Annotated in this window: 124 protein-coding genes and 3 pseudogenes (2 of these 127 only partly in view); 10 read left to right on the plus strand and 117 right to left on the minus strand. The window is 41.6% G+C overall.

Annotated features, from left to right (window positions below; genetic code table 11):
* The 15 genes from HF881_RS02260 to HF881_RS02330 form a co-directional block, all read right to left on the minus strand.
* Positions 1-471, minus strand: partial view of a LicD family protein gene (locus tag HF881_RS02260; RefSeq protein WP_169446258.1) — the 5' portion only. The gene continues 342 nt to the left of window position 1, outside the view; only the first 471 of its 813 coding nucleotides appear in the window; its start codon is at positions 469-471; its stop codon lies off the left edge, out of view.
* 57 nt (positions 472-528) lie between these two features.
* Positions 529-2688: a LicD family protein gene (locus tag HF881_RS02265; protein ID WP_169446259.1), complete on the minus strand. Its 2160-nt coding sequence runs from the start codon at positions 2686-2688 to the stop codon at positions 529-531.
* 21 nt (positions 2689-2709) lie between these two features.
* Entirely contained in the window at positions 2710-3681 is a 972-nt protein-coding gene (locus HF881_RS02270; protein WP_169446260.1) for a glycosyltransferase family 2 protein, read from the minus strand.
* Entirely contained in the window at positions 3678-4514 is an 837-nt protein-coding gene (locus HF881_RS02275; protein ID WP_169446261.1) for a phosphorylcholine transferase LicD, read from the minus strand. Before HF881_RS02275 ends, HF881_RS02270 begins: the two co-directional genes overlap by 4 nt.
* Positions 4515-4661: 147 nt before the next feature.
* Positions 4662-5942, minus strand: coding sequence for an LCP family protein (locus HF881_RS02280; RefSeq protein WP_169446262.1), 1281 nt, complete (start codon positions 5940-5942; stop codon positions 4662-4664).
* Positions 5939-6787, minus strand: a complete 849-nt coding sequence (pheA, locus tag HF881_RS02285; RefSeq protein WP_169446263.1) for a prephenate dehydratase — start codon at positions 6785-6787, stop codon at positions 5939-5941. Before pheA ends, HF881_RS02280 begins: the two co-directional genes overlap by 4 nt.
* The gene (locus HF881_RS02290; RefSeq protein WP_169446264.1) at positions 6784-7260 is read right to left on the minus strand and encodes a shikimate kinase; all 477 of its coding nucleotides are present in this window, start codon (positions 7258-7260) and stop codon (positions 6784-6786) included. Before HF881_RS02290 ends, pheA begins: the two co-directional genes overlap by 4 nt.
* Positions 7253-8536: a 3-phosphoshikimate 1-carboxyvinyltransferase gene (gene aroA / locus HF881_RS02295; RefSeq protein WP_169446265.1), complete on the minus strand. Its 1284-nt coding sequence runs from the start codon at positions 8534-8536 to the stop codon at positions 7253-7255. The genes HF881_RS02290 and aroA overlap by 8 nt, the downstream gene beginning before the upstream one ends.
* Before the next feature lie 90 nt (positions 8537-8626).
* A complete protein-coding gene (locus HF881_RS02300; RefSeq protein ID WP_084926053.1) occupies positions 8627-8965 on the minus strand; it encodes a YlbF/YmcA family competence regulator in 339 nt (112 codons plus the stop codon).
* Positions 8966-8975: 10 nt separating this feature from the next.
* Positions 8976-10079 carry a prephenate dehydrogenase gene (locus HF881_RS02305; RefSeq protein WP_169446266.1) on the minus strand — a complete coding sequence of 368 codons (1104 nt, stop codon included), beginning with the start codon at positions 10077-10079 and terminating at the stop codon, positions 8976-8978.
* A 9-nt stretch (positions 10080-10088) separates the two neighbouring features.
* On the minus strand, positions 10089-11255 hold the full coding sequence (gene aroC / locus HF881_RS02310; RefSeq protein WP_169446267.1) for a chorismate synthase: 1167 nt from the start codon (positions 11253-11255) through the stop codon (positions 10089-10091).
* 9 nt (positions 11256-11264) lie between these two features.
* The gene (aroB, locus tag HF881_RS02315; RefSeq protein WP_169446268.1) at positions 11265-12332 is read right to left on the minus strand and encodes a 3-dehydroquinate synthase; all 1068 of its coding nucleotides are present in this window, start codon (positions 12330-12332) and stop codon (positions 11265-11267) included.
* Positions 12333-12350: 18 nt separating this feature from the next.
* The gene (locus HF881_RS02320; protein ID WP_169446269.1) at positions 12351-13205 is read right to left on the minus strand and encodes a shikimate dehydrogenase; all 855 of its coding nucleotides are present in this window, start codon (positions 13203-13205) and stop codon (positions 12351-12353) included.
* Complete coding sequence (aroD, locus tag HF881_RS02325) at positions 13195-13872, minus strand: type I 3-dehydroquinate dehydratase (protein ID WP_125848753.1); 678 nt, start codon at positions 13870-13872, stop codon at positions 13195-13197. Before aroD ends, HF881_RS02320 begins: the two co-directional genes overlap by 11 nt.
* Entirely contained in the window at positions 13869-15032 is a 1164-nt protein-coding gene (locus HF881_RS02330) for a class I SAM-dependent rRNA methyltransferase (RefSeq protein ID WP_169446270.1), read from the minus strand. Before HF881_RS02330 ends, aroD begins: the two co-directional genes overlap by 4 nt.
* A 270-nt stretch (positions 15033-15302) precedes the next feature.
* On the opposite strand from HF881_RS02330, the gene HF881_RS02335 reads away from it, so the two are divergent.
* Positions 15303-16751, plus strand: a complete 1449-nt coding sequence (locus HF881_RS02335) for an alpha-amylase (protein ID WP_169446271.1) — start codon at positions 15303-15305, stop codon at positions 16749-16751.
* 87 nt (positions 16752-16838) lie between these two features.
* Here HF881_RS02335 and alaS read toward each other — a convergent pair whose 3' ends face one another.
* From alaS to budA, 11 genes are all read right to left on the minus strand, one after another.
* Positions 16839-19457 carry an alanine--tRNA ligase gene (gene alaS / locus HF881_RS02340; protein ID WP_169446272.1) on the minus strand — a complete coding sequence of 873 codons (2619 nt, stop codon included), beginning with the start codon at positions 19455-19457 and terminating at the stop codon, positions 16839-16841.
* Positions 19458-19478: 21 nt separating this feature from the next.
* A complete protein-coding gene (locus HF881_RS02345) occupies positions 19479-19964 on the minus strand; it encodes an LURP-one-related family protein (RefSeq protein WP_084926055.1) in 486 nt (161 codons plus the stop codon).
* A 285-nt stretch (positions 19965-20249) separates the two neighbouring features.
* Positions 20250-20414: a PASTA domain-containing protein gene (locus HF881_RS10465; RefSeq protein ID WP_346775280.1), complete on the minus strand. Its 165-nt coding sequence runs from the start codon at positions 20412-20414 to the stop codon at positions 20250-20252.
* Between the two features lie 92 nt (positions 20415-20506).
* Positions 20507-21331, minus strand: coding sequence for a GIY-YIG nuclease family protein (locus tag HF881_RS02355; protein ID WP_169446273.1), 825 nt, complete (start codon positions 21329-21331; stop codon positions 20507-20509).
* Between the two features lie 158 nt (positions 21332-21489).
* A complete protein-coding gene (locus tag HF881_RS02360; RefSeq protein WP_169446274.1) occupies positions 21490-22560 on the minus strand; it encodes an ABC transporter substrate-binding protein in 1071 nt (356 codons plus the stop codon).
* On the minus strand, positions 22557-23330 hold the full coding sequence (locus tag HF881_RS02365; RefSeq protein ID WP_000712716.1) for an ABC transporter permease: 774 nt from the start codon (positions 23328-23330) through the stop codon (positions 22557-22559). Before HF881_RS02365 ends, HF881_RS02360 begins: the two co-directional genes overlap by 4 nt.
* The gene (locus HF881_RS02370) at positions 23327-24133 is read right to left on the minus strand and encodes an ABC transporter permease (protein WP_169446275.1); all 807 of its coding nucleotides are present in this window, start codon (positions 24131-24133) and stop codon (positions 23327-23329) included. Before HF881_RS02370 ends, HF881_RS02365 begins: the two co-directional genes overlap by 4 nt.
* A complete protein-coding gene (locus tag HF881_RS02375) occupies positions 24114-25271 on the minus strand; it encodes an ABC transporter ATP-binding protein (RefSeq protein ID WP_084975022.1) in 1158 nt (385 codons plus the stop codon). The genes HF881_RS02370 and HF881_RS02375 overlap by 20 nt, the downstream gene beginning before the upstream one ends.
* Before the next feature lie 158 nt (positions 25272-25429).
* Positions 25430-26335 (minus strand): UDP-N-acetylmuramate dehydrogenase, encoded by a 906-nt coding sequence (gene murB / locus HF881_RS02380; RefSeq protein WP_169446276.1) that lies wholly within the window; start codon positions 26333-26335, stop codon positions 25430-25432.
* A 111-nt stretch (positions 26336-26446) separates the two neighbouring features.
* Positions 26447-27202 carry a YhfC family glutamic-type intramembrane protease gene (locus HF881_RS02385; RefSeq protein WP_125424652.1) on the minus strand — a complete coding sequence of 252 codons (756 nt, stop codon included), beginning with the start codon at positions 27200-27202 and terminating at the stop codon, positions 26447-26449.
* A gap of 9 nt (positions 27203-27211) precedes the next feature.
* Complete coding sequence (budA, locus tag HF881_RS02390) at positions 27212-27943, minus strand: acetolactate decarboxylase (protein ID WP_000375399.1); 732 nt, start codon at positions 27941-27943, stop codon at positions 27212-27214.
* A 145-nt stretch (positions 27944-28088) separates the two neighbouring features.
* Here budA and HF881_RS02395 point away from each other — a divergent pair, with 145 nt between their 5' ends.
* Entirely contained in the window at positions 28089-29360 is a 1272-nt protein-coding gene (locus HF881_RS02395) for a PLP-dependent aminotransferase family protein (RefSeq protein ID WP_169446277.1), read from the plus strand.
* Positions 29361-29381: 21 nt separating this feature from the next.
* On the opposite strand, the pseudogene HF881_RS02400 reads toward HF881_RS02395, so the two are convergent.
* The 27 genes and pseudogenes from HF881_RS02400 to HF881_RS02530 form a co-directional block, all read right to left on the minus strand.
* Positions 29382-30150 (minus strand): annotated as a pseudogene (locus HF881_RS02400) (ABC transporter substrate-binding protein).
* 167 nt (positions 30151-30317) lie between these two features.
* On the minus strand, positions 30318-30722 hold the full coding sequence (locus HF881_RS02405; RefSeq protein WP_169446278.1) for an NUDIX domain-containing protein: 405 nt from the start codon (positions 30720-30722) through the stop codon (positions 30318-30320).
* Between the two features lie 85 nt (positions 30723-30807).
* The gene (locus HF881_RS02410; RefSeq protein WP_169446279.1) at positions 30808-31206 is read right to left on the minus strand and encodes a hypothetical protein; all 399 of its coding nucleotides are present in this window, start codon (positions 31204-31206) and stop codon (positions 30808-30810) included.
* Positions 31187-33100, minus strand: coding sequence for an ATP-binding protein (locus tag HF881_RS02415; RefSeq protein WP_169446280.1), 1914 nt, complete (start codon positions 33098-33100; stop codon positions 31187-31189). The genes HF881_RS02410 and HF881_RS02415 overlap by 20 nt, the downstream gene beginning before the upstream one ends.
* A complete protein-coding gene (locus HF881_RS02420) occupies positions 33100-34149 on the minus strand; it encodes a DNA cytosine methyltransferase (RefSeq protein WP_169446281.1) in 1050 nt (349 codons plus the stop codon). Before HF881_RS02420 ends, HF881_RS02415 begins: the two co-directional genes overlap by 1 nt.
* A 120-nt stretch (positions 34150-34269) precedes the next feature.
* Positions 34270-34410 (minus strand): annotated as a pseudogene (locus HF881_RS02425) (DNA mismatch repair protein MutT); the annotation flags it as partial.
* Positions 34411-34501: 91 nt separating this feature from the next.
* On the minus strand, positions 34502-35155 hold the full coding sequence (gene phoU / locus HF881_RS02430; RefSeq protein ID WP_000946469.1) for a phosphate signaling complex protein PhoU: 654 nt from the start codon (positions 35153-35155) through the stop codon (positions 34502-34504).
* A gap of 11 nt (positions 35156-35166) precedes the next feature.
* The gene (pstB, locus tag HF881_RS02435; RefSeq protein WP_169446283.1) at positions 35167-35925 is read right to left on the minus strand and encodes a phosphate ABC transporter ATP-binding protein PstB; all 759 of its coding nucleotides are present in this window, start codon (positions 35923-35925) and stop codon (positions 35167-35169) included.
* Positions 35926-35937: 12 nt separating this feature from the next.
* Positions 35938-36741 (minus strand): phosphate ABC transporter ATP-binding protein PstB, encoded by an 804-nt coding sequence (gene pstB, locus HF881_RS02440; RefSeq protein ID WP_000049849.1) that lies wholly within the window; start codon positions 36739-36741, stop codon positions 35938-35940.
* Between the two features lie 10 nt (positions 36742-36751).
* A complete protein-coding gene (gene pstA, locus HF881_RS02445; RefSeq protein WP_000543050.1) occupies positions 36752-37636 on the minus strand; it encodes a phosphate ABC transporter permease PstA in 885 nt (294 codons plus the stop codon).
* Positions 37626-38543: a phosphate ABC transporter permease subunit PstC gene (pstC, locus tag HF881_RS02450; RefSeq protein ID WP_169446284.1), complete on the minus strand. Its 918-nt coding sequence runs from the start codon at positions 38541-38543 to the stop codon at positions 37626-37628. The genes pstA and pstC overlap by 11 nt, the downstream gene beginning before the upstream one ends.
* A complete protein-coding gene (locus HF881_RS02455) occupies positions 38543-39421 on the minus strand; it encodes a phosphate ABC transporter substrate-binding protein PstS (RefSeq protein WP_169446285.1) in 879 nt (292 codons plus the stop codon). The genes pstC and HF881_RS02455 overlap by 1 nt, the downstream gene beginning before the upstream one ends.
* Before the next feature lie 213 nt (positions 39422-39634).
* A complete protein-coding gene (locus HF881_RS02460; RefSeq protein WP_169446286.1) occupies positions 39635-40939 on the minus strand; it encodes an RsmF rRNA methyltransferase first C-terminal domain-containing protein in 1305 nt (434 codons plus the stop codon).
* Positions 40940-41713 carry an inositol monophosphatase family protein gene (locus tag HF881_RS02465; protein ID WP_169446287.1) on the minus strand — a complete coding sequence of 258 codons (774 nt, stop codon included), beginning with the start codon at positions 41711-41713 and terminating at the stop codon, positions 40940-40942.
* Positions 41703-41981, minus strand: coding sequence for a UPF0223 family protein (locus HF881_RS02470; protein ID WP_001041968.1), 279 nt, complete (start codon positions 41979-41981; stop codon positions 41703-41705). Before HF881_RS02470 ends, HF881_RS02465 begins: the two co-directional genes overlap by 11 nt.
* On the minus strand, positions 41982-42383 hold the full coding sequence (locus HF881_RS02475; protein ID WP_004246303.1) for a Spx/MgsR family RNA polymerase-binding regulatory protein: 402 nt from the start codon (positions 42381-42383) through the stop codon (positions 41982-41984).
* A gap of 197 nt (positions 42384-42580) precedes the next feature.
* A complete protein-coding gene (locus HF881_RS02480) occupies positions 42581-43201 on the minus strand; it encodes a TIGR01906 family membrane protein (protein WP_169446288.1) in 621 nt (206 codons plus the stop codon).
* The gene (locus tag HF881_RS02485) at positions 43191-43964 is read right to left on the minus strand and encodes a TIGR01457 family HAD-type hydrolase (RefSeq protein ID WP_169446289.1); all 774 of its coding nucleotides are present in this window, start codon (positions 43962-43964) and stop codon (positions 43191-43193) included. The genes HF881_RS02480 and HF881_RS02485 overlap by 11 nt, the downstream gene beginning before the upstream one ends.
* A gap of 6 nt (positions 43965-43970) precedes the next feature.
* Positions 43971-44708: an acyl-[acyl-carrier-protein] thioesterase gene (locus HF881_RS02490; RefSeq protein ID WP_169446290.1), complete on the minus strand. Its 738-nt coding sequence runs from the start codon at positions 44706-44708 to the stop codon at positions 43971-43973.
* A 4-nt stretch (positions 44709-44712) separates the two neighbouring features.
* A complete protein-coding gene (hemW, locus tag HF881_RS02495) occupies positions 44713-45843 on the minus strand; it encodes a radical SAM family heme chaperone HemW (RefSeq protein ID WP_169446291.1) in 1131 nt (376 codons plus the stop codon).
* A 72-nt stretch (positions 45844-45915) separates the two neighbouring features.
* The gene (locus HF881_RS02500; protein ID WP_169446292.1) at positions 45916-46314 is read right to left on the minus strand and encodes a YtxH domain-containing protein; all 399 of its coding nucleotides are present in this window, start codon (positions 46312-46314) and stop codon (positions 45916-45918) included.
* 15 nt (positions 46315-46329) lie between these two features.
* Entirely contained in the window at positions 46330-46713 is a 384-nt protein-coding gene (locus tag HF881_RS02505; protein ID WP_000895026.1) for a DUF948 domain-containing protein, read from the minus strand.
* Positions 46714-47502, minus strand: coding sequence for a prolipoprotein diacylglyceryl transferase (lgt, locus tag HF881_RS02510; RefSeq protein WP_169446293.1), 789 nt, complete (start codon positions 47500-47502; stop codon positions 46714-46716).
* Positions 47495-48430, minus strand: a complete 936-nt coding sequence (gene hprK, locus HF881_RS02515) for an HPr(Ser) kinase/phosphatase (RefSeq protein WP_000115188.1) — start codon at positions 48428-48430, stop codon at positions 47495-47497. The genes lgt and hprK overlap by 8 nt, the downstream gene beginning before the upstream one ends.
* A gap of 130 nt (positions 48431-48560) precedes the next feature.
* A complete protein-coding gene (rpsU, locus tag HF881_RS02520; protein WP_000048054.1) occupies positions 48561-48737 on the minus strand; it encodes a 30S ribosomal protein S21 in 177 nt (58 codons plus the stop codon).
* Between the two features lie 79 nt (positions 48738-48816).
* Positions 48817-49329, minus strand: a complete 513-nt coding sequence (locus tag HF881_RS02525; protein WP_169446294.1) for a hypothetical protein — start codon at positions 49327-49329, stop codon at positions 48817-48819.
* A gap of 77 nt (positions 49330-49406) precedes the next feature.
* The gene (locus HF881_RS02530; protein ID WP_169446295.1) at positions 49407-50114 is read right to left on the minus strand and encodes a glucosamine-6-phosphate deaminase; all 708 of its coding nucleotides are present in this window, start codon (positions 50112-50114) and stop codon (positions 49407-49409) included.
* Positions 50115-50261: 147 nt separating this feature from the next.
* On the opposite strand from HF881_RS02530, the gene queA reads away from it, so the two are divergent.
* Entirely contained in the window at positions 50262-51290 is a 1029-nt protein-coding gene (gene queA / locus HF881_RS02535; RefSeq protein WP_169446296.1) for a tRNA preQ1(34) S-adenosylmethionine ribosyltransferase-isomerase QueA, read from the plus strand.
* Positions 51291-51351: 61 nt separating this feature from the next.
* On the opposite strand, the gene HF881_RS02540 is transcribed toward queA, so the two are convergent.
* From HF881_RS02540 to HF881_RS02570, 7 genes are all read right to left on the minus strand, one after another.
* Positions 51352-52059, minus strand: coding sequence for a B3/4 domain-containing protein (locus tag HF881_RS02540; protein WP_169446297.1), 708 nt, complete (start codon positions 52057-52059; stop codon positions 51352-51354).
* 13 nt (positions 52060-52072) lie between these two features.
* The gene (locus HF881_RS02545) at positions 52073-52525 is read right to left on the minus strand and encodes a MarR family transcriptional regulator (RefSeq protein WP_169446298.1); all 453 of its coding nucleotides are present in this window, start codon (positions 52523-52525) and stop codon (positions 52073-52075) included.
* An 89-nt stretch (positions 52526-52614) separates the two neighbouring features.
* Positions 52615-53499, minus strand: coding sequence for a YihY/virulence factor BrkB family protein (locus tag HF881_RS02550; RefSeq protein ID WP_169446299.1), 885 nt, complete (start codon positions 53497-53499; stop codon positions 52615-52617).
* A 35-nt stretch (positions 53500-53534) separates the two neighbouring features.
* Complete coding sequence (locus tag HF881_RS02555) at positions 53535-55589, minus strand: sodium:proton antiporter (protein ID WP_169446300.1); 2055 nt, start codon at positions 55587-55589, stop codon at positions 53535-53537.
* 11 nt (positions 55590-55600) lie between these two features.
* Entirely contained in the window at positions 55601-55855 is a 255-nt protein-coding gene (locus HF881_RS02560) for a hypothetical protein (protein ID WP_000361095.1), read from the minus strand.
* A complete protein-coding gene (locus HF881_RS02565) occupies positions 55848-56405 on the minus strand; it encodes a class I SAM-dependent methyltransferase (RefSeq protein ID WP_169446301.1) in 558 nt (185 codons plus the stop codon). Before HF881_RS02565 ends, HF881_RS02560 begins: the two co-directional genes overlap by 8 nt.
* Entirely contained in the window at positions 56389-57345 is a 957-nt protein-coding gene (locus tag HF881_RS02570) for a TIGR01212 family radical SAM protein (protein WP_169446302.1), read from the minus strand. The genes HF881_RS02565 and HF881_RS02570 overlap by 17 nt, the downstream gene beginning before the upstream one ends.
* A gap of 91 nt (positions 57346-57436) precedes the next feature.
* Here HF881_RS02570 and HF881_RS02575 point away from each other — a divergent pair, with 91 nt between their 5' ends.
* Positions 57437-57802, plus strand: a complete 366-nt coding sequence (locus tag HF881_RS02575; RefSeq protein ID WP_025168386.1) for a DUF3397 domain-containing protein — start codon at positions 57437-57439, stop codon at positions 57800-57802.
* Positions 57803-57911: 109 nt separating this feature from the next.
* On the opposite strand, the gene HF881_RS02580 is transcribed toward HF881_RS02575, so the two are convergent.
* Complete coding sequence (locus HF881_RS02580) at positions 57912-59534, minus strand: polysaccharide biosynthesis protein (protein WP_169446303.1); 1623 nt, start codon at positions 59532-59534, stop codon at positions 57912-57914.
* Positions 59535-59639: 105 nt separating this feature from the next.
* Here HF881_RS02580 and HF881_RS02585 point away from each other — a divergent pair, with 105 nt between their 5' ends.
* Positions 59640-61085, plus strand: coding sequence for a UDP-N-acetylmuramoyl-L-alanyl-D-glutamate--L-lysine ligase (locus HF881_RS02585; RefSeq protein WP_169446304.1), 1446 nt, complete (start codon positions 59640-59642; stop codon positions 61083-61085).
* A 37-nt stretch (positions 61086-61122) separates the two neighbouring features.
* Here HF881_RS02585 and HF881_RS02590 read toward each other — a convergent pair whose 3' ends face one another.
* From HF881_RS02590 to HF881_RS02660, 15 genes are all read right to left on the minus strand, one after another.
* Positions 61123-61323 (minus strand): CsbD family protein, encoded by a 201-nt coding sequence (locus HF881_RS02590; protein WP_033584493.1) that lies wholly within the window; start codon positions 61321-61323, stop codon positions 61123-61125.
* A 101-nt stretch (positions 61324-61424) separates the two neighbouring features.
* On the minus strand, positions 61425-62075 hold the full coding sequence (locus HF881_RS02595; RefSeq protein WP_169446305.1) for a DUF1803 domain-containing protein: 651 nt from the start codon (positions 62073-62075) through the stop codon (positions 61425-61427).
* Positions 62059-62571 (minus strand): YiiX/YebB-like N1pC/P60 family cysteine hydrolase, encoded by a 513-nt coding sequence (locus HF881_RS02600; RefSeq protein ID WP_169446306.1) that lies wholly within the window; start codon positions 62569-62571, stop codon positions 62059-62061. The genes HF881_RS02595 and HF881_RS02600 overlap by 17 nt, the downstream gene beginning before the upstream one ends.
* A gap of 85 nt (positions 62572-62656) precedes the next feature.
* Positions 62657-63592, minus strand: coding sequence for a manganese-dependent inorganic pyrophosphatase (locus tag HF881_RS02605; protein WP_169446307.1), 936 nt, complete (start codon positions 63590-63592; stop codon positions 62657-62659).
* 85 nt (positions 63593-63677) lie between these two features.
* Positions 63678-63962 (minus strand): GIY-YIG nuclease family protein, encoded by a 285-nt coding sequence (locus HF881_RS02610; RefSeq protein WP_169446308.1) that lies wholly within the window; start codon positions 63960-63962, stop codon positions 63678-63680.
* Positions 63952-64698: a tRNA1(Val) (adenine(37)-N6)-methyltransferase gene (locus HF881_RS02615; protein ID WP_169446309.1), complete on the minus strand. Its 747-nt coding sequence runs from the start codon at positions 64696-64698 to the stop codon at positions 63952-63954. Before HF881_RS02615 ends, HF881_RS02610 begins: the two co-directional genes overlap by 11 nt.
* Before the next feature lie 33 nt (positions 64699-64731).
* Positions 64732-65091, minus strand: coding sequence for a S1 RNA-binding domain-containing protein (locus HF881_RS02620; RefSeq protein ID WP_038805977.1), 360 nt, complete (start codon positions 65089-65091; stop codon positions 64732-64734).
* Between the two features lies 1 nt (position 65092).
* On the minus strand, positions 65093-66493 hold the full coding sequence (locus HF881_RS02625) for a bifunctional Cof-type HAD-IIB family hydrolase/peptidylprolyl isomerase (RefSeq protein WP_169446310.1): 1401 nt from the start codon (positions 66491-66493) through the stop codon (positions 65093-65095).
* A gap of 82 nt (positions 66494-66575) precedes the next feature.
* Entirely contained in the window at positions 66576-67085 is a 510-nt protein-coding gene (locus tag HF881_RS02630) for a GNAT family N-acetyltransferase (protein WP_169446311.1), read from the minus strand.
* Between the two features lie 303 nt (positions 67086-67388).
* Positions 67389-67628 carry a 30S ribosomal protein S18 gene (rpsR, locus tag HF881_RS02635; protein WP_000068664.1) on the minus strand — a complete coding sequence of 80 codons (240 nt, stop codon included), beginning with the start codon at positions 67626-67628 and terminating at the stop codon, positions 67389-67391.
* A 31-nt stretch (positions 67629-67659) separates the two neighbouring features.
* A complete protein-coding gene (gene ssbA, locus HF881_RS02640) occupies positions 67660-68130 on the minus strand; it encodes a single-stranded DNA-binding protein SsbA (protein WP_000609594.1) in 471 nt (156 codons plus the stop codon).
* A gap of 11 nt (positions 68131-68141) precedes the next feature.
* On the minus strand, positions 68142-68432 hold the full coding sequence (gene rpsF, locus HF881_RS02645) for a 30S ribosomal protein S6 (protein ID WP_001151782.1): 291 nt from the start codon (positions 68430-68432) through the stop codon (positions 68142-68144).
* 148 nt (positions 68433-68580) lie between these two features.
* Positions 68581-69927, minus strand: coding sequence for an asparagine--tRNA ligase (gene asnS, locus HF881_RS02650; RefSeq protein ID WP_169446607.1), 1347 nt, complete (start codon positions 69925-69927; stop codon positions 68581-68583).
* A gap of 149 nt (positions 69928-70076) precedes the next feature.
* Positions 70077-71255 (minus strand): pyridoxal phosphate-dependent aminotransferase, encoded by a 1179-nt coding sequence (locus HF881_RS02655; RefSeq protein ID WP_169446312.1) that lies wholly within the window; start codon positions 71253-71255, stop codon positions 70077-70079.
* A 9-nt stretch (positions 71256-71264) separates the two neighbouring features.
* Positions 71265-71741 carry a DUF5590 domain-containing protein gene (locus tag HF881_RS02660; RefSeq protein ID WP_169446313.1) on the minus strand — a complete coding sequence of 159 codons (477 nt, stop codon included), beginning with the start codon at positions 71739-71741 and terminating at the stop codon, positions 71265-71267.
* Between the two features lie 248 nt (positions 71742-71989).
* Here HF881_RS02660 and HF881_RS02665 point away from each other — a divergent pair, with 248 nt between their 5' ends.
* Positions 71990-72538 (plus strand): NADPH-dependent FMN reductase, encoded by a 549-nt coding sequence (locus tag HF881_RS02665; protein WP_169446314.1) that lies wholly within the window; start codon positions 71990-71992, stop codon positions 72536-72538.
* A gap of 31 nt (positions 72539-72569) precedes the next feature.
* Here HF881_RS02665 and yaaA read toward each other — a convergent pair whose 3' ends face one another.
* The 4 genes from yaaA to HF881_RS02685 all read right to left on the minus strand — a co-directional run bounded on the left by yaaA (position 72570) and on the right by HF881_RS02685 (position 78193).
* Positions 72570-73298: a peroxide stress protein YaaA gene (yaaA, locus tag HF881_RS02670; RefSeq protein ID WP_169446315.1), complete on the minus strand. Its 729-nt coding sequence runs from the start codon at positions 73296-73298 to the stop codon at positions 72570-72572.
* Positions 73299-73374: 76 nt separating this feature from the next.
* Positions 73375-74970 (minus strand): hypothetical protein, encoded by a 1596-nt coding sequence (locus HF881_RS02675; RefSeq protein WP_169446316.1) that lies wholly within the window; start codon positions 74968-74970, stop codon positions 73375-73377.
* A gap of 11 nt (positions 74971-74981) precedes the next feature.
* Positions 74982-75392 (minus strand): peptide deformylase, encoded by a 411-nt coding sequence (locus HF881_RS02680; protein ID WP_169446318.1) that lies wholly within the window; start codon positions 75390-75392, stop codon positions 74982-74984.
* A 104-nt stretch (positions 75393-75496) separates the two neighbouring features.
* Entirely contained in the window at positions 75497-78193 is a 2697-nt protein-coding gene (locus HF881_RS02685; protein WP_169446319.1) for a cation-translocating P-type ATPase, read from the minus strand.
* A 307-nt stretch (positions 78194-78500) separates the two neighbouring features.
* Here HF881_RS02685 and HF881_RS02690 point away from each other — a divergent pair, with 307 nt between their 5' ends.
* Positions 78501-79685, plus strand: coding sequence for a cation diffusion facilitator family transporter (locus tag HF881_RS02690; protein ID WP_169446320.1), 1185 nt, complete (start codon positions 78501-78503; stop codon positions 79683-79685).
* Between the two features lie 43 nt (positions 79686-79728).
* Here the strand turns inward: HF881_RS02690 and HF881_RS02695 are convergent.
* The 9 genes and pseudogenes from HF881_RS02695 to cdaA form a co-directional block, all read right to left on the minus strand.
* Positions 79729-81084, minus strand: a pseudogene (locus tag HF881_RS02695) (IS3 family transposase).
* Between the two features lie 82 nt (positions 81085-81166).
* Entirely contained in the window at positions 81167-83038 is a 1872-nt protein-coding gene (locus HF881_RS02700) for an ABC-F family ATP-binding cassette domain-containing protein (protein WP_169446321.1), read from the minus strand.
* Complete coding sequence (locus tag HF881_RS02705) at positions 83035-84234, minus strand: CCA tRNA nucleotidyltransferase (RefSeq protein WP_169446322.1); 1200 nt, start codon at positions 84232-84234, stop codon at positions 83035-83037. The genes HF881_RS02700 and HF881_RS02705 overlap by 4 nt, the downstream gene beginning before the upstream one ends.
* Positions 84231-84998: a 4-hydroxy-tetrahydrodipicolinate reductase gene (dapB, locus tag HF881_RS02710; RefSeq protein ID WP_169446323.1), complete on the minus strand. Its 768-nt coding sequence runs from the start codon at positions 84996-84998 to the stop codon at positions 84231-84233. Before dapB ends, HF881_RS02705 begins: the two co-directional genes overlap by 4 nt.
* A gap of 264 nt (positions 84999-85262) precedes the next feature.
* On the minus strand, positions 85263-86111 hold the full coding sequence (locus HF881_RS02715) for a DegV family protein (RefSeq protein ID WP_169446324.1): 849 nt from the start codon (positions 86109-86111) through the stop codon (positions 85263-85265).
* Positions 86112-86113: 2 nt separating this feature from the next.
* Positions 86114-86488, minus strand: a complete 375-nt coding sequence (locus HF881_RS02720) for a DUF1149 family protein (protein ID WP_001050092.1) — start codon at positions 86486-86488, stop codon at positions 86114-86116.
* Positions 86489-86561: 73 nt separating this feature from the next.
* Positions 86562-87914, minus strand: a complete 1353-nt coding sequence (gene glmM, locus HF881_RS02725) for a phosphoglucosamine mutase (RefSeq protein WP_169446325.1) — start codon at positions 87912-87914, stop codon at positions 86562-86564.
* 30 nt (positions 87915-87944) lie between these two features.
* Complete coding sequence (locus HF881_RS02730) at positions 87945-88730, minus strand: CdaR family protein (RefSeq protein WP_169446326.1); 786 nt, start codon at positions 88728-88730, stop codon at positions 87945-87947.
* Positions 88717-89574 (minus strand): diadenylate cyclase CdaA, encoded by an 858-nt coding sequence (cdaA, locus tag HF881_RS02735; protein ID WP_206283159.1) that lies wholly within the window; start codon positions 89572-89574, stop codon positions 88717-88719. Before cdaA ends, HF881_RS02730 begins: the two co-directional genes overlap by 14 nt.
* Before the next feature lie 136 nt (positions 89575-89710).
* On the opposite strand from cdaA, the gene HF881_RS02740 reads away from it, so the two are divergent.
* Positions 89711-90679, plus strand: coding sequence for an NAD(P)/FAD-dependent oxidoreductase (locus tag HF881_RS02740; protein WP_169446327.1), 969 nt, complete (start codon positions 89711-89713; stop codon positions 90677-90679).
* Between the two features lie 48 nt (positions 90680-90727).
* On the opposite strand, the gene HF881_RS02745 is transcribed toward HF881_RS02740, so the two are convergent.
* From HF881_RS02745 to HF881_RS02825, 17 genes are all read right to left on the minus strand, one after another.
* Positions 90728-91030, minus strand: coding sequence for a hypothetical protein (locus HF881_RS02745; protein ID WP_169446329.1), 303 nt, complete (start codon positions 91028-91030; stop codon positions 90728-90730).
* A gap of 5 nt (positions 91031-91035) precedes the next feature.
* Complete coding sequence (locus HF881_RS02750) at positions 91036-91440, minus strand: hypothetical protein (RefSeq protein WP_169446330.1); 405 nt, start codon at positions 91438-91440, stop codon at positions 91036-91038.
* Positions 91422-92675, minus strand: coding sequence for an Mbeg1-like protein (locus HF881_RS02755; protein WP_169446332.1), 1254 nt, complete (start codon positions 92673-92675; stop codon positions 91422-91424). Before HF881_RS02755 ends, HF881_RS02750 begins: the two co-directional genes overlap by 19 nt.
* A gap of 5 nt (positions 92676-92680) precedes the next feature.
* The gene (locus tag HF881_RS02760) at positions 92681-93085 is read right to left on the minus strand and encodes a DUF1310 family protein (protein WP_169446333.1); all 405 of its coding nucleotides are present in this window, start codon (positions 93083-93085) and stop codon (positions 92681-92683) included.
* Positions 93086-93132: 47 nt separating this feature from the next.
* Positions 93133-93354: a hypothetical protein gene (locus HF881_RS02765; RefSeq protein WP_169446335.1), complete on the minus strand. Its 222-nt coding sequence runs from the start codon at positions 93352-93354 to the stop codon at positions 93133-93135.
* A gap of 2 nt (positions 93355-93356) precedes the next feature.
* Complete coding sequence (locus HF881_RS02770) at positions 93357-93749, minus strand: DUF1310 family protein (RefSeq protein WP_169446336.1); 393 nt, start codon at positions 93747-93749, stop codon at positions 93357-93359.
* Positions 93750-93796: 47 nt separating this feature from the next.
* Positions 93797-94021, minus strand: coding sequence for a hypothetical protein (locus tag HF881_RS02775; RefSeq protein WP_169446338.1), 225 nt, complete (start codon positions 94019-94021; stop codon positions 93797-93799).
* The gene (locus HF881_RS02780; RefSeq protein ID WP_169446339.1) at positions 94018-94413 is read right to left on the minus strand and encodes a DUF1310 family protein; all 396 of its coding nucleotides are present in this window, start codon (positions 94411-94413) and stop codon (positions 94018-94020) included. The genes HF881_RS02775 and HF881_RS02780 overlap by 4 nt, the downstream gene beginning before the upstream one ends.
* A gap of 130 nt (positions 94414-94543) precedes the next feature.
* Positions 94544-95455: a DNA-binding protein WhiA gene (whiA, locus tag HF881_RS02785; RefSeq protein ID WP_169446340.1), complete on the minus strand. Its 912-nt coding sequence runs from the start codon at positions 95453-95455 to the stop codon at positions 94544-94546.
* On the minus strand, positions 95452-96429 hold the full coding sequence (locus tag HF881_RS02790; protein ID WP_169446342.1) for a YvcK family protein: 978 nt from the start codon (positions 96427-96429) through the stop codon (positions 95452-95454). The genes whiA and HF881_RS02790 overlap by 4 nt, the downstream gene beginning before the upstream one ends.
* A complete protein-coding gene (rapZ, locus tag HF881_RS02795) occupies positions 96426-97316 on the minus strand; it encodes an RNase adapter RapZ (protein WP_169446344.1) in 891 nt (296 codons plus the stop codon). Before rapZ ends, HF881_RS02790 begins: the two co-directional genes overlap by 4 nt.
* Positions 97317-97367: 51 nt before the next feature.
* Entirely contained in the window at positions 97368-97748 is a 381-nt protein-coding gene (locus HF881_RS02800; protein ID WP_001140420.1) for a RidA family protein, read from the minus strand.
* A gap of 9 nt (positions 97749-97757) precedes the next feature.
* Entirely contained in the window at positions 97758-98345 is a 588-nt protein-coding gene (gene yihA, locus HF881_RS02805) for a ribosome biogenesis GTP-binding protein YihA/YsxC (RefSeq protein ID WP_023940271.1), read from the minus strand.
* Between the two features lie 8 nt (positions 98346-98353).
* Positions 98354-99586, minus strand: a complete 1233-nt coding sequence (gene clpX / locus HF881_RS02810) for an ATP-dependent Clp protease ATP-binding subunit ClpX (RefSeq protein ID WP_004240351.1) — start codon at positions 99584-99586, stop codon at positions 98354-98356.
* Positions 99587-99787: 201 nt separating this feature from the next.
* Positions 99788-100294: a dihydrofolate reductase gene (locus tag HF881_RS02815; RefSeq protein WP_169446346.1), complete on the minus strand. Its 507-nt coding sequence runs from the start codon at positions 100292-100294 to the stop codon at positions 99788-99790.
* A 118-nt stretch (positions 100295-100412) separates the two neighbouring features.
* The gene (gene cmk, locus HF881_RS02820; protein WP_169446347.1) at positions 100413-101087 is read right to left on the minus strand and encodes a (d)CMP kinase; all 675 of its coding nucleotides are present in this window, start codon (positions 101085-101087) and stop codon (positions 100413-100415) included.
* Positions 101088-101096: 9 nt separating this feature from the next.
* The gene (locus HF881_RS02825) at positions 101097-101591 is read right to left on the minus strand and encodes an SAG1386/EF1546 family surface-associated protein (protein ID WP_169446349.1); all 495 of its coding nucleotides are present in this window, start codon (positions 101589-101591) and stop codon (positions 101097-101099) included.
* Positions 101592-101636: 45 nt separating this feature from the next.
* On the opposite strand from HF881_RS02825, the gene HF881_RS02830 reads away from it, so the two are divergent.
* Entirely contained in the window at positions 101637-101840 is a 204-nt protein-coding gene (locus HF881_RS02830) for a ferredoxin (RefSeq protein WP_002874767.1), read from the plus strand.
* An 82-nt stretch (positions 101841-101922) separates the two neighbouring features.
* On the opposite strand, the gene HF881_RS02835 is transcribed toward HF881_RS02830, so the two are convergent.
* From HF881_RS02835 to HF881_RS02860, 6 genes are all read right to left on the minus strand, one after another.
* Entirely contained in the window at positions 101923-102906 is a 984-nt protein-coding gene (locus HF881_RS02835) for a glycosyltransferase family 2 protein (protein WP_169446351.1), read from the minus strand.
* Positions 102890-103909 carry a UDP-glucose 4-epimerase GalE gene (gene galE / locus HF881_RS02840; protein WP_169446352.1) on the minus strand — a complete coding sequence of 340 codons (1020 nt, stop codon included), beginning with the start codon at positions 103907-103909 and terminating at the stop codon, positions 102890-102892. Before galE ends, HF881_RS02835 begins: the two co-directional genes overlap by 17 nt.
* Positions 103910-104010: 101 nt before the next feature.
* A complete protein-coding gene (locus tag HF881_RS02845; RefSeq protein ID WP_169446354.1) occupies positions 104011-105114 on the minus strand; it encodes an FAD-dependent oxidoreductase in 1104 nt (367 codons plus the stop codon).
* Between the two features lie 16 nt (positions 105115-105130).
* Positions 105131-105928 carry a Nif3-like dinuclear metal center hexameric protein gene (locus HF881_RS02850; protein ID WP_169446356.1) on the minus strand — a complete coding sequence of 266 codons (798 nt, stop codon included), beginning with the start codon at positions 105926-105928 and terminating at the stop codon, positions 105131-105133.
* Positions 105915-106592, minus strand: a complete 678-nt coding sequence (locus HF881_RS02855; RefSeq protein WP_169446358.1) for a tRNA (adenine(22)-N(1))-methyltransferase TrmK — start codon at positions 106590-106592, stop codon at positions 105915-105917. The genes HF881_RS02850 and HF881_RS02855 overlap by 14 nt, the downstream gene beginning before the upstream one ends.
* A 101-nt stretch (positions 106593-106693) precedes the next feature.
* Complete coding sequence (locus tag HF881_RS02860; RefSeq protein WP_169446360.1) at positions 106694-109030, minus strand: cation-translocating P-type ATPase; 2337 nt, start codon at positions 109028-109030, stop codon at positions 106694-106696.
* Positions 109031-109162: 132 nt separating this feature from the next.
* On the opposite strand from HF881_RS02860, the gene HF881_RS02865 reads away from it, so the two are divergent.
* A complete protein-coding gene (locus HF881_RS02865; protein ID WP_169446361.1) occupies positions 109163-109912 on the plus strand; it encodes a 1-acyl-sn-glycerol-3-phosphate acyltransferase in 750 nt (249 codons plus the stop codon).
* Positions 109913-109954: 42 nt separating this feature from the next.
* Here HF881_RS02865 and HF881_RS02870 read toward each other — a convergent pair whose 3' ends face one another.
* The 5 genes from HF881_RS02870 to rpsO all read right to left on the minus strand — a co-directional run.
* Complete coding sequence (locus HF881_RS02870; protein WP_169446363.1) at positions 109955-110647, minus strand: alpha/beta hydrolase-fold protein; 693 nt, start codon at positions 110645-110647, stop codon at positions 109955-109957.
* Positions 110628-111638, minus strand: a complete 1011-nt coding sequence (locus HF881_RS02875; RefSeq protein WP_169446364.1) for an ABC transporter substrate-binding protein — start codon at positions 111636-111638, stop codon at positions 110628-110630. The genes HF881_RS02870 and HF881_RS02875 overlap by 20 nt, the downstream gene beginning before the upstream one ends.
* A gap of 19 nt (positions 111639-111657) precedes the next feature.
* Positions 111658-112413 (minus strand): ABC transporter ATP-binding protein, encoded by a 756-nt coding sequence (locus HF881_RS02880; protein WP_169446366.1) that lies wholly within the window; start codon positions 112411-112413, stop codon positions 111658-111660.
* Between the two features lies 1 nt (position 112414).
* Positions 112415-113461, minus strand: coding sequence for an iron ABC transporter permease (locus HF881_RS02885; RefSeq protein WP_169446368.1), 1047 nt, complete (start codon positions 113459-113461; stop codon positions 112415-112417).
* Positions 113462-113828: 367 nt separating this feature from the next.
* Positions 113829-114068, minus strand: partial view of a 30S ribosomal protein S15 gene (gene rpsO, locus HF881_RS02890; protein WP_001018251.1) — the 3' portion only. The gene runs 30 nt beyond the window's last position; 240 of the gene's 270 nt are visible here — the last part of the coding sequence; its start codon lies off the right edge, out of view — the gene reads right to left on this strand; it ends in the stop codon at positions 113829-113831.

Here is a 114068-nt window from a genome sequence, read left to right on the forward strand (position 1 = left end):
TGATTTAATTCCTTTGAAATTCAAAGAAGAAAGGCGGACAAAATGTTTATAGAGCTTCATTTTCTTACAATCACTTTCCTCCGTCACGACACCATCGTATGGAAAAATGTCAACACAAGTTCCCAATACGACTGTCGGGTCCAGAAGATTGGCATCTCTACGTGTTCTAATATCATGGACACGCATATAACTGTACGGATAGCCTTTTATTTCTCTAAATGAAATCAATTTGTAGTAGGGATGATTCTCATTTTTTAAAACCTTATAAAGCTTTTCAAATTCATCTCGCGCCAAAGAAATATCCGTATCATCATCCCAAGGGATAAATCCTTTATGGCGGACAGCTCCTAGTAAGGTTCCAAAATCAATAAAATATTTAATTTGATGCTGTTCACATAATTCATGTAGATACTTTAAAATATCCAACTCCACTTGTTTTATTTCTTCAAGACTTAAAACTCTCTCAGACATACGTTCTATTCTCCTAATTTTGACTAATTTTTTAAACGATTTTTAACTGCGATTTGCTTACTTAGAACTTTTAGTGATTTTCCACAGTTTGAAATCATGGTGAGATACTCTCTGTTCAAGAGGGGGCAATTGCATGTAATCTCCATAGTCAGAGGTCAAAATTTCATGGTAGTGTTTTGGAATCATAAATTCCTTGCCTTCAAACGTTCCCACAATCACTTGTTCTAACCACTCACGTTTCCAAACTGGCTTATTCATATCCTTGTAAATCAAATAGTCAACTTGCTCGTAGTCAGCAACTGCTCTAGATTTAGCAAGCTCATCAATTTGCTCAACATACTTATTCGTATTTGTGAAATAGAAAATGACAACAGAAATATAACGAATCAAAGAATTCAGTAGACTTTTCGTGTTGGTAATTCCTTTAAAAGTGTAACAACTTAATTGACGTTTCTTTATCAGTTTCGTCATTTTATTTTTAAAGTCCGCATCATCTTCATAACCATCTACAGGGAAAATATCCACATAGATTCCCATATTGGAATCAATTCGTACATCTTCTTCTAGCAAGTAGGTATGGTTATCCTGCACTTTCATAAAAGGATAGACATAGTTGAGATTATTTTTATGAGACATGACCTCGTAACGCTCATCAGGGTTAGCGATAAGGTAATCTTGCAACTTTTCATAATCTTCTCTTAGCATGCAGATGTCCATGTCATCATCCCAAGGAATAAAACCTTTATGGCGAACCGCACCAATTAGACTTCCATATGCTAGGAAATACTTGACACCAATTTTCTGACAAACCTCATGAATGTACTCCATGATTCCAAGTTCCATCTGTTGAATTTCATTGACATCTGTTACTTCTTGGTACCGAACTCCTTCATCTCGTTTGCAGACTACGAGTCCATAGCCAATCGCTAGCCAGAAGATGATATTAATAAAGTTGGTTGAATACATAATCTGACTTTCAAATAATTGACCAAACAAGATACCGAAGAAAAGAATCATGATCAATTTATCGGTATTTTTCTTGGAAACAATCAAATACGTTAAAAAGCGCTTGATGACATAAGCCAGTATAAGAAGGAAGGATACCAAGCCTAGAACTCCTGAACTGACAAATATGGTCACAAGAATGTTATGGAAATTCCCACCGATAAGGGAGTTTTGAATCTCAAATTTACTGAAATATTCTGTGTAATAATCTGGGACATTCCGTACACCGTAACCAAAAATTGGTTTGGCACTTCCCATCTTGATGGCATTTTTCCAGATATAGGTCCTACCACTTGGTGTTGTTTCAATTAGATGGAGTTCACCATTCTTCTTGGTAACAGACGAATCTGTCTCAGCGTAGGACTGTCCTTTATTTAAGTCAAAAACAGTCGCAGTTTCAGATGAGATATAAATTGAAGTTGCATAGCTTAATCCAATGTTGGTAGCAGTAACCAGCGAACTAGCAACAATAAAAGTAAGAAATCGTTTAATGAGACTTCCTCTAGTAGCAAAGAAACTATAAAGCCCAATCATGAGGAGTAAAGAAAGTAAGGCTCCTCGACTTTGCATAGTAGCAAAGTATACTAATTGAATCACATTGTTCAGTTTAAGATATACAGAATATTTACTTCCTTTATGGATCAGATACATAGCCAAAATAATGCTAATGTATGAAAATATCGCACTAGCATTAGGATTGACAATCCCCCACAGACGTCCATTCATAACACCATAGTAATAAGATTGTTCGCCAATCTTAAATAGGATAAGGACTCTACTTACCAATAAACCAAACGCAAAAATTGCTGAAGAAAAAGATACAATTTGAACCGTATAGGCAATCCAGTCAAATAATTTTTTAAGTTGCCCCGATTGTAACATGGTAAATAATAAAACATAGGTTACCATGAAAAGGATTTCAATCACATTTCCAATCAAATGTCCAGAGCGATTGAATACTGCCGATAGCAGATGACTCCCAGATAACAAGCCAAATAAGACCAAAAACTTTCGATCTACTGTAATCTGTTTCCACTTAAACAACAATGTGTAGCAAATATAAAGTACAACAATCGCTGACAATCCCTTATAGATTGGATTTGCTACCTTATAAACCAGTGAACTCATACTTAAAATCGAAATAAAAACAAATAGATATGCAATCCATAGTTTTGATTTTTCAAAGTATTCATCCATTTTTGAAAAATTCATTTTCAACTCCTTCTCATGATATTAGTTTTTTAATCCAACAATTTTCTTATATAGCCATGGAGAAATGACAAGTGAAAGGATCGCTACCTTGCGAAATGTAGTAAAATAAGCATCCTTCCATATTTCGTGTCGATGCTGAACAATCCAAGTTCGTAGTTCGGCTTTCTCCTTTTGATACTCTTCAGATGAAGTAAAGATAATTTTATCGTAAACTGTGATGTACGACCAACATTCTCTATTTTTTAATTCAGGTTTTAAATCAGGAAAGGCTTGTAAAACTTGAGCAATTATGTGCTGATAAACTTTTATCGTGTCAAATACATGCTGATTAACAGATGTTGTTGCACTTCCCTCACGATGATCATAATAATAAACAGGTTTGTCAATAAATACGCTACTACATCTTGTTTTTAGTAGCAATTCAGTTAGAAATAAGGCATCTTCAGCTAGATGATAATTTGTATTAAACTTTTCATCCGCAAGCAGGTCTCTCTTAAACAGTTTTGCAACTGGAAAAAATGACGTTCTGGTAGTCATCAATAGTTCCTTCATGGTTTCTTCTGTTGACCAGAGTTCTGTTTTTCCAGAATGTGGAGGTAGGTCTGTTACAATGCCGTTTTTGATATGGTGCAGAGGAGCGATTGTAAATCCTACGGATTCCTTATCATCAACTGCACCAATCAAGATTTCCAGATAATCTTTAGTAACGAAATCATCGCTATCAATAAAGGTAACCCAAGAACCCGTCGCTAGCTGAACTCCCATATTTCTAGCATTTGAAACACCAGCATTTTCTATATGATAAACCTTGATATTCTCATACTGAGATGCTAAGTGATCACAGATCTGTCCGCTGGAATCGGTAGAGCCATCATTGATTAGAATTAGTTCAAAATTGGTATAAGTTTGATGAAGAATTGACTCCACACATCGTTCCAGATAGGCTTCTACATTGTAGACTGGAACGATAACGCTAATTTTTTCTCCCATCATGCCCCATATTCTCCCTTATACTCTGTGTAACTCTTGTCCATGTCTGCTATTATCGCATCATGATGCGGTACTTGCTTGTCCGCTGGTGGCGGTGTCATATAATCGCCAAAAGCAGTTCTGAGATAAGCATCATAGCCGACTGGGATGGGCATCTCAGTTCCTTCAAATGGCAAGAAGAGATTATCTTCAAAGGATGCGATTGGGTATTTGTTTCTCATGTAGCCAGGACCTGAGCATAATTCCGTGATTCCATCGCTCTCAGCTAGATTGTATTTGGTCATTTCTTTCTCAGCTTTTTTCCAAATGCGATAGCGTAGAGATTTGGGAGTCAAACCGAGTAAGATACGACTTCCCCATTTCATGACTGCACCATGCTTTTCTGGGATAGTTTGGGCGCAAAAAAGGGAATAAATCAAGGCCCAGCGAACCTGTTTCTTACGCTCAGCTGGATTTTTAGGATAATAATCCAAAGGCAAAACGTCCAAAGCCAAACCATGTGGCAAATCCAAATCCTTCTGATAAGGCTTGATACAGGTCGTTTCTTTATCACGAATGGTAATAAAGAGGTTTCGATCGACAAACTCCTTGTGACTTTTTGATAAGAAATAGCGCTCATTTGCATAACGAGGCCACAGTTGTGCTAATTTTTCATAGTCCTTGCGAGGCATAAAAAAATCTAAGTCATCATCCCAAGGAATGAAACCCTTATTACGAAGGGCGCCAATAGCACCCCCTCCACAGAGATAGCACAACAAATCATGTTCTTTACAAAATGCGACGAAATATTCAGCCATTTCCAGACTACGAGCCTGAATCGCTTTCAAATCACTCATGTCTCTCCTCTTCTGTCCAATAACGAGTTATATCGTTTTATTATACCATAAAAAAGCCTTAAAAATCCATCAGATACCGTAAAAAATCAAAGCCCAATCCACTCTTTTCACCAGTGAATGAAGCTTTGATTTTCATTTATCTACCTCTTATCTCATTCCCATCTGGGCGAGTTTAGTCCGATATTTGTTTTGGTCGACAAGTAGACCTTGTCCTCCGTAGACATCATAAGCATCTACCCAATCGCCAAGTTCTGGCACTGTCAATCTTTCAATACCATTCTGTGCACCTTCGATAACTGACAAACCATTGGTCAGCAGGAAGGTATAAGGTAGATTGGTTGAGGTCATTCCAAAGACCTTTCCAAGTGCCTCTGATCCTGTAAAGAGTTTGGTTGGATCTTTGATTTGCTCAAGAACAGCTGACATGACTTGCTGCTGACGTTTGGTACGACCATAGTCTCCTTCATCATCATCACGGAAACGAGCGTAGTTGAGCAAGGTCGAGCCATTCATCTGCTGTTTCCCAACTTTAATAGTTTGAGTTGGTGATTCGGTTTCTGTTGCATGTAGGTCATCTCCAACTGTAGCTTCTGTTAGAGGCTGGCCATTTAACGTTGAAAACTTAGCGTCTATAGTCACTCCATCAGGAAATAGTGTATCAATGGCAGTTGCGAAGGCCTGAAAATCCACTAGAGCATAGTACTTAATGTCCAAATCAAAGTTATCTTTTAAAACCTTGCGGACCATTTCAGCCCCTCTTTGCCCTTCCTGTTCCCCAAGTTCATAGGCCACGTTGAGTTTATTATCCGTTTGTTTCTTGCCATTCACAATCTGGCTGTATCCATCAATATAGACTAGGTTGTCACGCATGAAGCTGACTAGCTTGATTTTCTTATCCGAACCACTAACATTCAACACCATAATCGTGTCTGTGCGAGTTTCTGCACTATTTTGACCAATCCGACCATCTGTTCCCATGATTAGGATATTCACCCCGTCTTTAGTATCTTGACCATTAAACACCTGTACTTGTGCCGCTTTTGCATCAGCTGGCTTATTGCTAGTAGTTGCCGACTGGAAACCTCGAAGGAACATAATAATCATGCCCGCAGCCACACAGGTTACCAACAGTAAAAGCCAAATTAGAACTCGTTTAAAAAATCTTCTTGGTTTCTTTTTTTTCACTTTTGGAAGAGAGGAAAATTTCTGATATCTATTCGAGCGACTTTGATTGGAATACTGTGGAATCCCAATGTCCTTCCCTAGATTTTTTTCCCTTTCAACTTCATTAGAGGGAAATCCACCGTCCACTTTTCTTTTTAAATAGTCAAATTCTCTCTTTTCTCTGTCATTTAGGTAATGAATATTCTTAAAAAGGTAGTCATAGCGTAACTGCTCATGATGACTTAAAGGGCTTTCTTTGCTCATAGGTTCTCCTTTCCTAGATCCCTTATGGTGAAAATAGGGTAGGTTCCCAGTATCTTGTACTGGATTCCAATTGCTTCTAGTTCTTGTCTGGCAAAATGAACCAGCTCTTTATCACTATACTCTACATCGATAATGAAAAAGTATTCTCCCAAGGCTGTTTTCAAAGGGCGACTTTCAATCTTTGTTAAGTCAATCCCTCTCCAAGCAAAGGTCGAAAGTGCCTTATAAAGTGCCCCAGGAAGATTGTCTGGCAAGGTTAAGGCTAGGCTCATTTTTTCTGAATAGGCATCCAAAGGAATGAATGGTAAATCTACACCCAAAACCCAAAAACGAGTGAAATTGGCTTCCATTTCTTGGATATCTTCTGCTATCAGCTCCAAACCATACTCTGCAGCTGAGTTTCTAGGGGCAATAGCTGCAAAAGGTTGGTCTGGATGTTCAGCAATAAAGCGAGCTGCATAAGCTGTACTTGCCGTCACTTCAAGCTTGGCTTCTGGATAATGCTCCTCTATGAATTTCTTTCCCTGAGCCAGAGCCTGAGGATGAGAAAAAATCTTCTCAATTTTTGACTGACCTGGAACTGCCATCAACTGCTGATGAATGGGCTGAACGATTTCTGCAACAGCCTGAATGTCCGCCTGATGAAAAAGGTAATCCAAACTTTCATGGACACTACCTTCAATGGAGTTTTCAACTGGTACCACAGAATAATCCACCAAGCCCTGTTCATAGGCCTTGATAACATCTGTGATGTTGGCAAAGGCTTGTAATTCCTCATTAGGAAAAGCAGTCTGCACAACATGGTGCGAAAAAGATCCCTTAGGACCTAGATAGGCAATTCTCATCTCAGTTCCTCTATAATTTCCTCTGGGCTTAGCTTGGTCACATCTAGAACACGACTGGCTACTTCCTCATACCAAGCCTGTCTTTCTTGGAAAATACTGGCTAATTCTTTCTTGCTTTTGTTAAGAAAGAGCGGGCGCTGATTGCCCTTATCAGCTGCGATACGTTGGTAGAGAGTTTCAAAATCTGCTTTTAGGTAGATGTTATCAGGATTGGTCTTGATCAAGTCACGATTTCGCTGAGAAATAACAACTCCTCCGCCAGTTGACACAACTCGGTCCGTTTTTAGTAAATCAGCTAGAACTTCTGACTCCACCTGACGAAAGACTTCTTCTCCATTTTCAGCGAAAAAATCCGCAATGGACATTCCTAAGCCTTCCTCAATTAAGGCATCCATATCTAGGTAGTCTGGATCCAAACGTCTAGCGATTGTGGATTTCCCAGCTCCCATAAATCCAAGTAATACCTTAGCCATGAATCAAGCTCTCCAAATCATCAAAGAAGCTAGGATAGCTGGTATTGATGGCTTCAGCACGGTCAAGTTCCACTTCTCCATCTGCAACCAAGAGAGCAGCAATGGCCGTCATCATTCCAATTCGATGGTCACCAAACGTATTGACTCTAGCACCATGAAGGATTGATTTCCCTTTGATAATCATCCCGTCTGCTGTAGGAGTGATATCCGCCCCCATACTATTTAAGGCGTCTGCCACCACCTGAATGCGGTCAGTTTCCTTGACCTTGAGTTCTTCAGCATCCTTAATGACCGTTACACCTTGCGCTTGGGTCGCTAGAAGGGCAATAATCGGCAATTCATCAATCAATCGTGGAATCAAGGCTTCACCAATTTCTGTTCCTTTCAAGTCAGAGGACTCGACAGTTAGGGTTGCAGATTTTGCGACCGGATCGATATCAGTTATTTCTAGTTTTCCACCCATAGCGCGAATGACATCAATGATACCAGTACGCGTTTCGTTAATCCCCACATTCTGTAGCACCACACGAGAATCTGGAACAATCAAACCAGCAACCAACCAAAAGGCTGCACTGGAAATATCTCCTGGAATGATAACCTCTTGTCCTGTTAGTTTTTGCGGTCCTTGGACTGTGATTTTCTTGCCATCCACACTTAAATGACCACCAAATTGTTGTAGCATATCTTCGGTGTGGTTACGAGTGCATTCTTTCTCGATAATAACGGACTCCCCCTGAGCCTGCAAGGCTGCAAATATCAAGGCAGACTTGACTTGGGCAGAGGCGATTGGCAACTCATAGTGAATTGGTGTTAGGTTTTTAGTACCTTTTAAGTGCAGAGGAGGCAAATCTCGCTCTGTTTGACCAGAAATACTGACTCCCATTTTTTTCAAGGGAAGGGTCACACGATCCATAGGGCGTTTGGAAAGACTGTCATCTCCAAACATCTCTACTTCGAAGTCTGCTCCAGCAAGTACACCTGAGATCAGGCGAATCGAGGTACCAGAATTCCCCATATCCAAGGCGTTTTGCGGAGCTTTTAAGCCATCCATGCCAACACCTTGAATCGTAATAACCCCATCTTTGTCCTCAATTTTAACACCAAGGTCACGAAAAACCTGCATGGTTGAGAGCACATCCTCTCCACGCAGAATATCATAAACCTTAGTCTTGCCCTCAGCCAAACTTCCAAAGATAATCGAACGATGGCTGATGGACTTATCACCTGGAACTCGGATACTGCCATGTAAGTGGCGAATGTTTGTTTTTAGTTTCATACCGGACCTCATACTTGCAATACTTTTTCTTATTTTATCACAAAAAAGCCAGAAATTCCTGAAATTTCTGGCTTTTATACAGATAAAATACTATTTCAATAATTCTGAAACGGGTTCAAAGACAATTTTTTCAATGTCTGAAAGGTAAATAGACAATTGTTGCTGTTTGGCAAAGAAATCAGACAAAAGAGCGTTCTCTTGGATTTGCTTGCTGAAAGACTGCATCTTTTCTTGGAAAGAGGCATCTGGCATTTGTCCAGTTTGCGCCATGACTTGGATTTCTTGCTGGAAAGCAAGATAGTCTGCAAAAATCTTGCTGGCTTGATCATCTGCTTGGATGGCATCTTTCGCTGCCTTGACAGCCTTGTATTCTGGTAATTCGCGTAGACCGCGACTGAGTTCATTTGCACTATCGTAAATATTTGACATGATCTTCTCCTTATTTGATGACGACTGTGTAGTCCGTATTTTCTGAAATTAAGCGCTCAGCTCGTTCTAAATCTTGAGCATTTTTAAATGAAATTTGTAGAATCCCGTGAACATCCTCACGGTTTTCTTCGTTGATGTGGATATTAACCAAAGAAGTTCCTCGTAGCAATTCCAAAATCCGCAAGATAACATCTTCTTCATCGGGAACGTCAACATAGAGGTCATAAGAACTATCCACACCACCACGTTTATGGATTTCCATGGCCTGACGTTGCTCACGCGCTTGGTTGAAAAAGTTCCAAATCTGCTCTTCTTCCCCCTTGCTAATAGCTTCTCCAACCTCATCTAAGCGTTCCTTGAAATCCTCAATTCGCTCTAGGATGGTCTCGCGATTGGACAAGAGAATGGAAGTCCACATACCTGGTTCACTCTCTGCAATCCGTGTCATATCTCGAAAACCACCCGCCGCAAAGCGCCTTGTCATCTCATGTTCTTGAGCATAGACAGCTGTTTGCTCCATGAGACCTGATGCCAAGATATGGGGAAAATGACTAATCTGAGAAGTGACCCGATCATGCTCCTTGGCATCAATCTCGATAAAACGAGCATGAAGTCCTGAGAGCAAATCCTTCATTTCCTCAAGTGTGTCAGGACTTGTCAGGCTCGAAGGTGTGAAGATATAGTAGGCATTTTCAAAGAGATTAACATCCGCAGAAGCAGCCCCTGTCTTGTGGCTACCAGCCATGGGATGGGCCCCGACAAAGCGAACAGACTTGCCAGCCAAATACTGCTCTGCCGTGTCCACGATGGCTGACTTGGTTGAGCCAGCATCCGAGATAATGACGCCTTCTTTCAAGTTCAAACCTGCCAATTCCTGAATAAAAGCAATGGTCTGTTTGATTGGCAAGGTCAGGATGATGACATCTGCTAGGGGAGCGAAACTAGCAAAATCATCCGTCGCACGGTCAATCATCCCCCGCTCCAAGGCAATGTCTCTCGAAGCCTGACTGCGATTATAACCTAGAATTTCATAATCAGGATGATCACGCTTGATACCTAGGGCCATAGAGGCTCCAATCAATCCAAGACCTGCTATATAGACTGTTTTTGCCATAGGAACTCCTTAATAGTTCTTTGTATAGTCTCGGTGTTTAGCTACCGCTTCTTTTAATTCCTCTAGATTGTCCGATGAGAATTTTTCAAGAATTTCTTGTGCCAGAACCGTTGCTACAACTGCTTCCATGACTACCCCAGCTGCTGGAAGAGCGGTGGGATCACTTCTCTCCACCGTTGCCTTGTAGGGTTCATGAGTCTCGATATCCACACTCATGAGTGGTTGGTAAAGTGTGGGAATGGGTTTCATGACACCACGGACAACGATTGGCTGACCATTGGTCATGCCTCCTTCAAAACCACCTAGATTATTGGTACGACGGGTATAGCCGTCTTCTTTAGACCAGAGAATTTCATCCATAACTTGGCTGCCTTTTCGGTAACCAGCTTCAAATCCAAGACCAAATTCCACCCCTTTAAAGGCATTGATAGAGACAACTGCCTGAGCCAATCGCGCATCCAATTTTCTGTCCCATTGAACATAGGATCCAAGGCCAACTGGAACACCTCCGACGACTGTCTCCACAACTCCACCGATGGTATCACCATCACGCTTGATTTGATCAATATAGTCCTTGATTTCCTGTTCCCGTTCTCGGTTGACAATAGAAACTTCAGACTGGGCAGCTTGTTCCTTAATCTCCGCAACTGTCAGATTTTCAGGAACATCGATTTCCTTACCACCGAAGACAACAACGTGGTTTGCAATCTCCATATCCAGCTCAGCTAAGAGACGTTTGGCTACCGCTCCAACTGCCACCCGCATGGTTGTTTCACGAGCTGATGAACGCTCCAAGGAATTGCGCAAATCATCAAAACGATACTTGATGCCACCTACCAAGTCGGCATGACCTGGACGTGGATGGGTGATTTTCCGCTTGTTTTTAAGGCGGTCTTCAATGTCCTCAGCAGACATGATGTCTAGCCATTTTTGGTGGTCTTTGTTGATGACATCCATGGTAATGGGGCCCCCTGTCGTCTTCCCGTGGCGAACGCCCGATGTAAAGACAACCTGGTCGCTCTCAATCTTCATACGACCACCACGACCGTAGCCACCCTGACGGCGTTTAAGGTCCCCATTAATATCCTCAGCTGTCAAAGGAAGTCCAGCTGGAATTCCCTCGATGATAGCTGTCAGACGGGGACCGTGTGATTCTCCTGCAGTTAAATATCTCATACGTTCTCCTTATTTTACCAAGTAGTCTTTCATCTCTTCCAGAGAAACTGGGTGAATGGCCGCTGAACCAAGCTCTGGTACCAAGACCAATTTCAAGGTATTGCCACGCGCCTTCTTATCATGAGTCAAAGCTTGATAAAGTTTATCAACATCCCAGTTTTCATAGTCAACAGGCAAACCAAATTTCTGACACATAGCTGTGATGGACTGGGTTATTCCAGCTGGCATGAGGCCTTTTTCCTCAGCAACCTTGGAAATCTGAACCATGCCCATGGCCACAGCTTCTCCATGCATGACCTTGCCATAACCGGCAGTCGCTTCAATAGCATGGCCAATAGTGTGCCCAAAATTGAGGTAAAGGCGAACACCGTTATCCAACTCATCCTCAACCACCATCTTGCGCTTAACCTGACAAGAATGTTCTATCAAAGTCTCCGCATGTTCCAGTATACTCTCTACAGAACCATCTAGCTCCGTTAAGAGAGCCCATAGTTCTGGATCCTCAATCAAGCCGTACTTGATAACCTCACCCATTCCTTCAATCAACTCTCTTTTTCCGAGTGTTTCAAGTACAAGCGGATCAATCAGAACCCCATCAGGTTGGGCAAAGGTCCCCACCATATTTTTAGCAAATGGAGTGTTGACTCCTGTCTTACCACCGATAGAAGAATCAACCTGGGCTGTCAAACTAGTCGGAATCTGAACAAAGTGAATGCCCCGCATATAGGTGGAGGCTACGAAACCAGCCAAGTCCCCAACGACACCACCACCAAGAGCCACGATTCCATCGCTACGAGTCAGACCTTGCTTGACTAAAAATTCATAGACTTTCTGAACAGTGGTTAAATTCTTTCGTTCTTCGCCTTCTAAAAAGTCAAAAACAGCTACCTGAAAACCAGCATCTTCTAGGCTGAGTTTAACCTTCTCTGCATAGAGAGAAGCTACATGGTTGTCGGTTACAATAACCACTTTTTGAGGTTGCCAGAGTTCTTTCAACCATTGACCTGCTTGCGATAGACAACCCTTTTCAATCTGAATATCATAAGGATGATGCGGAATATCGATTCTGATTTTCATAGTGGGGTCTCCTTTTCACTATTTATATTTTTCTGTTAAGGACTGCCAAATCTCGTCTGTCGGCATTTCTTTACCTGTCCACAATTGAAAAGCTTCAGCAGCTTGATAGAGCAACATTCCCAGACCATTGACGGCTGGATTGCCCTGACTTTTAGCCCATTTCAAAAATGGCGTTTCAAAGGGTTGGTAAATGACATCGGCCACCAAGAGAGTTTCTGGTAAGACTATGCTTTCAGGAACTGGGGATGATTTGCCATCCATCCCTACACTGGTCGCATTGACGAGCAGATCCGAGTTGGCAATCCTTTCTTGCATTTCAGAAAGATCTTCTAAAGCATACAAGTCCACTTTAAATCCTGTTTGCTTCTGCAACTTGTTTAGATAAGGTCTTGTTTTTTCCATAGAAGCTGAACGCACAAAGACAGAAATTTGACTGACGCCGTCCAAAATAGCTTGAGCCAAGATTGATTTGGCCGCACCACCTGCACCCAAAATGGTCATTGTTTTACCTGAAATTGTAAAAGAAGGCAAGCTCTTAAAGAATCCCTTGCCATCTGTATTATATCCAATTAACGTTCCGTCTTGATTGACAACTGTGTTGACCGCCCCAATCAAACGAGCTTCATCACTCAACTCATCCAGATAAGGAATCACTTGCTCCTTGTAAGGCATAGACAGGTTGATTCCAAACATCTGGTAACGCCGAATATTGGCGACTGTTTCTGCCAAGTCACCCGCTTCAATTTCCCAAGCCACATAGACACCATTTGTCGCTGTCGCCTCAAAGGCACTATTGTGGATGAAAGGGGAGATAGAGTGTTTGATGGGATTTGCAACGACAGCCGCCATGCGTGTAGAGCCATCAAGCTTCATCCAAAATCTCCCTGATTTTCTTCATGTTTGATAGAGAAATCTGACCTGGAGCACTCGCTTCATCAAGACTCGCAAATGACCAACTTGAACCCGTCACATCTGAAGTGATACGAGATACTTTGCCCATTTTCCCCATGGAAATGGTCACGTACTCTTGCTCAGGGTTGAGTGTTTTAAATCCTCGTGTGTAGTTCATCAAGTCTAAAACATCTTGCTCCGTATGGGCCATAACAGATACTTTGACCACTTTTGGAGAGAGACTGGTCAACTCCGACAGGATTTCCATCATGTTTTCAGGTGTCTCCTGGAAATTATGATAGCTCAATACGAGATTTGGAAAATCCAACATCTCCTCAAAAACGTCCTTGTAGCTGAAGTACTCAAAATCTACATAATCCGGTTGATAGAGCTGGGTAACTTCCTTGATGATTTGAACATACTCTTCAGAAGACAGTTCGATTTCTCCTCCCTCTGTGCGAGTCCGAAGGGTAAAGACAAGTTCACGTCCTGCGAATTTCTCAAAGATAGCGGGTGCTACCTGTAAAATAGCGTCCTTGGCAAGAAAGTCCGCACGCCACTCAATGATATCGGCATCTTCATACCGTGTGGCATCCAGCTCTTGCGCTTCTTCTAAACTTCTTGGCATCACTGAAACGATTAATTTCATCTACTAACCTTCATACTAATCACCTTGAGGTAATTACTGCTTTCATCTTTTTTATTATAGGCAAAGTCTGCTGGAAGTCCGTATTTATTCAGGACTTGATACCTTCTTCCTGCAAAACCTTTATCAATTTGTTCTGTAAATTTCTGGCGGGAAACATTGGCAGCATTGTTACTAGCAATGATAATGCCTCCCGGATTTAAAATTTCTAGACTCTGGGAAATCAGCTTGTGATAGTCCTTAGCCACAGAAAATGTTTGTTTTTTATTGCGAGCAAAGCTCGGCGGATCCAGGACAATCACATCGTAGGTCAGACCTTTTCGCTTGGCATACTTGAAATATTCAAAGACATCCATAACGATAAAACGATGGTTTTCTGTGCTGAGTCCATTTGCCTGAAAATGAGCTTCTGACAGCTCTCTGGACCGTTTGGCCAAGTCGACAGAAGTCGTCTCACTTGCACCTCCCATAGCTGCAGCAACTGAAAAGGCAGCTGTATAGGAAAACATATTGAGCAAGGACTTGCCCATGGCTAAACCGTCAACCAAACTCCCACGAACCTCATGCTGATCTAAGAAAATCCCTGTCATCAAGCCATCATTCATAAAGACTTGATAGAGCACGCCATTCTCAAGAACAGTAAAGTAGTCTGGCGCTTCCTCACCATAGACATGAGCAGACTCGTAATCTAGATCTTTAAAACGAATCTTCTCATAAGCCCCCAAGACCTCAGGAAAGACTTCCTTAAAAGCCTTTACAATAACCTTACGAATCTGGTAAACATAGGAGTTATACCAAGAAAAGACCACATAATCTCCGTAGAGATCAATAGTCAGACCACCAAAACCATCCCCCTCTTGGTTAAAAAGGCGAAAGGCAGTGGTCAAGTCATCCTGATAATATGGCTTTCTAGCTTCCTTGGCCTTACGAAACAGAATTTCAAAAAAGGCTTGATTGAAACGAACCTTTTCCTTGCTGACCAACCAACCAATGCCCTTGTTCTGCTGAGAAAGATAGGCACTCCCTAAAAACTTCCCATCTTGACTAAGAACTTCTACTTCCTGATCCGTCAGATCAATATCTGTTAAATCACTTGCTTCCAAAAGAACTAGACCCTTAGCTAGCTTTTTTTCAACACGTCTGCTGACCCTAATTCTATTCATAGCTACTATTATAGCAAATTTTATGACAATTCTCAAAAAAGAAACCGTTTAACCATCTATACTTTAGTTTATTAAGTGTCATTTTTGTTAAAATAAGTTTACTCAATTTATTTTTTCTCCTAAACATTATTTCTCTAGCAATGGGAAGGAAATAGTGTCTTTAAAAATAGACAATTTCAGAAATGAGTATAGAATCTTGCGCAAACGTTTGCCTAGTTCTAAACTTTATGGTAGAATAAAACACAACATTGATAAGCAAGAGGAAAAACAATGCAAAATCAGACACTTATGCAATACTTTGAATGGTATCTGCCTCACGACGGCCAACACTGGGCTCGACTGACAAATGACGCAGAACATCTAGCAAACCTTGGTATCAGCCATGTCTGGATGCCACCTGCCTTCAAGGCAACCAACGAAAAAGATGTAGGCTATGGTGTTTACGATCTTTTTGACCTAGGTGAATTTAACCAAAAAGGGACTGTCCGCACCAAGTATGGGTTTAAAGAAGACTATCTTCAAACGATTCAGACTCTCAAGGAGCATGGAATCCAACCTATGGCTGATGTGGTGCTCAATCACAAGGCCGCTGCTGATCATATGGAAGCCTTTCAGGTTATTGAAGTGGACCCTGAGGATCGTACCGTTCAACTAAGCGAGCCCTTTACTATCAATGGCTGGACTCACTTTACTTTCGATGGTCGCCAAGATACCTACAATGACTTCCACTGGCACTGGTACCACTTCACAGGTACAGACTATGATGCCAAACGCCGTAAGTCTGGCATTTACCTGATTCAGGGGGACAATAAAGGTTGGGCAAATGAGGAATTGGTCGATAACGAAAACGGCAACTACGACTACCTCATGTATGCTGACCTAGACTTTAAGCATCCTGAAGTCATCCAAAACATCTATGACTGGGCTGACTGGTTCATGGAAACGACTGGTGTGGCAGGATTCCGCTTGGATGCCGTTAAACACATCGACTCCTTCTTTATGGGCAATTTCATCCGTGATATGAAGGAAAAATACGGAGAAGATTTCTATGTTTTTGGGGAATTTTGGAATCCAGACAAGGAAGCCAATCTAGACTATCTTGAAAAAACAGAAGAACGCTTTGACCTTGTCGATGTTCGCCTCCACCAGAATCTCTTTGAAGCCAGTCAAGCTGGATCAAGCTACGACCTTCGTACTATTTTTACTGATAGCTTGGTTGAACTCAAGCCTGACAAAGCTGTCACTTTCGTTGACAACCATGATACTCAACGAGGACAAGCCCTTGAGTCTACTGTTGAAGAATGGTTCAAGCCAGCAGCCTATGCCCTTATTCTATTACGCCAAGATGGACTTCCATGTGTCTTTTACGGAGACTATTACGGTATTTCAGGGCAATTTGCTCAACAAGATTTCAGAGAAGTTCTTGACCGTCTCCTAGCCATCCGAAAAGACTTGGCCTATGGAGAGCAAACAGACTACTTTGATGATGCCAACTGTATTGGATGGGTACGTTCAGGTGCTGCACATCAATCCCCAATCGCTGTCCTTATCTCAAATGACCAAGAAAACAGCAAGTCTATGTTTGTTGGTCAAGAATGTGCTAACCAAACCTTTGTAGATTTACTTGGAAATAACCAAGACCAAGTCACAATTGATGCTGACGGTTATGGAGATTTTCCAGTAGCAGCGGGTTCAGTCAGTGTCTGGGCAGCAAAATAAACCTATCAGTTACAAACCAAATCAAACCGGATTTGGCTTTTTTGTATTCACAAAAAGACCTACCCAAATGGATAGATCTTTATTGTCTTATAATTTACCTGCTACTGCCTCCAAGAGTTCTTGGATTTTCGCTTGGTTGCTTCCTCCTGCCATGGCCATGTCTGGTTTACCACCACCACGTCCATCGACGATTGGAGCCAATTCTTTGACAAGGTTTCCTGCATGTACATCTTTTGACTTGCTAGCTACAAGGACATTTACTTTGTCGTCAATAGCTGCGACTAAGACAAGCACGTCAGAGTAGTCTTTTTGTTTCCAGTTGTCCGCAAAGGTACGAAGAGCACCAGCGTCAGATACAGAAACTTGGCTTGCAATGTAACGGTGTCCGCTAACTTCCTTAACATCCTTGAAGACATCACCAGCAGCTGCGGCTGCGGCTTTTTCCTTCAATTCTGCATTTTCTTTTTGCAATTGACGGAGTTGCTCTTGAAGTCCTTCTACTTTATGAGGTACTTCTTTGAGTTGAGGTGCTTTCAAGGTTGCTGCTACTGCTTTCAGAGCGTCTTCTTGCTCACGGTAGGCTTCAAAGGCTTCTTTACCAGTCACTGCCAAGATACGACGAGTTCCTGATCCAATCCCTTCTTCTTTGACAATCTTGAAGAGACCAATTTCAGAAGTGTTGCCAACGTGGGTACCACCACAGAGTTCCACAGAGTAATCGCCAATCGTCACAACACGGACTTCCTTACCGTATTTCTCACCAAAGAGGGCCATAGCTCCCATTTCTTTGGCTGTGTCAATATCTGTCTCAACAGTCTTGACTGCAAGAGCTTCCCAGATTTTCTCATTGACTTGTTGCTCGATAGAACGGAGTTCTTCTGCAGTCACTGCTTGGAAATGAGTGAAGTCAAAGCGAAGGAATTCAACTTCATTAAGTGAACCTGCTTGAGTTGCGTGGCTTCCAAGGATATTGTGAAGCGCTGCATGAAGCAAGTGAGTCGCCGTGTGATTCTTCATGACACGAAGACGACGGTCAGTATCAATTACCAAAGTATATTCTGCATTCAAAGTAAGCGGAGCATGAACTTCAACAGTATGAAGCGGCTGGCCGTTTGGTGCTTTTTGAACATCTGTCACAGTAGCTACGACATTTCCATCAGCGTCCAAGATTTGTCCGTGGTCAGCAACCTGTCCACCCATTTCAGCGTAGAATGGCGTTTCCGCAAAGATAAGTGAGGCAGTTCCTTCAGAAACAGCTTCTACTTCTGCATTGTCCGATATGATAGCCACCAATTTAGAAGACAATTGTGATGCTTCATAGTTAAAGATGCTCTCAACAGTGATATTTTGGAGGGTTTCATTTTGCATACCCATTGAGCCACCTTTAACAGCTGACGCACGCGCGCGTTCTTGCTGTTCTTTCATGGCTGCTTCAAAGCCTTCACGGTCTACAGTCATCCCAGCTTCTTCAGCGATTTCTTCTGTCAATTCCACTGGGAATCCATAGGTGTCATAAAGCTTGAATACATCTGAACCTGCAATCACTGATTGACCTTTTTCTTTCAAGTCTGCTACGATACCTTGGGCAAAGTGTTGACCTGAGTGAAGGGTTCGAGCGAATGACTCTTCCTCGCTCTTAACGATTTTCTCGATAAAGTCACGTTTCTCAAGTACTTCTGGGTAGTAGCTTTCCATGATTTTTCCAACAGTTGGAACGAGTTTGTAAAGGAAAGGTTCGTTGATTCCCAATTTTTGACCATGCATAGAAGCACGACGGAGGAGACGACGAAGGACATAACCACGGCCTTCATTTCCTGGAAGGGCACCATCACCAATGGCAAATGAAAGAGAACGGATGTGGTCCGCAATGACCTTGAAGCTCATATTATCGCCATCTTGGTCATAAACCTTGCCAGACAACTTCTCAACTTCACGAATAATCGGCATGAAGAGGTCTGTTTCAAAGTTTGTCTTAGCACCTTGGATAACGGCTACCAAACGCTCTAAACCAGCGCCCGTATCAATGTTCTTGTGTGGCAATTCCTTGTATTCGCTACGAGGAACAGCAGGATCCGCGTTAAATTGTGATAAAACAATGTTCCAGATTTCGATATAACGGTCGTTTTCGATATCTTCTGCAAGCAGACGAAGACCAATATTTTCTGGGTCAAAAGCTTCCCCACGGTCAAAGAAGATCTCAGTATCAGGTCCAGAAGGTCCCGCACCGATTTCCCAGAAATTGTCTTCGATTGGGATCAAGTGGCTTGGATCCACTCCTACTTCAATCCAGCGGTTGTAAGAATCTTTATCGTCTGGATAGTAAGTCATGTAGAGTTTTTCAGCTGGGAAGTCAAACCATTCTGGGCTTGTCAAAAGCTCATAAGCCCAAGTGATAGCTTCATCACGGAAGTAATCCCCGATAGAGAAGTTCCCCAACATTTCAAACATAGTATGGTGACGCGCAGTCTTCCCTACGTTTTCAATATCGTTAGTACGGATAGCTTTCTGCGCATTGGTGATACGCGGATTTTCAGGTTTGATAGTTCCGTCAAAGTACTTCTTAAGAGTGGCTACCCCAGAGTTGATCCACAAAAGAGTTGGGTCGTTTACAGGAACCAAGCTAACTGATGGTTCTACAGAGTGGCCTTTGCTTGCCCAGAAATCTAGCCACATTTGGCGAACTTGAGCACTAGATAGTTGTTTCATATTGTCTCCTTATTTACTTGTTTAATTTGATTGGCTTTCCAGCATTTCCACATAGTCAATCGCGACACAAAGGGAAATGACCAGATCTGCATAAGAGTCTTCATAGACGGTTACGGTGTAGGTTGAGGTCAAATGGAAAATCTCTTTCCGAATCTCGGCGACAAGCTGATCACAATCATCCAGCAATTTGAAATTTAAATCCCAGATATTGCCCTCAATACGAAGTCCCAGATTATCAAACTCATACTTATCCCGCCAGAAGGTCAACTTCTTACGAATGACGAAATTTGAACCGTTTCGTAGCTGAATAGTAAAGCGAGGAAGTAAGGTGAAAAATTCTTTACTAATCTCACTAACTTGTTCACCATCGGCATCATAGATGGTAAAGGTCTTAGGGATTTGGAAGAAAGAACCCTCCACCTGATAGTTCACTACTCCTCTATCATCCTTGATATCAAAGCGTTCGCCCCCAAGACGAAACTTTTGTTTCACGAGAAATGTCTTCATAAACACCTCCAAAAATCAAAAGACAAGCTCACATCACGAAGGGCGAAAAACCGCGGTACCACCTTCATTCAATGAACTTGTCATTCTCTTATTCTTATGCAATTGTCTGATTGAGTAGCATGACTTCCTAGCTTAGATGGCTCGCAGCACCGCCATTTCTCTGGACTAAGATGATTGAAAATCAATTCTCAACTCTCTTATTATATCGTTTTTTTAAGTTTGAGTCAACTGGGAAAGATTCTTAACTAATAGTAGTGAGTTAGCTTTCTAAATTAACGTTTTAATTTATCTAGATCTACTTTGTGATGTTTGATGAGTTTTAGGCTTATAAATTGAAATTTTAACTCGTGTACGTTTCAAATCAACTTCCTCTCCTACTTTCGGACTTTGATCTACTACAGTCCCCTCCGAGGTACCTTCAGAAGCAGTTGAAACTTCTACTATTTCAATATTTCCTGCTCTCTAACAATTTCTCTATTTTCATCTCTTCACCATTCCTATTTTATAAGACGATTTCTTTCCCACTGTTCTATTTTCTCCTCCTAATTTGCATTATAACCATGCTCCTTTGATTTTAAAACTTCTTTCCACCATGATTCACGCCTCAAAACAAAATTATCATCAATCTTACCATTGTAGTTTTCCAATACAGAGTATTGAAAATTTTCTTTAACGTAATTTAACCCTTGTTTTTCAACTAAAATCCTAAGTTCTTTATTGCCACCATGTCCATTATCCACATAGGATTGCCAACGTTGTAAAAGCATACCATAGTTTGAAGTTGCTGAGCCTATATATAATTTACCATTCTGCTTATCCGTAATAAGATAAACAGCTTTTTGATTTTGTAAAGCAGTTATCCAATCTTTTTTTCTCAAACGTAAAATCAATTCTAATTCTTTGTAAGATAAAGAAATATTATCATATCCCGGAAATTCTTCTCCTCCAAATGAATCTGATAACAATTGTTCTATCACAAGTTTTTCCTTACAAGTTGTATACTTTAGAACTGAACCTCTAGATTCTTTTCTGTACCGAATAATTAGACGACCAAAAAGGGCTGAATATTCTTTTAGTTCAATTCCTTCATAATTTTGTCCTTCAGTAACAAAAAGTTCCTTACTCACTTCTTTTATAGTAGTTAATAACCATTTGTTATTATCAATCTTAATGAAATTTATGACAATATCTCCAACATTGAAATATCGCTTATTTGTTCTCCAAAACAAGTTGTAGTTATTAATTATTTCCTCGTCTCTCAAATAGGTCTGAATTGGATTTTCACCCGTCCAATTATTAAATTTCACCTTGAATTTTCTTTTATTTTGATCACTTATATTCAAAATATCGTTTAACTTTAGATCCATGACAAACTCTTCCCCCATAATATTTGCTTAATTTTACACCCCTCATATATTATTATACAAAAAGGTGTGGTTAGGCGCAAACTTTTATAAGTTTGATTTATTAATTTCATCATAAAAAACGAAGCAGCTTGACTGATTCGTTTTCTTTGTATCTACTCCTACTTCCGATACATTTTAAACTGTAGGAAGAGGTCGCTATATTTGCCTGTCCATTTATGGTCAAATTTCTCATAAACTTCTAGGTTTTTCATGGTATCAGCGTCTGGATAGAAGGACTTGTCTTCTTTGGTCTCCTCTGGGAGCAGTTCCTTAGCCGTGTTATTTGGTGTTGCATAGCCGACATATTCCGCATTTTTAAGGGCATTTTCGGGTTTCAACATAAAGTTGATAAAGGCATAGGCGGCATCTTGGTTTTTCACGGTTTTTGGAATGACCATGTTATCAAACCAGAGATTGCTAGCCTCAGTAGGCACAACATATTTGAGGTTAGGATTTTTCTCCAACATCTGGCTGGCTTCCCCAGAGAAGGTCACGCCGATAGCAGCATTATTCTGAATCATGTAGCCCTTCATCTCGTCAGCAACGATAGCCTTAATATTTGGAGTCAGTTTATATAGTTTGTCTACTGTCTCTTCCAACTGCTGAGGATCCTTTGAGTTGAGACTGTAGCCCAGCGAGTTAAGCCCGAGTCCCAGCACCTCACGCGCCCCATCAAAGAGCATGATGGAATCCTTGTATTCTGGCTTCCAGAGGTCATCCCAATGCTCAGGTGCCTTATCTACCATGGTTTCATTGTAGACAATTCCCAAAGTCCCCCAGAAGTATGGGATGGAGAATTTATTGCCCGGGTCAAAAGACTGGTTGAGAAACTCTGGTCCGATATTTTCGATTCCTTCAATTTTTGAATAATCCAGAGGGAGTAAGAGGTCTTCGTCCTTCATCTTGTTGATCATGTATTCACTTGGGATGGCAATATCATAGGTTGTTCCACCCTGCTTGATCTTGGTATACATGGCTTCGTTGGAGTCAAAGGTCTCGTACTGGACTTGGATCCCTGTTTCTTCTGTGAATTTCTCCAAAAGTTCTGGATCGATATAATCCCCCCAGTTGTAGATAACCAGTTTTTGACTATCTCGACTGTTGATTTTACTATCTAGATGAGTCGCAATCCCCCACAAAACTAGGATAATGGCTACAATTCCTGCTAAAAATGAATAGAGTTTTTTCATGCTTGCTCCTCCTTCTCACGTGAGATAAAGTAATAGCCTACAACCAGGATAATACTAAAGAGAAAGACAAGGGCAGAGAGGGCATTGATTTCTAGAGAAATCCCCTTCCGAGCACGGGAGTAGATCTCGACTGACAGGGTTGAAAAGCCATTTCCCGTTACAAAGAAGGTCACGGCAAAGTCATCCAGCGAGTAAGTAAAGGCCATGAAATAACCTGCAATGATAGACGGTGTCAGGTAAGGAAGCATGATTTCCTTAAACATCTGAAACTGGCTGGCACCCAAGTCATAGGCCGCATGAATCATGTCATCATTCATCTCCTTGAGACGGGGCAAGACCATCAAGACCACGATAGGGATGGAAAAGGCCACGTGACTAGATAGAACCGTCAAAAATCCAAGTGAAAACTTAAGCTGTGTAAAGAGAATCAAGAAGCTGGCACCAATCATAACGTCAGGCGCAACCATGAGGATATTATTGAGTGATAGAAAGGCTTCTTGGTATTTCTTACGAGACTGGTAGATATAGATAGCACCAAAAGTCCCGATAATGGTCGCAATCAAGGCTGATAAAAAGGCCAAGAAAAAGGTTTGGGTGAGGATCAACATGAGACGGCCATCACCAAACATAGTTTTAAAATGGCTCAAGCTAAAGCCTGTAAAGCTGTTCATATCATCGCCAGCATTAAATGCATAGCCGATCAAGTAAAAAATTGGCAAATAAAGGATGATAAAGACAAAGGCTAGGTAGAGATTGGCAAATTTTTTCATCGTTCTCTCCTTTCCTTGGTCACCCACATGGTGATGAACATGGTTAGGATGAGGATTACACCGATGGTAGAACCCATACCGTAGTTGTCATTGGTTAGAAAGTTCTGCTCAATAGCCGTTCCCAGCGTGATAACGCGGTTCCCACCAATCAAACGTGTCAGCATGAAGAGACTCAAACTAGGGATAAAGACTGATTGGACACCACTTCTTACTCCGTTCATAGACAGAGGAAAGATAACATGGCGGAAGGTCTCCCACTTGGTCGCACCGAGGTCATAGCTGGCATTGATAAGATTGTTGTCCATATCGTCCAAAACATTGAAAATCGGCAAAATCATAAAGGGAAGCTCGATGTAGCTTGCGACAAAGATAAAGGAGAAATCGGTAAAGAGCAACTGCTGCGAACCGATTCCGATAAATTCCAAAAATTGGTTAATAGAGCCATTCTGACCAAAAATCCCGATAAAGGCATAGGCCTTGAGGAGCAAATTGATCCAAGTTGGCAAAATAATCAGCATGAGCCAGAGTTGACGGTGCTTGAGACGAGTCAAAAAGAGGGCTGTTGGATAGCTGATGAAAAGCGTTACTATGGTCACAATCCCTGCATAGAGTACTGAGTTAAAACTCATTTTAAGATAGGTCAAGTTTTGTGATGCAAAGTAGGATTTATAGTTTTCTAAACTAAACTGGCCTTCAATGTTGAAAAAGGATTGACCAAAAATTAAGACCAAGGGTGCGAGGACAAAGAGGGCAATCCAAAGCATGTAGGGCACTACAAAGAGTTTAGAGGTTGTTTTCTTCATCTCTTTCCTCCTCGATCGCGTTAATCAGACCTGCTTCTTGCTCTTCGATTTCTACGTACTCCTCGATACGAGCATCGAATTCTTCTTCGGTTTCGTTAAGACGCATGATGTGGATATCTTCTGGTTCAAAGTCCAGACCGATTTCCTCGCCAACGATGGCCTTACGAGTCGAGTGGATCATCCATTCATTTCCGAGTTCGTCATAGGCGATAATCTCGTAGTGAACCCCACGGAAAAGCTGGGTATCAACCTTAACTTGGAGCTTGCCTTCTTCAGGAAGGGTAATGCGCAAGTCTTCTGGACGAATGACAACCTCAACAGGCTCATTTGGCTTCATCCCCCCGTCGACCGCTTCAAAGCGTTTGCCATTGAACTCGACCAAGTAGTCCTCAATCATGTTTCCTGGCAAGATGTTGGACTCACCGATAAAGGTGGCAACAAAGTGGTTGATCGGCTCATCGTAGATGTCCACAGGCGTTCCAGACTGAACAATCTCGCCATCATTCATAACAAAAATCCAGTCACTCATAGCCAAGGCTTCCTCCTGATCGTGAGTGACAAAGACAAAGGTAATCCCCAATCGTTGTTGCAGTTCACGCAGTTCGTACTGCATGTCTGTTCGCAACTTCAAATCCAGCGCTGACAAGGGCTCATCCAACAAAACCACACGAGGTTGGTTGATAATAGCACGGGCAATGGCCACACGCTGACGTTGTCCTCCAGAGAGTTTACGGATGGAACGTTTTTCATAACCTTCCAACTGAACCATCTTGAGAACTTCCGCTACGCGTTGCTCAATTTCTTTCTTGTCGATTTTACGTAAGCGGAGCGGAAAGGCAACATTTTCAAACACATTCATATGTGGAAACAAGGCATAGGATTGGAAGACCGTATGGACGTCTCGCTTGTTGGTTGGAATGTCGTTGATCCGTACCCCATCCAACAAAATATCTCCTGTCGTCGCATCCAGTAAACCTGCAATAATATTCAGGATAGTTGATTTCCCAGAACCAGATGCGCCTAAAAGAGTATAGAATTTCCCCTCTTCCAACTCAAAGTTAATATCTTTGAGAACCTTGGTGTTGCTGTCTTCAAAAACTTTAGAGACGTTTTTGAATTCGATAATTGGTTTTTTCAATTGGCATAAATTCCTTCTTTTTCATAAATTAACAGATCAGGGCTCTGTCAGGCCGCCACTACCTCTTGCAGGGAGTAAAACCACCTGCATATATCTTCGCTACCGATAGGCTTTCACCCCCTTTCCATTGACATAGCAGCAGCTATTCTGGTGAAACCTTACTCCTTCTCACCCAGGATTCGGACTTCCCTCTCAAGGGTGACGCCTGAATGTTCCTTTACCTTTTCAATAACAGATTGAATCAAGTCCTCGTAGTCTTTAGCTGTTCCGTTAGCAACATTGATCATGAAACCAGCGTGCTTTTCAGATACTTCAACACCACCGATACGATAGCCTTTCAATCCAGCCTCTGAAATCAACTGACCTGCAAAATGCCCCACTGGACGCTTAAAGACTGAACCACAAGATGGGTATTCTAGAGGTTGTTTGAGTTCACGGAGATGCGTCAAGCGATCCATTTCCTGTTTGATAGCCTGATGATTTCCTGGAGCTAGGGCAAATTTAGCTGACAAGACAATGGCCCCAGAATCCTGAATAGCTGAATGGCGGTAACCAAAAGCCAAATCCTTGGCTGACAAGGTTTCGATTTCCCCTTCCTTGGTCAGAATCTTACAAGACTGCAAGATGTGAGCAATCTCTCCTCCATAGGCACCCGCATTCATAAATACAGCGCCACCTACGCTCCCTGGAATCCCGCAAGCAAACTCAAAACCAGTCAAACTATGACGAAGGGCAATGCGTGTTGTTTCAATCAAGTTAGCACCAGCTTCTGCTTCAATAGTGTAACCATCAACTGAAACGTTATTGAGTTTGTCACACAAGATAACAAAACCACGGATTCCACCTTCACGAACGATGATATTGCTGGCATTTCCTAGCACCATCCAAGGAATATTCTCCTGATTGGCAAATTGGACAACACGCGCCATCTCATAGCGATTGCGTGGCAAAACTAGATAATCCGCTCGACCTCCTACCTTGGTATAGGTATAAGTCTTCAAGGGTTCCTTAAAACGAATATCGATTCCTTCTAATTGTTCTTGTATTTTAGTTACGAATGTCATATCTCTCATCCTTTTGTAAAGTCATTTCATTATACCATTTTTAAGGGCTTTTGACGACAGGAAAATTCTTGGTGTCAAAGCATTGCGTTAAAAAAAGAGGTTTCCCTCTTTTTATGATGATTTTTTCCAAAATGTAGATTTTGTCAGCCAGATAAAGACTAAAAGTTCTACGAGAAGAATAAACTCAACTAGAAGCGGATTTGCAATCCATCCCACCTGAGATAAGGCTGGAGCCAAGTCAAACAAGGCATGCAAACCATAGGCAGCAACTAGGTAGATCCATTTCTTTTGGCTAACACTTTGATAAACCCAGATGGAAAGACCGATTTGGAGAACCAAGGCAAGTACGCGCTCAACTCCTAGCAAATAAACCTGCCAAACAGAAAGAGACTGGACCGTTTCGAGTGTAGACTGTGGAAGGAGATTGGCTACATCAGTATTTGAAGTCTGGATGAGTGAAAAGAGAATCAAAAGACTGATCAAGCTTCCCATTCCGAGATAGAGCATCTCCAAGCCCCCATGTCCCAAACCATAAGCCAAAGCATCTCTATCTTCTAGACTTCTCTTTTTCTCCAACCATTTAAAAAAGACAAGGCGGGCAGTTTCCTCAAAAAGGGCAGCCATAGTAATCGCATAAAGAACATATAGGAAAGGTTGCTCCTGCATGAGCGCAATGGTTCCATCTTTTTGCGGATGGAGTACCAGAAGATGAACAATCTTCTCTAACACTTGAGAAGAAACAAAAAATGCGATTGCCCCCAAGCCCATCACTGCAAGAGAGATTTTAAACCGTTTTTTGGCATACCAAGTCCCACTTACTAGAATGAGAACCAAAGCGATCATGGTGAGGATAATATGTACTGTCATCTTTTTCTCCTATTCTGACTTATCAATATCTTTCTTCATCTCGTCAACGTTAAATTTGGCAAATAAATACTGGCGATCTTGGACTGGGAAACGTTGGTCCAACTGATCGACTGCTCCAACCTCAATCATTCCTTCTTTGATAACAAAGTCCATCACATGCCCACCAAAAGTCAAATCGTCTGAGATAAAATGCAAATGGTAGCCTGCAACACTCACTCCATGGAAAATCTCCGGTGTCCAAAATCCAACAATGGTCCCCGATACATTTTCACGGCTATATTCAGGTTGGTGAGTCGCTACATCAGCAAACTTGGTATCAGGTGTGGATTTAGGAATCATCCGCACATGCATGTGAGCGAATTCCCCATGAATCTTGATAGAGCGAAAGAGATTTTCCCCATCATAGTAGGACTCAATCCGCTTTTCTAATTCCTTATCCGTCATCTCAAAGCGCTGGCGGAAAATCACTTCTGCCTGATGGGGAACAACTGCCGCATAAGGGATAAGGGCATCAGGTGCAACTTCTACAATTTCAGGTTGCTCCCCTGAACCTTTGGCTTGATAAGCCTTGCCATCAAGGACAATCAACTCCCCATCAATCGAATCAAGGGTTCCCAAACCAAGGTCACCATGTTCCAACAATTCTCCCACTGTCATGGTTCCACCATAGAGACCAGCCATTAGGGCACCTAGAGTATTGTATTGAAATAATTTTACTGGTTCCTGCACTTTTCTATCCATTCTCTTTCTTATCTTCTTTTCAATGAATCATCATACTTTCTAAGTATACCACATTTGCTCCTAGATGTGAAAGGGAGAAATGCTTTTCCCATTGCCAATTAGACAAAAAAAAGGTACAATGTAACAAAATCAAAGGAGGTCTGGAATGACGAAGCAAAGCAAGTACCAAGCAGTTGTTTCCTTTCTAAAAAAAAGTATTGAATCAGGAAAATTCCCAACTGGTAGCAGACTTCCCTCTATCCGTCAACTGAGTCTGGATTTTCATTGTAGCAAGGACACTGTCCAACGAGCTCTACTGGAATTACGCCATGAACAATACCTCTATGCCAAGCCCCAAAGTGGCTATTATGTTCTAGAACAGGGGCGGCATCAGGACTTGGAAATCGAAGTCACTGACGAACATGCCAGTGCCTATGACGACTTTCGGCTCTGTGTCAATGAAACACTGATTGGAAGAGAAAACTACCTCTTCAACTACTATGACAACCAAGAAGGGCTTGAGGACCTGAGACAATCTGTCCATCAACTTCTTTTCAACCAAGCCCTCTACTGCAAACCCGACCAACTGGTTCTGACTTCGGGCACCCAGCAAGCTCTCTTTATCCTTTCTCAGATCAACTTCCCGAGCAAGGGAGAAGAGATTTTGGTCGAACAGCCAACTTACCACCGCATGAATCGCCTCTTGGTCGCTCAGGGATTGGCCTACAGGACCATTGAACGCCGAATCGATGGGATTGACCTTGACGAACTAAAAGAACAGTTCAAATCTGGAAAAATCAAGTTCTTCTATACCATTCCTCGCTTCCACTATCCTCTTGGCCATTCCTATTCTGATCAGGAAAAAAGGGCCATATTGGATCTAGCAAACCAGTATGGTGTTTATATCGTCGAGGATGACTATCTAGGAGACCTAGACCCTAAAAAAGGTCAGACCTTCCACTATCTGGATACAGAGGATCGGGTCATTTATATCAAATCCTTCTCAACCAGTCTCTTTCCAGCCCTACGTATCACGGCTCTCATTCTCCCAAATGCCCTAAAAGAGGCCTTTGTTTCCTACAAAAATATCCTGGACTATGATAGCAATCTCATCATGCAAAAGGCTCTCTCTCTTTACATCGATAGTCAGTTATTTGAAAAAAATCGACTGGCTCGACTGACCCTTCAAGAGAACTATCAGACTCGGATAAAGGAAGTACTTGAAAAAAATACCTGTCCCTTGCCCAACTATCCTCTACATGATGGGCTTCTCCTTGATTTGAGACACTATCCTAAAATTGCCAGTTTAAAGCATAGTTCACTCAAACTAGACTTCTTTGAAGAGGCTTATTTGGAAGCCTGTCCTTATCAGTTTGCCAAAGTCTCTCTCGAAAATTTAGAAGCACTATTACAATACATAAAAGCAGAATTGGATTAAACTCCAACTCTGCTTTCTTTTTTATTGTTCAACTTCTGTTAGTTTCGCTGCTTTTTCTAGATAGGTTTGATAAGTTCCTTCATCTTTCAGTTTTTGGATAACCTTATCTACTACTGCTTTCAAGTCTGATTGATTCTTCTTGATGGCAACGTCATTGGCTTCACCATCTTTCATCGTCAAAGTAGCTGTCGCAACGACAAGGTCTGAGATTTTACCTGCGTAACTAAGAGCAATTGGTTCATCCATATGAACAGCATCCACTTTCCCAGCCTGCAATTCATTGACTGCCTCTCCCATATTGGTCAAGGATGTCAATTGGGCATTTGGTAATTGTTTCCTTGACCATGGTTTCTGGCACAGTTCCCTTTTGTGCAGCGATATTTGCACTTGCAAGGCTTGAAAGATCCTTGTACTTGTCTAAATCGGCTTTTCTAACCAAGAAACTCATCTTGTTTTCATAGTATGGAATTGAAAAGTCAAAGACTTCCTTTCTCTCATCAGTAGCACTAATTCCTGCAATAGCCAAGTCAGCCTTTCCAGTTTGAAGACTGGTCAAGACATTGTCAAAATTCATACTAGAGATTTCAAGCTTAACGCCAAGTTCATCCGCAATCGCTTGAGCCATATCAATATCTGCACCAACCACTTGGTTTTTACCATCTACCAATGCTTGGAATTCAAATGGTGCATAGTCTGGACTAGTTGCCACAACTAGCTTCCCTTTTTGTTTGATAGCTTCCACAGCAGACTGGGAACTATCAGCACCTGACAGACAAGCTACTAAAATCATGCTGGAAAACAAGCTACAAACAAATAATATTCACTTTTAAAATTTTATAAATAAACGATATTTTTTGTTAATAATTATAACTAAATTGAAAATATTTGTGAACACTTCACACTTTTTTAATCAAAACAGAGAGGCTATTTACAAAAAATAGAAACACAATATTAAGCTTATCTACCAACTGGAAAATTATTTTCAAAAAAATCTTCAATCATATCTAGATGTTGTTGGTTCACAATTGTAATATTTTGTATGTCTCTATGATCAAAAAATCCTAATTCTAAAGTTTCATCACTTGTAAAAAAATTTGTAGAGATAGAAGTTTTAGATGAAACTAAATACAAAATTGTAAGAACTTGAGACTCATCAGCATTCGGATAACTATCTGAATATTTTGTATAAACATTTAAGAGTTTTTCCACTCTCACTTCGATTCCCGTTTCTTCATAAAACTCTCGCACTAAGGCTTCTAAAGCCGATTCACCTAATTCAATAGCACCACCTGGGAAAACCAAACCGGGCCAATCTTGTTTAAGCCTCTCCATGACAACAATTTTTTGTCCGTCGCGAATCATGTACAAATTGGTTAAAACCACTGTCTAAATACGAAGCATACTAACTCTTCATTCATTTTCTCATCCAAGCTTAAAATATTATCACCTAGTTTTTAGAGCACAAAATTAAAAATACAAACAACGCAACTGGTAAATAAGTTAAAATTTCTGTGATTGAAAATAACGCTGATAGATATTTTGTACTATTTTTAAATTCTTCTACTGATAATTTTAAATCAGAACTTTCCTTTAAATTACTAATCACACTTCCATAAAGTTTTCTATACAATCTTTCTTGCCATAGATAATAAGAATCTAGAAGCCAAAAGCCAATAATCGGAAAAAGATATATTAGAAAATTATTTTGTAGATTATCTTTTTGTAAAAATAAAAATAACCCTACAACAATCGTAATCATCCAGCCCTTGATCACAAAAGAATTTTGTGCCATCCTAGTAATTATTGATTGAACTAAATCAATATGTTTAGATTTTGTTTCTTTCATTTATTGTCTCCTTATTATTAAAAAAATTAACAAAATTAGATTCGGTTAAAATTTCACCACCTAATTTCTGATATTCTTCCTTGTTTTCTTCCAATGTTCTAAGTGTTTTATTAAACATACTACAAACTTCACTTAGAAGTGAATGAAGTGTTCCGAAGTGATTGTCAGTTGTTACCACACGTTCAGCATTATCATCAATATAAACATTAGGATGCACTGTTGTTGTCACTAGAGGTGCCGTAGGTTCTTCTTGACCAGCTTTAATAATCCCATGCTTCGTTTTAACAACCCAACCGGCACCTACTTCAAGTAAAACACCTCTTTTTTCTGCAGAGTTATTAGAATGTACATATAAAACATAGATTGGTTTATTTGAATAACTATTTATAAAAAATTCTCGAAAATAATCCCATATATTTTGTCCGTAAGGAACTACCGAGCGATTCTGCGGGTCACTAGTATAAATGATTTCTTCCTCACTGAAGCCATTGAATAATAATAAACCATATAAAACATTATTTAGCTTTTGGTCCTCCCGAGTATGGCTAAGCAAAATTTTTCTAGATTCATTATCAACCCTTATTTTTTTCATTCCTAATTGCTGGAACATATTATTTGCTATTTTAGGATCCAATGTGTTGTTTGGAACAGCTTTATTAAACGTTTCAAGTACTTCTTGTGCTTTTTCTGCAAATTCATCCTCGGCTTTTCGTTTTTGTTTCTTTTTACTTTCTAGTTTATCTTTATTCTTAGCTTTAATTGCTAAATCTTTTTTTCTGAGCACTTGGTTTAATATATCTGATGCAGCCTCCAAGAATATTTTATAACGAACATCGTCGCTCTTATATCCTTGTCTATTGCTCAATGCCATATCAGGTAAATTTGTTTCTTCAAATTCATCTACATATAATTGCCCCACAACATAAACTTCATTCAATCTATTTTGACCAATTTCGTTTAAAACATTAAATTGACCTAATTTCCCATGAGAATATATTGCTAGAAAGTTATCTGGAAAATCAGATGATTCTTTCTCTTTCAAACCCCTTGTCGTACTATATGTACCTATCCATCCTTTTACTTCCAAAGTTCTATCTTCAATTTTACCTAATCTGTTTTTTATTGAATAGTCTTTTTTGATAGGGTTCTTTACTGAATAATTAAGATTTGCGTATTTAGGGGATTTATTTTTAAATTTATCAAGAATTCCATACTCATCTTTCCCAAATATGATAAGAGAGTCCAAGGAGGTCGCCAAAGAATCCACAAACTTTCTTGAAGTTTCATTTTTTCCATCTATCCCCTTGATATGAATTGCAAAAGGGTTTTCTTCATTATCGCTCAGTTGCGGGAAAAACTTTGAAAGATTGTTTTTTATAGTTTTGGACAGCTTAGGAATTTCAAACTCTGAGTCCAGCATCTCAATCCTTGTCCCAGACTCAGTAATATGATCAAAATACATCTCATCTTCAGAAATCGCCTTTAATCTCCCATTATCTGGAACAGTTCTCGTTAACCAGAATCCCGATTTATCACTGCCCGATTTCGTCATCACTTTTACTCTGCTAGAAACAGCTAATGCTGCTAGTTTACCAATTCCCTTTCTCCCCATTTTAGGTCGTTTATATTTCTCACTTTTTGAGCTATTCTCATCAACTCGAGTTGGTTTAGCCACAGATAAATACTTTTCTCGTGTTTCATCATATGTCATTCCCTTTCCATCATCCTCAATGATAATTACAGAATCCGAAAAATTAATCCAAACATTTTCAGCATCAGCATCATAGCTATTAGCTACTAGTTCTGCTAGCACATAATAAATATTAGTGTACAAACTAGGTCCCAATAATTCTAATATTTCTGGACTAATTTGAATTGGATATTCTTTTTTCATTATACGTCCTCCAAATGATTTAATATACTTTGACCAATTACCTCTCCCAACTTAGGTGGAACAGCATTCCCAATTTGTAGTGCTACCTGTGAAATAGGATATTTTCCCTTAAGTTCAGGTTGTGTAAATAAGTAATCTCTCGGAAATGTTTGTAACATTGCACCTTCACGTAGACTTAAAGCTCTATCTTGATCAGGATGTCCAAATCGCCCATTTCCTATTCCTGGAAATTGTGTTGTAATTGTATTAGCAGGTTTATCCCATTCTAAACGACCATATACCGATCCAAAAGAAGCTCCGCTTTTTTTCTTATAAGCTTCCAGTAATAGCTCCTCGTCCCAATCCCTCCAAGTTCCACCAGGTTTTGACTGCTTTATTCTCTTCATATTCAATTCAGATAGATTTCTGCTTCTATGAAGAGGATCATTTAAATCAGTATCTCCTGCCTTCAATTTTGGTAAATTTCCAATTGTATCTCGAAGTGTAGGGTAATTATCTTTATTAAATTGTGCAGGAATTAATTTGATTTCTCCCAATTTTGAAGCTAAAAGCAATAATCTCTTTCTTTTTTGAGGAACACCGTAATCTGGCGCGAATATCACTTTGTAATCAATTAAGTAATTATTATCATTCAAAATCTGGATAAATTTATCAAATACCTTTTCATTGACCATTTGTGGAACATTTTCCATTGAAACAATATCGGGTTGAACATACTCTATTTGTTTCCCAAAATAGTCTAAAAGATCCATCTTCTGAAGTGTATTCTCATTATTCTTGTACTTATGACTATAAGTCGAAAAGGGTTGGCATGGGGCACAACCCATTAAAATTTTTATATCAGTATCATTCGGATAAAGAGCAGTAATTTCCTTGCTATCAATTTCTTTTACATCTTTTAAAATGAATCTCGCTTTATTATTAAATTCGTATGCAAATTGACTATGAGGATCTATATCATAACCTGCTATTACATTTATACCTGCTTGCTGAACACCACAGGTCAACCCTCCAACACCACAAAACAAATCTACAGCATTAATTTTCATGGCAATATCCTCCATTTTAAATTATAGCATTCTTTTTGAACTTTTTACAGTATATATAATTGGTAAAAACTCGACTTCTTATTTTATCAACGTTTTAAGCACCTGTTATTATGCACAATCACCACCTGGTAAGCCCCAAGTTCCTTTATCTGCACGTTTTTGTAATAATATTTTTCCTAATTGACTTAATATTCCAGAGGTAAAATTTAAAATTATTTTATCTTTTCCTACTTTTTTTCTTATATTCTGTATGTAGTCCATTACTCACTTCTGACAAAGTAAACCATCAATACAACGAAAGCTTACTATATTAAAAAGTAAGCTTTCACAATTATTCTATCATTTAAATACTTTATAATTCTACAATCTTACCTGTTTCAAAGTAAACAACCCATTCACAGATATTTTTTGCGTAGTCTCCGATTCGTTCCAAGAAGGAAATGACCTGGAAGTAATCACGGCCTGTAACGATGGCTTCAGGATTTTTCCTAATTTCTTCTGTAGCCAAATCTCGGATACTATCAAAGTAATGGTTGATTTTTTCATCCATCGCTGCTACTTCGTAGGCTTGATCCACAGAACCGTTGAGATAGAGATCTAGAGCTGCTTCGACGAAGTTTTTCACGTCGCGTCCCATCTTTTTGATTTCTTCTTCAACAGAAGGGATACGTTGCTCCCCTTTCATACGAATGGTCGCCTCAGCGATAGACACTGCATGATCTCCCATGCGTTCCACGTCTGACACTGCCTTGAGAACGGTCAAGACGGTACGAAGGTCTTGCGAAACAGGTTGTTGAAGGGCAATCATTTCAAATGATTTCTTTTCCAACTTCACTTCATATTCATTTACTTCTGCATCGTCTTCGATGACTTCTTTTGCCAAATCACGGTCATGAGTGACAAAGGCACGTACTGTACGATTGATCTGCGAGAGCACTTCTTGTCCCATAGCGTAGAACTGGTTGTGCAATTTCTCCAAATCTTCTTCAAATTGAGATCGTAACATCTTTCAACTCCTTATCCAAATTTTCCTGTAATATAATCTTCTGTTTCCTTGTTTTGAGGGGAAAGGAACATCTTCTTCGTATCGTTAAACTCGATTAAATCCCCATCTAGGAAAAATCCTGTTTTATCAGAGATACGAGAGGCTTGTTGCATGGAACGCGTTACCAAGAGCATGGTGTATTTGTCTTTTAGACCATACAAGGTTTCTTCAATCTTACCTGCAGAAATAGGATCCAAAGCTGAAGTTGGTTCATCTAAAAGGATAATTTTCGGACTGGTTGCTAAGACACGAGCAACACAAACACGTTGTTGTTGTCCACCTGAGAGACCAATGGCCGAATCATGCAAACGATCCTTTACTTCATCCCAGATAGAAGCACGTTGCAAGGCCTTTTCTACTGCTTCATCCAAAACATGTTTATCCTTAACCCCATTGATACGTAGCCCATAGACAACATTTTCGTAGATAGACATAGGGAAGGGATTGGGCTGTTGAAAGACCATACCAATTTCCTTACGCAATTCAACCGTATCGGTGCGGGGACTGTAGATATTGTGACCATTATAGACTACTGATCCAGTTGTTGTCACCTCAGGATTTAGATCGCCCATGCGGTTGATGGCTTTGAGCAGGGTGGACTTTCCTGATCCAGAAGGACCAATCAAGGCTGTTATTTCCTTAGGTTGGAAAGAAAGGGAAACACTATTCAAGGCCTTCTTTTTGTTGTAATAAACGGACAGGTCTTTTACCTGCAGAATCGGTTCTGTCATGCTGTTTCCTTTCTAACCAAAGTGTCCCGTTACATAGTCATTGGTTGACTGTAGCTTGGCATTTTGGAAAATATTGGATGTCTTATCATACTCAATCAAATCGCCCAAGTAGAAAAATCCTGTGTAGTCACTTGCACGCGCAGCCTGCTGCATACTGTGGGTAACGATGATGATGGTAAAGTCCTTCTTCAATTCCAACATGGTCTCTTCCAGCTGGGCTGTCGCAATCGGATCCAAGGCTGACGCTGGTTCATCCATCAAGAGAATATCTGGCTTGACAGAGATGGCACGAGCGATACAGAGACGTTGCTGCTGACCACCAGAAAGCATCAAGGCTGATTTGTGGAGGTCGTCTTTGACCTGATCCCAAAGGGCAGCCTGTCTTAGAGAGGTTTCTACAATTTCATCAAGTACTTTCTTGTCCTTAACACCTGCACGTTCATGAGCAAAAGTGATGTTGTGATAGATAGACTTGGCAAATGGATTTGGACGTTGGAAGACCATTCCGATATGCTTGCGCATCTCATAGACATTGATTTCTGGACGGTTAACGTCAATCCCTCGGTAGAGGATTTGACCTGTTACCTTGGCAATATCAATGGTATCATTCATCCGATTGAGACTACGGAGATAGGTAGATTTCCCAGATCCTGATGGACCAATCAAGGCCGTTATTTTATTTTTTTCAAATTGCATATCGATGCCCTTGATGGATTCATTTTTACCATAGTAAACATGTAAATCCTTGGTTGAGAGGGCCACTTTTTCTTCAGGGAAGGTGATGATATGCTTTTCATCCCAGTTATATTTTGACATGGCTTCTCCTTTAGGCAGCGGTTAATTTCTTGTGTAAATAGCTTCCGAGTTTGCGTGCCCCAAAGTTAAAAATCAAGATAAAGATGAGGAGCACCGCGGCAGAACCAGCTGATACAATGGTAGCATCAGGAATGGTTCCTTCACTGTTGACCTTCCAGATGTGGACTGCCAAGGTTTCTGCTTGACGGAAGATTGAGATAGGGCTGGTAACACTAAGGATATTCCAGTTAGACCAGTCTAGGGCTGGTGCAGACTGCCCTGCCGTATAGATAAGAGCGGCGGCCTCACCAAAGATACGGCCAGATGCCAAGACAACACCCGTTACGATACCTGGAAGGGCTTCTGGAATGACGACATGGACCACAGTCTCCCAACGAGAAATTCCAAGGGCCAGACCAGCCTCACGTTGTGTATGGTGAACGTGTTTTAAACTGTCCTCAACATTTCGAGTCATCTGAGGGAGGTTAAAGACCGTCAAGGCCAAGGCACCTGAAATGATTGAAAATCCATACTCAAACTGGACGACAAAGATCAAGTAACCAAAGAGACCTACAACCACAGATGGTAGAGAAGACAAAATCTCAATACAGGTACGAATAAAATTGGTTACAGGTCCTTTTTTGGCATACTCAGCAAGGAAAACACCAGCTCCCATAGACAGGGGAACAGAAATGATCAAGGTAATGACCAAAAGGAAGAAGGAATTATAGAGCTGAATCCCGATACCCCCACCTGCTTGATAAGAGGAGGATTTCCCAGTCAAGAAGGACCAAGAGATGTGCGGTAACCCTCTCACCAAGATATAGAGAATCAAAGATGCCAAAATGGCCACGATGATACCCGCGATGGTATAGAGGACAGCTGTTGCAAGTTTATCTAATTTCTTAGCGTGCATAGTTTTTCTTTCCTCTTTCTTTCGTAATCAATTTAATCACACTGTTAAAGGCCAAACTCATCAAGAGCAATACCAAGGCCATTGACCAGAGTACGTTATTATCAACCGTTCCCATGACGGTATTCCCAATTCCCATAGTCAAAACAGAAGTCAAAGTCGCAGCTGGTGTTGTTAGCGAGGTTGGGATAACTGCTGAGTTTCCGACAACCATCTGAATAGCAAGGGCTTCACCGAAGGCACGCGCCATCCCAAAGACCACTGCAGTGAAAATACCTGAACGTGCTGCTTTCAAGGTCACACGCCAGATGGTTTGCCAACGAGTGGCTCCCATAGCTAAACTAGCTTCACGGTAATGACGAGGAACAGCACGCAAGCTGTCTGTTGTCATAAAGGTTACAGTTGGTAGGATCATGACAAAGAGAACGAAAATACCTGACAAAATCCCAAAACCAGTCCCACCAAAGACACTACGAACAAATGGAACTACAACTTGCAAACCGATAAATCCATAGACGACTGAAGGAATACCGACGAGGAGTTCAATGGCTGGTTGCAAAATCTTTGCACCCTTTGGTGATACCTCTGTCATAAAAACTGCTGCTCCAATAGCAAAGGGAGTTGCGATGAGGGCAGATAAAATCGTTACAATAAAGGAGCCCAAAATCATTGGAAGGGCACCAAATTGTTTCCCTGAAGGATTCCAAGTTTGTCCAAAGAGGAAATCAAAGATATTCACCCCATTGACAAAGAAAGTCGACAAGCCTTTCTGCGCTACAAAAATCAAAATCATCGCCACAATGATGACAATCAAAGAAAGGCAAGTGAAGGTCAAACCTTTACCAAACTTCTCAAGGCGAGAGTTCTTTGAAGGAGAGAGTAATTTTTTAGATAATTCTTCTTGATTCATTATTGACCTCCTTCTACTGCTGTAACGGTACCTGAAGCATCCTTTTGGACTTTCATTTCATTGATGGAGATATAGCCCATGCCCTTAACAATCCCATTTTGGGCTTCATCCGAGAGAACGAAATTCAGGAATTCAGCAGCTAACTCATTTGGCTGACCAAGTGTGTACATATGTTCATAAGACCACAAAGGCCAGTTGTTGGTCGTTACATTTTCAGACGTAGGCTCATACCCATTGAGCTTCATGGTCTTGACTGAGTCATCCACATAAGCAAAGGCAAGATAAGAAATGGCTCCTGGAGTTTGCGAAACAATTGACTTGACCATTCCATTGGAATCCTGCTCTTGGCTCTGCATTGCCGCTTGGCCATTCATTATGACATTGTCAAAGGTTGCTCGTGAACCAGAACTTGCTGCTCGGTTGATGATTGAAATTGCCAGGTCTTTGCCCCCAACTTCTTTCCAGTTGGTCACTTCACCTGTAAAGATTTTGCGAAGTTGCTCGGTTGTGAGATTTTCAACATCCACTTCCTTGTTTACAATCACTGCAAGACCAGCCACTGCAACCTTGTGGTCCACTAAAGCCGAAGCATCGATTCCATCTTTTTCCTCTGCAAAGACGTCAGAGTTCCCGATGTCTACTGCTCCAGACTGCACCTGAGAAAGTCCTGTTCCCGAACCTCCACCTTGAACGTTGACTGTTTTTCCGATATTTTTTGAACCAAATTCGTCTGCTGCGGCTTCAACCAAAGGCTGAAGAGCAGTTGAACCGACGGCTGTCATGGTTTCTCCACGATCAATCCAGCTTGCACATCCTGCTAGAGAACCTGCCAGCAAAAGAGTCGCAAGAGATAGGACGAGCTTTTTTCTTTTTTTCACTATTTTTCTCCTTGAACATAATGATGAATGCTCTGATTTCTTTCTGTTCCTATCATATCAATTAGTGATGATAAGATTTGGTTTACGATTTATAGACTGGAAGCCCCATTGAGGACCAGTCAATTCATCACATAACATAAGTAAAAATGAAAGACTATCAGAAAAAACTCATACTTCCAATATAACATAGAATAGATTCTTTGACTAGCTTTTTCACTTGAATCTGAGCCCTTTTGGATAATAATTTTTCAAAACATTTCCCGTTACTTTTGCAAAGCCCAGACCGTTTCCTTGAACCACAACTTGATACCAGCCATTTGGTAGACTTTCAGCTAGCTGAACTGTCTCCCCAGCCACATATTTTACAAAATTCTCATCCTTGATTTCGACTGTTTGCAAAACTTGACTTGGTTTTAAGGCTAATCCCAGAGCAAAGCTTGGTTCGAAGCGTTTCTTCTTAAAAGTTCCCAGATGAAGTCCATTTCGGGCAATTTTGAGTTTCCCTAGATCAGGTAACATCTCTGGCAAGAGATAAAGTTGGTCTCCAAAAGTTTGTAGTACGCCAGTTAGCGATATTTTTAGATGTTTTTGGGCAAATTCTTGCCACAAGTTCTGCTGTTCGCGACTGAGATTGATCTTGCTGGCTTTGAATTTAGGTGCTGGATTTTCTCCCTTAAACTGCAGGTGGGCTACAAACTGGCCTTCTCCCTTGAAATGATGAGGATACATTCGAGCCGTTTCAGGAAGATCAATTCCTGCTACTATACCGTTCACATGCTCGACTGGAAGCAATTCAAAATCATAAGTATCAAGCAACCAGTGGACGATTTCTTCATTTTCCTCAGGTGACCAAGTACAGGTCGAGTAGACCAGACGGCCACCTTCTGCAAGCATGGTGACTGCATCTTCTAGAATTTCCCTTTGGAGACTGGCACATTGGCTAGGATAAGCGGTACTCCAATAATCCATGGCATCTGGCTGCTTACGAAACATCCCTTCACCCGAGCAAGGGGCATCAAGGACAATCACATCAAAATAGCCTTTAAAGACTTTGGCCAAACGGTCCGCAGACTCATTGGTCACGACAACGTTTGTAGCTCCAAACCGCTCCATATTTTCCACTAAAATCTTAGCCCGCTTGTTTGAAATTTCGTTGGAAACAAGGACTCCCTGATTAGCCAGATAGGCTGCCAATTGAGTGGATTTCCCACCTGGCGCTGCCGCCAAGTCCAAGACCTTCATACCAGGAAGGGGCTGAGCTACCTGGGCCACCATTTGGGCTGCAGGCTCTTGCGAATAAACGAAACCTGTCACATGCTCTGGAGACTTTCCAGAGACCTTACCATAATGTCCCCAAGGTGTATTTGGAATAGCATCCGCAAACGACAGCTGACTTTCTTTTAAGGGATTAACCCGAAAAGCCGAAACCGCTTCCTGTTTAAAAGAGGCAAGAAAATCTCTTGCCTCATCTTCTAGTATCGCTTCATATTTTTCAACAAATCCTTCTGGAAATTGCATTTAGTTTTCTTTCCTTTCATAAATATAGGACTGAATCTCTTCTTGCATTTCGATTGGCACCATCATGACAGGCTGACGCGTTTTAAAATCGGCAGCTTCACCTGATACCGTAAGAAGACGATAACCCAGACTGTCTCCTAGGATACTTGCAGCAGCGTAATCCCAAGGTTGCAAATAGGTGATATAAGTCAGCAGACGACCTGATAAAACCTTGGCAAAACTAATGGCCGCACTACCATAGACACGGACTCCCAACGCTGCTCGGCCCAAATCAGCCAAGCCCCACTCATTGGTTTCAAACATAGCTGAGTTACCAGCAACTAAAAATTCTTGAAGAGGTTTCTTTTTAAAAGTCGGTAAGGGATCATTATTACGACATGGAGGAAAGGCACCGCCACCATGGTAACAATCGCCTTTCATGACATCATAGATGATACCAAATTTGCCCACACCATTCTCAAAATAAGCCAACATAACAGCAAAATCTTCCTGCTGAGCGACAAAGTTATTGGTACCGTCAATGGGATCAATCACCCAAACGGAACCTTGACCGACCGCAGCACGCAAACAGCCCTCTTCTGCACAAATCAAGTCTTCTGGATAAGATGCTAAAATTCTCTGAACTAAGAGATCCTGAACTTCCTTATCCAAACGCGTCACCAAGTCTGTAGGGGAAGACTTTCGCTCGACCTGCAAATCTTCTTGCATGTGGGCCAAAATATAGTCAGCAGCTTCCTGCACAATCTGTTTGGCAAATTCAAATTTAGTTTCCAAGAGAAATCTTCCCTTCTCTTTTTTCTTTTGCTAATTGAACTGCATGATAGAAGGAATAACCGCTAGCCGTCTCAAATTCGCGGCCTAGGCGTTTTTCTTCACTTTTGCTCGGAACGACAGACTTAAATTCCTTGTAAGACTCTAGCAGTTTTTTTGCTTCTACCTTGTCTTCATAGGCAGCTTCAACATCATTAAAAAAAGAAAGCACTGAAGCAAGTTCTTCAGTGCTCCACGACAAATCTAGTGGGTAACTATACTGTTTGTTCATCTATCCAATACCAGCTCTCAATGTTGCTTCTTTTAGTTCTTGTTTACGGTAACTACGAGGGAGAAAAGCACGAATCTCATCTTCATTAAAACCGATCTGCATGCGTTTGGTATCAATAATAATTGGGCGACGCAAAAGACTAGGATATTGCTCAATCAACTGAAGCAACTCCGATACCGAAATACTCTCTACATCAATATCCAATTTTTGGAAAATTTTTGAACGAGTTGAAATGATGTCATCAGTACCATTTTCGGTCAAGGAAAGAATGTGTTGCAATTCTTTTCTTGTTAAAGGACTGGTCATAATATTATGCTCCTCAAAAGGAACTTTATGCGTCTCTAACCAGGCCTTTGCCTTACGACATGATGTACAGCTCGGTGATAAAAATAGTGTAATCATGCTTTTCTCTTCTTTATCTATACTTTGCTATTCTTATTATACAAAAAAATAAAGCGCTTGACTAGCAATTTCTAGAAAAAAGCCTATTTTTTTCTAGAAAAATAGACTGTATGCGAACGAATTACTCAATTCCAATGAAGTTAATTCACTCCTCGTAAGAATTTTTAACTTCATCTCTGTTTTATCAATGCAACACATTAAAGTATTCTACGACTTTTCAAATAAAGAAAACCAAAGAAACTTTCATAGAGTCCAAAGAAGAGAAGGAAAGCATGGAGGAAGAAGGTCTCTGGTAAAATCAAAATAACGGGATCCTTTGCGGGATCAAAAAGCCAGGTATCATCTCCCACAAAGAGAATCTGATGGAAAAGCGTAAAAAATTGCTCGAACCCAATCAACACTCCTACAAGCCCAATGGCGAGAGGCAATAGCACTAGGGTCAGGATACTTTTACGATATAGTGCTAAAAAGCCTTTTTTGACAATCTTTTTAACAAAGAAATAGAAACTTGGAAGTGTCACCAAAGTAACCAGCTGAACCAAGTGGAAGAGATTCTTCACCACCGCAAAGTGGTGTAAACCAGCCGCTGACGAACGGAAATCTGGCATCTCTAAGACCTGACTAAAGGGATTGGTCAGGTAATTCATCAAGATATGAAAGTTATACAGAATGGTTTCGGGCTTTAGATAGACTCGATCCGCTAAGTTCAGCCACTGAATCTCCATGGGATAGAAAATCCATGCCAGATAAATGGTTAAGAGAATAGAAATGGAAAGGAGAAAGAGCATACTTCCCCAAAAAGTCAGTTTAGTTCTCATCAAAATTCCACTCCGCAAGGCTAGACACCACATGAGTTGGTGCGATTGGCAGATCAGCCACTTCTTCTGCTTTGGTGAAACCTGTTGTCACTAAAAGCGTCGGAATACCATTATCAATCCCTGCCCGAATATCTGTCAGGTAGTTGTCCCCAACCATGAGCAAGTCCTCTCGATCTATTCCCAGATGTTCCACAGCCTTTTCCATGATAATCGCATTCGGTTTCCCGATATATACTGGTTTTACTCGTGTTGCTACTTCAAGAAGTGTAATTAGTGAACCTGCACCTGGCAAGAGACCACGCTCTGTTGGGATATTGAGGTCTGGATTGGTTCCGATAAAGTGGGCACCCTTTTGAATGGCTAGAGTCGCCGTAGCAAACTTTTCATAGTCGACTTGCCAGTCCAGTCCAACGACCACATAGGCTGGATTTTCCTTGTCTTCGACATAACCAGCTGCCTGAATGGCATTCTTGAGCCCATCTTCGCCGATGACATAGGCTGTCTTCTCCAGTCCCAAGTCATTCATATAGTCGATGGTTGCCAAGGTTGCTGTATAGACAGTTGATAGAGACGTTTCGATATTAAAATTCTGAGCCAACATCTCTTGAACACTCTCAGGAGTTCGAGTTGTATTATTAGTCACAAAGAGATAGGGAATTTCTCGCTTTTGCAACTCATGGACAAAAGCCTCTCCTGCTGGGATTCTGTCTTTCCCCTTGTAAATGGTTCCGTCTAAATCAATTAAATAACCTTTATATGTCATCTCTCTTTAGTCCTTTTTTATTTCTTGCCAAGTAATCATGGCTTGGGCATTGATCTCGCCATCACTGATGATCTCATGCTTGCTTTCTAGTCCCTTGAGTTCATAAGCTGAGGCAATCATGCCACCTGGCCGCACTTCTTTGACATACTTGAGATTGATTTTCTTTGGAATGTACTTGGTTAGAAAATCTGCTCCCATGACCTCAAAAATCCAATCTAGGTATTTGCTGTTATTAACATGACCATTCATATCCAAGTCGTAAAAACGAACATGGTAGTCTTTACTGATCGGATCTTCTAGATTTGCATACTTTGGCCCACGGATGAGTTTTTTATCAAACTCAGACTGATAAGGAGCAACAATCTCCGGTTCGACAGCATGGACTTTACGACTGTCCCTGTCCATCAGAACAAAGGTTGCTAACATGCGAATGATTTCTTGACCTGCTTCATCATAGATAGTGAAACGGCGGTAGCAAAAAAGACGATTGTAAGTCAATGCTTCTGTTTCAATCGTAATCTCCTCAGCAAAGCGAGGCAAACGTACCACGTCAATCGCATAGTCTGTAATAATCCAGACCAGATTGTAACGTTCTAACATATCCTTGTCGCTAACTCCCAGTTCAATCGACTGCATACCTGATACTTGCAGGGACAGCAAAATCACATCTGGAAGTTTGATATGACCGTTCATGTCCGCCATATCAAAAGGAATTTTCATTTTCATTTGATAAGTTAAGCCCATTGTTCTACTCCAAAATAAATCGTTCTGCTACAGTGTCTCCTAAAAAGAGACCTCTCTTTGTCATACGGACACGGTCACCGTCGATCTGCATGAGTCCTTGTTGAACCAAGTCTCTGACGATTTCTCCATAAAGTCCATCAAAGGACCGTCCAAATTTTTCCTCAAATCGCGCTATGGAAACCCCAGACTTCTTGCGGAGGCCTAGGAACATTTCTTCTTCCATCTGCTCCTTTTGGTTAAGGTGTTCTTCTGTAATCCGAGCATTTCCTGCCTCTACTGCATTTAGATAGTGGCGGATAGGACCATGATTTTTATAACGCACCCCATTCACATAACCTGAAGCACCCGCACCGATACCATAATACTCGGCATTGTCCCAGTACATGAGATTGTGGCGACTTTCAAATCCGGGTTTAGAGAAATTGGAAATCTCATAATGCTCAAAACCAGCTCGCTCCAGTTCTGCGATGATGTACTCAAACATCTCCGCTTCCAGTTCCTCCTTGGGCAGGGGCAATTTCCCACGTCGCATGCGGTTCATAAAGACCGTATGATTCTCCAAAATCAAGCTATAAAGACTCATATGAGGAATATCAAGCGAGATAGCCTTAGCTACATTTTCCTTGACCTGATCCATAGTTTGACCAGGTAGAGCGTAGATTAGGTCGATGGAGATATTGTCAAAACCAACCAATTTGAGGCGATCGATATTTTCATAAATGTCCTTCTCCAAGTGACTACGCCCAATCTTTTTCAGCATTTTGTCATCAAAAGTCTGCACACCTAAGGAAACACGATTGACTGGCGACTGTTTCAAAACCGCAATCTTATCTGCGTCCAAGTCTCCTGGGTTAGCCTCAATGGTTAATTCTTCCAAGGCTGACAAGTCCAAGTTTTTAGTCAAGCCATTCAAGAGCACTTCTAGTTGCGGAGCGGACAAAGCAGTTGGTGTCCCACCTCCAATATAGAGGGTTCGCAACTTTTGGATATCATAAGAACGAAACTCTTCTAGTAGATGCTCCAAATAACTATCTACTGGCTGATTCTTGATAAATACTTTTGAAAAGTCACAATAATAACAAATCTGTGTGCAAAAGGGGATATGCACATAGGCGGACGTTGGTTTTTTCTGCATAGTATTTATTATACCACAAAGACTGGTTGCAGATAAAAATCACCATCTCCAAAAATCAGAGATGGTGATACATTATACTTCAGTAATATCGATGATGATTTCTTCTTGGTCTTCAGCGACGTCTGGAGTTGCTGACTGTTCTTGCCACTGCTCCTTGAGATTGTTAAAGGTTTCCTTTGACACTTCTGTCGCTTGTCGAGCACATGTTTTGGCTTGGTCAAGGACACTATCAAAAGTGATTTCACCAGATTCTACTTGTTCCTTTGTTTTCAGCACAAAGCCCCTTGCCTGTTCCTTCACTTCAGTTAGTTTCTCACAAACCTGCTCTCTAGCATATTCTGGATCTTCTCTCAAATCATCTAGAAAATCCTGAGCTTGACTACAAACTTGCTTGCCCTTGTCACTAGTCAAAAACAAAGCAAGAGCTGCACCAGAAACCGTTCCTAAAAGGATTGAGGATAGTTTACCCATAAGATTTCTCCTTTTCTATTTTTTGAAAATTTTACTTGCGAAACGAAGAGCTGACAATCCTGCACCTGTCTTAATGGTCTTTGAACCAGCTGATGAGGCTTTTTTACCCAAGACACGCGCATGTTGGTTGAGGTCAGATACTGATTCTGACAAGTCCGCTACAGCTGTAAAGAGTGGATCAATCGTCGCAACTTTGATATTGATATCGTCTGCCAACACATTGACCTTAACCAACAATTCATTGGTATGATGCAGGGTAACATTCACATCTGAGCTCAATGTTTTGATAGTTTTCTCTGTCTCATCAATCATACGACCTGCTTTTTGAATCGTGATCGTCAAATAGACTAAACAGACAATCAAAGCAATCGCAACAAGAATATATGCAACTTCTAACATTTATTTTTCCTCCTCTGTATGATAGAAAGGGGCTTTCTTTCGATTTTGATAAAGTATGATAAAAATACCGAGTCCGATAAGAACGACTGATAACCATTGGGAAACTCGCAGACCAAAGAACATGAGACTGTCTGTCCGCATGCCTTCGATGATCATACGACCAAAGCCATACCAAATCAAGTAGAACGCCGTGATCTGACCACGTCTGATTCCCTTTAATTTTCGTCTAAAAATCAAGATTAAAGCAAAACCAATCAGATTCCAAACCGACTCATATAGGAAGGTCGGTTGGCGATAGCTCCCCTCAATGTACATCTGGTCACGGATAAAGCTCGGCAAATAATCCAGACTATCTACCGCTGCACCGTAGGCTTCTTGGTTAAAGAAGTTCCCCCAGCGTCCTAAACTCTGGGCAACCATGACGCTCGGCGCTGCAATATCTAAGAAATCCCAAGTATTAATCAGCTTTCTATCCGCAAAGATATAAAGAACAATAGCCCCTGCTATCAAACCACCATAAATGGCCAAGCCACCATTCCAAATGGCGATGATTTCACCTGGATTTTGCAGATAATAATCTAAGCGAAAGAGTACGTAGTATAGCCTAGCACCTAAAATAGCTACCGGAAAAGCAATCAGGATAAAATCTAAAATATCATCTGATAGAATTTTCTTTTTAGGAGCTTCCTTCATGGCAAGGTAGACTGCCAAAACCAATCCAGCCACAATACACAAAGCGTACCAACGAATGGAAAAAGGACCGATTTCAAATGCAACTGGGTTAATCATCTTTCACCTCATTTTTGGAGATGAGATTAGTCAAGCGTTCTTCAAATAAACGCGTCGCATCAAATCCCATTTCTTTAGCGCGATAGTTCATGGCTGCCGCCTCAATAACAACAGAGATATTGCGTCCTGTTTTTACTGGGATGCGGATACGCGGAATCGTCACACCAGAAACTTCTAGTTCTTCGGCATTGTTTCCTAGACGATCAAAGGTCTTATGGGTATCATAATTTTCCAAGTAAACAGCCAACTGAACTTGTGAAGAATCTTTTACAGCGCTTGCTCCGTAGAGACTCATCACATCAATAATCCCCACTCCACGAATCTCAAGCAAATGCTTCAAAATTTCAGCGGGCTCTCCCCAAAGGGTCATTTCATCCTTGGCAAAGATATCTACACGGTCATCTGCTACCAAACGGTGCCCACGTTTCACAAGCTCAAGACCCGTCTCGCTCTTACCGATACCACTATCCCCTTGGATCAAGACACCCATGCCATAGATGTCCATCAAGACACCATGCACACTCGTACGTTCAGCCAAACGGGAATCAAGGTAGCTAGATAACTCTCCAGATAAACGACTGGTTGATGTTCGACTGGTTAAAATCGCAATCTTACATTCCCTAGCAGCTTTCAACATTTCTTCTGGCACTACCAAGCCACGAGCAACGATGACAGCAGGTGTTTCAGGTAGAAACATTTTCTTCAGAACTTGATAACGGTTATGGGCAGGCATAGCGACCAAATAGGACCACTCCTTCATCCCTAACAGTTGAATCCGTTCTGGAGTATAGTAATCAAAATAGCCTGTCATTTCAAGACCTGGTCTCATAATGTCCGCAGTATTGATTTCTTTTTCAAGTAATTCGCCTTCACCATAGACAATATCTAGTCTGAGCTTTTCAATGACATCTCTTACTAAAACCGACATAATTTCCTCCTTCAATCGAGTTCTCCCTACTATTATATCAAATTGTAGGTGGAAGTTTCCTTTTTTTGCAGGATTTACAGTATTTATTTAAAAATAAAAAGACTAGATTTCTCTAGCCTTTCATTTCAAATTAGAATTTTTTACGTTTACGAGCTGCTTCTGATTTACGTTTACGTTTTACAGAAGGTTTTTCATAGAATTCACGTTTGCGTGTTTCTTGAAGAGTACCAGCTTTAGTAACCGCACGTTTGAAACGACGAAGTGCATCGTCAAGAGATTCATTCTTACGTACTACTGTTTTAGACATTTTTTTCACTCCCTTCAAGTTCAAGATCTATTCCATTTTACACACAAAGTGAATAAATGTCAAGGGAAAACTAAGTTTTTTATTTTTCATAATGACTAATAATATAGTCCACCATCTCCTCCATCTCTACTTCAGATAAAGGTAATTCCCAGTTTGTTGTTTCCATTTTAAGAAAAGCATCACTGACTTTCAGTTCATTATCTGGTTTTCCATCTTTATTATCTGATTCCTCATTTTTTCCAAATATGATACCTATCCTATCATATAAAACATGAAGATTCTTTTCATTATTTGGATCAATATCAAAAGACTGTAAAGAAATTAAGATGTCATTTCCTTTATATGACAAATCAATCCACATATGATTTGATAAATCATATGGTCTTGATAAAGTCCCACCTGATGAGTAATCTTTTTTTCCATATCCTCGACCTGCCCTTACAAATGTATTAGTACCATCTTTCTCCTTTAAAAAAATTAAGTTTCCATCACTATCTCTCTTGCTTAAAAGAAAGTCTTTTATTCTATTTTTCTCTTCTAGCCTAGCGCTCTTATATGCTTCTTTTATTTTTAGAAAATCTTCTTTATTCATGTTATCCTCCTAAAGTTAAGTTGAAGTTTTATATGTCTAAAACCACTCACTCCAAAGAGCAAGTGGTTCTTGTCATTTTATTTTTCAAGCAAGCTAAGCGCTGCTGCATCCGCAATAATAGTCACATCAGGGTGGTTTTGGAGGCTACTTGCTGGGAGCTTCTCAGTCACTGGGCCTGATACTGTTCCAGCAATGGCTTCTGCTTTCGACTCACCGTAAGCAAAGAGAATAATTGACTTGGCATCCAAGATGTTTTTAATTCCCATTGAAATGGCTTGGGTTGGGACGTCTTCAATCTTGTCAAAGAAGCGAGCATTGGCTTCGATAGTAGACTGGTCAAGTTCTACTAGATGCGTTTGGCTGTCAAATGGAGTGCCTGGTTCGTTAAATCCGATATGTCCATTGCGACCGATTCCCAAGATTTGCAAATCAACTGGATGGTCAGCCAAAATTTGGTTGTAGCGTTCTACTTCAGCTTCAGCATTGTCCTTAATCCCACGAGGCAAGAAACTTTCTTTAAATGGTTTTTGGTTGAATAAGTGTTCTTGCATAAAGTGGCGGTAAGACTGTGGGTTGTCCCCATCAAGCCCTACATACTCATCAAGGTTCACACTGGTTAGATTTGAAAAATCAAGGTTACTCTCAACGATTTCCTTATAAAACTCAAGTGGACTGCTCCCTGTCGCAAGTCCTAATGTTTGAGCGCCATTGGCCAACTTTTCCTTCAAAATCTCAAAAGCTACTTTTCCACCTTCGACTTGATTTTCAACTTTAATAACTTTCATTTCATATCCTCCATATTTCTATATTCATTATATGGTATAGACCAATTTTTGTCAAGTGAAAACGATTTAATTTCCAAAAAAAGAGCGTCCAAACTTGAAACATGTTATAATGGATAGGATTAGAACTTAGAAAGAATGAACAGATATATGAATACAGCTGATTTTGATTTCCACTTACCTGAGGAATTGATTGCCCAAACACCACTTGAAAAACGAGATGCCTCTAAACTCCTCATCGTAAACCGAGAAACGGGAGAGTTTCAGGATAAACACTTCCACTCTATTATTGATATGTTGGAACCAGGTGATGCCCTTGTCATGAACGACACCCGTGTTCTCCCTGCTCGCCTTTATGGTCAAAAGGAAGAAACAGGAGGCCATGTGGAACTTCTCCTTCTCAAAAATACTGCCGGTGATGAGTGGGAGGTTCTCGCCAAACCTGCCAAACGCCTCAAGGTCGGGACTCGTGTCAACTTTGGTGATGGTCGCCTCAGCGCTGTCATCACGGAAGAATTGACCCACGGGGGCCGCATTGTCCGCTTTGAATACCAAGGAATTTTTCTAGAAGTCTTGGAAAGTCTCGGTGAAATGCCACTACCGCCCTACATCCACGAAAAACTAGATGACCGTGAACGCTATCAAACGGTCTACGCTAAAGAAAGTGGCTCTGCTGCTGCACCAACTGCTGGCCTCCACTTCACCAAAGAACTGCTAGCAGAAATCCAAGCCAAGGGTGTTCATTTGGTTTATTTGACCCTCCACGTTGGTTTAGGAACATTTAGGCCTGTCTCTGTTGACAATCTGGACGAACATGAAATGCACTCAGAATTCTACCAGCTTTCTGATGAAGCAGCAGCCACTCTTCGCTCTGTCAAGGAAAATGGTGGACGCGTTATCGCTGTTGGAACCACTTCTATCCGCACACTGGAAACCATCGGTTCCAAGTTTGATGGGCAAATCCAAGCAGATTCTGGCTGGACCAATATCTTTATCAAACCTGGATACGAATGGAAGGTTGTCGATGCCTTCTCAACCAACTTCCATCTGCCAAAATCAACTCTCGTCATGCTAGTTTCTGCCTTTGCAGGTCGTGACTTAGTCTTAGATGCTTACCAGCACGCTATTCAAGAACACTACCGCTTCTTTAGTTTCGGTGATGCCATGTTTATCTATTAAAAATAGCTCCGCCATTTCTTTAGGATAGTTTATTCCTAAGAGATGGCAGGGCTATTTCTGTTTAAAGTGTAATTTCTGGGGACTCAGAAGTTAGATGGACCAGTTTGCCATGAACTCCAAAGTAGTCTTTCACCAAATCCTGTAATTCTTGCATGGCAGACTGAGCACGCGCCGCCTGTTCACCATTGATCGCTTCAATGACCAAGACAGCATCCTTCGTCTCTTCCGTCAACATGGTTCTCTGGGCTTCACGCCAGTTTAAACAACGACAGACTGCTCCCTCATCATCATAATAGATGATTTCTTCAGGTAAAGCAGGCGCATCGTTTTCAGCTCCTAGTGGAAAGAAAGGTTCTCCTCCCTTAGCCTGACCAAGATGAAGATTGCCTACAATCTTGTTCACATCTTCGCCACCACAGGGAACCGCATAAGATAGAGAGACACTATTATAGATGTCTACCAAGGGATTGATGGGATTAAACTCTCTTCCCTGACTGACCCTTTTAAGCAGAGCTTCTATAGAGGAGCGTGCTCCTTTTTTCGTTTTGAACTTGCTGAAAGCCTGACGCCATTCTTGAATGACATCATTCTGAGTAAAATTCTCATTCGAAATGAAATCCTCAGCTCGTTTAGCTCCCTTATCTAGCAAGGTTTTGAAATAGGGATCCTTGCTTTCATCAACTGTATTATCTAATCCCTTTACTACTAAAACGCTAATCTGTGCTTCTGGAAACAAGCTCCAAAATTCATTTTCAACGATAACTTTCATCTTTCACCTCTTATTATAAATAATTTCTTTTCTGGCCTTTTTTGACCATATCCCAATCACTTGTAATATTTTTTCTAACCCGAATTAGTAGGCTCTCCAGTTCCCTGGTCTCTTCCCTGGAAAATCCCTTTAAGGCTGAATTCTCTGAATAGTGATGTTCAGCAAGGATAAAAGGATAAAGTGCCTCTCCTTTTTCAGTGACAAACCACTCCTTATTTTTCCGATTTGTACTGGTCATTCCTTGTTTTATTAACCCCTTTTCTTCTAGTTTTTTTACTGAACGAGCAACTGTCGAACGGTCAACCTTTAGCAAATCTGATAAAGTTTCTTGAATAATTCCTGGGTTCTCCTTGATTCGCACCAAATAAAGATATTGCCCACGAGCTAGTTCAATATCACGAAACTCAATATTAGCAATAGAATCTAGGGCACGGGCTATAACTCCGATTTCGCGTAATAACGACATGTTTCCTCCTTTCGCATCTATGATGATAGAATAGCACATTTTTGTTGCAAATGCAATAAAAAGACACTTTGTTTTCAAAGCGTCTTTTTTTATTCTTCATTTTTTAAAAAGAATGTGTTATCACGAAACTTTGGATCTTTCAAACTCTGTACACTGGCATTGATAACTGCTCCGATAATCAGAATCTTGGCGATGAGAATAAACCAGAACATCATCACCACAACGATAATGGAGCTGAAAAATCGGACGTCGACTAGATGGTTGACATAGTTATTGAAATAAACAGAAAAGATATTCAAAAGAAAGACAAGCGTCAGCAAAACAAAGATACTACCAGGAAAAACGTAGCGAATACGAGGGACTCTGACATTTGGAAGGAAATAGTAGAGCATGACCAAGATGGCAAAGAGCAAGGCATAAATCAAAGGGCCTGTAAAGTCCTGTAGATAATCAAAGAAAGGACTGTCTGATTGCCAGTAAGTTTTGACTAGGTTGAGCAACATACGCCCAAACATACTCAAAAATAAGGCTAAGGCAAAAAGAATTTGCAAACCAAAGCTGACGAGCAAACTCATCAATTGATGGGAGATAATTCCTCGGCTCTTGGCCACTCCATAGGCCTTATTAAAAGCTTTTTGGAGGAAATCCATCGATTTCGAGAAGGTCCAAAGTGCAGACAATACGGCAAAACTCAGCAAACCAGTTGATGGTTGAGTCAGAACTTCTCGAACAATCTTTGCGACCACATCATACACCGTATCAGGCAAGAATTCCTTGATCGTCAGTAAGAAATTTGAAATCGGAATTTGAAAATAGGGCAAAATATTGACCATTATCATCAGCAAGGGGAAGATTGAAATCAACCAATAGTAGGCAACCGCAACACTGGTTAGTTCACTATCGGAAGCTTGATAAAAATGTAAAAAAGCTTTCAACAAGGGCCGTTCCATCAGCTCTTTCCACCACTTTTTCATGTTGCTATCCTCCTAATACAACTTGATTTTCTAAACTAATTTCTTCTGACTAATTCCATCATATCATAGGGTAGGGTATTTGCGGCTTCTTTTAGAGAATAATTCTCAAGATTGTTGACATTTTGTCGTAATTTCTTGGCATACTTGGTTGTAATCAATTTCTTCTCTTCGAATTCAAAGATTAACTTACGTTCTAGATAGTAACCTCTTAGCATTTCATCGATATTATTTGGCTTGATGCGAGTGATAACACGTTCGACAAAGGCACCACTACCGATAATGGCCGTCTCGCGTAGACGAGACTCTTGCATAAAGCTGATCAAACTACTCTTGTAGATTCCTTTTAGGTTTTCCAAACTTTCGATAATCAACTCCGTATTCTCTAGATAGAGTTCGGATATTTGATCATAGTCAATAGCTCGAAGGCGACGTTGCTCCTTGTCATTCCAACTACGGAAGTTCTGGCCAAAGGTCAGCAATTCATGCAGGACAAAGCGCAAGATACGGAGCGATACAAGGAAGTAATATGTTAGGCGGGAAGCCACCTTTCGATTGATGCTTTGCTCCATATTTTTCAGATAGCGTTGGTAAACTTGATAACCACGCTCACCGATTTTCCCTTCCTCGTAAGCCTGCTCCAAACCATCGCTTTCGATACTCAAGATGAGGAGTTTTAAAGCCTCCCAGTCCTCTTGGGCACTCTTGTTTTCTTGACTAAGGATTAGGTTTTCAATTCGACCGTGATAATTATCAATAGCTGCATAAAGGGGAAGTTTATTCTTATGCCCTTCCAGTTCTTTTTCTAACTCTCCTGTGACCTCATTTAAAATCGCAATGTGCATGAGGTAATCCTTGGTTTCTTCTTGTTCCTCGGAAAGGTGGGGAAGAACTAAGAGACCTGTTAGAAAGCTTAATAGCGTGACACCCGCTACTAGAAAAAGTAAGAGGGGATACTCCTGCTCGAGATTACTAGGTATGAGAAGAATAGTTGCAATAGAGACTGTTCCTTTTACACCAGAGAAGGTCAAAAGGAGCATATCCTTCATGTATTTACGGAGACTTTTCTTGAGCCGTCGAGTTCTCCAAACATAGAAGCCATAAATCATAACAAAGCGAATGGCAAAAAGTAAGAATGTCAGCAAAACTACCGATACTAATAGTAGTAAGGGGTTATAAAGGGGGTTAGTCAGGATAGGTTCTGCTATCATTTCCAATTCCATTCCCAAGATGACAAAGACAGAACCATTGAGCATAAAAGTCACGGTATGCCAAACCGTATCTGTAACAGTATCTACCTGAGCTTCGAGGAGCGTGATTTTTTTGAAACGACTGGCCTTCAAAATCCCTGCAACCACTACAGCGATAATTCCTGAAACATGAAACTCTTCTGCGATAAAAAAGGTCATGAGTGGTAAACTTAACTCTAGCAAGAGTTCACTCGCTATATCCGTCGCTCGCACACTCAGTAAAAAGCTATGCAAGAAACGATTGACCATAGCCGTCACAAAACCGACTACAAAACCACCAAGGATAGAAAGTGCTAGGGAAGTCCCAGCTTGGCTGAGAGAAAAAGTTCCTGTTGTCCAAGCAGCAAGAGCCATCTGAAAGGCAACCAAACCAGAAGCGTCATTTAAAAGGCCTTCTCCTTTTAGGATATTGGAAACCCGTTTGGGAAAACGAAAACGTTCAGAAAGAGAAGCAAAGGCTACCAGATCCGTCGGACCAAGCGCTGCCCCAACAGCCAAACAGGCAGCCAAGGGAAGACTGAGCCAAAGGAAATGAGCCGAGGCTCCCAAACTCAAGGTAGAGATGAAAATTACTGGAAAGATTAAGTAGACAATGATGCGCCAGTGTTTTAAAACAGATGTAATATCGGCTTCTTCTGCCTCTCGGAAAAGTAAGGGGCCAATAACCATGGCCAGAAACAGCTCTGTATTGAGATGAAAATCAGTATTGGGCAAAAAAAGACCAATGCCAAGTCCCAAAAGGATTTGTACTAGGGGGAGGGGCAAAAAAGGCAAAAGTTTATTGGTCGTAGTTGAAACGATTAAGACTAATAAAAATAGAATCAGGTAAATTAGTAGTGTCATCTAGACCCTCCTTAGTCTTTTTTACAACAAAATTCAAACATCTCCTTCTGCTCTTGGATTTTCTGATCAATCTTGGAACAGTCTTTGTGCTCTATTTTTTTCTGGCACCGTTCCATTTCAAGAGCCACTAACTTTTTCTTGATTTTAAGCATTTTCTTGCTCATATGTGCTTCGTCGAGCACCCCGACTGCTCTCTCGTGATGCGTTGACTCAACAAAATTTTGGCGCATAGCCTCTAATTTCTCACGTAGATATTGTTTATCCATGTCTATATCTTTCTAATTTCTCAATCATAACTAAAAACGGTGGATTGTTGACTTGGTTTAGGGTCCGATAAATGGCCGCTGTATACTCTTGTTGGTTCAACTGGCTAACAAAATCCAATACAGCATCCCTCTCGGTGTCTCCTCCTTCATGACCATAATAAATCATGATGGCAATCCGTCCTCCTTTGACAAGCAAGTGACACAGCTTTTCTAAAGCTTCGATAGTAGTCTGAGGTTGTGTGATGACAGATTTGTCAGCAGACGGCAAATAACCAAGATTAAAAATCCCTGCTTTAGCTTCTGTCACAAACTGGTCAAGCGTCTCATGCCCTTGCAAAATCAACTGGACATTTTCTAAACCTGCCTCATTTAAACGGTCTTGGGTTTTCTCCAAAGCTTGTTCTTGTATATCAAAGGCATAGACTTGCTTGGCTAGCTTGGCTAAAAAAAGCGTATCATGGCCATTGCCCATGGTCGCATCCACTACAATATCCTCTTTTGTCACGATTTCCGCCAAAAAATCATGCGCCATCTCAAGTGGTCTTTCCATTTTTAAACTCCTGTTTTACAGCCTTGCATCCTTGCACACTTCCACGACGTCTCATTTCAGTTTCAATAGCATTTAGCACTTCCCATTTGTTGAGGCTCCACATGGGACCAATCAACATATCTCTAGGCGCATCCCCCGTGATTCGGTGGATGACGATATGCTTGGGAATGATTTCCAACTGGTCACAGATAACCTTGACATACTCGTCCTGACTCATCAGTTGCAAGCGCCCTTCGTGGTAATCTCGCTGCATCCGTGTATTGGTCATGAGATGGAGCAAGTGCAGTTTAATTCCTTGAATATCATTATCCCTGACACAGCGGCGAACATTTTCGACCATCATCTCATGAGTCTCACCGGGCAAACCATTAATCAAATGGGAAACAATCTCAATCTTGGGATATTTCCTCAAGCGTTTTACTGTTTCAACATACAATTCATAAGAATGAGCACGGTTAATCAGGTCAGAGGTTGCTTCAAAGGTGGTCTGTAAACCCAATTCTACCGTCACATGCATGCGCTCCGATAACTCAGCCAAATATTCGATGGTTTCATCTGGTAAACAGTCTGGCCGTGTTCCGATATTGATTCCCACTACACCAGGTTCGTTGATGGCTTGTTCATAACGCTCCCGAATCACTTCAACCTTTTCATGGGTATTGGTAAAGTTTTGAAAATAAACCAGATACTTTTTAACATCTGGCCACTTGCGGTGCATAAAGTCGATTTCCTTATAAAATTGCTCACGGATAGGGGCATCCGGTGCTACAATAGCATCTCCAGAACCTGAAACTGTACAAAAGGTACAGCCCCCATGTGCCACAGTTCCATCGCGATTTGGACAGTCAAATCCCGCATCAATAGGAACTTTGAAAGTCTTTTCTCCAAAAAGTTTTCGATAATAATCATTCAAGGTATTATAAGATTTCATAACTTTCATTATAACAAAAAACACCCACAATCTCAAAAGCCTGACTTTCCTACAGATTCCCTTGTTTCTCATTTCCTTTAATGATTTTTTATGATACAATATGGGTATGATTTTAATGAAAATAGCAGCTACTTTATTGTTGGTATTAACCCTCGTGGTCTCCATCATTGTAACAAAACTTTTTAAACTGAAAAAACTAGGACTGAATTTTGCGGATTTAGCTTTTCCACTTTTGGTATTCGAGTATTATCTTATCACTGCAAAAGCCTTTACCCACAACTTTCTGCCACGACTTGGTGTTGCACTTTCTCTCCTAGCAATCCTCCTTGTAGTCTTTTTCCTACTCAAAAAACGAAGTTTTTATTACCCTAAATTTATCAAATTCTTCTGGAGAGCGGGTTTTCTCCTAACCTTAGTCCTCTATATCGCTATGATTGTAGAATTAATGATGCTCACACCCCAATAAATCCCTAGAACAACTGATTCTAGGGATTTTAATTTATGGAAATTAAGTGTCAGCTAACCCAGACACTTAACAAAGAGCCAGCATTCCTTTTATTTATAAATCTATTTTATTAAGATCGTTTAAATTTTGCTCGTAGGCGGTCTGCCTGAGGTTTACCAATAATCTTATCCAATAGGTGAGTGCCAAGACTCATTAAACCATAGAGTCCTCCCCCGAGACCTCCGATGAGGGCTACATAAAAGAAACTCCAGAAGCGTCCCGTTGGTTGGAAGAAAAATCCTAAAATCCACTGTAGGAAACCAACTAAGAGAAACATGACCATTGTCAAAATCATAATCAAAATTGTCCGTTTCAAGATAATCTTACGACGAGCACCCGTCACCTGACAAATATCTCGGTACATCAGAACATTTGGAATGATGAGACCGATGGTCGTTGAAATCAAAGGACCATAACTGTGGAAAATAGCAATACTTGGAAGTTGCAAGACTAACTTAGCAATTGATCCATAGACAAAGTAAAGAACTGCCTTGCGGTTTCGGAACATGGCCTGAAGCATGGGTGACAAGACCATGTACAAACCTAAAATAGTAGACTGTAAAACCGCAAAGACAAACAAGCCCATGGCCAGACTATCTGGCTTGCCATAAAAAACTGTATAGAGAGGCTCCCCTACCATGACGACTCCAACTGTTGCTGGTAAGAGAAACATAAAGAGCATGGTCATACTATCTTGAACTAGGCGAGCAGCGGCTCTCAAATCACCTTTGACATAATTTTCCGTCAAAAGTGGCAAGCCGACACTTCCAATCGAGACACCAACAGAGATCAAAATCATGGTGATTTTATTAGGATTGGCTGAGAAATAAGAAAACATGACAACCAAGTCTTCATTGCTATAGTTAGTAAACCAGGTCATGCTATTGATAAAGGTCATCTGGTCTAAAATCTGAAAGAGCTGGATGGCAGACCCTGTCAGGATAAAGGGAATGGCTTCCTTGATGGTATCGACTAAGAGTCGCTTACTATTGATCTTATCCCGTGTTTCAAAAACTCTTTTGAGCAAACCTTCTTGGGCAAGGAAATAGATTAAGACTGCAAAACTGGCCACCATTCCCACAAAGGCAGCAAAGGTAGACTGAGTAACCGCTGATAAGTAATCACCAGAACCCATCTTCATGATAATAAAAGTAGCCAACAACATCCAGATAACACGGATCACCTGCTCGGCGATTTGGCTCATAGCATAGGGTTTGAGGTTATTCATCCCTTGGAAGAAGCCCCGGATAACACTCATAGATGGAAAAATCAGAACTGCCCAAGCCAAACTCTGCATGATGGGAATCAGGTCTTTGCCCACACCTGACAAATCTGCTAACCAGGGAGAAAAGAGATACAAGACCAAGGCAAAGACTAAGCCCAAGCCCGTCATAAAGCTTAGGAAACTCCGAATCAAGGCAAAACTATGCTCTTCTTCTCGCATGGTATTGTACTTAGCCACTTGTTTGGCGACCGCAACAGGTATACCCGCTGTCGAAATCAGCAAGAACCAAGCATAAATATTGTAGCCCATGGTAAAGAGACCATTTGCCTTAGCAGCATAAGTCCCCATCCAGATATACCAGGGAATAATATAAATAGCACCAAGGAGGCGACTAATAAAGTTGCTAGCTGTTAGCCAAGCAGTCCCTCGCAACATCTGGGCTTGCTGGTGATTGTTTTCGTTAGACATAGCTTCCTCATTCAATTTTGATAACTAGGAAAAGTTCCCTATCTTCCATTATAAACTTTTCCTTGTTACTTGTAAAATTCAGACTTGAAGTTTATAATAGAAAGTATGATTAAGATTGAAACCGTATTAAATATATTAAAGAAAGATGGCCTTTTTCGTGAGATTATTGACCAAGGTCATTACCACTACAACTACAGCGAAGTTGTTTTTGACAGCATCAGTTACGACAGTCGTAAAGTTAAAGAACAGAGCCTATTTTTCGTTAAGGGAGCTTCTTTTAAAAAAGAATTCCTTACCTCTGCTATTACACATGGTCTCGGATGGTATATAGCTGAGCAAGACTACGAAGTTGGTATTCCTGTTATTGTCGTGAGCGATATTAAGAAAGCCATGAGTTTGATTGCTATGGAGTTTTATGGTAATCCACAAGAGAAACTCAAAATTCTCGCCTTCACTGGAACCAAGGGTAAGACAACAGCGGCCTATTTTGCCTATAACATCTTAGCTCAACACCATCGCCCAGCTATGCTGTCAACCATGAATACGACCTTAGATGGTAAGACCTTCTTTAAGTCTGCCCTCACAACTCCAGAAAGTATCGATCTCTTTGATATGATGGCTCAGGCTGTTAAGAATGGTAGAACCCATCTCATCATGGAAGTCTCCAGTCAAGCCTATCTGGTCAAACGCGTCTATGGTCTGACTTTTGATGTAGGAGTTTTCCTCAATATCAGCCCTGATCATATCGGACCGATTGAGCATCCTAGCTTTGAAGATTACTTCTACCACAAACGTCTCTTGATGAAAAATAGCCGAGCAGTTGTCATTAACAGCGACATGGATCACTTTTCTGTACTAAAAGAACAAGTGGAACATCAAGAGCATGACTTCTATGGTAGCCAGTCAAATAACCAAATCGAGAATTCCAAAGCCTTTAGCTTTTCAGCTACTGGTAAACTTGCTGGAGATTATGATATTCAACTCATCGGTCACTTTAACCAAGAAAATGCAGTTGCTGCAGGACTTGCCTGCCTTCGTCTCGGAGCCAGTCTTGAAGACATCAAAAAAGGAATCGCCACAACCCGCGTTCCTGGACGTATGGAAGTCCTCACACAGAAAAATGGTGCCAAGGTCTTCATCGACTATGCCCACAATGGCGATAGTCTGAAAAAACTGATTTCTGTTGTTGAAACCCATCAAACTGGAAAGATTGCTCTGGTTCTCGGTTCGACTGGAAACAAGGGTGAAAGTCGTCGCAAAGACTTTGGCCTCCTCCTCAATCAACACCCTGAGATTCAAGTCTTTCTCACAGCTGATGATCCAAACTATGAAGATCCAATGGCCATTGCGGATGAAATCAGTAGCTATATCAGTCATCCTGTTGAAAAGATTGCCGATCGTGAACAAGCTATCAAGGCAGCGATGGCCATCACAAATCAAGAACTCGATGCCGTGATTATTGCTGGTAAGGGAGCTGATTGCTACCAGATTGTCCAAGGAAAAAAAGAAGACTATCCTGGAGACGCAGCTATCGCAGAACGTTATCTATAAAATCAAAAAATCAAGGGAAGCTTTTCCCTTGATTTTTTTAGTCTTCTTTCTTAAATGAGTTTTTAAGGCCTTCAACGGCACCCTCTACAGCGCCTTTAGCTTCTTCAACTACTTCTTTTGCTTTCGCAACTGTTTTTTCTACAGTGCCTTCTGCTTCTGTCTTGCTATCGCCAGTAACTTTACCAAATCCTTCTTTGATAGCACCAGTTGCTTGATCCAATTTATTTTCAAGTGACATAGCTCTGTCTCCTTTGCTTTTAATACGATAATGGTTATCGCTTACATTCAGTTTATGCTTATTCTTTAGCAAAGTCAAACAATCTGCTCAAAATGAAGCAATTAAGGTAAATAGAAAGTCAACCATTCCTTGTCGAAATCAACAGCCAACTCATACTTTCCTTCTTCGTTTTGAACAATATAACCCAAGACGACTAAACTGTCCACAAAGATATCACGGCGTTTCTGCATCAGCTGGTCCTTTTTGAGAAACTTCAGTAAAAAAGTCGTCATATACTTGAGGGCGTACTCAGGATTGACATCTCCCAAAATGGCATAGAGTTCCTGCTGTTTTTGTGCCAAAGGATATTGATTCTTGACCTTGTAGAAATAATTAGACAGGGTCATTTTTGTTCGCGCAAAGTCAGTCTTTTCAACTAAGATAGCTACATTGGTTTGATTGCGCAATTCTGTCTCAAAAGTCTTCTCTAGCAAGGCTTGATAGACTGGACTGTCCTCTCTGACAAAAATCTCTTGGTCAAGGGATAGATTGTCTATCGATTCTAGAAAAGGGAGATTGAGGGAATAGCGTTTGTTTTCCCTTCGGATCAAGCCCGCCTTTATATACTCTTCCATGAGTTTATCAACTGCCACATCTGGAAACTGAGCCTTGATTTCTCGGAGAATCACATCGTCATGATGGTCCAGATAGTCAACCAAATCTATAAAAAATGGCTGTCGAGTCAAACGGGAGGGATTAAAAATCTGAATCATGAAGATTCCTTTCTTTACATTCTAACAGAGGTGATGTTGCCAATTGACTAGGATTGGTCCCAGCTTGGTTTAGAGGAACAGGCAAACCTAGCTCTCTGTAATATTCTCTCCAAAAATCACTAATTTCCTGCTCCCCATCCCCAAATTGCATCGGAATGGTCTCAAAAATAGGGAGAATTTTAGCGATGTACTGGGAGCAGTAAAAGCCATTCCCATCTGGATAAAAAGAGGCGTTATAGGGTGCACCTAAATGATTGCTAGCTCTTTTCTTTACCAAGTCAGCTTCCATCTCTGGATAGGTATAGAGATCGTAGAGATGAGTCGATTCAAAAAAGTCTGCTGGTTCTTGACAGATGACGCCTGCTTGCCCACTAGCATGGTAGATCAAACCATCCAAAAAGATGGCTACATGACTATAGTTCCCAGTAGAAGCCTGGATGGCCTGCCCCATATCTGAAAGATCCTTCACAAAAATCAAATCGCCATTTTCTAACATCTTTCTCTCCTAGAAAAAAAGGAGCCGAGACCCCTTTAGCTATAAGGAAACTAAAGTTTCCTCGTTTCAATTATCACTCAGGAACTTACCCATTAAAGCTTTCAGTCAACTGAGGCACCACTTGTTTCTTACGTGAAACGGCACCTGGAAGGAAAGCGTGGTTGTTTTCAAGTTTGAAGTTAAAGGCTGCTTCGACCTTGTCCATGTTTGACCCAAGAGCAAGGATTTCTGAGTTTGAGTTTACGATGTCTGTAATCATCAAGACAAAGTCAGAGTAGCCGTTTGCTACATTAGCCGCTTGCATTGCTGCTTCGATTTCTGCTTGGCGTTCCAAGACTTCAGCAATATCAACTGTGTTTACTTGGGCAACACGAACCTTATTTCCGTTGAGTTCAAAGGTCTTAGCATCGATGTCAATCAATTCTTCAGCAGATTTGCTTGCCAAGTTCGTACCAGCCTTGAGCATAGCAAGACCGTACTCTTCCAAGTTCACGCCCGCTAATTCTGCCAATTCAGGAGCAATGACTTTATCAGATGGGTGAGTTGTTGGTGATTTCAAAAGAAGGGTATCTGAAATCAAACCTGAAAGCATCAAACCTGCAATTTCTTTAGGAACTGCTACACCGTGTTCTTTGAACATGCGGTAAACGATTGATGAAGCTGATCCAACTGGCTCCAAACGCATGTAGAGCGGGCTTGCAGTTTCAAAGTTAGCCACACGGTGGTGGTCTACAACACCATAAACTTCTACTTCAGCGATGTCTGATACAGACTGTTGGAATTCATTGTGGTCAGTCAAGATGACTTGTTCTGCACCTTCTGCTTTAGCAGATGTGATAACACGCGGTGCTTCCACACCAAAATAGTCCAAAACAAAGGCTGTTTCTTCGTTTGGAGTACCGAGAGCAACTGCTTCTGTGTCCAATCCATAAGCCTCTTTTGCAAGATAAGCAAAGGCTACAGATGACCCGATGGCATCTGAGTCTGGATTTTGGTGACCAAATACTAGAATCTTAGACATGATAATACCTCTTTAAATTTATTCATCTTATTGTAGCACTTTTTTTCTTTTTTGACAAAAGTACGAGGAGCCAAAGGACTCCTCATTAGACATCAATATCATTGACTAGATTTTTCTCTTGATTTTCGGATAAAAATCGTTCTTTCTGTGGACGTTTCTTGCGTTTGAGGAGAGCCTCTGCAGACATGGCTTCTTCCTTACTGGCAAAACCTTGAGCATAGATGAGTTTGACTGGCAAGCGGGGTCGGGTATACTTGGCTCCCTTACCACTATTATGAACGGCAAGGCGTTTCTTCACATCTATCGTATAGCCCGTATAGTAAGAACCGTCGCGACACTCCACCACATACATATAGGCTTTATGATCCATAGTAAATCTCTTGAATTTCTGGTGTATAGGAACCATCATCATTGTGAACGATGAGAGGTGGCAAGACCTTAAAGCCACTCGTCGAGCCATCCTTGATAGCTTCGATTAAGAGCATATTGGCCTCCTTCTCACGTTTAGGATAGACAAATTGCAGGCGCTTGGGTGCCAAATTATGGCGTTGAAGCATGTCTAAGATATCCAAGAGCCGATCTGGACGATGAACCATGGCCAAACGGCCATTAGACTTGAGAATACTCTGAGCACTTCGACAGATTTCTTCTAGGTTAGTCGTAATTTCGTGTCTGGCCAGAAGGTAGTGCTCACTCTCGTTGAGATTAGAATGCGGATCCACCTTGAAATAAGGCGGATTGCACAAAATCATATCCACCTTACTTCCTTGGATGTGGGCAGGCATATTTTTCAAATCATCGCAGATGACCCGCATCTGCTCTTCCAAACCATTCAACTGAACCGAACGCTCTGCCATATCCGCCAAACGCTCCTGAATTTCTACAGAGAGAATTTTTGCCCTTGTACGACTACTTGCAAAAAGTCCCACTGCACCATTTCCAGCACAAAAATCCACTATTAAGCCATTTTTAGGGAAGCGAGGAAAGCGTGACAAGAGAACACTATCCACCGAATAGCTAAATACTTCTCTATTTTGAATGATCTTGATATCTGTCGAAAAGAGCTGGTTGATGCGCTCTCCTGGTTTTAATAATTGTTCTTCCATATATTGATTTTTAAAAATACGAAATCTAATAGACTAGTTTTTTTCTCTCAGATTGTTGAGGGCTTCCTTTGTCCAGATTGGCATCATTCGCCCAAGTGGTGCAAAACCGTGCTTGATACGATCATTTGAAAAACGTCTCCGTCTTGGTAGTTGGTGTTTTTCTTCCTCCAGAGTGCGAATAGATAGACTGGCTTTACCTGAAAATTCGTCTAAATCAACAACCTGAACCTGCACTTCTTCACCAATTTTCAAAACTTCATAGATATTTTCGATAAATCCTGTCCGAATCTCTGAAATATGAATCAGCCCAATCACCCCTGTCTCTAATTCGACAAAGGCACCATAGGGCTGGATTCCTGTAATACGCCCCTTTAGCTTATCACCAATTTTCATATTAGTCCTCAATTTCAATCGTCTCAATTACTACATCTTCAACTGGCTTGTCCATAGCACCAGTTTCAACAGCTGCAATGGCATCCAAGACTGCAAAAGATTTTGCATCGACCAATTGCCCAAAAACAGTGTGACGACGGTCAAGGTGAGGAGTTCCACCTTGTTCTGCATAGATCTCAGCGATTGGTTCAGGCCAACCACCACGCGCAATCTCTTTCTTAGAGTATGGCAAGTGTTGGTTTTGCACGATAAAGAACTGACTTCCATTGGTATTTGGACCAGCATTGGCCATAGAAAGAGCGCCACGAACATTATAGAGTTCTTCTGAAAATTCATCTTCAAAAGAGTCACCGTAGATTGACTCCCCACCCATACCAGTACCAGTTGGGTCTCCACCTTGGATCATAAAGTCCTTGATAATGCGATGGAAAATCACTCCATCATAGTAACCATCTTTTGAAAGAGCGACAAAGTTTGCTACTGTTTTAGGAGCATGTTCAGGGAAGAGCTTGATACGCAAGTCTCCGTGATTTGTCTTAATAGTCGCTAGAGGACCCTCTACTGTTTCAATGTCTACTTGTGGGAAATGCAATTCTTTTTCTACCATACCAAATCCTTCTAAGGCATCAAAAATGCCATCTTCTTCTACTGTTTTTGTAATATAATCTGCTTTTTCTTTGATCTTTTCGTGGGAAACTCCCATGGCAATACTAATTCCTGCATAATCAAAGAGTTCTAAGTCATTGAGGCCATCTCCGAAGACCATGACGTTCTCTGGTTTCAATCCTAGGTGTTCTACAACCTTTGCCACACCAGCAGCCTTTGAGCCTGCAATTGGTACCACATCAGATGAATGTTCATGCCAACGCACCATGCGAAGTTTATCCGACAATGAATCTGGCAAGTGCAAGTCATCCCCTTCATCTTCAAAGGTCCACATCTGATAAATATCTACTTTTTCATGGAAGTCAGGATCCACATCCAAGTTTGGATAAATCGGATCAATCGCCTCACTGATCATTTCTGTCCGAGTGGAGAGTTTGGCGTCATGACTGCCAACCAAGCCGTACTCAATCCCTTCTCGCTTGGTCCAAGAGATATACTCCTCAACATCTGGCCTCTTAATCTGATTTTGATAAATGACATTTCCTTTTTTATCTTCTATATAGGCACCATTCAAGGTTACAAAAAAGTCCGGCTTGAGCTCACGAATCTCTGGAACAACACCAAAAATGCCACGCCCAGAAGCAATTCCTGTCAAAATCCCTTTTTCACGCAACTGCTTAAAGACAGTAGGAATCGTAGCTGGAATAAAACCTGTCTTTGACGTACGCAAGGTATCATCAATATCAAAAAAGATGATTTTAATCTTCTTTGCCTTGTATTTTAATTTTGCATCCATCTTCTCTACCTCTTTTCCATCACTCTTTCCATTATACCATAAAGTAGAGAAATCCCCTATCTTCAAAGAAATTCACTATCTCTTATTCGAATTTCTTGGATAGGTACAGAACTAAATCATCATTATTTTGAATAGTGGCATTCATTTCCAAGGGTTGGTTTCGATACCAAACTCCCGTTCCATCTGGAATATAGCCTCGTTTTATGTACAATCTCTGGGCAGGTCCATACCCTGAATGGAGCCCAACACCAAGGGTCACCTTATCCGATATGAGCTTAACTTGATTTTCAGCTTCTTCCATCAAGAGGTTTCCAATTCCTTGATTTTGAAAGGGCTCAAAGACATTGAAATCTGATAATTCTGGATAGACTTCTGCAAAAGGACCATGTTTAGCATCGGGTATAATAGTAATGTAGCCCGCTACAGCACTAGTAAGATCAGCAATTAATACTTCCCTCTCTCCACTTTCCTGCTCCTTGAAGTATCGAGTTAAAATCTCCTCTCTACTTGGCCAACCTTGGCTGATAAATCCTCGAGATAGATCTTTAATGTCAGATTCTTGCATTTTTCTAATTGAACATGTCGTCTTCATAAGCTGCTCCTTTAAACTTTCTCCTACCATTATAGCACGATAATAAAAATTAAAAGAAATAACCTAGTAAGAAAAAAGCAGCTTACTAGGTCAAAAAGTAGCTCTGTCCAACCGAGGCCTGAAAAAGTCTGAAAAAGAGGGCCACACGAACCTGAAGAAAAGACCTATTGGGGCTGAAAAAGAGGGCCCACAGACCGAACTCCCCTTCTCATTTCAAAGCTCGTGAAAAAAAGACCCGTAAGGGTCTTAATTCGCTTTCTTGTTTCCGAGCTCATGAAAAAGAGGTCCGCTGGACCCCTTTTTTTAATCTTCGTTTACGAAAGGCATCAAAGCCATTACGCGAGCGCGCTTGATAGCTGTTGTTACTTTACGTTGGTTTTTAGCTGAAGTTCCTGTTACACGACGTGGAAGGATTTTCCCACGTTCTGAAACGAAACGGCTAAGAAGCTCAGTATCTTTGTAATCAACATATTCAATTTTGTTTGCTGCGATGTAATCAACTTTTTTACGGCGTTTGAATCCGCCACGACGTTGTTGAGCCATGTTTTTTCTCCTTTATAGTATTAATTGTCCATTAGAATGGTAAATCATCATCTGAAATATCCAACGGATTGGTTGCTCCAAATGGATTTTCATCACGTGAAAAGTCTGGTACTGATTGCGTAGGTGCTGTATAACTAGCAGTTGGTGCAGAATAAGCCCCACCTGTATGTCCTTCACGCACGCTACGGCTTTCCAACATTTGGAAATTGTCAGCCACGACTTCTGTTACGTAGACACGTTGTCCTTGCTGGTTATCGTAACTACGAGTCTGGATACGACCTGTGATCCCGATAAGAGAGCCTTTTTTAGCCCAGTTAGCAAGATTTTCAGCCTGTTGGCGCCACATAACGACATTGATGAAATCAGCCTCACGTTCGCCATTTTGACTCTTGAATGTACGGTTTACTGCAAGAGTAAAAGTCGCAACTGCTACATTTGATGGGGTATAACGCAACTCAGCGTCACGTGTCATACGCCCTACAAGTACAACATTGTTAATCATAGTTTACCTTCTTACGCGTCAAGTTTGACGATCATGTGACGAAGAATGTCAGCGTTGATTTTTGAAAGACGGTCAAACTCTTTAAGAGCTGCGTCATCGTTTGCTTCAACGTTAACGATGTGGTAAAGTCCTTCACGGAAATCTTGGATTTCGTATGCAAGACGACGTTTTTCCCATGATTTTGATTCAACAACAGTTGCACCGTTGTCAGTCAAGATAGAGTCAAAACGTGCTACCAAAGCGTTTTTCGCTTCTTCTTCAATGTTTGGACGAATGATATAAAGAATTTCGTATTTAGCCATTGATATGTTCCTCCTTTTGGTCTAATGACCCCAAGACTTTGCAAGGGGTAAGTGAGGTTTGCTCACAATAAACTATTATACTAGAAAAACTGATAGATAGCAAGATAAAAGTGAAAAAAGAAGATGAAATTATCTTCTTTTTGCTAATTTATGGTTTGATACGGTGCAACATACGTGGGAATGGAATAGCTTCACGGATGTGTTTGGTTCCAGCTGCGAAAGTTACCATACGCTCAATACCGATACCAAATCCACCGTGTGGTACAGTACCGTATTTACGAAGGTCAAGGTAGAATTCGTATTCTGTACGATCCATTCCAAGTTCTTCCATCTTAGCGACAAGGGCATCGTAGTCTTCCTCACGCATAGAACCACCGATGATTTCTCCGTAGCCTTCCGGTGCCAGCAAGTCTGCACAAAGCACGCGATCTGGATTGCCAGGAACTGGTTTCATATAGAAGGCCTTAATAGCCGCTGGGTAGTTGATAACGAAGGTTGGTACACCAAAGTGGTTTGAAATCCAAGTTTCATGAGGTGAACCAAAGTCATCTCCATGTTCCAAATGCTCGTAGTCAGCATCAGCATCATTTTCATGCTCTTGCAAGAGGTCAATGGCTTGATCGTAAGTAATACGTTTGAAAGGTTCTGCAATGTAGCGTTTCAAAAGCTCTGTATCACGTTCCAAAGTTTCCAATGCTTGAGGAGCACGGTCAAGAACACCTTGAAGAAGGGCTTTAACATACGCTTCTTGCAAGTCAAGTGACTCATCATGTGTCAAGTAAGAGTACTCCGCATCCATCATCCAGAACTCAGTCAAGTGACGGCGCGTTTTTGATTTTTCCGCACGAAATACTGGACCAAAGTCAAAGACACGACCAAGGGCCATAGCGCCTGCTTCTAGGTAAAGCTGACCTGATTGGCTCAAGTAGGCTGGCGTTCCAAAGTAGTCTGTTTCAAAGAGTTCAGTTGAATCCTCTGCCGCATTTCCTGACAAAATTGGGCTATCAAATTTCAAGAAGCCATTCTTGTCAAAGAACTCATAGGTTGCATAGATGATAGCGTTACGGATTTGCATGACTGCTACTTGCTTACGAGAACGGAGCCACAAGTGGCGGTTGTCCATCAAGAAGTCTGTTCCGTGTTCTTTTGGAGTGATTGGATAATCTTGTGATTCACCGATGACTTCGATGTCTGTAATATCGAGCTCATAGCCAAACTTAGAACGCTCATCTTCTTTGACAATCCCTGTCACATAAACAGAAGTCTCTTGGCTTAAGTGTTTGATGGTTTCAAATTTTTCAAGACCAACTTCTTCGCCGAATTTTTCAATAAAGTTTGGTTTGAAGGCAACTCCTTGGAAAAAGGCAGTTCCATCACGCAATTGCAAGAAGGCAATTTTCCCTTTTCCTGATTTATTGGCAACCCAAGCTCCGATGGTCACTTCTTGACCAACGTAGTCTTTTACATCGATAATTGTTACACGTTTTGTCATAATCTATCTTCCTTTTTTCGTTTAACTTGTCCGAAGACATCATTACCCACTATTTTACCATAAATAGACTGTGATAGCTAGGTTCTAATAGAGAAAAATCGCGAGATTTTCGTTACAAAAAATCTTCGCTAAAAAGGCGAAGATTCTAAGTTTTATTTTTCCATAAATTGATGCAAACGGCGAATCGCTTCTTTTAATGTATCCAAGTCTGTGGCATAACTGAGACGAACATTTTCTGGTGCTCCAAATCCAGCTCCTGTAATCAAGGCAAGGCCGACTTCTTCGAGAATAGCCGTTGTAAACTCTGTCACATCGGTATAACCCTTCATTTCCATCGCTTTTTTAACATTTGGGAAGAGATAGAAGGCACCTTGGGGCTTGACAACTTCAAAACCTGGGACTTGGCACAAGAGAGGATAAATGGTATTCAAACGCTCTTCAAAGGCTTGGCGCATGGTTTCAACAGAGTCTTGCGGTCCAGTCAGCGCCTCAATCGTTGCATATTGAGATACTGCTGTCAGATTAGAGGTTGTTTGACCTGTTAGCTTGCTCATGGCAGCAATAATTTCAGGATTTCCCACAGCATAACCTACTCGCCAACCAGTCATAGCATAGGCCTTAGATACACCGTTAATCACGATGGTTTGCTTGCGAATTGCTTCTGATAAACTAGAGATTGGAACAAATTCGTTCCCATTATAAACCAAACGACCATAAATATCATCTGCTAGGATGAGGACATCATGCGCAACAGCCCAATTTCCGATAGCCAAGAGTTCCTCACGAGAGTAAATCATACCTGTCGGATTCGATGGTGAATTAAGAACCAAGACCTTGGTCTTATCTGTTCGGGCTGCTTCTAGCTGCTCTACTGTTACTTTAAAGTGATTGTCTTCCTTGGCCTGGACAAAGACTGGCACTCCTTCTGCCATTTTGACTTGGTCTCCATAGCTGACCCAGTATGGTGTAGGGATGATGACCTCATCACCTGGATTGACCACGGCCATAAAAAAGGTATAGAGAGAGAACTTAGCACCTGTTGCAAAGGTAACCTCGTTGGCTGCTACGGAATAGCCATAGTAGCGTTCAAAATAAGTGTTCACGGCTGCCTTTAGCTCTGGTAGACCTGAAGCAACTGTATAAAAGGAAGCGCGTCCATCTCGAATCGCTTCCACCGCCGCATCCTGAATATTTTCAGGAGTATGAAAATCTGGCTGTCCCAAGGTTAAGAAAAGAACATCTTTTCCTTGAGCTTTTAACTCTTTGGCTCTTGCATCACTGGCTAGAGTGACACTCTCTTCCATTTCTAGTACACGCTTGGATAGTTTCATATGCCCTCCTTATTGGATCAATGCTCCAGTTTCAAAATCTATCAGATAGTAGTGGTTTCCTGACTTGACTTCCCAAATCGGCTTGTCCTGATAGCGACCAAAGGTGACTTTGTCAATATCGCTAGCTCCTTTTTCCCTCGAAATCGTCGCTGCCTTATCTTGAGAAATCCCCTTATCTAGTTGATAAACGTAAATCTTGTGGTCATTCTTTTCAATCAGTACGGCAATGGCCTCTTGCTTTTTATTATGGCCCAGAAGGCTGTAATAAGCTTCCGAACCATTATAAAAATCAACCTGATCTGCCTTTTCCAATTCTGCATACTGCTTGGCTAGTTTTTCTCCCTCAACCCTAGCATCCTGATAGGGCTTCATACTGAGAGAAATCAGGTAAAGGAAGGAAGTGGTCATGACTAGTAATACTAAAGTAATGCCGATTCCATACTGTAAAAGTAGCTTGTTTTTTGCGTTTTTCTGTCTTAGTTTCACTCGTCTATTTTACCATCTCTCCTCCTTTATTACAAGTGAAGACAGGAACATTCCGAGATTATTTTCCCCTTGAAATTAAATACAATATTTGTCTGTCTATCAAATACTGCTTTCTCAGAACTAAGTCTTTCCACCCCTAACAAGTAAACTTAGCTGAGCACATTTATTGCTAATTAGTATTATTTGTTGTAACATAAATGGTGACAAAAGAGTTCGCTCTTTAAATTTTAAACTAAAGGAGACATATCATGTCTAAAAAAGTACTATTTATCGTCGGTTCACTACGCCAAGGTTCTTTCAACCACCAAATGGCCCTCGAAGCTGAGAAAGCACTTGCTGGAAAAGCGGAAGTTAGCTATCTTGACTACTCTGCTGTTCCTCTCTTTAGCCAAGACCTTGAAATTCCAACTCATCCAGCTGTAACCGCTGCTCGCGAGGCTGTCCTTGCTGCGGATGCTATCTGGATTTTCTCTCCAGTCTACAACTTCTCTATCCCTGGAACAGTGAAGAACTTGCTTGACTGGCTCTCCCGCGCCCTTGACTTGACAGATACACGTAGTGCTTCTGCCCTTCAAGACAAGTTTGTTACTGTCTCATCTGTAGCCAATGCAGGTCACGAGCAACTCTTTGCGATTTACAAAGACCTCTTGCCATTTATCCGTACACAAGTCGTTGGTGACTTTACTGCCGCTCGTGTCAATGACTCTGCTTGGGCAGACGGAAAATTGGTGCTAGACAAAGCAGCTGACTCATCACTTGCAAAACAAGCTGACGACCTTCTTGCAGCCATCAACTAATCAAGCAAAAACCAGCTCATTCGAGCTGGTTTTATGCTTGTTTCACAAAGACGAGTTCTAAATCACCTGATAAATCAGGTCGGTAGTCAAAGCCTGCGAAGCGGAGCTTGCGAGCTTGTTCGACTGTTTGGACTTGCCCTTCTATCAGGGCTGTCAAAAAGGCCCCACGCGCTTTCTTTGAAATAGTTGAGTGTATTTTCAACTGACCACCCTTGTCCTCCATAAATTTGAAGGTCACCATCTTTTCTCTGATTTCCTTAGAAAATACTGTTTCAAACTCTGATGACAAGAGAGAAAATATCAAGTCCTCATCCTCTAGCGCCTCATTGTAGGCTGACTTCCAATGACTCTTTAAAGTCTTACCAGTGACTTTTAACTTCATCAAGAAGTCCAAACGGTGAGGAGCCATTGGAGATAGGGCTGGAACTACTCCATACAAAGCTGATGTAATTAAAACATGATCTTCAAGATAGGTTTGTTCAGCCTCGGTTAACCCATCTCGTTTGATGTAGCGATACATGAGACCATCAAAGAGTTTCAGGGCTGGATAATGTTTAGCCCTGTGATCTTTTAGAGCTTGAATGTGAACGTACTCTTCTTCTGCTTTCTCGGCAGATACCTTATAAAAAGTCTCTAATTCACTAGCTGAGTAGTGCGCTAGTGAATCAAGAACTGCCTGACTTTCTTCCCTCAAGGGAAGCGCTTCAATACAAGGAAGATTTGTGTTCATTTCTTTTGCTGTTGGGATTAAAATTTTCATATTGTTAGTGTAGCATATTTTTCAACCACGACCAAGAATTTCATCTGAAAAACCTCGGTTCATACCGAGATTTCTTTTACTTGACCTTAAAGGTCTTGAGATAGTTATCTTTTCCAACTTGACCTTCGAAAGATTGGCCATTTTCAAGGTAAGGAAGGTCGTCTGACACTGAAGCCTTGACCTTATAAATCTTGCCATCAACTTTGAAGAAGTAGACGGTATCACCCTTAATCACAGCTGATTTAAGGTCTGAGACGATCCCCTTAATGTTTTCTACCGTTTCATTATCCAGATCGAGGTCATTTTTATTGGCATATTTGCTGAGGAGCTCATCTACTGTAGCTGCTACGATGACGTTTTGGTACTCCACTGCATCGACCAAAGCATACTCCTTGACCAAGCCTGCATTATCCTTCAAGCCCATGATATAGAGCGGTTTGTCGTTGAGATTGACAAGGATAGGGAAGGTAGCCTTGTAGGCTTTCTCTTGCACTGCTCCTTCTGCGGAAGCACGGGCTGATTCTTCGGTTGCTGATGCTAGATTGTACTTGGTGATTTCACCTGTACGCATGTTTTCAAGGATAAAACCTAGATTACTTTCGTCGGCGTTTGCTGAAGTCACCCCTGTGTAGAGATAAATATCATTTCCGATAGAAAGATAGTTATAGCCTTCTGTCGTTTGGGTAACATTTTTCTTAGAAATCAAGGCATTCCAGAAGCCGTCTTTATACTTGCCGTTGTAGTTGATTTGCTCGATGGTTTCTTCCGCTGGATAGACACGATCCACCCATTCTGGGACTTCATCCAAGCTGTATTCCTTAGTTTCTCCATTAGTAGCATCCAAGATAACAACAGATGAAGGACGAGGTACTCCTAGACCAAACTGCTTTTGATAAACGGTTGCTACATAGAAGGGATTGCCTTCATCATCCACCTCAAAGGATGGCATTTTAAAAATCTTGGTTGGGTACTTGATCCGAAGATGGCGTTTGACGTCTCGGTTAAAATACTCGGAGTCCGAATACTTCATCGGCGTTTTCAAATCCACCAATTCCGCATTTCCTGTCACCATATCAACCTTGATATACTCGCCAATTCCCTTGGACTGATTATTAAACCATTTGATCGGGTCGGCATACTCCAAAGGTGTCACCCGGTAGGGCTTGCCATCAACTGTCAGCTGGGTATAAGTATCTGCTGCCACGTACTGGGAGACCTTATCCGTCAGAGAGCCTAGATAACGGTCACCGATCTTTTCAGCAGTGCTCCGATCTAGAATTGGAACCTTACTGGTATCACTCTTAGGAAAATCTTTAAAATCTTTTTCTGTGATAGATACCACATTAGCATAGTTTTTTGCTTGGAAAAAGCTAGAGGTTATTAGGCTTACCAGACCAGCAAGGGCAAAGATGATACCTGCAGTCAGAAACAATCCTCCACCTAATTTATTAAAATGAAGCCCTTCTAGATTGAGTTCGTTGGCAACCTTGCCATGACGTACATGAACTGTCTTGAGGAGATTGGTATCCTTGCGGAAACTATACAAAATCCCCATCACCACCAGATGCCCACAGAGAAAGAAGATGAATTCCCAGCTAGTCAGATTGAAGGGTGGCAAAAAGATATACCAAGTCGTTGCGATAAAAACAAGTTCAAAGATTATACGTTTCATCTGATTTCCTCCTAAATAATTCGTCCTTCCAAATGATCCAGTTCATGTTGGCATATCTGAGCTGGAAAGCCTGTTAACGTAATGGTCTGTTCCTGCCACTTGCTATCGCGATAGGAAACCGTAATCGTTTCATAACGAGTCGTCGTTCGAACCCCAGTCAAAGACAAACAACCTTCCTCTGTCTCATAAGGTCCTTTATAGGAAAGGAGAATAGGGTTAAACATAACCATGGGAACTAGGCCAAGATTAAAGATAATCACGCGCTTCTGCACCCCAATCATATTAGCCGCCAGACCGACACAGATCTCGCGATTGGCCAGCAGGGTATCCTGCAAATCCTTAGCCAGATAAAGGTCCTCCTGACTTGCAGGTTTCGAGACCTGTGACAAGAATAGGACATCTCGGACAATTTTCTTTTCCATTCTCTTACACTCCTTACAACTTTACTTTATTATAGCATAAAAGGGGGTAACTTCTAGTCCTTTCCCTCAAATGCAAAAAAAGCCATCCGAAGATGACTTTCTTTTTAAATCGCGTTCTTATCAAGACCAAGTTTACGTTGAACAAACTTAACGATTTCTACGATGATAATCATTGAGAAGCTTCCAGCTAGAACAATGGCCCATTGTGACAAGTCCAGTTTGGTTACGTGGAAGATACCTTCAAGTGGTTCTACGACGATCGTTGCCATAAGAAGAATGAAGGATACCAAGATAGACCAGTTGAAAGTCTTAGACTTGAATGGTCCAACTGTCAAGATGGATTGGTAAACAGACTTGACGTTGTAAGCATGGAAGAGCTGGATCAAACCAAGTGTTGCAAAGGCCATAGTAAGGGCATCCGCATGAATTGCTTGATTATCTCCTACATGGACTGGATAGGCAAGAGCAAGACCATAAACAGTCAAGACAAGGGCGCCTTGAAGGAGACCTTGATAGATGATAGAACTCATGACCCCACCTGAGAAGAAGCTTGATTTGCGTCCACGTGGTTTGTGGGTCATAACACCTGGCTCAGCTGGTTCAACACCAAGAGCGATGGCTGGGAAGGTATCGGTTACCAAGTTGATCCACAAAAGATGAACTGGCTGTAAGACATCCCAACCAAACAAGGTTGATAAGAAGATGGTCAAAACTTCAGCCGTATTGGCAGAAAGTAGGTATTGAATAGTCTTTTGAATGTTTGAGAAGACCTTACGTCCTTCTTCAACTGCGACGATAATGGTCGCAAAGTTATCATCCGCAAGAATCATATCAGATGCACCCTTAGAAACCTCAGTACCAGTGATTCCCATACCGATACCGATATCAGCTGTTTTCAGAGCTGGCGCATCATTAACACCATCCCCTGTCATGGCAACGACCTTACCTTGGTTTTGCCAAGCTTTCACGATACGAACCTTATGTTCTGGAGATACACGCGCGTAAACAGAGTATTGACCAACTACTTTTTCAAATTCTTCATCAGACAGTTCGTTGAGCTCAGCACCAGTCAAAACATGGTCTTCTAAATCATTTTCATCGATAATTCCCAAACGTTTGGCAATGGCTTCTGCTGTATCTTGGTGGTCACCCGTAATCATGATTGGACGAATACCAGCTTCTTTAGCGACACGAACAGCTTCTGCTGCTTCGGCACGTTCTGGGTCAATCATACCGATTAAACCAGTAAAGATCAAGTTGTTTTCCAGTTCTTCAGAAGTGAGGTTTTCTGGAATGCTATCAATAATCTTATAAGCACCAGCCAGCACGCGCAGAGCTTGGTGAGCCATTTCAGAGTTGTTTGTGTGAATTAAGTCATTGACTTTCCCATCAATCGGAGCGACATCTCCAGCTTTATCACGAGCAACACAACGTTTCAAAAGTTGGTCTGGAGCTCCCTTAACCGCCACAAGGAATGTACCATCTGGCAATGGGTGAACTGTTGACATGAGCTTACGATCCGAGTCAAATGGCAACTCAGCCACACGAGGATATTTCTCTAAAAATCCTTTAACATCATATCCCTTATCCAAGGCATACTGGATGAAGGCTGTTTCTGTTGGATCCCCGATCAGGTTTCCTTCAGCATCAATCTTGGTATCATTAGCCAAGACAACTGAACGAAGAAGAGGCATTTCAAGACCTAGTTCAATATCATCAGCTGAATCATGTAGAACTGCATCATAGAAGACTTTTTCGACGGTCATCTTATTCATAGTTAGCGTACCAGTCTTATCAGAAGCGATGATTTCTGTTGAACCAAGTGTTTCTACTGCTGGCAACTTACGAACGATAGAGTTTCGTTTTGCCAAAACTTGAGTACCAAGGGCAAGAACGATGGTCACGATAGCAGGAAGTCCTTCTGGAATGGCTGCAACAGCAAGCGCAACAGAGGTCATCAACTCACCAAGTGGATCTTTACCTTGAATGAAGACTCCAACTACAAAAGTAACAAGGGCAATGACCAAAATTGCATAGGTCAAGACCTTAGAAAGGTTATTCAAGTTTTGTTTGAGTGGTGTATCCGTCTCATCCGCATCTTGGAGCATGCCAGCGATATGACCAACTTCCGTGTACATACCTGTATTGACAACAACACCAAGACCACGACCATAGGTCACGTTTGAGTTTTGGAAGGCCATATTGACACGGTCACCAATACCAGCATCGGCAGCAAGCTCGACTGTCAAGTCTTTTTCAACTGGAACAGACTCACCTGTCAAGGCAGCTTCTTCGATTTTAAGTGAATTGGCTTCTAGCAAACGTAGGTCTGCTGGTACTACGTCACCTGCTTCAAGGGCAACGATATCTCCTGGCACCAATTCTTTGGAATCAATCTCTGCCATGTGCCCATCACGAATAACGCGAGCAGCTGGACTAGACATAGACTTGAGGGCTTCGATGGCTTCTTCTGCTTTTCCTTCTTGGTAAACACCAAAGGCAGCGTTGATGATAACCACGGCTAGAATGATAATGGCATCTGCGATATCTTCTCCACCAGAAGTTACGACTGACAAAATAGCCGCAGCAACTAGGATGATAATCATCAAATCCTTAAACTGTTCGATGAATTTAACCAAGAGAGTTTTTTTCTCACCCTCTTCGAGTTCATTGCGCCCATATTCAGCTAGGCGTTTCTGCGCTTCGCTTGACGAAAGACCTTGCTCAGTTGCTTCAACTGACTTCAAGACCTCTTCAGGACTCTGAGTATAAAACGCTTGGCGTTTTTGTTCTTTTGACATGTGTCTCCTCCTTGACTTTGTGTGCAAAACAAGCTCTCTTTTGGTTTTATGACAAACAAAAAGAGACCTGTTAATCATAACAAGTCTCGCTGTTTAAGATAGCGCCGGAAAGAATACTTTGCAGTATACAATTCGGAATGACGACACTATCACAGGTTTCTGCCAGCTACTCCCTTGAGTAGTACTATTATATCAAAATTTGAACAATTTTCAAGAATTAAAATCCGATGAAACAAGACTAAATTTGAATTTTCCCATGAAAACCAGTATAATGAAAACAGAATCTCAGCTCTAGAAAGGAAGTCCGATGAACCAATCCATGTCAAATCTTAAGTTGGCGGAACGTGGCGCCATTATCAGCATTTCGACCTACCTGCTCTTGTCTGCGGCAAAATTAGCGACTGGCCACCTCCTTCACTCCTCCAGTTTGGTGGCAGATGGTTTCAACAACGTATCCGATATTATCGGAAATGTTGCTCTCTTGATTGGGATTCGGATGGCACGCCAGCCTGCAGACCGTGACCATCGCTTTGGTCACTGGAAGATTGAAGATTTGGCTAGTTTGATCACTTCCATCATCATGTTCTATGTTGGTTTTGATGTGCTTCGTGACACCATTCAAAAAATTCTCAGTCAGGAACAAACAGTTATCGACCCACTGGGTGCAACTCTCGGAGTCGTCTCTGCGGCAGTCATGTTTGCCGTTTATCTCTATAATACTCGCCTCAGTAAGAAATCCAAATCCAAGGCTCTCAAGACAGCTGCTAAGGACAATCTTTCCGATGCTGTCACCTCACTTGGGACTTCCATTGCTATCCTAGCCAGCAGTTTCAATTATCCAATCGTGGATAAATTGGTCGCTATCATTATCACTTTCTTTATCTTAAAGACAGCCTACGATATCTTTATCGAGTCTTCCTTTAGTCTTTCAGATGGTTTTGACGACCGTCTGCTGGAAGACTACCAGAAGGCCATCATGGAGATTCCAAAGATTAGTAAGGTCAAGTCCCAAAGAGGGCGTACCTACGGTAGCAATATCTACCTTGATATCACGCTGGAGATGAATCCCGATCTATCAGTCTATGAAAGTCACGAAATTGCGGATCAGGTCGAATCCATGCTGGAAGAGCGTTTTGGAGTCTTTGATACCGATGTCCATATCGAACCTGCTCCTATACCTGAAGACGAAATTTTGGACAATGTCTATAAAAAACTACTCATGCGCGAGCAATTGATTGACCAGGGAAATCAACTAGAAGAACTCCTTGCTGAAGACTTTATCTATATCCGTCAAGATGGCGAGCAGATGGACAAAGAAGCTTATAAGTCTGAAACAGAACTTAAAGCAGCGATTAAGGACATTCAGATTACCTCCATTAGTCAGAAAACCAAGCTCATTTGCTATGAGCTAGATGGCATCGTCCACACCAGTATCTGGCGTCGCCATGAAACTTGGCAAAATATCTTCCACCAGGAAACCAAAAAAGAATAGAGAAATCCTGTCATGTACTGACCCCAAAAAGTTAGACAATTAATTATTGAAAGGATTTAGTTCTGTATTGCACAGGACTAAGTCCTTTTAGCTTGAGCTTGATTTGTTTGTTGTTGTAATAATCAATGTAGTTCACAATAGCTTGCTCAAGGTCTTCTCATAACCGTAAAACATTTCCGATTTCAAAATACCGAAGAAGGACTCCATCATACCATTGTCTGGGCTGTTGCCCTTGCGTGACATGGATGCTTGAATTCCCTTACTCTCTAGAAACCGATGATAAGAATCATGTTGGTATTGCCAGCCTTGGTCACAGTGTAAAATGGTATTTTCATAGTGTTTCTCTGTAAAGGCCTGCTCCAGCATAGCTTTCACTTGTACCAAGTTCGGTGACCTAGAAAGATGATAGGCAATAATTTCGCTGTTAAAGCCATCTAAAACGGACGATAAATAGAGTTTCTGAGTGCTGTTTGGAATGGCAAACTCTGTTACATCTGTGTAGCACTTTTCCATTGGTTTGGCTGCTTCAAATTGGCGTTGAATGAGATTCTCTGCTTTCTTCCCTACCTCTCCATGATAAGAGGAATACTTCCGTTTTCGACGGATACGAGCCGTTAAACCAAGAATTTTCATCAGCCGTTGAACCTTCTTATGATTCACCATATAACCACGATTCCTTAATTCTAAATGGATTCGACGATAGCCATAGTTGCTTTTATGTTCATTATAAATGGCTTGAATTTCGGTTTTAAGCTCTTTATCTTTATCAAACCCATCCAGCTGTTTCAACTGATAATAGTAAGTTGAGCGAGCTAAACGTGCTGTTTCAAGAAGTAAATCTAGTCGAAATCCTCCTGAAACCATTTCTCTAACTGTCTCTGCCTTTCTCGCTCTAAGGCTTCGTCCCTTTCCTCCAACTCTTTTAACTTTTTTAGGTAGGCCACCTCAGTACGTAGACGTTCATTCTCCTCTTGAAGTCGCTCTAGTTCTGTCATTTCTTCCCAAGTTTTCTTCCGTTTACATCCCATTTTAGCTAGTCTCCCTCTTGTTTTCTCAACAATAGTATACCCCGTTTTTCTTGTATTGTGCCAGCCAATTTGGAAGCATTCCTTGGTTTGGGAGGGCATAATCAAGACTAACACTTCTTTGTGAATGACCTTCCAGCAGAATTTTATCGATTATTTCTTGTTTTAATTCTGGGGAATAGTATCGATTCTTCCCCTTTTTAACGATTTCTATTCCATAACGGTTGATTAATTGCACCATGTACTTTAGACCAGAAACAGCCACTCCAAATCTTTTTGAAATCTTTTTGAAATCTTTTTGAAAGCTGTTTGAAGCTTTGTTCTTGCTTTCTTAGTTCATAGATTTGAACTTTATCTTCATAACTCAATTTCATAATAAAACACCCCAAAAGTTAGATTTTTTCTGTCTAACTTTTGGGGTGCAGGTCATCATTGCGATAGGATTTTTCTATTCTTCTAATTATAAAAGTCACTTAAGTATTCATAGCGTTCGTATTTTTCAAGGAGTTCTTCGTTTTTCTCGTCTAGCTCTTTTTGAAGAGTCGCTAGTTTGCCAAAATCAGAGCCATTTGCCTGCATTTCTTCTTCAATGGTAGCGATACGATTTTCCAAGGCTTCAATATCGCCTTCAATGCTTGCCCACTCCTGCTTTTCTTGATAGGTCATGCGTTTCTTGTCTTCACGGACCTTGACCACTTTCTCCTTTTCTGCCTTTTGCACTTGATTGGCCATATCAGTTTCAAAGGCTTTCTCGTCAAGGTAATCTGTGTAATGACCAAAGAAAGGACGAATCTTACCATTCTCAAAGGCTAGAATCTTGGTCGCTACCTTATCCAGGAAATAACGGTCGTGGCTAACTGTCAAGACAGGCCCCGCAAAACCTTGCAAGAAATTCTCTAAGACTGTCAAGGTCGCAATATCCAAATCATTGGTTGGCTCGTCCAAGAGGAGAACATTTGGTTTTTCCAAAAGCAGTTTGAGGAGATAGAGGCGTTTTTTCTCTCCACCAGACAATTTCTCAATCAAGGTTCCATGGGTCGAACGTGGGAAGAGGAACTGCTCTAGCAACTCAGCGATGGAAGTTGTAGAACCACCGCTAGTCTTGACCTCTTCTGCTACTTCCTGCAGGTAATTGATGACCCGTTTGCTTTCATCCAAGCCTTCGATTTGTTGAGAGAAATAGGCGATACGGACTGTCTCACCAATGATGACTTGACCTGCTGTCGGCTCAAGACTTCCTGCGATGAGATTGAGCAGGGTGGATTTTCCCACACCATTATCCCCAACGATACCGATACGGTCTTTAGCTTGCACTAAAAGGTTAAAATTTTGTAATATCGGCTTGTTTTCATAGGCAAAGGAAACATTCTGAAACTCGATGACTTTTTTCCCAATGCGACTGGTTTCAAAGTTCATGGTCAAGTCTGTCTCAGTAACGCCGCCTGAAACTTCTTTTTTCAAGTCATGGAAACGATTGATACGAGCCTGCTGCTTGGTCGCACGCGCTTGCGGTTGTCTGCGCATCCAGACTAATTCTTGCTTATAGAGTTGTTCTTTTTTGTGGAGAAGAGCCGCATCACGCTCATCTTGTTCAGCCTTGAGGCGAACATAGTCCTGATAATTACCCTGATACTCGGTCAAGCCGGCTCGGTCCAACTCGAAAATCCGCGTTGACAGTGCATCTAAAAAATAGCGATCGTGGGTGATAAAGAGAACCGTCTTCTTGGAATTTTTCAAAAAAAGGGTCAACCACTCGATGGTCGCAATGTCCAGATGGTTGGTCGGCTCGTCCAGTAACAAGAGGTCGTGGTTTCCTAGGAGAACTTGTGCCAACTGAACCCGTCTTCTTAGACCACCTGACAATTCACCAACTGGAGTCGACAAATCCTGAATCCCTAGCTTGCTGAGAACGGTCTTGACTTGACTCTCGATTTCCCAAGCTTGGAGAGAATCCATCTCCGCCATGACCCGTTCCAAACGAGCCTGCTTGTCCTCGCTATAGTTGAGCATGATCAACTCATACTCACGAATCAGCTGAATTTCCTTGAGGTCGCTGGAAAGAACCGTATCCAAGACCGTCTTGCTATCATCAAAATCTGGATTCTGAGTCAAGTAGCCAATCTGATAATCATTCTTAGCTGAAAAGGGGCTGACGTCCCCATCAAAGCCAGAAGTGCCAGAAAGGACGTCCAAAAGGGTTGTCTTACCCGTTCCATTAACACCAATTAGACCAATTCTATCCAAATCATGAATGATAAAGGAAATATCTTTAAAGACTGTCTTGTCCCCAACTGATTTGCTTAGTTTTTCAACGATAAAATCACTCATTCTTTCTCCCTCAGGTAAGCATGGATGGCTTGACGATCATTTTCCAACTCTCCATCGACAATGGCATACTCAATCTCTGTTAAAATTTCTCCCAAGTCTGGACCTGGCTGATAACCATATTCCTTAATCAGAACTCCTCCGTTAATCTGGATTTCTTTCTTATCATGAATGGTCAAACTCTGGTAAGTTTCTGTGATGGCTTGTGGGTTGACTTCTTTCCCTTGAGCCTGACGAAGACTTTCAGCTTGTAGAAGGGAATCCAAGTCAAAGCGGTAACAATCGCGCTTGCTCAGCTCTCCTTCTTCTCGCAAAGCCAAAATGGTCAGCAAATCCTGTACTTGCTTGGCAAATTGACGTGAGGTCTTCCAATGTTTCAAAAATGGCTGTGCATCTTTAATCTCCAAAGTCCACAATAGAGCCGCCCAGGCTTGTTCGGAAGACTCAAAGGTGAAATCCGCCTCTAAATCAAACAATTTTTGAAGCTTTTCTCGACTGGCTGCCATATCAGGGAGATAATCATAAGCTTGACTCTCAATCATGGAAGACAGGCCAACTCGCCAAAAAGGTGCCAGCAAGAGTTTATCAAACTCAACGAAGGTGCGCTCCACAGAAATCTTCTCCAAGAGCGGCGTCAAGGATTTCATAGCTTCAAATGTTTCTCGCTCAAGTTCAAAACCAAGACTGGCCTGAAAGCGAAAACCACGCATAATACGCAGAGCATCTTCGTTGAAACGCTCACTAGCAATTCCAACTGCTCGCAAGACTTGATTTTCCAAATCTTCTAAACCATGGAACAAGTCAATGATTTCCCCTGTCTCATCCAAGGCAAAGGCGTTGACTGTGAAATCACGGCGTTTGAGGTCTTCTTCTAGAGAACGGACAAAGGAAACCGCACTGGGTCTGCGATAGTCCACATAGACATCCTCCGTCCGAAAGGTAGTTACTTCATACTCTTCATCGCCATCTAAGACCAAGACTGTTCCATGCTCAATTCCGATATCGGCTGTTCGCGGAAAAATCTGCTTGGTTTCTTCTGGATAGGAAGACGTCGCAATATCCACATCGTGGATGGGACGATTGAGGATAGCATCTCTGACGGAACCCCCAACAAAATAGGCTTCAAAGCCTGCTTCTTTAATTTTTTCTAATACTGGTAAAGCCTTCTGAAATTCAGAAGGCATTTGTGTTAATCTCATAATAAGTGTTCTAATCCATAGACAAGCTCATGACGCTTGACAACTTCTTTGATTCCCAAATTCACCCCTGTCATGAAGGAGCTGCGATCATAGGAGTCATGACGAAGGGTCAATCCTTCTCCCTGATTGCCAAAGATGACTTCTTGATGGGCTACCAAGCCTGGTAGACGGACTGAGTGGATGCGCATACCATCAAAATCAGCACCTCGGGCACCTGCAATCAACTCTTCCTCATCAGGCGCACCTTGCTGGATTGATTCCCGAACTTCCGCCATCAGCTCAGCCGTTTTAATGGCTGTTCCACTCGGAGCATCTTTTTTCTTGTTATGATGGAGCTCGATAATCTCCACATTTGGGAAATATTTAGCAGCCTGCGCCGCAAATTGCATGAGCAAGACAGCTCCCAAGGCAAAGTTAGGGGCAATCAAGCCACCCAAATCTTGTTCACGGGAAAATGCTTTTAGTTCTGCAATTTCTTCACTAGTAAAGCCTGTTGTTCCAACTACTGGAGCGAAGCCATTTTCAAGAGCAAAACGTGTATTTTCGTAGGCAACGGCTGGTGTGGTAAAATCTACCCAAACATCCGCTTCAAAACCAGCCAAGTCAGTCTTATCATTGAAGACAGGAATTCCCTGCCATTCTGACTCAGACTCAAAAGGATCCAAAACTGCGACCAAGTCCAAGTCTGAATCAGCCAAGACCATCTGACAAGCAGCTTGACCCATCTTTCCCTTAAAACCGGCAATAATTACTCGAATACTCATCTCTACTCCTGTCTAAGATACAAAGCCTGTAAGAACACAAAGTGAAAATAGGAGTTCTGATCAAGGAGTGTCTACTCCTTGGAAGAACTATCTTTTTCACACAGGGTTCTAGGCATGTTCAATTATCAAGATACAAAGGACGTTAGCTGCCCGTGAAAAATAGGGAATGGCGCTGACTTTCCACGAAAGGCAAGACAGGCATCTTTTTTCAAGAGGCAGGTAGTCCGTGTTCAATTTCTAAGATACAAAGCCTGTAAGAACAATCTAGACGATTGGTGTATAGCTCAAGGCAATACTGCCTTCTCCAAGGTGGGTTCCAATGACACTACCAAAGCTAACAATTGGAATCTCAGAAGTCACACCACTCTCAATCAAGAGTTGGCGCAAATCTGCCGCCTTTTGAGGTGCGTTACCATGAATGACTGTAATACGGTAGTCCCCACCTTTTGTCAACTCTTTGATGATTTCCACCAAACGTTTAGTTGCCTTCTTTTCCGTACGAACTTTTTCATAAACTTCAATCACCCCTTGGTCATTAAAGTAGAGGATAGGCTTGATACTGAGGAGATTCCCTAAGACGGCAGCCCCATTTGACAAACGTCCTCCCTTAACCAAGTGGTCGAGGTCATCTACTATGATAAAGGCTGAGTTATCAGCGATTTGGATAGCCAACTTCTCCTGAATCTGAGCAAAATTATCGCCCTGTTCTGCCCATTTAAAGGTACTCTCCACCATAAATCCTAGAGGGGAGCTTGTGATATGGGTATCTGGAAAGGCAATGGTCAAGCCATCATACTCATCCAACATGTATTGGATGTTCTGATAAAAGCCTGAAATTCCAGACGAAAGAAAGAGTCCCAAGACATGGGTATAGCCTTCATCTTTCAAGGAGCTTAGAATCTCATCCAATTTGGCAATACTTGGTTGACTAGTTTTAGGCAATTCTGTAGACTGAGCCATTTTTTGGTAAAATTCTTCAGCAGTCAGATTGACACCTTCAACATACTCCTCCCCATCAATATTGACAGGAATATCCAAGATAAATAGATTCTCTCTTTGCAGCGTCTTCTCCTCTAAATAGGCTGAAGAATCTGTAATGACAGCTAATTTCATGACTAAAACTCCAAATTGATCCCTGGAAGATCCAAGGCGATTTCTGTTACTTCATACGTCAAACGGTTGAGCATGTTCAAGCATGGACGTGCCAAGGTTTCGACTTCTTCCTGGTTAAATTCGCTTGGTTCGTTGACAATACGACCTTCCACATGGTTAACTTGAGAAATTGTTCCGCTGATGACGAATTTGTCAAAGACAATCATGAAACTCAAGATAACGACAAGCGAAGTCACTTGATTTTCTTGGTCATGTTGGAGTAACTGAAAGTTCACGTCTACCTTGGTTTCAGGAGCTCCATTTTCATTTTCCCATTCAAAGTTACGAGCATCAAAGTGATACTGGCTAACAAATTCTTGTTCTCGTTTAAGATTCATTTTTCTCTCCCATTGCTACAATTTACTATGCAATTGTACCACATTTTTATCATTTCATCTAGTTTTCTAGGCTTTAGTCAATTCCGATTTCATCTTTAACAACAGCAGCAATCGTATCTACGTAGTAGTTAACTTCTTCTGTTGTAGGGGCTTCTGCCATGACACGCAAGAGGGGTTCTGTTCCACTCGGACGGACCAGGATACGACCGTTCCCTGCCATCTCTTCTTCCATCTTTTCGATGATTGTCTTGATGGCTGGTACTTCCATGGCCTTTTCTTTCATGGCATTTTCCACTCGGATATTGACCAGTTTTTGTGGGTAAATCGTCACTTCTGATGCTAGTTGAGACAAGCTCTTGCCTGTTTCTTTCATGATTTTAGTCAATTGGACAGCTGATAATTGACCATCACCAGTTGTATTGTAATCCATCAAGATAACGTGACCAGACTGTTCACCACCAAGATTGTAGCCTGATTTTCTCATTTCTTCGACAACATAGCGGTCTCCAACTGCAGTGACTGCCTTGTTAATGCCAGCACTCTCCAAGGCCTTATGGAAACCAAGGTTAGACATGACGGTTGTTACGATGGTGTTTTGAGCTAACTGGCCTTTTTCAGAAAGGTATTTCCCGATGATGTACATGATCTTGTCACCATCAACGATATCACCATTTTCATCAACAGCAATCAAACGGTCACTATCACCGTCAAAGGCCAAACCAATAGCAGACTGGCTTTCTTTGACTAGTTCTTGGAGAGCTTCTGGGTGAGTTGAACCAACATTCAAGTTGATATTAAGACCATCAGGTGTTTCCCCAATTACAGTCAACTGGGCACCCAGATCAGCGAAAATCTGACGGGCACTTGTAGACGCTGCACCGTTTGCTGTATCCAAGGCCACTTTCATTCCCTCAAGAGGAGTTCCAGTTGAAACAAGGTAGCCCTCGTACTTACGTAAGCCTTCTGGATAGTCAACTAAGGTTCCCAAGCCTTCGGCACTTGGACGAGGAAGAGTGTCCTCGGCAGCATCCAGCAAAGCTTCAATTTCTGCTTCTTTGTCGTCGTCAAGCTTAAAGCCATCTCCACCAAAGAACTTAATTCCATTATCAAGGGCTGGGTTGTGACTCGCTGAAATCATGACACCCGCACTAGCTCCCTCAGTTTTAACCAAATAAGCTACTGCTGGTGTTGCAAGGACACCGAGTTTGTAGACGTGAATCCCTACTGATAGAAGACCTGCCACCAAGGCAGATTCTAGCATTTCTCCTGAGATACGTGTATCACGTCCTACAAAGACTTTAGGTGCTTCCGTTTCGTGTTGACTGAGGACATAACCTCCAAAACGACCCAATTTAAAGGCCAATTCTGGCGTCAATTCTACGTTTGCTTCTCCACGGACTCCATCAGTCCCAAAATATTTACCCATTTTGTTAATCATCCTTTTCTACTATTTTGTTTATTCTTGTTTAGACGAGTCTGGTTTCGTTTCTGAACTCGTTGAAGACGAACTGCCCTCTGAGGAACTTGTTGACGAGTTACTCGAACTAGACGTTGCTGTTTTTGTTGTAATTTTCATAGTTGTGTCAAACGGCATAATGACACTTGGCAAGACATTTCCATTTTTATCAACTGCTTGTAGAGGAACAGAAGCCGAGTAGTTACCCGTTATCCGTTCACTCGTCGGTAAGATGGCAATGACACGATCTACTCTAGAGAGAGTCTCCTCGTCACTAATAACCGTCACTTTCTCGTCTGAAACAGTGACTGTGTCGATTTTCACGCGAGAATCAATCTGGCTAGGATCTATCTCTGGCACAACGATTACATTGTCTCGTTTTGCTTTTTTACCGACCTTCACTGTTATCTTTTGCGGAGTTGCAACAGCCGTCAAACCACTCGGTAGATTTTCTATGGTTAGAGGAACTTCTACTGTTCCAACACCAGCATTTGTCAAGTCAGCTGTCACCTTGAATTTGCGCGTACTTTCCTGCATTTCACTTGCCAAAGCAACTCGATTGGAACCTGTCAAGAAAACCGTTACTTCTGACGTGAAGCCACTAATAAAGTACTGATCACTGTCATAGCGAATATCAATTGGTACATTGAGTACTGTATTGGTATAGGTTTCCGTCCGCACCTGTCTGGCACTATTATTATTCTGGTAGTTTGTAGAAGTCGCGTAGATAAAGAGGATGCAGGCGAAAAAGAAGGAAGAAATAATATAAAGACTATTTTTTCTCATGTTTCAATCCTCCTAGCAAGCGCTCTTTCAGACCTTGCTTTTTCTCTGATTTTGGAAGTAAGATTCTTCTTAACTCCGATTCAAACTCTTCCAAGGTCAAATCATGCTTAAAGACTCCATTATAGGTGATTGAGATTCCACCTGTCTCCTCCGAAACCACAAATGTAAGAGCATCTGATACTTCCGACAAACCAATCGCCGCCCTGTGACGCGTTCCAAACTCCTTGGAAATCTCTGTATTTTCAGTTAGTGGCAGATAGGCTGAAGTTACAGCAATCCGATCTTCTCGGATAATGACCGCACCATCGTGCAAGGGAGTATTGGGAATGAAAATATTGATAAGCAATTCAGCTGAAATCTTTGCATCTAAGGGAATCCCCGTCGAAATGTATTCCTGCAAGGTTCTCACTCGCTGAACAGCTACCAGAGCACCAATCTTACGCGGACTCATGTACTCTACTGATTTGACAAAGGCACGAACCATTTGCTCTTCTGCGCTAATTGGAGCATTGGAAAAGAAATCTGTCGCCCGACCCAATCTCTCCAAACCAGTCCGAATCTCTGGTGAAAAGATGACCACCGCTGCGATGACCCCGTAGGTGATGATCTGATTGATCAACCAAGAAATAGTCGTTAAACCAATCATATTAGAAAGAATCTGAGCTAAAATAAAGATCAAAACTCCCCGAACCAATATCATGATTTTGGTACCTGCAATGGCCTTTGTAAAATGATACAAAATATAAGTCACAATGAGAATATCAATCAGATTGATGACTATAGTCCAAGGGCTTGAAAATAAACTCGTCCAGTATTGCAAGTTGGAAAATTGCTGAAAATTCATCTCTAGTTCCCTCCCTATCAAAACACGTTCCGTCCTATTATACCATTTTCTAACAATTTTTTCCCTATCCTGCTTCATTTTAATTTGATTAAAAATATGATAAAATAAACTGACTAGAAAAAACGAAGGAGAAATCATGTCTCAACTCTATGACATTACCATTGTAGGTGGCGGTCCTGTCGGCCTCTTTGCTGCCTTTTACGCCCACCTACGTCAAGCCAAAGTCCAAATCATCGACTCTCTTCCCCAGCTCGGTGGTCAACCAGCCATCCTCTACCCTGAGAAGCAAATCCTTGATGTGCCAGGTTTTCCAAACTTAACTGGAGAAGAGTTGACCAATCGCTTGATTGAACAGCTAAACGGCTTTGAAACACCTGTTCATCTCAACGAAACCGTTCTTGAGATTGAGAAACACGATGAAGGATTTAGCATCACAACCAACAAGGGAAGTCACCTGACTAAAACCGTCATCATTGCCATGGGAGGTGGCGCCTTCAAACCACGGCCACTCGAATTAGACGGCGTTGAAAACTATGAAAATATCCACTACCACGTATCCAACATTCAACAATACGCAGGCAAGAATGTGACCATCCTTGGTGGTGGGGACTCAGCAGTGGACTGGGCTCTAGCTTTTGAAAAAATTGCACCAACTACCCTCGTTCACCGCAGAGATAATTTCCGTGCCTTGGAACACAGTGTGCAAGCCCTGCAAGAATCATCTGTGACCATCAAGACACCGTTCGTTCCAAGTCAACTCCTTGGAGATGGAAAAACACTTGATAAACTGGAAATCACCAAAGTCAAATCGGATGAAGCCGAAACTATCGAAGTAGACCACCTCTTTGTCAACTATGGTTTTAAATCTTCTGTCGGCAACCTTAAAAATTGGGGTCTGGACCTCAACCGTCACAAGATTATCGTCAACAGCAAGCAAGAATCTAGCCAAGCAGGTATCTATGCTATTGGCGACTGTTGCTACTATGAAGGTAAGATTGATTTGATCGCTACAGGACTGGGTGAAGCTCCAACAGCTGTTAACAATGCCATCAACTACATTGACCCAGAACAAAAAGTTCAACCCAAACACTCAACAAGTTTATAAGAAAAGAACCACGAATTGAACGGTCCGTGGTTCTTTAATTTCCTATCTTTACTCCTCCAACACTTTCTCATATTCTTTCTTTTTGCCATCTATGGTCTCAATAACTTTTGAGGCAAACTCGCCCTTCATAGATACATCTATTTTATTATTTACCGCACTTAGACTTTCTTGGATACTATTAATGGTTAAACGAGTATTTTTCTTAGCTTCTTGCTCGATTTGATTAATTTCATAATTTTTAGCAGGAGCCAATATCTGCCTAACAAATAAACGCTCGATTTCTTTTTCTATTTCACGAAAACCATCATCCACACCAGAAACAAAATCAAATATATAATTAAATAAATCCATCCGCGTTACTCTCTTTTATCTTGTATTTGTCTTTGCTTAGCCAGAATTTGAGTTAGTTCTTCATCAAGCTCACGGTATTCACGACTATACTTCTGTTTAGCATTGCTTTCTTCTGTTTCTAGCTGATCAAGTCTTTTTCTATATGCTAAATCCATTTGCTGACTATAATCTGTAGCTAGTTGATTCAGCTGATAGTGTAGCATAGAAGTGTCTCCTTCTATCTGACTCAGCATATGACTTGCTACTGTATGTTTTTCCTCAAGCATCCGATGCAAATCATTCAATCTATAATCACACTCTAATTTTTCATTCTCTATTTTTTTACGTGAGTGATAATAGTCTTCCTCCAATTCTTCTAATTGCCGTCTCTTTTTCCAAATTTCTTGGTCTATCATGTCAACTTTTTCCATTGTCTAAATTTTTCAGCCAACTCCTTATCTGTTTCTAATTTCTTTTGAATACCTTTCTTGGTCTGAGTTTCTAAATCTATACAATCTTTTTCCAATTGAGACACCTTATCAACAACTGGATCTAATAGTTTCTCAATAACCCCGATAGTTGTTTCATAGGTAGCTCCTCCTTCTATATATGCATTTTCCATCTCTGATGGACTAAGGATAAAGCCCCAAGGGACTTGTCTACGGGAAGCAAATACTTTTCTTGCATCTTCTACTGCTTCATCTCTTATACTTTTGATGATACTTTTCCCCTCTGTAGACATTAGACTGATGCTTGCTGCTGCAATACCTGCTTGCTCCGAATCTAGGAACAATTGCTCTTCCTTTGTATAACCACCTTCTGATAGTTTCTCCTTGAGTAGTGTATAGTTATCCATCTGGAGTAAATAGTCATTATAAATGACCGTACTGGTGTTTGACAGTATTTTAATCTTCCCATTTTTATCCAGCTGGTAGCCATAAGTCATGTGTTGGTTCACAAAGTCTTCTTTTGTACTATCCACGTAATAAACTAAGCCAACCGATCCGATACTTCCCTTGACCATATCCCTACCAACCATACTGATAGGATCATCTGGATCAGCATAGTTATGGATCCTCGTCTTAATAGAGTCTACAACTTTCCTTTGTTCAGGGCTTAGTATCCTATAGATATCTGGGCCGTTATAGATATAAGCCTGTTGGATACGTTTGACTTGATCTGCCTGTAGGGCAGCCATAGAATACTGAGCATCCATAGAACCGAGTGAATGTCCATAGACATTAATCTTGGCATTGGGATATTTTTCCATGATGTCTTTTAAAGCTCTTGCAGAAGCCTTTAGCTGTTCGGTAGACTTGTCTTGATAGCTAAGGTCTTTTTGCAACATAATTCTCTTGGCTATAACTGCATCGTTTTCTGCCCAGTCATTCCAGACATCTGGTGCTTCATTCAAAATATGATCTGGACCCGTAGAACCACGAAAAAGGACCGTTACTTCCTGTACCTTATCAGCTTTTTCATTGGGATTTTTTACAACCGCATAAACCTGCTCACCCGCTCCTGTAGTATTGTTGTAGACTTGGGTGACATAACCTACATTTTGATTATACTGAGTATTAACCTCATATTTATTTTCTTTCATGTTAGGTTGGTACTCTGTCATTGCTATCTGAAGATGAGGATCGTTAATATATTTTTCCGGCATAACTATCATTCCTCTTTTTTATAATATTTATCACGAGTCTGCCAAAATTTAGGAGTACTTCCATAAAATGCTGAAGTATAATCTCCGTCAGACTTTTCAATTAAATTATAATCTACAAGCATTTCATCATCATCATTGATTATTAAAGAAACCATCAGCCCACCCATTGGATTATAACTTAATGAATCTTGTTTCACTTGATAAGAATGTATAAATCCTTTTTCAGTAAAAGCATGTGGATCTTCTTTCTTTAAATATTCTTCATAAACCTTCTTTGCCTCATCACTTGTCGCGATGGCAATCATTTCTTGTTTCTTTTGATATTGGTGCATGCTACAGCCTCCTACTGCTATTCCAATTACTGCTAAAATACTGAATAAAATAATCATGCTTTTTTTAGGTTTTTTCATGGTGCCTCCTTTACGCTATCCTATCAATAAATTAGAAATGAACTTACTCATAGTATAGCATAACTTTCCTGTACATCCTCAGCTTTTTCATCAGGATTTTTTACCACTGCATAAACCTGCTCGCCCGCTCCTGTAGTATTGTTGTAAACTTGGGTGACAGTGCCAAGAATGTCATTGTTAGGTGTAACAGCTTCTCCATCTTTAAACAAATCTCTGTATTCCGTCATTGCTATTTGTAAATGGTAATCATTAATGTATTCTTTCTCCATAATTAATTACTGCTCCTAAGAAGTTCTGCGAGTTTTGGATACGTAACATAACCACTGGATTCTAAATTACCCTCTCTATTTCTTACAATACCAAATTGAAAACATAAATCTTTTTCATCATTAACATAGACTCTTACTTCCATTCCTCCCATTGGATTATACTCTAATGAATCAGTATCAATTTTATAAGATTTGATTAGCCCTTTTTCTGTCAGAGCTTCTGAATCTCTATGCTTCATATGACTTTCATAAATTTTTCTCGCCTCATCGCTTGTCGCGATGGCAATCATTTCTTGTTTCTTTTGGTATTGGTGCATGCTACATCCTCCTATTGTGATTCCAATTACTGCTAAAATACTGAATAAAATAATCATACTTTTTTTAGATATTTTCATATTTCCTCCTTTATGCTATCCTATCAATGAATTAGGGACTAACTTACTCATAGTATAGCATAACTTTCCTCTACATCCTCAGCTTTTTCATTGGGATTTTTTACAACCGCATAAACCTGCTCGCCCGCTCCTGTAGTATTGTCGTAGACTTGGGTGACAGTGCCAAGTTCTCTTTCATATTGGTCATATAAAGTTCTTCCCTCGCCCATATTATCCTGATACTCTGCCATTGCGGTTTGAAGGTTATCTTCTTTAACATAATTTTGTGTCATTCATTATTCCCTTTCAAAAGTTTGGATAATCTTGGTGAAGTAGAATAATATGCTGAATGGTATGAGCCATCTTTGTTTTCAATCAAATTATAATTTATATTTAATTCATTATCTTTGTTAAGAATCACTGAAACCATCAATCCCCCCATTGGGTTATAACTTAAGCTACTTTCATCAATCTCATAATGCTTTATAATTCCTTCATCGGTGAGTGCTTTGGAGTCTTTTGATTTCATAAAATGTTCATAAACCTTCTTCGCCTCATCGCTTGTTGCGATGGCAATCATTTCTTGTTTCTTTTGGTATTGGTGCATGCTACAACCTCCTACTGCTATTCCAATCACTGCTAAAATGCTGAATAAAATAATCATACTTTTTTTAGGTTTTTTCATATTTTCTCCTTTGTGCTACAGTATAACTTATCTATAGTATACCATAGATTATGGAGTTGGCTTCCTTTAAAATTCTTCTCATATATTTATTAACTTCAAGAAAGAACCACGGATAAAATAATCCGTGGTTTTATAATTCATCTGCAATCTTGTTTATTTTTCGGAGTCTGTGGTTGACGCCACTTTTGGTCAGGGGATTGCTCAGGCTATCTGCCAACTGCTGGATAGAGTAGTCTGGGTGCTGGATTCGCAAGCGAGCTACCTCCTGCAAATCCACTGGTAAATTTTCCAAACCTATTCTATCTTTGATTTTACTGATATTATTAATGGTCTTCATACTAGCAGAAACCGTCCGAGCGATATTGGCTGTTTCAGCGTTATTGGCTCGATTGAGATCGTTACGGGTTTCACGCAAAATCTTGACGCGCTCAAAATTATCACGCGCCTGCATGGCCCCAATCACGATCAAGAAATCCATGATGTCTTCTGCACGCTGGAGATAGGTAACTGCACCTTTCTTTCGCTCAATAACCTTGGCATCCAGCAAAAACTGCTGAAGGAGAGAGGCCAGGCCTTGGGCATGGTCCATATAAACGGAACTAATCTCCAACTGGTACTTGCCAGACTCAGGATCTCGGATGCTACCATTTGCCAGAAAGGCCCCACATAAGTAAGCACGTCCAGCCTCCTCATCTGCTAAAATATCGGGATCAATACCTGTCTCCAAACCAAAGAAGGAATCCGCAAGTCGCAAATCAGCTAAAAGTTCCTGCACCCTCTCATCGGTATAGACCGTATAGACACGATTCTTACGAAGATTGCTTCTCTGATGGTGTCGAATCTCTGACTTGATATCATAAAAATGGAGAAAGGACTCATAGAGGTGACGAGCTAACTTGGCATTTTCGGTCACGACGGACAAGGTCAAGCCTGAAGTCGAGAGACCAATACTGCCAGACATCTTGATAATGGCCGACAATTCATGACGACTGAGGTGGTGTTGACCAAGAATTTCCTCTTTTACTGCAACTGTGAAACTCATTTTCTCACCTGTATAATGCGCATCAATTCATCCACAATCAAATCGCCATCATGGAAGGCTCCTCCATTTTCCAAACGAAGGAAGTTGGATGAAATCACACGAGGAACCTGCTTGCAAAGACCAGCAAAATCATGCTCTACCTGAACCAAATATTCATCAAATCGGTTGGTATCCATGTATTCTCTAGGAACCTTTTCGATATTGACCAAGACCGTATCAATAAAAGGCCGACCTAGATGTCGATGGAGAACTTCCACGTGGTCGCTGTCTGAAAAGTGCTCTGTTTCCCCACGCTGGGTCATGATATTGCAGACATAGGCGATCTCCGCCTTGGTCTCCAAGAGAGCCTGCCCGATCTCCTCGATGACAATATTGGGCAAAATCGATGTAAAGAGGGAACCAGGTCCCAAGACGATCATGTCACTTTCGAGAATAGTATTGACTACTCGACGGCTGGCTTGGGGTGTTTCATCATCCAAGGTATTGGTCACATAGACATGGTCGATCATGCCTGGATGATCTGCAATGTGGCTCTCACCTGCCACCTCAGAACCGTCTTTAAAGACTGCATGCAAGGTCAAAGGGTGGTCACTTGAGGGGTAAATCTTTCCCGTTGTGTGGAAAAACTTACTGAGTAATTGCATAGCATTATAGGTAGATCCTTGCATTTCAGAGAGCCCCGCTATAACGATATTTCCTAGTGGATGGCCAGCAAAAGCTCCAGCACCTTCTGAAAATCGGTACTGAAAAACCTTCTCATAAAATTTAGGCATATCCGACATGGCCACCAGAACATTACGAAGATCACCTGGTGGTGTCAGCTGTTGGATATTCTTTCTTAGCTCACCAGAGGAGCCACCATCATCAGCGACTGTTACGATGGCTGCGATATCAACATCCTTTTCCCGCAAGCTTTTCAAAATGACGGGGATCCCAGTTCCTCCACCAATCACCGTTATCTTTGGTTTTCTCATGAACGGTTTACCGTTTCCTTTCTTCGGTCTTTGTCACGATGACTTTCATTGACAGGCCAGTTTTTGGATAAATCCTCAGCTATGCGCTTGGCAAAGGCTACACTACGGTGCTGTCCACCTGTACATCCCACTGCAATGGTCAAAACAGACTTGCCTTCTTTTTTGTAACTTGGCAAGATCGGCTCAATCAAGGCGAGCAAGTGCTGATAGAAACTTTCCGATTCTGCATGTTTCATTACATAGTTGTAGACAGGCTCATCCAGCCCCGTTTGATTACGGAGTTCTGGTAGGTAATAGGGATTTGGCAAGAAACGGACATCAAATACCAAGTCCGCATCAATAGGGATACCATACTTGAATCCAAAAGACATGACCTCAATACGGAAAGACTGAGCTTGTTCTTGATCCGAAAACTGCTCTGCAATAGTTTTACGCAATTCACGAGGAGTGAGTTCGGTCGTATCCACCACGTTTTGACTCATGTTTTTCAAAGGTGCCAAGAGTTCGCGTTCTAGCTTGATGCCATCTAAAATTCGACCATCTGCTGCTAGAGGGTGACTTCTTCTAGTTTCCTTGTAACGAGCGACCAATTCCTTATCTGCTGCATCTAGAAAGAGGATTTTGAAGTCCAAATCGTCTTGGTTTTCCAATTCATCCAAAACAGCCTGAATCTCTGAAAAGAAAGAACGGCTCCGCATATCGACTACCAAGGCCAGTTTGTGGTCATCATCCTTGGTCTCGACCAACTGTAAAAACTTCGGCAAGAGGGCTGGTGGCATATTGTCAATAGTGAAATATCCCAAATCCTCGAAGGACTGAATGGCTACCGTTTTCCCTGCACCACTCATCCCTGTTACAATCACAAGGTGAAGTTGTTTTTTTGTCATCTATCTCTCCTTATATCAAAAAAAGTTTGGCAGAGCCAAACTTCAACTAGCTTATCCAATCTCTGCGATCACTTCAATTTCGACTTTTACATCACGAGGAAGACGTGCAACTTCCACAGCTGAACGAGCTGGAAATTCCTCTTTAAAGGCCGTTTGGTAAACCTCGTTAAAAGGAACAAAGTCGTTCATATCGCTCAAGAAGCAAGTTGTTTTGACAACATGGTCAAAGTCTGTTCCTGCTTCAGCCAAAATAGCACCGATATTTTTCAAAACTTGTTCGGTCTGTTCTTGGATCGTTTCTCCTACAATTTCTCCAGTTTCAGGAGATAGAGGAACTTGACCGCTAGCAAACAAAAGATTGCCAACGATTTTTCCTTGAACATATGGTCCGATTGCTTTTGGAGCCTTGTCTGTATGAATTGTTTTTGCCATTTCTTTCCCTCACAATTTTTCTAATATTGCATTCCAAGCTTCATCCATCCCTGCCTTGCTGACAGATGAAAAGAGGATGAAGTCGTCACTTGGGTCAAAGTTTAATTTCTTTTTGATTGCTGATTCGTGCTTGTTCCACTTACCACGAGGAATCTTGTCCGCCTTGGTCGCAACGATGATAACTGGAATCTCGTAATACTTGAGAAATTCGTACATCTGCACATCATCTGCTGACGGGTCGTGACGGAGATCCACCAAACTGACCACGGCACGGAGATTTTCCCGAGTTGTCAGGTACTCCTCAATCATGCGACCCCACTTTTCACGTTCTTTTTTAGAAACGCGGGCATAGCCATAACCTGGTACATCCACAAAACGCATCTTGTCATCAATATTAAAGAAGTTAAGGAGCTGGGTTTTCCCAGGTTTCCCTGAAGTACGGGCTAGATTCTTGCGGTTGAGCATGGTGTTGATAAAGCTGGACTTCCCAACATTTGAACGACCTGCAAGGGCAATCTCTGGCAGTTCATCCTGCGGATAGTGGGATTTGTTGGCCGCACTGAGCAAGATTTCTGCATTATGTGTATTGATTTCCATAGTCACCTCTAGGCTGTTTCTAGAATCGGTTTATCCGTTCCATCAACAGCTTCTTTGGTGATGCGGACCAATTTCACATTTTCTTGACTTGGCACTTCAAACATAACATCTAGCATGGTTTCTTCGATGATAGACCGAAGACCACGCGCCCCTGTCTTGCGTTCAATAGCTTTGTTGGCAATCTCTTGAAGGGCTTCGTCGTCAAATTCCAACTCAACATCATCATAAGAAAGCAAGGTTTGGTATTGTTTGACCAAGGCATTTCTTGGCTCTTTCAAGATGCGAACCAAGTCATCGACCGTCAATTGCTCAAGAGCTGCAAAGACAGGCAAACGTCCAATCAACTCAGGGATAATACCGAATTTTTGAATATCTTCAGCGATGATTTCTTGCATGTAGGAGCTGTTTTCGTCAATCGCCTTGTTATTTTGTCCAAAGCCAATAACTTTTTCACCCAAACGTTGTTTAACGATTTCTTCGATGCCGTCAAAAGCACCACCCACGATGAAGAGGATATTCTTGGTATCCACCTGAATCATCTCTTGTTGTGGATGTTTGCGTCCACCTTGAGGCGGCACGCTAGCGACAGTTCCCTCAATAATCTTAAGAAGGGCTTGTTGCACTCCTTCACCCGAAACGTCACGTGTGATAGACACATTCTCGCTCTTCTTGGCAATCTTGTCAATTTCATCCACGTAGATAATCCCACGCTCCGCACGTTCGATGTTAAAGTCAGCAGCCTGCAAGAGTTTGAGGAGGATGTTTTCCACGTCCTCACCTACATAACCAGCCTCAGTCAGAGCTGTCGCATCTGCGATAGCAAAGGGCACGTTCAAGCTCTTAGCCAAGGTCTGGGCCAAGAAAGTTTTCCCAGAACCAGTTGGGCCAATCATCAAGATGTTTGACTTCTGCAAATCCACATCTTCTGACTCTTCACGAGTATCATGGAAATTGATGCGTTTGTAGTGGTTGTAAACCGCTACTGCCAAGGCACGTTTGGCACGATCTTGACCGATTACATAGTGGTTCAAGATATTGAGGAGCTCGATTGGTTTTGGTACTTCAGACAAGTCTGCCAAGACTTCCTCAGCCAACTCCTCCCGAATGATTTCCTGGGCCAATTCCACACATTCATTACAGATAAAGGCATTGTTCCCAGCGATTATTTTCTTTACTTCTTCTTGGCTCTTGCCACAAAATGAGCAATAAACCATCATATCATTTTTCCTATTTGTAGGCATGATTTCCTTCCGTTCTAATTTATCATTCTATCTAAAATAAGGTCATATAAAAAGCGTGGACACTGTTTACCAGATTGGTAAAAGCATTCAACCAGAGTAAGGCAGACAGTCCATAGCGCTTCTTACGAAAAGCCTGTGCTCCAGTCAAAATACAGATCACACACAAGAATGCTGTAAAAAATCCAAATATACTGCGCTCCATTAGACTTCCTTTCTCTTTCGGTATTGGACGGTGAAATCATAGTTGTTTTTCTCATCTCGGGCATAAGATTTGCTTGCGACTGTCTCAAAAAGAGACAAGTCAAAATCCTCAGGGAAATAGGTGTCTCCCTCAACCTGAGCATGAATCTGTGTCACGATGATTTCATCTAAATAGGGCTCAAAAGCCTGAAAAATCTGTTTTCCACCAATGATATAGAGATTTTTTTCCTGACTCTGATACCAAGCTAAAACAGACTTCACATCTTGAAACACTAGCGCACCGTCCACGACTTCGTCACTGTTTCGTGTCAAAATCAAGGTTTGGCGTTTGGGAAGCAGACGACGCCCCATTCCATCAAAAGTCACTCGTCCCATCAAGATGGCGTGGTTCAAAGTTGTTTCCTTAAAATGTTGTAATTCTGCTGGCAAATGCCAAGGAAGACGGTCTTCTTTGCCAATCACACCTTTTTCATCTTGGGCCCAAATGGCTACGATTTTCTTTGTCATGCTTCCATCCTTTTCATTGATACTACTATTTTATCAAAAATCTCCCAAAAAGACTGTTTTCAAATGCTCCCCAAAGAGAGAAAAGAAGCAGGCTATCCTTAGCCTGCTTCACTTGTCACTAGGACATGCGTTTTTTTGCTTCTGATTCAATTTTTTCGACCACTTCTTGGATACTTAATCCAGTTGTGTCAAGGTAAACTGCATCCTCAGCCTGTTTAAGAGGCGAGGTTTCGCGATGACTATCCTTGTAGTCACGCGCAGCAATCTCTTCTTTCAGAGTTTCCAGGTCAGTCTCAATCCCTTTAGCAATATTTTCCTTGTAGCGACGCTCTGCTCTTTCTTCAACAGAGGCTACTAGGAAGATCTTGAGTTCAGCTTGTGGTAAAACAACTGTCCCGATATCACGCCCATCCATGACAATACCACCTTGCTGAGCAATCTCTTGCTGGAGCGAAACTAGTTTCTCACGCACCTCAGGAATGGCCGCGATACTTGAAACCTTGTTGGTCACTTCATTTTCACGAATCGGATGAGTAATATCAACATCCCCTACAAAAACAAGTTGTTCGCCTGCCTCCGAACGTCCAAAACTAATAGGGTGTTGGTTAAGAAGTTCAAGAAGTTGGTCTACATTTCCAGCATCCAACTGGTGCTTGAGTGCTATATAAGTTGCAGCACGATACATGGCACCTGTATCGAGATAAGTGTAACCAAAATCCTTAGCAATAATCTTTGCAACCGTACTCTTACCACTGGAAGCAGGACCATCAATAGCAATTTGAATTGTCTTCATTTCCGACTCCTATCTAGTCTTGATGACATCACCAGGGTTGGCAAACCAAGTTCCTGATGACATATGAGAAGGATTCAGAGCTTCTAGCTGGGCAATGGAAATCCCTGCACGCTGAGCGAGAGCTGCTTCTCCTTCTCCAGGTTGCACAGTAAGCGTTCCTTCTCCATCTGTGTGTTCTTCAGAACTACTTTCTGAAGGAGTTGATTCTTTCGTTTCTTGAGCTTTACTAGTAGAGGAAGAAGATTCTTCCACTTTAGAGGTTGACGATGGAGCTGAAGAATCATAAAAATCCTTCAAAGCTGCCGTGCGGTTACTTCCTCCAGTAGAAAGGTAAATCAATACGACAACCATCGCTACAACGATTACAAAGAAGAGGCTAGCTAGAATGGTCAAGACACGATTGGCAACAACGCCTTTCCCTTTTTGTTTACGGCGTCGACGCTCTGATCTTGTTTCTTCCTCATTGTTTTCGTAAATATCTTCTTGCCACGGTTCTTTTTCCATACCTTACTCCTTGTTTTTTTTGCATTTTCTTATTACAATATAAATATGAAAGTCACACTTATACCCGAACGGTGCATCGCCTGCGGGCTTTGCCAGACCTATTCTGAACTCTTTGATTACCATGATAATGGAATCGTTCGCTTTTACGATGATCCAGTTGAATTGCAAAGAGAAATCGCTGAGACCAGCGATGTTCTGGAGGCCATCAAAAATTGTCCTACACGTGCACTTCTAAAAGATCCGTCATAGTTTAAAAGGGAGATTGATATTGTAGATTCTTTTTATCACTTTAATCCCTTCATCTACTAGTTTAGCATATTTCTAGGTAAAATTATAGTCTTTTCTGGTTATTTTTCCCTTCGAAAATAGAAAGATCACTTTTTTCTTTGATGAGGTAGAGTGGTCTTTTTTTGGTCTCTAAATAAATCTTACTGATATACTTGCCCAGAATCCCAATGGTCAGGAGTTGAATCCCTCCAAGAAAGAGAATGACAGCCATCAGAGAGGTCCAGCCAGATGTGGGATTCCCCAAGATAAGGGTCCGAAACACCACAAAAACAGTCATCATAAAAGAAATTAAACAAGATAGGAGTCCCGCTACAAAGGCTATACTCAAGGGAAGATCTGAAAAGTTGAGAATCCCTTCAATCGAGTAGAAAAAGAGCTGTCTAAAACTCCAACTGGTCTTGCCTGCCTGTCGTTCAACGTTTGGATAATCAAGATAGTGCGTTTTAAAGCCCACCCAGGCAAAGAGTCCCTTAGAAAAACGATTGGATTCAGTCAGGGTTAAAATAGCATCTACCACAGACCTTCTCATCATCCGAAAATCACGGACACCTGAGGGCAGAGCCACTGGACTGATTTTTTGCATGAGGCGGTAAAAGATGTCAGCGCAGAAACTGCGGAAAAAGGGTTCACCCTCCCGACTGGTTCTCCGTGTCCCAACACAGTCCAATTCTGCATTCTGGTCTAGTAAGGCTTTCATCTCAAGTAGCATACTAGGAGGATCCTGGAGGTCTGCATCCATCACGACCACCAAGTCTCCAGTTGCATGCTGCAAGCCTGCATACAGAGCCGCTTCTTTCCCAAAATTTCTCGAGAAAGAGATATAATGTACCGCAGGATTTTGTACCCGATAGGCCTTCAAAAACTCCAAAGTGCCATCGCTTGAACCATCATCCACAAAGACATACTCAATCTCTGCTCCCAATTCTGGAAGCAGTGCTTCAACAGACTGATAAAAAAGAGGAAGTACTTCCTCTTCGTTTAGACATGGGACAATGATTGAAATCATCATCTTAGTCTTCAAATCCATTTGGATGCTTGCTTTGCCAACGCCAGGCGTCTTCACACATTTGGGTGATGTCGAGTTCCGCTTCCCAACCGAGTTCTGCTTTAGCTTTTGCTGGGTCTGAGTAGCAGGCAGCGATATCACCTGGGCGACGTTCTACGATGCGGTAAGGAATAGGACGTCCCACTGCTTTTTCCATGTTTTGGATAATTTCAAGAACTGAGTAACCTTTACCAGTTCCAAGGTTATAAATATTAAGACCTGAACCTTTTTGGAGTTTTTTCAAAGCTGCAACGTGACCTTTGGCTAGGTCTACGACGTGGATATAGTCACGAACACCTGTTCCGTCCTCAGTTTCATAGTCATCTCCGAAAACTTGCACTTGCTCTAGTTTGCCAACGGCTACTTGTGCAACATAAGGTAAGAGGTTGTTTGGAATGCCGTTTGGATTTTCTCCTAGGTCTCCACTTTCATGAGCACCGATTGGGTTAAAGTAACGAAGCAAGACCACATTCCATTCTGAGTCTGCCTTGTAAATATCGGTTAGAATTTCCTCTAGCATGAGCTTGGTACGACCGTATGGATTGGTCACTGAAAGTGGGAAATCTTCCAAGATCGGAACTGTATGAGGATCTCCGTAAACTGTCGCAGAAGAACTGAAGATGATGTTCTTACAGTTGTTTTCTTCCATAGCTTTCAAGAGGCTTACTGTACCAGCGATATTGTTGTCATAGTAGGCAAGAGGAATACGTGTTGATTCACCAACAGCCTTCAAACCAGCAAAGTGAATAACACCAGTCGGCTCTTCCTGCTTGAAAATATCTCTGAGGGTATCTGTGTCACGGATATCTGCCTCATAGAAAGGAATCTCAACTCCTGTAATTTTTTCAACAACTTCTAAACTTTTACGGTTGCTGTTGACAAGATTATCCACCACAACAACTTGATGACCTGCTTGGATTAACTCAATAACAGTGTGGGTTCCAATAAAACCAGCTCCACCAGTTACCAAAATCTTTTCTTGCATCTTTTTTCCTCGATTCTCAGATTATTTTTTCTTATTTTACCATTTTTGATAGGAAATGTCATTTGCCATCCTAGAGGGGAGACTAAAATTTCAGTAAAATTTTATTCACTTTTTACTCGTTTGACATAGTTTGCAATTGGATAGTTTACTGGATCTAAGATCAACCCCTTGTCTTGGACCAATTGGGCTAGATGGTAGCCAATGATAGGACCCGTTGTGAGACCTGATGACCCTAGTCCACTAGCCACATAGACACCTGATAATCCTGGCACCTGTCCAAAAAAAGGTGAGAAATCACTGGTGTAGGCACGGATTCCCACACGCTCAGCTCTTGAAGTCGCTTTAGCCAAGGCTGGGTAGTGAGGCAAGGCCGTTTCCTCCATTTGTTGGAGCAAGGTTTCATTCACTGTCAAGTCAAATCCCATGTCATTTTCATGAGTAGCTCCTAGGGACAATTTCCCGCCTGCAAAAGGAATTAAATCCCACTCTCCTTCTGGCATGACAACAGGGTAAGATTCTAGGTCTTGAGAAATCTGATAGTCTCGGAGTTGTCCCTTTTGGGGACGAACATCTACCTCATAACCTAAAGGTTCCAAAATATCCCCCAACCAAGCTCCCGTAGCCAAAATAACCTGATCAAATACATCTTCGCCAATCTGGTAACCTGATGCTAAAGGTGTCAGACTCACTTTTTCTTTGACCAGCTTGACCTGACTGGCTTCTAGTAGACGATTCACTAAGAGCTTGCCATCCACCCGTGCCCCACCAGAAGCATAGAGCAGACGGTCAAATCCCTGCAAATCAGGGAATAATTCATTTGCAGACGCTTGGTCCAGAATAGCTAACTGGCCTATCAAGGAAGATTCTTCCCTGCGCTGAAGGGCTAGTTCATAGAGCTCTTCCAACTTGGATTCATCCTTTTTCAGGAGAAAAACTCCCGAACGCTGGTAAAAGTCAATTTCCTTACCAGACTTTTCTAAATCAGCCAACAAATCCACATAAAAGTCAGCCCCCAAGCGTGCCATCTTGTACCAGGCTTTATTTCGACGTTTGGAAAACCAAGGACTGATAATTCCTGCTGCTGCCTTGGTAGCCTGACCTTGTCCATGGTCAAAAACGGTCACCTCTAAATCTGCTTCTTTGGAGAGGTAGTAGGCAGCAGTTGCCCCTACAATCCCTGCTCCAATAATGGCAACTTTTTTCATTGTTTTCTCTTTCTAACTAGATATGGTGGAAAGGATTGGTCGATGCCTGACTAGGCAAGATATCAATAGCCCAGCCCTTTTCTACCTTCCATTGAGTAAGGAGTTCAGCGATTTTTTCCACAAAAAGCACTTCGATATAATGTCCTGGATCCAATGCCAGCAAGCCATCAGACAACATATCCTGAGCTGTGTGGTAATAGATATCGCCAGTGATGTAGACATCTGCCCCCTTTGCCAAAGCATCCTTATAGAAAGATTGACCGCTACCACCACAGATGGCCACTCTTGAAATAGGCTTCTGCAAATCACTCTCTTGATAATGCACCATTCGAAGGCTATCTAGACCAAAGACTTGCTTGACATGTTGGGCAAATTCCCCAAATGTCTGAGGCTGTATATTCCCAATACGACCAATTCCACGTTCTAGGCCTGTTTCCTGCAGATAAGTCGTCTCCTCGATTCCTAGCATCTGACAGAACCAGTCATTGAGACCATTTTCAACAATGTCAATATTGGTATGGCTGACATAAACTGCAATGTCATGCTTGATCAGGTCGATGTAAATCTGATTTTGCGGACGGTTGGCAACCAAGTCCTTGATGGGACGGAAAATAGGCGCGTGCTTGACGATAATCAAGTCCACACCCTTTTCAATGGCCTCTGCCACCGTCTCTTCACGCATATCGAGGGCAACCATGACCCTTTGGATATCCTTGTCTAGAGTACCGATTTGCAGGCCACGACTGTCACCCTCCATTGAAAATTCCTGTGGGCAAAAGCCTTCATAAGCTTGTATTACTTCACTTGCTAGCATGGAGCACCTCCTTGATGGCTTGAATTTTATCTACTAGAACTTGACGTTCCTCCAAATTTTTTTCTGGGATTTGACTGAGGGCAAACTCTAGCTTATCCGCTTCTTTTTGCCATTTTTGGATAAAGACTGGACTGACTTCTTTGGACAAGAAGGGGCCAAAGCGAACATCACTAGCTAATAGATTCATTTGTCCAGCTTCCACCACTAGAATTTCATAAAACTTGCCAGCTTCTTCTAGGATGCTTTCTGCTACAATCTGGAAACCGTGCTCTTGTAACCAGATGCGCAAGTCGTCTTCACGATTATTGGGCTGGAGGATTAAACGTTCTACACTCGCAAGTTTATCCAATCCTTCTTCTAATATGGTCGCAATCAAACGCCCTCCCATACCAGCAATGGTGATGACCGACACTTGGTCTGCCTCTTCAAAGGCTGCCAAGCCATTGGCTAAACGGACTTGAATTTTCTCCTTTAGACCGTGAGCCTCAACATTTTTAACCGCAGACTGGTAGGGACCTTCCACCACTTCCCCTGCAATAGCACTTTTGATTCGTCCTCTTTCAACCAAGTCGATTGGCAGATAAGCATGGTCACTCCCCACATCTAGTAAAATGGCCCCCCGTGGCACAAAGGAAGCCACCAATTCTAATCTCTTTGAAATCATCTTCTCTCACTTTCCAAAACTCTATTACCTTTTATTATACCATATTTCAGCTAGCAATCTTGCACCTAAAAAGACCGCAATTCACAGATTGCAGTCTTTCTTTATTTTCTAGCTTGATAACGACTGGTTAAGATAAATATCACAGTAAAGACAGCCATCATGACAAGGTAAACAGGGAATGTTTGTACTGTAAGTGTCGAAATTTCAAGCAGTTTCTGGATTCTTGGGAAAAGAGCTGTAGCCAGGAAGCCTCCTACTGACCAAACAATCAAGAGAACACGCCAGAGGGTAAATGGCATGCAGGCTCTAAATACGGATAAGAAACCGATAGACCCAAGGAGATAATAGAGGAGAGTTGAGATTTCTAACTCAGACCAACCTTGACTCGCTCCAAATATTTTCACAAAGAGAACGCTGAACACAACCATAAGTGCACTTGGTAGGGCACGAAGCATGGATCTTCTGAGGAAGTTTGGCTCAACAGGTTTGATATTTCGCTCAAAAGTTAGAACAAATGGTGGGAAACCTTCCACGAACTGGTCAATCATGGTAATCTGGATCGGAATGAAAGGGAAAATCAAGATCCATTCAGACCGTCCCAGAAGAACACTGGCGATACAGATGACTGCGAGCAAGAAGGAATAGATGGTCTTTATCAAGAAAATCGGAGCGATGTGGGCAATGTTATTGACCACGCGACGACCTTCAAAGAGAATCTCAGGAACATCATTAAAGTCTGAGTTCAAGAGAACCAAATTGGCAATTTGACGCGTCGCTGGATCTCCCTCAGCCATCACGATAGAACAATCCGCCTCACGAAGGGCCAGGATATCATTGACTCCGTCCCCTGTCATTGCTGTTGTATGCCCTGCTTTTTTCAGCGTTTGGATGATGAGTTTCTTTTGATGAGGGGAAACCCGTCCGAAAATGGCTGTTTCCTCAGCCTTGGCCATCAATTCCTCATCCGTGATTTTTGAGCAATCAACATAGCTTTGATAGTCTGCAAAGCCAGCTTTCTGGGCAATGCTGGATACAGTGACAGGATTGTCCCCAGAGATAATCTTGAGTCCCACTTCCTGGGAACGGAGGTAGTCTAGTGTCTCAGCTGCTCCTTCTCGAATGGGGTCCAAAATCTCCAGCAAGGCTAGAGCCTGAATATCAGATGGTTTCTGTGGTTTGTGATGATCTAGTTTTTCCTGACTGAGAGCCAAGACCAAGACACGTGATCCTCTCTCCAAGGCCTCTCTAGCTTCAGGGACTTCATTTTCCAGCAACATCTCAGGTGCACCTAAGAAAATCGTTCCCAAACCTTCCAACTCCATAGCTCCCCACTTGCGGTCGCTGGAGAAAGGAAGATTAGAAAGCATAGGGTAGGCAACCTCTCCTTGGAAACGCTGGCGAATGGCTTGGGCTGTTGGATTTTTATCCTCACTATGGGCCATATAGCTGGTCAGAATGCTGGCAATAGTCTCTTCACCATACGTTTCCGTCAAAGGAAGAACCGCCTCCACCTGCATCTTTCCTTGAGTGATAGTTCCCGTCTTGTCCAGACAGAGCATATCCACGCGCGCCAAGGTCTCAACAGAGTACATCTCCTGAACCAAGACCTTTTTCAAGCCCAGCTTGATCACCGCAGTCAAGAGTGAAGTAATGGTCAAAAGGGCAATTCCCTTAGGCAACATTCCCAAAAGGGCTGTCGAAGAATTTACAACAGATGACTTGAGAGGCAAGCCTTTTAAAATCAAGGCTTCTAGCAAGAGAGCCAGACCAAAGGGAATGATAATCTTCCCAGTAAAACCTGCTAGCTTGTCCAGCGATTTCATGATACGAGAGTTGATCGGTTTAACGGTCTTGGCTTCCAGCATGAGTTTGGAAGCATAGTTTTCTGCCCCGACATGATGGACACGAGCCAAAACTGACCCACTGGCTAAGAAACTTCCAGACAAAAGCAAGGCTTCAACTTCCTTTTGCACCAAATCACTCTCACCCGTCAACATAGCTTCATTGACTTCCGCAAAGCCTTCCAGAACCAGAGCATCACTAGGAATCTGTTCTCCCGCAGACAAACGAATGACATCTCCTAGAACCAATTCTTCTGGATTGATGGCAATTTCCTGACCATCACGGATGGTTTTGACCTTTTCCTTGGTCATGAGATTGAGCTTGTCCACCATGTGTTTGGCCCGTAGCTCGGTCACAATTCCAGAAAAAGCGTTAAAGCAGATAACAGCAAAGAAGACCAAATTGCTCCAAGCCTGCACAAAAGCTAGCGCCAAAGCAATGGCAAAGTTTAACGCGTTAAAAAGTGTAAAAACATTTCGTTTAATGATTTGCCAAGTACTGGTACTGGCCGATGCGGTAAAGTCATTGACCAAACCTTGAGCCTGTCTTTCCTTGACTTCTCTTTGGGTTAATCCCATTATCATATTTTTATCCATAAATTCTATCATATCATTTTTTTTAAAAGAATTCTAATCCCATCTAAAACTGTTGGCTGATAACTGAAAAAGTTTGCCAGCAGTCTTTTGATAAGGTATAATAATAACAGCAATACAATCGAAGGAGATCTCATGTTTTATACTTATTTGCGTGGACTAGTCATGCTGATCTTGTGGTCCATCAATGGCAATGCCCACTATCACAATACTGATAAAATCCCTAGTCAAGATGAAAACTATATCCTCGTCGCACCTCATCGTACCTGGTGGGATCCTGTTTACATGGCCTTTGCAACCAAGCCAAAACAGTTCATCTTTATGGCCAAAAAAGAACTGTTTAACAACCGCATCTTTGGCTGGTGGATCCGTATGTGTGGCGCCTTTCCTATTGACCGAGAAAAACCTAGCGCTTCTGCTATCAAATACCCTATCAATGTCCTCAAAAAAAGTGACCGCTCTCTCATCATGTTCCCAAGTGGAAGCCGTCACTCAAATGATGTCAAGGGGGGCGTAGCCTTGATTGCCAAAATGGCCAAGGTCCGTATCATGCCGGTCACCTACACCGGTCCCATGACCTTGAAGGGATTGGTCAGCCGTGAACGTGTGGATATGAACTTTGGAAATCCTATCGATATCTCAGACATCAAGAAAATGAATGATGAAGGGATTGAAATGGTTGCAGACCGTATCCAAGCAGAATTCCAACGTTTAGACCAAGAAACTAAGCAGTGGCACAATGATAAAAAACCAAATCCACTCTGGTGGTTTGTCCGTATCCCTGCCCTCTTCCTTGCAGTGATTGTTGGTATCCTAACGATTATCTTTACCTTCATCGCAAGCTTTATCTGGAATCCAGATAAGAAGAGAGAGTCTCTTGGTTAAAAAATACAATTATCCCTTGGCTTTTACCAAGGGATATTTCTTTTATGCAATTTCCCATTTTTGGGCCAACCAGCTGGAAAAGACTAGAAATCGTTCAGCCACTTGCTCATGATGCCCATAGGGATCAAAGACAAACTGACTAGTCGGATAACGTTTCTGAAGACTAGTATGGATCTGCTCAGCATAGACTGGTGCTTGAGCCAAGCGATTGGTATGATGGGCTCCTTCTGTTTGACCATTCTGTAAATACAGCAAACAATCTAGATTTCTCACATTTTCATCCTTGCAATAAGTCGTAAAATCAGGATACCAAAAGGAGCCACAGATAGAGAAGATACAGGAGACCTTGTCAAAATGGAAAAGACTGTATACTGCTGTCAAACCACCTAGTGAGTAACCTCCATAGGCAAAGCGATTTTTGTCCAGACGATAAAGCGACTGCAACTTGTCTAAAAGACCTCCAAATAAATGACCATGATAGGCGTTTGCCTGACCACCAAAATCTGGAGCCCCCTCTCTCAGAGCAAATGCCTTCCATGGAGTGTAGTCATCTAGGCGATTTTTAGAGGTCAAACCCACTAAAATCACAGATTCTGAAAGGGAGGATAGGAAATCCAAGTTTCCATCATTCAAGAGAATAACTGGATAGGTTTGATTGGGATCATAGGTCGAAGGAAGGCTGATCTTGACTTGGATCCCTTCCCAATCAAACTCATTATTTATTGATAAAGTCATTGATTTTCTCAAGGGAATCAATCACTGCTGGACCATAGTCCATCAACTCATCGTAAGAAATGGTCATGATTTTTTGATTCTTAATTGCAGGAACGTTTTCCAAAACTTCATTTGCCTTCATCAACTCTACTGCGTTGGCATCCAATTTTTTATTGCGGTCGCTGGTTACATAGATAATCAATTCAGGATCCATTGACACGAGATTTTCCAAGGTCAAGCCTGATGTTCCCGTTGCGACATTGGTATAACCAAGTTGATTTAGTAGGCTTTCTTGCAAAGCAGACTTGTAAGCACCAAAGGTTTCATCGTTATAAGCAACCATAATCAAAGCTTTTTTCTTTTCACCTTGGCTTGTTGGGTTTGCTTTCTTAACAGCGTCAATTTTAGCTTGTAACTGGGCTGCGTATTCATTAGCCTTGTCCTGAACATTGAAAATCATTCCAAGATTTTTAACGTCTTCTACAATATTTCCCAAATCTTGCTGAATCGTTGAGAGAGAAGCTTTTTGTGTATAGACTGGGATTTTATTTTCATTCCAAGTGCTAACTGTCCCCAAGGATTTTTCAGAAAACATCATGTTTCGACCCATCACAGCATCTGGCTCATAAGAAAGGACTGTCTCTTGTGAGACTGTTTTTTTATCTCCGATTTGAGGAATAGTCGCAATTGCGTCCTTGTATTTACCTGTTACGGCATTATCAGGGTTGAGCATGCCAGCAATTTTATCCTTCAACCCTAACTCCAATAAGATTTCAGTGGTTGACAGATTGTTGGTGATAACTTTTTCAGGGGCCTTTTCAAAAACTTGTTCTACTTCATTTCCCTTAGCATCATAGGTTTTGACCGTTAGTGGATAAGTCGTCTCTGTGCTCGCCTTTTGACTTGTTTCTGTGCTAGATTGTGTGGTTGCTTTTTCTGTAGTAGTATTGCCACAAGCTGCCATCGTTAATGTTGCTACTGTTACGAGTAAAATGCTTAGTGTTTTTTTCATTTTGTTTTCCTTTTCATTCTTATAAATAGTGAATCATGGCTTGCTGATCCTCGGTCCAAGTAACCTGACTTTGAACTCCGTATACAGTTTGCAATGACTCAGGGGTAATAGTCTCCTTTGGAGTCCCTTGGTAAAGGATTTCCCCCTCTTTCATCAGATAGAGATAATCCGAATAGCGACAAGCAAGTTGAATATCATGTAGGACAGCTAAAACATTGACCTTGAGATTCTTCACAATGGCCAACAAGTCTAGCTGATACTTAATATCCAGGTGATTGGTTGGTTCGTCTAGGAGCAAGAGAGTCGGTTCTTGCGCCAAGGCGCGGGCTAATAAGACTCGTTGTTTCTCCCCCCCTGACAGAGACGAATAGAGACGAGTTTTCTTCTCAAGCATATCCACCTTGACGAGAGCATCTTGAACGTGGGCATAATCTCTTTCCTTTTCCTTCTGTAAAAAAGAGAGGTGGGGAGTTCTTCCCAGCAAGACGATTTCCTCAACTGTACAATCAAACTGCAATTGATTAAACTGGGTTACAACTGCCATTTGCTTGGCTGTTTCTTTGAGTGACCAATGCTCCAGTGGCTTTCCATCTAGGCTTATCAAGCCTTTGTCCGCCTTTTCCTGACGATAGAGGAGTTTAAGCAGACTGGTTTTTCCACTTCCATTTGGTCCTAGTATCGTGTGAAATTGATGCCCTTCAACCTTAAGAGAAACTCCTTTTAAGATTTTTTTCTCTCCTAGTCCAAAGTGGACATCCTGACAAATCAAGTCCATATCAGGCCCTCACCTCCCTTCGCCTACCTCCAACAATGTAGATAAAGAAGGGAGCACCTACTAAGGCTGTGAAAATACCAATAGGCAACTCAGCATTTGGAATGATGATACGGGAGAGTACATCTGCCCAGATGACAAAGAGGGCACCCAGCAAGGTCGCAACAGGAAAAAGCCTCCTGTAATTCGTTCCTACTAACCCTCGAGCTAAGTGAGGAGTAATCAGTCCAACAAAGCCAATAATCCCACAGGTTGCCACTAAGACTGCTGTCAGCACAGCCACCATTGTCACATAAAGATACCAATAAAAGCGTAAGGGAATTCCCAAAGTTAAAGCAGCCTCATCTCCCATCATCATCGCATTGAAAACACGATACTGAGTAGAGAAAAATAGAAAGGCCATTCCAACTACTATAGTTGGCAGGACTAAGTCAGACCATGTAGTTCCGGCAAGCGAGCCCATGGTCCAAAACTTAATGGTCATCACACTGTCAGCATTAGCGCCAACTGAGATAATAAAGTTGGAAAAAGCCAGAAAAAGAGCATTGACCACCGTTCCTGATAAGATCAGACTAGAAGTCGTCATCCTTCCCTGCATAGAGGCAATGATGAGGACAGCAATTGTTGCCAAAATAGCTCCAAGAAAAGCTCCAAGGCTAATCATCACTTTTAAACCAAGAATGATGCTTAAGGTTGCTCCTAGAGTTGCACCTGCAGAGATTCCTAAGATATAGGGCTCAGCGATGGGGTTGTTCACCGTGGACTGCATCACGCTACCACACATAGAAAGACCAGCCCCTACTATCAAGCCTAACAATACTCTGGGGACTCTCATGTTCCATACAATGGCAAGAGTAGACTTGGAAACCTCTCCTATCTCAAGAGGAAAACCCAACCTGCTCAAAATAATTCGATAGGTATCTCCTAGATCAATTGCAACGGATCCCATAGAAACAGCCAGAAAGAGCGAAATCCCTAAAACAGCTAGCAAAATACCCAAAAACAACACAAATTGCAGGTCCCTTCGGCTTCCAGAAAATTTGGAAAGCATGCAAACCTCCTTTGATAGAATCTTAAAAATTTAGAAAATTCTCATAAAAAGTATACCATATTTCTATTAGATGAACAAGGATAGAGACAAATATAGAAAAAGCCCTTTGAAATCAGAGAGCCAATTTGAGCTCGGGCTAAAATCCATACAAAAGAAAAAAGCTACCCAATTTAGAGTAGCTTCATTATCAAGATATGCTCAATTGAACACGGCCTAAGCAAGCGGATAAAAACAAAAAGCCCTCTGAAATCAGAGAGCTTTATTCTTGCTGGATAAAACGTTTATAGACTAGGCGACAAGCCGAAGATTGTACTGATGGTACATCGAGGCGAAGGCAACGAAGTATAGAAACGTTTTAGACGCAAGATTAACGACGAAGTCCTAGAGAGTTGATTAACTCACGGTAACGGTTAACGTCGTTTTTACGCAAGTATGCAAGCAAGTTACGACGGCGACCGATTTTCTTCATCAATCCACGGTAAGTAGCGTGGTCTTTTTTGTGTTGTTTGATGTGTTCGTTAAGGTGGTTGATTTCCCAAGTAAGGACAGCAACTTGAACCTCTACTGAACCTGTATCACCTTCGTGACGTGCATATTGTGCGATGAT

Source organism: Streptococcus sp. WB01_FAA12 (assembly GCF_012843315.1).
Classification (GTDB): Bacteria; Bacillota; Bacilli; order Lactobacillales; family Streptococcaceae; genus Streptococcus.

What these genes read in the sequence shown, in the direction of transcription:
- lgt (WP_169446293.1), bottom strand. Translation starts at nt 47,502, where the DNA reads ATGATTAACCCAGTTGCATTTGAAATCGGTCCTTTTTCCATTCGTTGG.
- HF881_RS02715 (WP_169446324.1), bottom strand. Translation starts at nt 86,111, where the DNA reads ATGAAATTAGCTGTCATTACAGATTCTTCAGCCTATTTAGAGGAGAAG.
- HF881_RS02610 (WP_169446308.1), bottom strand. Translation starts at nt 63,962, where the DNA reads ATGGATCATAAAGCCTATATGTATGTGGTGGAGTGTCGCGACGGTTCT.
- HF881_RS02550 (WP_169446299.1), bottom strand. Translation starts at nt 53,499, where the DNA reads ATGAAAAAGTGGTGGAAAGAGCTGATGGAACGGCCCTTGTTGAAAGCT.
- HF881_RS02885 (WP_169446368.1), bottom strand. Translation starts at nt 113,461, where the DNA reads ATGCTTTCCAAATTTTCTGGAAGCCGAAGGGACCTGCAATTTGTGTTG.
- HF881_RS02880 (WP_169446366.1), bottom strand. Translation starts at nt 112,413, where the DNA reads ATGGACTTGATTTGTCAGGATGTCCACTTTGGACTAGGAGAGAAAAAA.
- HF881_RS02685 (WP_169446319.1), bottom strand. Translation starts at nt 78,193, where the DNA reads ATGTCAAAAGAACAAAAACGCCAAGCGTTTTATACTCAGAGTCCTGAA.
- HF881_RS02745 (WP_169446329.1), bottom strand. Translation starts at nt 91,030, where the DNA reads ATGGATTTATTTAATTATATATTTGATTTTGTTTCTGGTGTGGATGAT.
- HF881_RS02865 (WP_169446361.1), top strand. Translation starts at nt 109,163, where the DNA reads ATGTTTTATACTTATTTGCGTGGACTAGTCATGCTGATCTTGTGGTCC.
- HF881_RS02420 (WP_169446281.1), bottom strand. Translation starts at nt 34,149, where the DNA reads ATGAAAATTAATGCTGTAGATTTGTTTTGTGGTGTTGGAGGGTTGACC.
- HF881_RS02775 (WP_169446338.1), bottom strand. Translation starts at nt 94,021, where the DNA reads ATGACACAAAATTATGTTAAAGAAGATAACCTTCAAACCGCAATGGCA.
- HF881_RS02600 (WP_169446306.1), bottom strand. Translation starts at nt 62,571, where the DNA reads ATGTTAGAAAATGGCGATTTGATTTTTGTGAAGGATCTTTCAGATATG.
- HF881_RS02290 (WP_169446264.1), bottom strand. Translation starts at nt 7,260, where the DNA reads ATGGCTAAGGTATTACTTGGATTTATGGGAGCTGGGAAATCCACAATC.
- HF881_RS02590 (WP_033584493.1), bottom strand. Translation starts at nt 61,323, where the DNA reads ATGTCACTTGAAAATAAATTGGATCAAGCAACTGGTGCTATCAAAGAA.
- aroA (WP_169446265.1), bottom strand. Translation starts at nt 8,536, where the DNA reads ATGAAACTAAAAACAAACATTCGCCACTTACATGGCAGTATCCGAGTT.
- aroD (WP_125848753.1), bottom strand. Translation starts at nt 13,872, where the DNA reads ATGAAATTAATCGTTTCAGTGATGCCAAGAAGTTTAGAAGAAGCGCAA.
- HF881_RS02475 (WP_004246303.1), bottom strand. Translation starts at nt 42,383, where the DNA reads ATGATTACACTATTTTTATCACCGAGCTGTACATCATGTCGTAAGGCA.
- HF881_RS02545 (WP_169446298.1), bottom strand. Translation starts at nt 52,525, where the DNA reads ATGTCGTTATTACGCGAAATCGGAGTTATAGCCCGTGCCCTAGATTCT.
- HF881_RS02875 (WP_169446364.1), bottom strand. Translation starts at nt 111,638, where the DNA reads ATGAAAAAAACACTAAGCATTTTACTCGTAACAGTAGCAACATTAACG.
- HF881_RS02615 (WP_169446309.1), bottom strand. Translation starts at nt 64,698, where the DNA reads ATGGAAGAACAATTATTAAAACCAGGAGAGCGCATCAACCAGCTCTTT.
- yaaA (WP_169446315.1), bottom strand. Translation starts at nt 73,298, where the DNA reads ATGAAAATTTTAATCCCAACAGCAAAAGAAATGAACACAAATCTTCCT.
- HF881_RS02585 (WP_169446304.1), top strand. Translation starts at nt 59,640, where the DNA reads ATGATTAAGATTGAAACCGTATTAAATATATTAAAGAAAGATGGCCTT.
- HF881_RS02680 (WP_169446318.1), bottom strand. Translation starts at nt 75,392, where the DNA reads ATGGAAAAGAAAATTGTCCGAGATGTCCTATTCTTGTCACAGGTCTCG.
- cmk (WP_169446347.1), bottom strand. Translation starts at nt 101,087, where the DNA reads ATGAAGACAATTCAAATTGCTATTGATGGTCCTGCTTCCAGTGGTAAG.
- HF881_RS02395 (WP_169446277.1), top strand. Translation starts at nt 28,089, where the DNA reads ATGACGAAGCAAAGCAAGTACCAAGCAGTTGTTTCCTTTCTAAAAAAA.
- clpX (WP_004240351.1), bottom strand. Translation starts at nt 99,586, where the DNA reads ATGCCTACAAATAGGAAAAATGATATGATGGTTTATTGCTCATTTTGT.
- queA (WP_169446296.1), top strand. Translation starts at nt 50,262, where the DNA reads ATGAATACAGCTGATTTTGATTTCCACTTACCTGAGGAATTGATTGCC.
- HF881_RS02845 (WP_169446354.1), bottom strand. Translation starts at nt 105,114, where the DNA reads ATGAAAAAAGTTGCCATTATTGGAGCAGGGATTGTAGGGGCAACTGCT.
- whiA (WP_169446340.1), bottom strand. Translation starts at nt 95,455, where the DNA reads ATGAGTTTCACAGTTGCAGTAAAAGAGGAAATTCTTGGTCAACACCAC.
- HF881_RS02595 (WP_169446305.1), bottom strand. Translation starts at nt 62,075, where the DNA reads ATGATTCAGATTTTTAATCCCTCCCGTTTGACTCGACAGCCATTTTTT.
- HF881_RS02370 (WP_169446275.1), bottom strand. Translation starts at nt 24,133, where the DNA reads ATGAAGAAAACAACCTCTAAACTCTTTGTAGTGCCCTACATGCTTTGG.
- yihA (WP_023940271.1), bottom strand. Translation starts at nt 98,345, where the DNA reads ATGGAAATCAATACACATAATGCAGAAATCTTGCTCAGTGCGGCCAAC.
- galE (WP_169446352.1), bottom strand. Translation starts at nt 103,909, where the DNA reads ATGCAAGAAAAGATTTTGGTAACTGGTGGAGCTGGTTTTATTGGAACC.
- HF881_RS02760 (WP_169446333.1), bottom strand. Translation starts at nt 93,085, where the DNA reads ATGAAAAAACCTAAAAAAAGCATGATTATTTTATTCAGTATTTTAGCA.
- HF881_RS02655 (WP_169446312.1), bottom strand. Translation starts at nt 71,255, where the DNA reads ATGAAACTATCCAAGCGTGTACTAGAAATGGAAGAGAGTGTCACTCTA.
- HF881_RS02690 (WP_169446320.1), top strand. Translation starts at nt 78,501, where the DNA reads ATGAACCAATCCATGTCAAATCTTAAGTTGGCGGAACGTGGCGCCATT.
- HF881_RS02530 (WP_169446295.1), bottom strand. Translation starts at nt 50,114, where the DNA reads ATGAAAGTTATTAAAGTTGAAAATCAAGTCGAAGGTGGAAAAGTAGCT.
- HF881_RS02800 (WP_001140420.1), bottom strand. Translation starts at nt 97,748, where the DNA reads ATGGCAAAAACAATTCATACAGACAAGGCTCCAAAAGCAATCGGACCA.
- HF881_RS02470 (WP_001041968.1), bottom strand. Translation starts at nt 41,981, where the DNA reads ATGAACAAACAGTATAGTTACCCACTAGATTTGTCGTGGAGCACTGAA.
- glmM (WP_169446325.1), bottom strand. Translation starts at nt 87,914, where the DNA reads ATGGGTAAATATTTTGGGACTGATGGAGTCCGTGGAGAAGCAAACGTA.
- HF881_RS02265 (WP_169446259.1), bottom strand. Translation starts at nt 2,688, where the DNA reads ATGAATTTTTCAAAAATGGATGAATACTTTGAAAAATCAAAACTATGG.
- HF881_RS02575 (WP_025168386.1), top strand. Translation starts at nt 57,437, where the DNA reads ATGGGTATGATTTTAATGAAAATAGCAGCTACTTTATTGTTGGTATTA.
- HF881_RS02860 (WP_169446360.1), bottom strand. Translation starts at nt 109,030, where the DNA reads ATGGATAAAAATATGATAATGGGATTAACCCAAAGAGAAGTCAAGGAA.
- HF881_RS02565 (WP_169446301.1), bottom strand. Translation starts at nt 56,405, where the DNA reads ATGGAAAGACCACTTGAGATGGCGCATGATTTTTTGGCGGAAATCGTG.
- rpsU (WP_000048054.1), bottom strand. Translation starts at nt 48,737, where the DNA reads ATGTCTAAAACAGTAGTACGTAAGAATGAATCTCTTGACGATGCACTT.
- HF881_RS02850 (WP_169446356.1), bottom strand. Translation starts at nt 105,928, where the DNA reads ATGCTAGCAAGTGAAGTAATACAAGCTTATGAAGGCTTTTGCCCACAG.
- HF881_RS02815 (WP_169446346.1), bottom strand. Translation starts at nt 100,294, where the DNA reads ATGACAAAGAAAATCGTAGCCATTTGGGCCCAAGATGAAAAAGGTGTG.
- HF881_RS02505 (WP_000895026.1), bottom strand. Translation starts at nt 46,713, where the DNA reads ATGTTAGAAGTTGCATATATTCTTGTTGCGATTGCTTTGATTGTCTGT.
- pstA (WP_000543050.1), bottom strand. Translation starts at nt 37,636, where the DNA reads ATGCACGCTAAGAAATTAGATAAACTTGCAACAGCTGTCCTCTATACC.
- alaS (WP_169446272.1), bottom strand. Translation starts at nt 19,457, where the DNA reads ATGAAACAACTATCTAGTGCTCAAGTTCGCCAAATGTGGCTAGATTTC.
- dapB (WP_169446323.1), bottom strand. Translation starts at nt 84,998, where the DNA reads ATGAGTATTCGAGTAATTATTGCCGGTTTTAAGGGAAAGATGGGTCAA.
- HF881_RS02300 (WP_084926053.1), bottom strand. Translation starts at nt 8,965, where the DNA reads ATGTCAAATATTTACGATAGTGCAAATGAACTCAGTCGCGGTCTACGC.
- pstB (WP_000049849.1), bottom strand. Translation starts at nt 36,741, where the DNA reads ATGTCAAAATATAACTGGGATGAAAAGCATATCATCACCTTCCCTGAA.
- HF881_RS02525 (WP_169446294.1), bottom strand. Translation starts at nt 49,329, where the DNA reads ATGAATAAAGAAGATTTTCTAAAAATAAAAGAAGCATATAAGAGCGCT.
- HF881_RS02335 (WP_169446271.1), top strand. Translation starts at nt 15,303, where the DNA reads ATGCAAAATCAGACACTTATGCAATACTTTGAATGGTATCTGCCTCAC.
- hemW (WP_169446291.1), bottom strand. Translation starts at nt 45,843, where the DNA reads ATGCAGAAAAAACCAACGTCCGCCTATGTGCATATCCCCTTTTGCACA.
- HF881_RS02490 (WP_169446290.1), bottom strand. Translation starts at nt 44,708, where the DNA reads ATGGGCTTAACTTATCAAATGAAAATGAAAATTCCTTTTGATATGGCG.
- HF881_RS02360 (WP_169446274.1), bottom strand. Translation starts at nt 22,560, where the DNA reads ATGAAAAAACTCTATTCATTTTTAGCAGGAATTGTAGCCATTATCCTA.
- HF881_RS02620 (WP_038805977.1), bottom strand. Translation starts at nt 65,091, where the DNA reads ATGAAAATTGGTGATAAGCTAAAGGGGCGTATTACAGGAATCCAGCCC.
- HF881_RS02825 (WP_169446349.1), bottom strand. Translation starts at nt 101,591, where the DNA reads ATGGAAAAAGAACCGTGGCAAGAAGATATTTACGAAAACAATGAGGAA.
- HF881_RS02460 (WP_169446286.1), bottom strand. Translation starts at nt 40,939, where the DNA reads ATGCAATTTCCAGAAGGATTTGTTGAAAAATATGAAGCGATACTAGAA.
- HF881_RS02275 (WP_169446261.1), bottom strand. Translation starts at nt 4,514, where the DNA reads ATGAGTGATTTGAAAGCGATTCAGGCTCGTAGTCTGGAAATGGCTGAA.
- aroC (WP_169446267.1), bottom strand. Translation starts at nt 11,255, where the DNA reads ATGAGATATTTAACTGCAGGAGAATCACACGGTCCCCGTCTGACAGCT.
- rpsF (WP_001151782.1), bottom strand. Translation starts at nt 68,432, where the DNA reads ATGGCTAAATACGAAATTCTTTATATCATTCGTCCAAACATTGAAGAA.
- HF881_RS02705 (WP_169446322.1), bottom strand. Translation starts at nt 84,234, where the DNA reads ATGAGATTAACACAAATGCCTTCTGAATTTCAGAAGGCTTTACCAGTA.
- HF881_RS02280 (WP_169446262.1), bottom strand. Translation starts at nt 5,942, where the DNA reads ATGAGCAAAGAAAGCCCTTTAAGTCATCATGAGCAGTTACGCTATGAC.
- pstB (WP_169446283.1), bottom strand. Translation starts at nt 35,925, where the DNA reads ATGACAGAACCGATTCTGCAGGTAAAAGACCTGTCCGTTTATTACAAC.
- pstC (WP_169446284.1), bottom strand. Translation starts at nt 38,543, where the DNA reads ATGAATCAAGAAGAATTATCTAAAAAATTACTCTCTCCTTCAAAGAAC.
- HF881_RS02410 (WP_169446279.1), bottom strand. Translation starts at nt 31,206, where the DNA reads ATGAAAGAAACAAAATCTAAACATATTGATTTAGTTCAATCAATAATT.
- HF881_RS02765 (WP_169446335.1), bottom strand. Translation starts at nt 93,354, where the DNA reads ATGGAGAAAGAATACATTAATGATTACCATTTACAAATAGCAATGACG.
- HF881_RS02630 (WP_169446311.1), bottom strand. Translation starts at nt 67,085, where the DNA reads ATGAAGACGACATGTTCAATTAGAAAAATGCAAGAATCTGACATTAAA.
- phoU (WP_000946469.1), bottom strand. Translation starts at nt 35,155, where the DNA reads ATGTTACGATCTCAATTTGAAGAAGATTTGGAGAAATTGCACAACCAG.
- HF881_RS02625 (WP_169446310.1), bottom strand. Translation starts at nt 66,493, where the DNA reads ATGGATGCAAAATTAAAATACAAGGCAAAGAAGATTAAAATCATCTTT.
- HF881_RS02480 (WP_169446288.1), bottom strand. Translation starts at nt 43,201, where the DNA reads ATGAGAACTAAACTGACTTTTTGGGGAAGTATGCTCTTTCTCCTTTCC.
- HF881_RS02540 (WP_169446297.1), bottom strand. Translation starts at nt 52,059, where the DNA reads ATGAAAGTTATCGTTGAAAATGAATTTTGGAGCTTGTTTCCAGAAGCA.
- HF881_RS02560 (WP_000361095.1), bottom strand. Translation starts at nt 55,855, where the DNA reads ATGGATAAACAATATCTACGTGAGAAATTAGAGGCTATGCGCCAAAAT.
- HF881_RS02345 (WP_084926055.1), bottom strand. Translation starts at nt 19,964, where the DNA reads ATGAAGACATTTCTCGTGAAACAAAAGTTTCGTCTTGGGGGCGAACGC.
- rapZ (WP_169446344.1), bottom strand. Translation starts at nt 97,316, where the DNA reads ATGACAAAAAAACAACTTCACCTTGTGATTGTAACAGGGATGAGTGGT.
- HF881_RS02365 (WP_000712716.1), bottom strand. Translation starts at nt 23,330, where the DNA reads ATGAAAAAATTTGCCAATCTCTACCTAGCCTTTGTCTTTATCATCCTT.
- HF881_RS02675 (WP_169446316.1), bottom strand. Translation starts at nt 74,970, where the DNA reads ATGAAACGTATAATCTTTGAACTTGTTTTTATCGCAACGACTTGGTAT.
- HF881_RS02750 (WP_169446330.1), bottom strand. Translation starts at nt 91,440, where the DNA reads ATGGAAAAAGTTGACATGATAGACCAAGAAATTTGGAAAAAGAGACGG.
- HF881_RS02270 (WP_169446260.1), bottom strand. Translation starts at nt 3,681, where the DNA reads ATGATGGGAGAAAAAATTAGCGTTATCGTTCCAGTCTACAATGTAGAA.
- rpsR (WP_000068664.1), bottom strand. Translation starts at nt 67,628, where the DNA reads ATGGCTCAACAACGTCGTGGCGGATTCAAACGCCGTAAAAAAGTTGAT.
- HF881_RS02500 (WP_169446292.1), bottom strand. Translation starts at nt 46,314, where the DNA reads ATGGGTAAACTATCCTCAATCCTTTTAGGAACGGTTTCTGGTGCAGCT.
- HF881_RS02385 (WP_125424652.1), bottom strand. Translation starts at nt 27,202, where the DNA reads ATGACAGTACATATTATCCTCACCATGATCGCTTTGGTTCTCATTCTA.
- HF881_RS02555 (WP_169446300.1), bottom strand. Translation starts at nt 55,589, where the DNA reads ATGACACTACTAATTTACCTGATTCTATTTTTATTAGTCTTAATCGTT.
- hprK (WP_000115188.1), bottom strand. Translation starts at nt 48,430, where the DNA reads ATGTCGGTTTTAGTAAGAGATGTCATTGAAAAGCTCAGACTAGATATT.
- HF881_RS02755 (WP_169446332.1), bottom strand. Translation starts at nt 92,675, where the DNA reads ATGCCGGAAAAATATATTAACGATCCTCATCTTCAGATAGCAATGACA.
- HF881_RS02485 (WP_169446289.1), bottom strand. Translation starts at nt 43,964, where the DNA reads ATGACATATAAAGGTTATTTAATTGATTTAGACGGAACCATTTACAAG.
- aroB (WP_169446268.1), bottom strand. Translation starts at nt 12,332, where the DNA reads ATGAAAATCAGAATCGATATTCCGCATCATCCTTATGATATTCAGATT.
- HF881_RS02740 (WP_169446327.1), top strand. Translation starts at nt 89,711, where the DNA reads ATGTCTCAACTCTATGACATTACCATTGTAGGTGGCGGTCCTGTCGGC.
- cdaA (WP_206283159.1), bottom strand. Translation starts at nt 89,574, where the DNA reads ATGAATTTTCAGCAATTTTCCAACTTGCAATACTGGACGAGTTTATTT.
- HF881_RS02855 (WP_169446358.1), bottom strand. Translation starts at nt 106,592, where the DNA reads ATGATTTCAAAGAGATTAGAATTGGTGGCTTCCTTTGTGCCACGGGGG.
- HF881_RS02580 (WP_169446303.1), bottom strand. Translation starts at nt 59,534, where the DNA reads ATGTCTAACGAAAACAATCACCAGCAAGCCCAGATGTTGCGAGGGACT.
- HF881_RS02700 (WP_169446321.1), bottom strand. Translation starts at nt 83,038, where the DNA reads ATGAGTGATTTTATCGTTGAAAAACTAAGCAAATCAGTTGGGGACAAG.
- HF881_RS02305 (WP_169446266.1), bottom strand. Translation starts at nt 10,079, where the DNA reads ATGGCAAAAACAGTCTATATAGCAGGTCTTGGATTGATTGGAGCCTCT.
- HF881_RS02320 (WP_169446269.1), bottom strand. Translation starts at nt 13,205, where the DNA reads ATGAAGCTTGATGGCTCTACACGCATGGCGGCTGTCGTTGCAAATCCC.
- ssbA (WP_000609594.1), bottom strand. Translation starts at nt 68,130, where the DNA reads ATGATTAACAATGTTGTACTTGTAGGGCGTATGACACGTGACGCTGAG.
- HF881_RS02720 (WP_001050092.1), bottom strand. Translation starts at nt 86,488, where the DNA reads ATGAATCTTAAACGAGAACAAGAATTTGTTAGCCAGTATCACTTTGAT.
- HF881_RS02835 (WP_169446351.1), bottom strand. Translation starts at nt 102,906, where the DNA reads ATGGATTTGAAGACTAAGATGATGATTTCAATCATTGTCCCATGTCTA.
- HF881_RS02665 (WP_169446314.1), top strand. Translation starts at nt 71,990, where the DNA reads ATGTCTAAAAAAGTACTATTTATCGTCGGTTCACTACGCCAAGGTTCT.
- HF881_RS02780 (WP_169446339.1), bottom strand. Translation starts at nt 94,413, where the DNA reads ATGAAAAAACCTAAAAAAAGTATGATTATTTTATTCAGCATTTTAGCA.
- HF881_RS02355 (WP_169446273.1), bottom strand. Translation starts at nt 21,331, where the DNA reads ATGGATCTAAAGTTAAACGATATTTTGAATATAAGTGATCAAAATAAA.
- budA (WP_000375399.1), bottom strand. Translation starts at nt 27,943, where the DNA reads ATGGATAGAAAAGTGCAGGAACCAGTAAAATTATTTCAATACAATACT.
- HF881_RS02870 (WP_169446363.1), bottom strand. Translation starts at nt 110,647, where the DNA reads ATGACTTTATCAATAAATAATGAGTTTGATTGGGAAGGGATCCAAGTC.
- HF881_RS02830 (WP_002874767.1), top strand. Translation starts at nt 101,637, where the DNA reads ATGAAAGTCACACTTATACCCGAACGGTGCATCGCCTGCGGGCTTTGC.
- HF881_RS02330 (WP_169446270.1), bottom strand. Translation starts at nt 15,032, where the DNA reads ATGAATAGAATTAGGGTCAGCAGACGTGTTGAAAAAAAGCTAGCTAAG.
- HF881_RS02790 (WP_169446342.1), bottom strand. Translation starts at nt 96,429, where the DNA reads ATGAGAAAACCAAAGATAACGGTGATTGGTGGAGGAACTGGGATCCCC.
- HF881_RS02405 (WP_169446278.1), bottom strand. Translation starts at nt 30,722, where the DNA reads ATGATTCGCGACGGACAAAAAATTGTTGTCATGGAGAGGCTTAAACAA.
- HF881_RS02730 (WP_169446326.1), bottom strand. Translation starts at nt 88,730, where the DNA reads ATGAGAAAAAATAGTCTTTATATTATTTCTTCCTTCTTTTTCGCCTGC.
- HF881_RS02770 (WP_169446336.1), bottom strand. Translation starts at nt 93,749, where the DNA reads ATGAAAATATCTAAAAAAAGTATGATTATTTTATTCAGTATTTTAGCA.
- HF881_RS02605 (WP_169446307.1), bottom strand. Translation starts at nt 63,592, where the DNA reads ATGTCTAAGATTCTAGTATTTGGTCACCAAAATCCAGACTCAGATGCC.
- HF881_RS02415 (WP_169446280.1), bottom strand. Translation starts at nt 33,100, where the DNA reads ATGAAAAAAGAATATCCAATTCAAATTAGTCCAGAAATATTAGAATTA.
- murB (WP_169446276.1), bottom strand. Translation starts at nt 26,335, where the DNA reads ATGACATTCGTAACTAAAATACAAGAACAATTAGAAGGAATCGATATT.
- pheA (WP_169446263.1), bottom strand. Translation starts at nt 6,787, where the DNA reads ATGAGAATTGCCTATCTAGGTCCTAAGGGATCTTTTTCGCACCATGTT.
- HF881_RS02570 (WP_169446302.1), bottom strand. Translation starts at nt 57,345, where the DNA reads ATGAAAGTTATGAAATCTTATAATACCTTGAATGATTATTATCGAAAA.